Annotated in this window: 92 protein-coding genes (2 of these 92 only partly in view); 44 read left to right on the top strand and 48 right to left on the bottom strand. The window is 70.3% G+C overall.

Annotated elements, in window-relative coordinates; all coding sequences use genetic code 11:
* From KYK13_RS20410 to KYK13_RS20370, 9 genes are all read right to left on the bottom strand, one after another.
* A protein-coding gene (locus tag KYK13_RS20410; protein ID WP_223631755.1) for an NAD(P)/FAD-dependent oxidoreductase crosses the window boundary here: on the bottom strand, positions 1 to 1,654 show its 5' portion. 272 nt of this gene lie to the left of the window's left edge; only the first 1,654 of its 1,926 coding nucleotides appear in the window; the start codon lies at positions 1,652 to 1,654; its stop codon lies beyond the left edge, outside the window.
* A gap of 23 nt (positions 1,655 to 1,677) precedes the next feature.
* A complete protein-coding gene (locus KYK13_RS20405) occupies positions 1,678 to 3,210 on the bottom strand; it encodes a hypothetical protein (protein ID WP_223631753.1) in 1,533 nt (510 codons plus the stop codon).
* 211 nt (positions 3,211 to 3,421) lie between these two features.
* Positions 3,422 to 4,357, bottom strand: coding sequence for a site-specific tyrosine recombinase XerD (xerD, locus tag KYK13_RS20400; RefSeq protein WP_223631751.1), 936 nt, complete (start codon positions 4,355 to 4,357; stop codon positions 3,422 to 3,424).
* A 102-nt stretch (positions 4,358 to 4,459) separates the two neighbouring features.
* Complete coding sequence (locus KYK13_RS20395; protein ID WP_223631749.1) at positions 4,460 to 5,446, bottom strand: hypothetical protein; 987 nt, start codon at positions 5,444 to 5,446, stop codon at positions 4,460 to 4,462.
* A 23-nt stretch (positions 5,447 to 5,469) separates the two neighbouring features.
* A complete protein-coding gene (locus KYK13_RS20390; RefSeq protein WP_223631747.1) occupies positions 5,470 to 6,090 on the bottom strand; it encodes an L-threonylcarbamoyladenylate synthase in 621 nt (206 codons plus the stop codon).
* A gap of 52 nt (positions 6,091 to 6,142) precedes the next feature.
* On the bottom strand, positions 6,143 to 7,441 hold the full coding sequence (locus KYK13_RS20385) for a cation:proton antiporter (protein ID WP_223631745.1): 1,299 nt from the start codon (positions 7,439 to 7,441) through the stop codon (positions 6,143 to 6,145).
* Positions 7,438 to 8,676: a sodium:proton exchanger gene (locus KYK13_RS20380; RefSeq protein WP_223631737.1), complete on the bottom strand. Its 1,239-nt coding sequence runs from the start codon at positions 8,674 to 8,676 to the stop codon at positions 7,438 to 7,440. The genes KYK13_RS20385 and KYK13_RS20380 overlap by 4 nt, the downstream gene beginning before the upstream one ends.
* Positions 8,677 to 8,711: 35 nt before the next feature.
* On the bottom strand, positions 8,712 to 9,047 hold the full coding sequence (locus tag KYK13_RS20375; protein ID WP_223631735.1) for a hypothetical protein: 336 nt from the start codon (positions 9,045 to 9,047) through the stop codon (positions 8,712 to 8,714).
* Between the two features lie 39 nt (positions 9,048 to 9,086).
* Positions 9,087 to 9,527: a general stress protein gene (locus KYK13_RS20370; protein WP_223631733.1), complete on the bottom strand. Its 441-nt coding sequence runs from the start codon at positions 9,525 to 9,527 to the stop codon at positions 9,087 to 9,089.
* Positions 9,528 to 9,891: 364 nt separating this feature from the next.
* Here KYK13_RS20370 and KYK13_RS20365 point away from each other — a divergent pair, with 364 nt between their 5' ends.
* From KYK13_RS20365 to thiD, 3 genes are all read left to right on the top strand, one after another.
* Entirely contained in the window at positions 9,892 to 10,584 is a 693-nt protein-coding gene (locus tag KYK13_RS20365) for a TVP38/TMEM64 family protein (protein WP_370645433.1), read from the top strand.
* Positions 10,585 to 10,737: 153 nt separating this feature from the next.
* Entirely contained in the window at positions 10,738 to 11,808 is a 1,071-nt protein-coding gene (locus KYK13_RS20360) for a hypothetical protein (protein WP_223631730.1), read from the top strand.
* A gap of 44 nt (positions 11,809 to 11,852) precedes the next feature.
* Positions 11,853 to 12,662, top strand: coding sequence for a bifunctional hydroxymethylpyrimidine kinase/phosphomethylpyrimidine kinase (gene thiD, locus KYK13_RS20355; protein WP_223631728.1), 810 nt, complete (start codon positions 11,853 to 11,855; stop codon positions 12,660 to 12,662).
* Positions 12,663 to 13,009: 347 nt separating this feature from the next.
* Here the strand turns inward: thiD and KYK13_RS20350 are convergent, their stop codons facing one another.
* The 5 genes from KYK13_RS20350 to mutS form a co-directional block, all read right to left on the bottom strand.
* Entirely contained in the window at positions 13,010 to 16,582 is a 3,573-nt protein-coding gene (locus tag KYK13_RS20350) for a DEAD/DEAH box helicase (protein ID WP_223631726.1), read from the bottom strand.
* A gap of 23 nt (positions 16,583 to 16,605) precedes the next feature.
* Entirely contained in the window at positions 16,606 to 18,408 is a 1,803-nt protein-coding gene (locus KYK13_RS20345; RefSeq protein ID WP_223631723.1) for an N-acetylmuramoyl-L-alanine amidase, read from the bottom strand.
* Between the two features lie 84 nt (positions 18,409 to 18,492).
* Positions 18,493 to 19,260, bottom strand: coding sequence for a DUF3592 domain-containing protein (locus tag KYK13_RS20340; RefSeq protein ID WP_370645432.1), 768 nt, complete (start codon positions 19,258 to 19,260; stop codon positions 18,493 to 18,495).
* Between the two features lie 212 nt (positions 19,261 to 19,472).
* Positions 19,473 to 20,234 carry a hypothetical protein gene (locus KYK13_RS20335; RefSeq protein ID WP_223631720.1) on the bottom strand — a complete coding sequence of 254 codons (762 nt, stop codon included), beginning with the start codon at positions 20,232 to 20,234 and terminating at the stop codon, positions 19,473 to 19,475.
* A 168-nt stretch (positions 20,235 to 20,402) separates the two neighbouring features.
* On the bottom strand, positions 20,403 to 23,174 hold the full coding sequence (gene mutS / locus KYK13_RS20330) for a DNA mismatch repair protein MutS (RefSeq protein WP_223631718.1): 2,772 nt from the start codon (positions 23,172 to 23,174) through the stop codon (positions 20,403 to 20,405).
* Between the two features lie 151 nt (positions 23,175 to 23,325).
* Between mutS and nhaA the strand changes: the two genes are divergently transcribed.
* From nhaA to KYK13_RS20310, 4 genes are all read left to right on the top strand, one after another.
* Entirely contained in the window at positions 23,326 to 24,681 is a 1,356-nt protein-coding gene (gene nhaA, locus KYK13_RS20325) for a Na+/H+ antiporter NhaA (RefSeq protein WP_223631716.1), read from the top strand.
* Positions 24,678 to 26,363, top strand: coding sequence for an AarF/ABC1/UbiB kinase family protein (locus KYK13_RS20320; protein ID WP_223631714.1), 1,686 nt, complete (start codon positions 24,678 to 24,680; stop codon positions 26,361 to 26,363). Before nhaA ends, KYK13_RS20320 begins: the two co-directional genes overlap by 4 nt.
* A gap of 181 nt (positions 26,364 to 26,544) precedes the next feature.
* The gene (locus KYK13_RS20315) at positions 26,545 to 27,003 is read left to right on the top strand and encodes a hypothetical protein (RefSeq protein WP_223631712.1); all 459 of its coding nucleotides are present in this window, start codon (positions 26,545 to 26,547) and stop codon (positions 27,001 to 27,003) included.
* A complete protein-coding gene (locus KYK13_RS20310) occupies positions 27,003 to 28,487 on the top strand; it encodes a hypothetical protein (protein ID WP_223631710.1) in 1,485 nt (494 codons plus the stop codon). The genes KYK13_RS20315 and KYK13_RS20310 overlap by 1 nt, the downstream gene beginning before the upstream one ends.
* A gap of 139 nt (positions 28,488 to 28,626) precedes the next feature.
* On the opposite strand, the gene KYK13_RS20305 is transcribed toward KYK13_RS20310, so the two are convergent.
* The 3 genes from KYK13_RS20305 to KYK13_RS20295 all read right to left on the bottom strand — a co-directional run bounded on the left by KYK13_RS20305 (position 28,627) and on the right by KYK13_RS20295 (position 30,626).
* Complete coding sequence (locus tag KYK13_RS20305) at positions 28,627 to 29,493, bottom strand: serine aminopeptidase domain-containing protein (RefSeq protein ID WP_223631708.1); 867 nt, start codon at positions 29,491 to 29,493, stop codon at positions 28,627 to 28,629.
* Between the two features lie 16 nt (positions 29,494 to 29,509).
* On the bottom strand, positions 29,510 to 29,800 hold the full coding sequence (locus tag KYK13_RS20300; RefSeq protein ID WP_223631706.1) for an ATP-dependent Clp protease proteolytic subunit: 291 nt from the start codon (positions 29,798 to 29,800) through the stop codon (positions 29,510 to 29,512).
* A gap of 229 nt (positions 29,801 to 30,029) precedes the next feature.
* Positions 30,030 to 30,626, bottom strand: coding sequence for a TetR/AcrR family transcriptional regulator (locus KYK13_RS20295; protein WP_223631704.1), 597 nt, complete (start codon positions 30,624 to 30,626; stop codon positions 30,030 to 30,032).
* A gap of 102 nt (positions 30,627 to 30,728) precedes the next feature.
* Here KYK13_RS20295 and KYK13_RS20290 point away from each other — a divergent pair, with 102 nt between their 5' ends.
* Together KYK13_RS20290 and KYK13_RS20285 are read left to right on the top strand one after the other, a co-directional pair.
* Positions 30,729 to 32,276, top strand: coding sequence for an NAD(P)/FAD-dependent oxidoreductase (locus KYK13_RS20290; RefSeq protein WP_223631698.1), 1,548 nt, complete (start codon positions 30,729 to 30,731; stop codon positions 32,274 to 32,276).
* Positions 32,269 to 33,093, top strand: a complete 825-nt coding sequence (locus KYK13_RS20285; RefSeq protein ID WP_223631696.1) for an SDR family oxidoreductase — start codon at positions 32,269 to 32,271, stop codon at positions 33,091 to 33,093. The genes KYK13_RS20290 and KYK13_RS20285 overlap by 8 nt, the downstream gene beginning before the upstream one ends.
* Before the next feature lie 14 nt (positions 33,094 to 33,107).
* Here KYK13_RS20285 and KYK13_RS20280 read toward each other — a convergent pair whose 3' ends face one another.
* From KYK13_RS20280 to KYK13_RS20270, 3 genes are all read right to left on the bottom strand, one after another.
* Positions 33,108 to 33,566, bottom strand: coding sequence for a DUF2267 domain-containing protein (locus KYK13_RS20280; RefSeq protein ID WP_223631694.1), 459 nt, complete (start codon positions 33,564 to 33,566; stop codon positions 33,108 to 33,110).
* Between the two features lie 149 nt (positions 33,567 to 33,715).
* On the bottom strand, positions 33,716 to 34,234 hold the full coding sequence (locus tag KYK13_RS20275) for a hypothetical protein (protein ID WP_223631692.1): 519 nt from the start codon (positions 34,232 to 34,234) through the stop codon (positions 33,716 to 33,718).
* A gap of 76 nt (positions 34,235 to 34,310) precedes the next feature.
* Positions 34,311 to 36,137 carry a glycoside hydrolase family 15 protein gene (locus KYK13_RS20270; protein WP_223631690.1) on the bottom strand — a complete coding sequence of 609 codons (1,827 nt, stop codon included), beginning with the start codon at positions 36,135 to 36,137 and terminating at the stop codon, positions 34,311 to 34,313.
* A 320-nt stretch (positions 36,138 to 36,457) separates the two neighbouring features.
* Between KYK13_RS20270 and KYK13_RS20265 the strand changes: the two genes are divergently transcribed.
* Positions 36,458 to 37,504: an AI-2E family transporter gene (locus KYK13_RS20265; RefSeq protein ID WP_223631688.1), complete on the top strand. Its 1,047-nt coding sequence runs from the start codon at positions 36,458 to 36,460 to the stop codon at positions 37,502 to 37,504.
* A 31-nt stretch (positions 37,505 to 37,535) separates the two neighbouring features.
* Here KYK13_RS20265 and KYK13_RS20260 read toward each other — a convergent pair whose 3' ends face one another.
* The 3 genes from KYK13_RS20260 to KYK13_RS20250 are packed head-to-tail and all read right to left on the bottom strand — an operon-like array spanning position 37,536 to position 43,230.
* A complete protein-coding gene (locus tag KYK13_RS20260) occupies positions 37,536 to 40,652 on the bottom strand; it encodes an efflux RND transporter permease subunit (protein WP_223631686.1) in 3,117 nt (1,038 codons plus the stop codon).
* Positions 40,649 to 41,824: an efflux RND transporter periplasmic adaptor subunit gene (locus tag KYK13_RS20255; RefSeq protein WP_223631677.1), complete on the bottom strand. Its 1,176-nt coding sequence runs from the start codon at positions 41,822 to 41,824 to the stop codon at positions 40,649 to 40,651. The genes KYK13_RS20260 and KYK13_RS20255 overlap by 4 nt, the downstream gene beginning before the upstream one ends.
* Before the next feature lie 5 nt (positions 41,825 to 41,829).
* Positions 41,830 to 43,230, bottom strand: coding sequence for a TolC family protein (locus tag KYK13_RS20250; protein WP_223631674.1), 1,401 nt, complete (start codon positions 43,228 to 43,230; stop codon positions 41,830 to 41,832).
* A gap of 210 nt (positions 43,231 to 43,440) precedes the next feature.
* Between KYK13_RS20250 and KYK13_RS20245 the strand changes: the two genes are divergently transcribed.
* Genes KYK13_RS20245 through KYK13_RS20220 form a run of 6 tightly spaced genes read left to right on the top strand, consistent with a single transcriptional unit; the run spans position 43,441 to position 49,304 of the window.
* Entirely contained in the window at positions 43,441 to 45,321 is a 1,881-nt protein-coding gene (locus KYK13_RS20245; protein WP_223631672.1) for a putative metal-binding motif-containing protein, read from the top strand.
* A 20-nt stretch (positions 45,322 to 45,341) separates the two neighbouring features.
* Positions 45,342 to 46,019, top strand: a complete 678-nt coding sequence (locus KYK13_RS20240; RefSeq protein WP_223631666.1) for an ABC transporter ATP-binding protein — start codon at positions 45,342 to 45,344, stop codon at positions 46,017 to 46,019.
* 19 nt (positions 46,020 to 46,038) lie between these two features.
* Positions 46,039 to 46,818 carry an ABC transporter permease gene (locus KYK13_RS20235; RefSeq protein ID WP_223631665.1) on the top strand — a complete coding sequence of 260 codons (780 nt, stop codon included), beginning with the start codon at positions 46,039 to 46,041 and terminating at the stop codon, positions 46,816 to 46,818.
* Entirely contained in the window at positions 46,815 to 47,561 is a 747-nt protein-coding gene (locus KYK13_RS20230; protein WP_223631664.1) for an ABC transporter permease, read from the top strand. The genes KYK13_RS20235 and KYK13_RS20230 overlap by 4 nt, the downstream gene beginning before the upstream one ends.
* The gene (locus KYK13_RS20225) at positions 47,558 to 48,301 is read left to right on the top strand and encodes an ATP-binding cassette domain-containing protein (RefSeq protein WP_223631663.1); all 744 of its coding nucleotides are present in this window, start codon (positions 47,558 to 47,560) and stop codon (positions 48,299 to 48,301) included. The genes KYK13_RS20230 and KYK13_RS20225 overlap by 4 nt, the downstream gene beginning before the upstream one ends.
* A complete protein-coding gene (locus tag KYK13_RS20220; RefSeq protein ID WP_223631662.1) occupies positions 48,294 to 49,304 on the top strand; it encodes an MlaD family protein in 1,011 nt (336 codons plus the stop codon). The genes KYK13_RS20225 and KYK13_RS20220 overlap by 8 nt, the downstream gene beginning before the upstream one ends.
* Before the next feature lie 163 nt (positions 49,305 to 49,467).
* Here KYK13_RS20220 and KYK13_RS20215 read toward each other — a convergent pair whose 3' ends face one another.
* Positions 49,468 to 49,668 (bottom strand): hypothetical protein, encoded by a 201-nt coding sequence (locus tag KYK13_RS20215; protein WP_223631661.1) that lies wholly within the window; start codon positions 49,666 to 49,668, stop codon positions 49,468 to 49,470.
* 227 nt (positions 49,669 to 49,895) lie between these two features.
* Here KYK13_RS20215 and KYK13_RS20210 point away from each other — a divergent pair, with 227 nt between their 5' ends.
* Positions 49,896 to 50,405 (top strand): DUF2267 domain-containing protein, encoded by a 510-nt coding sequence (locus tag KYK13_RS20210; RefSeq protein WP_223631660.1) that lies wholly within the window; start codon positions 49,896 to 49,898, stop codon positions 50,403 to 50,405.
* A 19-nt stretch (positions 50,406 to 50,424) separates the two neighbouring features.
* Here KYK13_RS20210 and KYK13_RS20205 read toward each other — a convergent pair whose 3' ends face one another.
* The gene (locus tag KYK13_RS20205) at positions 50,425 to 50,832 is read right to left on the bottom strand and encodes a PaaI family thioesterase (RefSeq protein ID WP_223631659.1); all 408 of its coding nucleotides are present in this window, start codon (positions 50,830 to 50,832) and stop codon (positions 50,425 to 50,427) included.
* 123 nt (positions 50,833 to 50,955) lie between these two features.
* Between KYK13_RS20205 and KYK13_RS20200 the strand changes: the two genes are divergently transcribed.
* Positions 50,956 to 51,411 (top strand): MarR family winged helix-turn-helix transcriptional regulator, encoded by a 456-nt coding sequence (locus KYK13_RS20200; RefSeq protein WP_223631658.1) that lies wholly within the window; start codon positions 50,956 to 50,958, stop codon positions 51,409 to 51,411.
* A 7-nt stretch (positions 51,412 to 51,418) separates the two neighbouring features.
* Here KYK13_RS20200 and KYK13_RS20195 read toward each other — a convergent pair whose 3' ends face one another.
* Positions 51,419 to 52,534, bottom strand: a complete 1,116-nt coding sequence (locus tag KYK13_RS20195) for a Gfo/Idh/MocA family protein (RefSeq protein ID WP_223631657.1) — start codon at positions 52,532 to 52,534, stop codon at positions 51,419 to 51,421.
* A 119-nt stretch (positions 52,535 to 52,653) separates the two neighbouring features.
* On the opposite strand from KYK13_RS20195, the gene KYK13_RS20190 reads away from it, so the two are divergent.
* The gene (locus tag KYK13_RS20190; RefSeq protein WP_223631656.1) at positions 52,654 to 53,424 is read left to right on the top strand and encodes a sporulation protein; all 771 of its coding nucleotides are present in this window, start codon (positions 52,654 to 52,656) and stop codon (positions 53,422 to 53,424) included.
* 91 nt (positions 53,425 to 53,515) lie between these two features.
* A complete protein-coding gene (locus KYK13_RS20185) occupies positions 53,516 to 55,309 on the top strand; it encodes a DEAD/DEAH box helicase (RefSeq protein ID WP_223631655.1) in 1,794 nt (597 codons plus the stop codon).
* Between the two features lie 2 nt (positions 55,310 to 55,311).
* Here the strand turns inward: KYK13_RS20185 and KYK13_RS20180 are convergent, their stop codons facing one another.
* The gene (locus tag KYK13_RS20180; RefSeq protein WP_223631654.1) at positions 55,312 to 58,155 is read right to left on the bottom strand and encodes a type 2 lanthipeptide synthetase LanM family protein; all 2,844 of its coding nucleotides are present in this window, start codon (positions 58,153 to 58,155) and stop codon (positions 55,312 to 55,314) included.
* A 130-nt stretch (positions 58,156 to 58,285) separates the two neighbouring features.
* Positions 58,286 to 58,483 carry a DUF6229 family protein gene (locus tag KYK13_RS20175; protein ID WP_223631653.1) on the bottom strand — a complete coding sequence of 66 codons (198 nt, stop codon included), beginning with the start codon at positions 58,481 to 58,483 and terminating at the stop codon, positions 58,286 to 58,288.
* 391 nt (positions 58,484 to 58,874) lie between these two features.
* Here KYK13_RS20175 and KYK13_RS20170 point away from each other — a divergent pair, with 391 nt between their 5' ends.
* Together KYK13_RS20170 and KYK13_RS20165 are read left to right on the top strand one after the other, a co-directional pair.
* Entirely contained in the window at positions 58,875 to 60,332 is a 1,458-nt protein-coding gene (locus tag KYK13_RS20170; RefSeq protein ID WP_223631652.1) for a hypothetical protein, read from the top strand.
* Positions 60,333 to 60,347: 15 nt separating this feature from the next.
* Positions 60,348 to 61,721: a metallophosphoesterase gene (locus tag KYK13_RS20165; protein WP_223631651.1), complete on the top strand. Its 1,374-nt coding sequence runs from the start codon at positions 60,348 to 60,350 to the stop codon at positions 61,719 to 61,721.
* A gap of 9 nt (positions 61,722 to 61,730) precedes the next feature.
* Here KYK13_RS20165 and KYK13_RS20160 read toward each other — a convergent pair whose 3' ends face one another.
* Positions 61,731 to 62,930 carry a sugar MFS transporter gene (locus KYK13_RS20160; protein WP_223631650.1) on the bottom strand — a complete coding sequence of 400 codons (1,200 nt, stop codon included), beginning with the start codon at positions 62,928 to 62,930 and terminating at the stop codon, positions 61,731 to 61,733.
* 556 nt (positions 62,931 to 63,486) lie between these two features.
* Between KYK13_RS20160 and KYK13_RS20155 the strand changes: the two genes are divergently transcribed.
* Positions 63,487 to 63,852, top strand: a complete 366-nt coding sequence (locus tag KYK13_RS20155; protein ID WP_223631649.1) for a MerR family transcriptional regulator — start codon at positions 63,487 to 63,489, stop codon at positions 63,850 to 63,852.
* On the top strand, positions 63,839 to 64,762 hold the full coding sequence (locus tag KYK13_RS20150; RefSeq protein ID WP_223631648.1) for an alpha/beta fold hydrolase: 924 nt from the start codon (positions 63,839 to 63,841) through the stop codon (positions 64,760 to 64,762). Before KYK13_RS20155 ends, KYK13_RS20150 begins: the two co-directional genes overlap by 14 nt.
* 13 nt (positions 64,763 to 64,775) lie before the next feature.
* On the opposite strand, the gene KYK13_RS20145 is transcribed toward KYK13_RS20150, so the two are convergent.
* On the bottom strand, positions 64,776 to 65,687 hold the full coding sequence (locus KYK13_RS20145; RefSeq protein WP_223631647.1) for a glutaminase: 912 nt from the start codon (positions 65,685 to 65,687) through the stop codon (positions 64,776 to 64,778).
* A gap of 70 nt (positions 65,688 to 65,757) precedes the next feature.
* On the opposite strand from KYK13_RS20145, the gene KYK13_RS20140 reads away from it, so the two are divergent.
* Together KYK13_RS20140 and KYK13_RS20135 are read left to right on the top strand one after the other, a co-directional pair.
* A complete protein-coding gene (locus tag KYK13_RS20140) occupies positions 65,758 to 67,152 on the top strand; it encodes a S9 family peptidase (protein WP_223631646.1) in 1,395 nt (464 codons plus the stop codon).
* 126 nt (positions 67,153 to 67,278) lie between these two features.
* Complete coding sequence (locus tag KYK13_RS20135) at positions 67,279 to 67,896, top strand: dihydrofolate reductase family protein (protein WP_223631645.1); 618 nt, start codon at positions 67,279 to 67,281, stop codon at positions 67,894 to 67,896.
* A gap of 19 nt (positions 67,897 to 67,915) precedes the next feature.
* Here KYK13_RS20135 and KYK13_RS20130 read toward each other — a convergent pair whose 3' ends face one another.
* Positions 67,916 to 68,677, bottom strand: a complete 762-nt coding sequence (locus tag KYK13_RS20130; protein ID WP_223631644.1) for a ParA family protein — start codon at positions 68,675 to 68,677, stop codon at positions 67,916 to 67,918.
* A 211-nt stretch (positions 68,678 to 68,888) separates the two neighbouring features.
* Here KYK13_RS20130 and KYK13_RS20125 point away from each other — a divergent pair, with 211 nt between their 5' ends.
* The 4 genes from KYK13_RS20125 (at position 68,889) to KYK13_RS20110 (ending at position 74,838) form a co-directional block, all read left to right on the top strand.
* Complete coding sequence (locus KYK13_RS20125; RefSeq protein WP_223631643.1) at positions 68,889 to 69,725, top strand: MBL fold metallo-hydrolase; 837 nt, start codon at positions 68,889 to 68,891, stop codon at positions 69,723 to 69,725.
* Between the two features lie 104 nt (positions 69,726 to 69,829).
* A complete protein-coding gene (locus KYK13_RS20120) occupies positions 69,830 to 71,314 on the top strand; it encodes a sigma 54-interacting transcriptional regulator (RefSeq protein WP_370645130.1) in 1,485 nt (494 codons plus the stop codon).
* 170 nt (positions 71,315 to 71,484) lie between these two features.
* Complete coding sequence (locus KYK13_RS20115) at positions 71,485 to 72,909, top strand: sugar porter family MFS transporter (protein WP_223631642.1); 1,425 nt, start codon at positions 71,485 to 71,487, stop codon at positions 72,907 to 72,909.
* Positions 72,910 to 73,041: 132 nt separating this feature from the next.
* On the top strand, positions 73,042 to 74,838 hold the full coding sequence (locus KYK13_RS20110) for a DUF4215 domain-containing protein (RefSeq protein ID WP_223631641.1): 1,797 nt from the start codon (positions 73,042 to 73,044) through the stop codon (positions 74,836 to 74,838).
* Positions 74,839 to 74,895: 57 nt separating this feature from the next.
* Here the strand turns inward: KYK13_RS20110 and KYK13_RS20105 are convergent, their stop codons facing one another.
* The 4 genes from KYK13_RS20105 to KYK13_RS20090 all read right to left on the bottom strand — a co-directional run bounded on the left by KYK13_RS20105 (position 74,896) and on the right by KYK13_RS20090 (position 80,969).
* Entirely contained in the window at positions 74,896 to 75,798 is a 903-nt protein-coding gene (locus KYK13_RS20105) for a hypothetical protein (protein ID WP_223631640.1), read from the bottom strand.
* Positions 75,799 to 75,905: 107 nt separating this feature from the next.
* Positions 75,906 to 78,215 carry a serine/threonine-protein kinase gene (locus tag KYK13_RS20100; protein WP_223646678.1) on the bottom strand — a complete coding sequence of 770 codons (2,310 nt, stop codon included), beginning with the start codon at positions 78,213 to 78,215 and terminating at the stop codon, positions 75,906 to 75,908.
* 20 nt (positions 78,216 to 78,235) lie between these two features.
* Entirely contained in the window at positions 78,236 to 79,906 is a 1,671-nt protein-coding gene (locus KYK13_RS20095; protein ID WP_223631639.1) for an adenylate/guanylate cyclase domain-containing protein, read from the bottom strand.
* A 127-nt stretch (positions 79,907 to 80,033) separates the two neighbouring features.
* Positions 80,034 to 80,969 carry a hypothetical protein gene (locus tag KYK13_RS20090; protein WP_223631638.1) on the bottom strand — a complete coding sequence of 312 codons (936 nt, stop codon included), beginning with the start codon at positions 80,967 to 80,969 and terminating at the stop codon, positions 80,034 to 80,036.
* Between the two features lie 71 nt (positions 80,970 to 81,040).
* Between KYK13_RS20090 and truD the strand changes: the two genes are divergently transcribed.
* The 7 genes from truD to KYK13_RS20055 all read left to right on the top strand — a co-directional run bounded on the left by truD (position 81,041) and on the right by KYK13_RS20055 (position 89,449).
* On the top strand, positions 81,041 to 82,621 hold the full coding sequence (gene truD, locus KYK13_RS20085; protein ID WP_223631637.1) for a tRNA pseudouridine(13) synthase TruD: 1,581 nt from the start codon (positions 81,041 to 81,043) through the stop codon (positions 82,619 to 82,621).
* A gap of 90 nt (positions 82,622 to 82,711) precedes the next feature.
* Positions 82,712 to 83,290: an RNA polymerase sigma factor gene (locus tag KYK13_RS20080; protein ID WP_370645431.1), complete on the top strand. Its 579-nt coding sequence runs from the start codon at positions 82,712 to 82,714 to the stop codon at positions 83,288 to 83,290.
* Positions 83,287 to 83,793 carry a hypothetical protein gene (locus KYK13_RS20075; RefSeq protein WP_223631636.1) on the top strand — a complete coding sequence of 169 codons (507 nt, stop codon included), beginning with the start codon at positions 83,287 to 83,289 and terminating at the stop codon, positions 83,791 to 83,793. Before KYK13_RS20080 ends, KYK13_RS20075 begins: the two co-directional genes overlap by 4 nt.
* A gap of 8 nt (positions 83,794 to 83,801) precedes the next feature.
* Complete coding sequence (locus KYK13_RS20070; RefSeq protein WP_223631635.1) at positions 83,802 to 85,334, top strand: polymer-forming cytoskeletal protein; 1,533 nt, start codon at positions 83,802 to 83,804, stop codon at positions 85,332 to 85,334.
* Between the two features lie 207 nt (positions 85,335 to 85,541).
* Positions 85,542 to 86,888, top strand: a complete 1,347-nt coding sequence (locus KYK13_RS20065; RefSeq protein WP_223631634.1) for a 2Fe-2S iron-sulfur cluster-binding protein — start codon at positions 85,542 to 85,544, stop codon at positions 86,886 to 86,888.
* On the top strand, positions 86,885 to 88,375 hold the full coding sequence (locus KYK13_RS20060; RefSeq protein ID WP_223631633.1) for an FAD-dependent oxidoreductase: 1,491 nt from the start codon (positions 86,885 to 86,887) through the stop codon (positions 88,373 to 88,375). Before KYK13_RS20065 ends, KYK13_RS20060 begins: the two co-directional genes overlap by 4 nt.
* A 279-nt stretch (positions 88,376 to 88,654) precedes the next feature.
* Complete coding sequence (locus KYK13_RS20055) at positions 88,655 to 89,449, top strand: serine protease (protein ID WP_223631632.1); 795 nt, start codon at positions 88,655 to 88,657, stop codon at positions 89,447 to 89,449.
* 3 nt (positions 89,450 to 89,452) lie between these two features.
* Here the strand turns inward: KYK13_RS20055 and KYK13_RS20050 are convergent, their stop codons facing one another.
* Positions 89,453 to 90,325 (bottom strand): SDR family oxidoreductase, encoded by an 873-nt coding sequence (locus KYK13_RS20050; protein WP_223631631.1) that lies wholly within the window; start codon positions 90,323 to 90,325, stop codon positions 89,453 to 89,455.
* 143 nt (positions 90,326 to 90,468) lie between these two features.
* Between KYK13_RS20050 and KYK13_RS20045 the strand changes: the two genes are divergently transcribed.
* Entirely contained in the window at positions 90,469 to 90,930 is a 462-nt protein-coding gene (locus KYK13_RS20045; protein WP_223631630.1) for a universal stress protein, read from the top strand.
* Positions 90,931 to 90,933: 3 nt separating this feature from the next.
* Here KYK13_RS20045 and KYK13_RS20040 read toward each other — a convergent pair whose 3' ends face one another.
* From KYK13_RS20040 to KYK13_RS20025, 4 genes are all read right to left on the bottom strand, one after another.
* Positions 90,934 to 91,614, bottom strand: a complete 681-nt coding sequence (locus KYK13_RS20040) for a Fe2+-dependent dioxygenase (protein WP_223631629.1) — start codon at positions 91,612 to 91,614, stop codon at positions 90,934 to 90,936.
* A gap of 39 nt (positions 91,615 to 91,653) precedes the next feature.
* Positions 91,654 to 93,897 (bottom strand): TonB-dependent siderophore receptor, encoded by a 2,244-nt coding sequence (locus KYK13_RS20035; RefSeq protein WP_223631628.1) that lies wholly within the window; start codon positions 93,895 to 93,897, stop codon positions 91,654 to 91,656.
* Positions 93,898 to 94,234: 337 nt separating this feature from the next.
* Positions 94,235 to 95,542 carry a PepSY domain-containing protein gene (locus KYK13_RS20030; protein ID WP_223631627.1) on the bottom strand — a complete coding sequence of 436 codons (1,308 nt, stop codon included), beginning with the start codon at positions 95,540 to 95,542 and terminating at the stop codon, positions 94,235 to 94,237.
* A 27-nt stretch (positions 95,543 to 95,569) separates the two neighbouring features.
* Positions 95,570 to 96,436: a TonB family protein gene (locus KYK13_RS20025; RefSeq protein WP_223631626.1), complete on the bottom strand. Its 867-nt coding sequence runs from the start codon at positions 96,434 to 96,436 to the stop codon at positions 95,570 to 95,572.
* Between the two features lie 221 nt (positions 96,437 to 96,657).
* Here KYK13_RS20025 and KYK13_RS20020 point away from each other — a divergent pair, with 221 nt between their 5' ends.
* The 4 genes from KYK13_RS20020 to KYK13_RS20005 all read left to right on the top strand — a co-directional run bounded on the left by KYK13_RS20020 (position 96,658) and on the right by KYK13_RS20005 (position 100,213).
* Positions 96,658 to 97,137, top strand: a complete 480-nt coding sequence (locus tag KYK13_RS20020) for a hypothetical protein (RefSeq protein WP_223631625.1) — start codon at positions 96,658 to 96,660, stop codon at positions 97,135 to 97,137.
* Between the two features lie 142 nt (positions 97,138 to 97,279).
* On the top strand, positions 97,280 to 97,432 hold the full coding sequence (locus KYK13_RS20015) for a hypothetical protein (protein WP_223631624.1): 153 nt from the start codon (positions 97,280 to 97,282) through the stop codon (positions 97,430 to 97,432).
* Positions 97,433 to 97,525: 93 nt separating this feature from the next.
* Positions 97,526 to 99,583: a cation:proton antiporter gene (locus tag KYK13_RS20010; RefSeq protein WP_223631623.1), complete on the top strand. Its 2,058-nt coding sequence runs from the start codon at positions 97,526 to 97,528 to the stop codon at positions 99,581 to 99,583.
* An 84-nt stretch (positions 99,584 to 99,667) separates the two neighbouring features.
* Positions 99,668 to 100,213 (top strand): polymer-forming cytoskeletal protein, encoded by a 546-nt coding sequence (locus KYK13_RS20005; protein WP_223631622.1) that lies wholly within the window; start codon positions 99,668 to 99,670, stop codon positions 100,211 to 100,213.
* A 30-nt stretch (positions 100,214 to 100,243) separates the two neighbouring features.
* On the opposite strand, the gene KYK13_RS20000 is transcribed toward KYK13_RS20005, so the two are convergent.
* From KYK13_RS20000 to KYK13_RS19990, 3 genes are all read right to left on the bottom strand, one after another.
* On the bottom strand, positions 100,244 to 100,891 hold the full coding sequence (locus KYK13_RS20000; protein WP_223631621.1) for a cysteine hydrolase family protein: 648 nt from the start codon (positions 100,889 to 100,891) through the stop codon (positions 100,244 to 100,246).
* 93 nt (positions 100,892 to 100,984) lie between these two features.
* On the bottom strand, positions 100,985 to 102,640 hold the full coding sequence (locus KYK13_RS19995) for a PQQ-dependent sugar dehydrogenase (RefSeq protein ID WP_223646674.1): 1,656 nt from the start codon (positions 102,638 to 102,640) through the stop codon (positions 100,985 to 100,987).
* 59 nt (positions 102,641 to 102,699) lie between these two features.
* Entirely contained in the window at positions 102,700 to 103,674 is a 975-nt protein-coding gene (locus KYK13_RS19990; protein ID WP_223631620.1) for a WD40 repeat domain-containing protein, read from the bottom strand.
* Positions 103,675 to 103,862: 188 nt separating this feature from the next.
* On the opposite strand from KYK13_RS19990, the gene KYK13_RS19985 reads away from it, so the two are divergent.
* Complete coding sequence (locus KYK13_RS19985) at positions 103,863 to 104,477, top strand: SRPBCC family protein (RefSeq protein ID WP_223631619.1); 615 nt, start codon at positions 103,863 to 103,865, stop codon at positions 104,475 to 104,477.
* Positions 104,478 to 104,550: 73 nt separating this feature from the next.
* On the opposite strand, the gene KYK13_RS19980 is transcribed toward KYK13_RS19985, so the two are convergent.
* Entirely contained in the window at positions 104,551 to 105,537 is a 987-nt protein-coding gene (locus KYK13_RS19980) for an aldo/keto reductase (RefSeq protein ID WP_223631618.1), read from the bottom strand.
* A gap of 82 nt (positions 105,538 to 105,619) precedes the next feature.
* On the opposite strand from KYK13_RS19980, the gene KYK13_RS19975 reads away from it, so the two are divergent.
* Positions 105,620 to 106,198, top strand: a complete 579-nt coding sequence (locus KYK13_RS19975; RefSeq protein ID WP_223631617.1) for a TetR/AcrR family transcriptional regulator — start codon at positions 105,620 to 105,622, stop codon at positions 106,196 to 106,198.
* 52 nt (positions 106,199 to 106,250) lie between these two features.
* On the opposite strand, the gene KYK13_RS19970 is transcribed toward KYK13_RS19975, so the two are convergent.
* From KYK13_RS19970 to KYK13_RS19955, 4 genes are all read right to left on the bottom strand, one after another.
* On the bottom strand, positions 106,251 to 110,648 hold the full coding sequence (locus tag KYK13_RS19970; RefSeq protein WP_223631616.1) for a discoidin domain-containing protein: 4,398 nt from the start codon (positions 110,646 to 110,648) through the stop codon (positions 106,251 to 106,253).
* A gap of 318 nt (positions 110,649 to 110,966) precedes the next feature.
* Positions 110,967 to 111,638, bottom strand: a complete 672-nt coding sequence (locus KYK13_RS19965; RefSeq protein WP_223631615.1) for a hypothetical protein — start codon at positions 111,636 to 111,638, stop codon at positions 110,967 to 110,969.
* The gene (locus tag KYK13_RS19960; RefSeq protein ID WP_223631614.1) at positions 111,635 to 112,192 is read right to left on the bottom strand and encodes a hypothetical protein; all 558 of its coding nucleotides are present in this window, start codon (positions 112,190 to 112,192) and stop codon (positions 111,635 to 111,637) included. The genes KYK13_RS19965 and KYK13_RS19960 overlap by 4 nt, the downstream gene beginning before the upstream one ends.
* A gap of 13 nt (positions 112,193 to 112,205) precedes the next feature.
* On the bottom strand, positions 112,206 to 114,108 hold the 3' portion of the coding sequence (locus KYK13_RS19955; RefSeq protein WP_223631613.1) for a glycoside hydrolase family 2 TIM barrel-domain containing protein. It continues 1,406 nt past the right edge of the window; the window shows 1,903 of its 3,309 coding nt (coding positions 1,407-3,309); its start codon lies beyond the right edge, outside the window; it ends in the stop codon at positions 112,206 to 112,208.

Raw genomic sequence — 114,108 nt, 5'->3', positions numbered from 1 at the left:
TGAACTCGTAGTGCATGGCGATGAAGGCAGCGATCTCGTTCTTGGTGCCGCCCAGGAAGTTGACGTTCGCAGGGTCCAGCGAGGCGCCGCTCAGGGTGTTGCAGTACGCCCGCATCACGTCCTTGAGCGCCGCGAGCTGGCGCACGTCCGCGACGGATTGGATCTGATAGTTCGTCAGCGGCTTCAGCTTGCTCCCGAGCTTTCCCTGGGGGGAGACCAGCATGAAGGAAGCCGCCCCCAGCACGTCGATGCGGCATTTCTGCGAGAACGTCTTGCGCAGCCCGATGGCGGCCTCCTTCACGGCGTCCTTCCGGTGCGTCAGGCTCCGGAAGAGCCAGCCCTCGTCGTAGATGAGCTCCAGCTGGGCCTCGTCGATGCCGCGGCCCAGCTGCGTCAGGAGGTTGCTGCTGACCAGCAGCTTCGCCACCCCCGAGGGGCTGTCGTTCACCTCCTGGCCGATGCAGTAGACGTAGTAGTCCACGTCGTCGATGTCGGCGACGAGCGTCTTCTTCTTCGTGACGACCTCGCTCTCTCCCTTGCCGGTCTTCTCATCCGCCAGTGAGTAGGCCTTCACGTGGAGCTTCGTGGCGCTCTTGCTTTCGATCTCCGCCAGGCTCACGCCCTTCTTGAACTTCGACGTCACCCCCTCGCGCAGGTACGACCCGTTGGCGCTTTCGGCGGAGAGCCCGGGGGCGTGCACCAGCAGGGAGTTGGCGAGGATGTTCACCCCGGACCGCACCAGCCAGTGCACCTCGTGGCCGTACCGGATGGCCTGCTCGACCGCGTCGATGGCCGCGTTTCCACCCTGGATGCAGATCCGCTTGCGCTTCTCTCCGGTCGTCGCGAGGAAGCGCATGAGCTGATCCATGTCCATGATCCGATCGTCGTCCTCCCAGTCCTCGGGGGCCTTGATGCCGTTGGCCTCCGTCGGCTTGAGGTAGCTCCCGTTGCCCGTCATCAGCAGCAGCTCGCGGGCCTTGATGGGCGAGGGCGTAGTCTCGGAGACCTCCGGGGTGAAGGTGATCTCGAAGTGCTTTTCGTCCTCGTTCCCCTGCCCCTTCCACTCGATCTTCGTCACGTTTCCCCAGAGGCGGGTCAGCCCCAGGTTCTCCGCGCGGCCAATGATGTCCAGCCACTCGTCCTTGAAGCTCTCGCGGGTCGTGTAGCCCTGGGACTGCGCGAACAGCGTCTCCTGGCCTTCCACGTCCTCGCTCGTCTGGAAGACCTTCTGCCACTCGGCCTTCACCGTGGCCCGGGACTGATCGTTTCGGAACGAGGAGAGCGGCCGGGTGCTGATCACCTGGCGTGAGTGATTGACGACGTAGTTGCCCCCGCGCGACGTGTACCGGTCGCCCTTGTTGATGTGCCACGGGTTGACCATGCCGATGAGCACCGTGTTCTTGAACACGGCGCGCTTGGACGTGAGGTCCAGGAGCGACCCGTCCTCCGGGGCCTTCGCCCTGTCGGTGTCCCGGTCGCCGACGAAGAGCAGGTGCTCCAGCGCCTTCTTGCGAGCCTCCAGGCTCGCTATCTTCTCGAACTGCTTCGTGAGCTGCTCCCGGATGCCCGACGTGAGGTCGGACCCCATGCGCGCATCGAGGTAATACATGGCACCGCCACCGGCGCCGATGATGGCCTTGTCGAAGATGGGCATGGGGTCCTCGGGACGTCACGGGCCTACTGGCCGTTGTACTTGAGGTCGCGCGGGTTGACGGGCGGCGTGCCGCGGAGGAGGTCGGCGGCCTCGAAGTCCTTCATGCCGCTGTTGCCCTGCGTCGCGGCCTGCCACGCGGGCAGCGACTTGAAGGCGAACACCATGTCGAAGTCCATGGGCACCGTCCCGGGATCCAGCGGCACGTTGCCCGGGTTGTCCTGGAACCACTTCATCCAGGCCGGCGAGCCGGGCGGCTCGAGGACGAGGGCGTCCTTGTTCGGCCCCACGACCGTGGGCGGCATCGTGGTGGTGGGCAGGAGGAACGTCTTCATGGGCCACTCGGCCACGCTGTGGCAGCTCATGCACGACGAGGCCTGCACGGCGGGGAGGATCTGCCCGTTGACGGACGCCGGCGCCACGACCGCGCCGTCGTTCGGGCCGGACAGCCGGCCACCCCACCCCAGCGTCGCGGTGGAGTACGCGGGCGCCGCGGGGTTGATGACCGTCTCCTGCAGGGGCATGCCCGGGTTCTGCGTGGAGTTGACGTTCGGATCATCCCCCCACATCGCGCCCAGGGGGATCATCTTGTCCCACGGACTGCCGGGCACGCGCTTGTCGTAGACGAGCGTGGAGAACACCCAGCCCGTCTTGGGCGCCGTCTTGGTGTCCTTGACGATGATGTCGAACTGCATCACCGACGCGTTCATCACCTGCGGCGGCGCGTGCGCGGGGCCGTTGGGCGGCGGCACGTAGATGGGCCACAGCGTCGCGCCTTCCATCACCGGCCAGTCCTTGGCCAGCGCGCTCGTCAACGCCACCTTGATGACGATGGAGCCTTCCGGGAACTGCGCGGACGTGTTGGTGAGCGTGGGGTTCATGGCCGTCGTCCCCCAGACCTGCCCCAGCGCGTACGCCGCGACCTTGTCGTAGTAGGTCAGCACGTACGTCGTCATGTCGACCTTGAGGCCGGACGCGGCGAAGGTGCTCGCGGGGAACTCGGAGCCCACATAGGTGCCGTGGATGCTCTCGCGGATGGAGGCGAGCCACGGCTCGTTGTACCAGCCCGCGCTCGCCGCATCCCACCGCGCGTAGTCATAGAGCAGCGTCTGCATGGACGGGGCGATGTAGGCCTTCAGCGCGTTGACGTACGCGAGCGCGTTGGCCTTGGAGATGGGCTGCCCCTTGAGCGCGGCGATCCACGGCGGATTGGCGGGCGGCGCCACGGGCGTCTGCGGATAGTCGTGGCTCAATCTGAACAGGGGGCCCTGGCACGTCGAGGCCGGCGGAAGCTTGCCGTTGTTGTCCGCGAAGGGATCCGCGTTCACGGAACTGAGCGCCAAGGCCTCACGCGCCGCGGCGAACGGCGTGCGGGCCCTGTTGGCCGGGTCCGGGGCGGTGGCGGAGGCCGGCACCACGTTGGGGGCGGGCGCCTTCTTGGCCGGCTTCGCTTCGGCCGCGTCGGCCTCCGGCATCTTGCAGGCGGACAGCGACAACGCCAGGCAGCCGGTGAGGCCCAGCGCACCTGACAGCAGCAGGGATTGGCGAGAACGCTTCATGGACAAGCAGTCCTTGCGGGCCACACCGCGCCCGTCATGGGGTGGAACTCAGAGGGGGTGGAGTCCCCCGGTCCGCTCCGGACTGCATGTTGTGGACCACTTTCCGGCCAAGCCGTCTTCCCTCCGGGGGGCCGCCACGGGAGCGCCCGCGCGCGTCACCGGCGCAAGCGTCCGCGTTCCCGCGCGACGCAGGCCCCGCGCTCCCCCGCGGTCATGACGCGGCCGGACGCTTGCGCGCGGTGGGCCTGGGCTTGAAGGCGTCGCTGCGCGGGTGGAATTCGTCGTACACCTTGCGCAGCCGCGCGCTGTTGACGTGCGTGTAGATCTGCGTCGTCGCCAGGTCCGCGTGGCCCAGCATCTGCTGCACCGCGCGCAGGTCCGCGCCGCGCTCCACCAGGTGCGTGGCGAACGAGTGGCGCAGCTTGTGCGGCGACAGCGGCTTCACGATGCCGGCCTTCAGCGCGTAGCGCTTGAGCAGCTTCCAGAAGCCCTGCCGCGTGAAGCCCCCGCCGCGCGGCGTGACGAAGAGTTCCTTCGCCTCGCGCCTGCCCAACAGCTCCGGCCGCGACCGGGCCAGGTACTCCTGGACCTTTTCAATGGCCACGCGCCCCAGCGGGACGATGCGCTCCTTGGAGCCCTTGCCCCGGGTGACGAGGTAGCCGGACGTGAGCTGCACGTTGTTGATCTCCAGCGTGCACAGCTCCGTCACGCGCAGGCCGGTGGCGTAGAGCACTTCAATCATGGCCTTGTCGCGCAGGCCGGTGACGGTGCGCTCGTCGGGAGCGGCGAGCAGCTGCTCCACCTCCTCCAGCGTGAGGAACACGGGCAGCTTGCGGGGCGACTTCGGCGTGTCCACGTCCTCGGTGGGGTCCTTGTCGGCCAGCCGCTCCGCGACGAGGAAGCGGTGGAAGACGCGGAGCGCGGCCAGGTGGCGCGCCTGGCTGCGGCGGCCCAGGCCCCGCTTGCCCAGCGTCATCAGGTGCGCGAGCACGTCCTCCCGGGTGACGCGCGCCACGTCGTCCTTGCCGCGCGAGCGCAGGTCCTCGAAGTAGACGGTGAGGTCCGCCGCGTAGGCGTCCACCGTCTTGCCGGACAGGCCCCGCTCCGCGCGGATGAAGGCGATGAACGCATCGAGCAGTCCTTCCATGGTCCCCCGGAGGCTACCGGACGCGCTCCCAGGGGCAACTCCCCGACGGGCCCACCCGTCACGGCGTTGCCCTCACCCGGGGACGCGGCCCCCCCTGGCACCTCAGGCCTGGGGCTCCGCCGAGGCCTCCTGCGCGTGCGCGCGCTCCAGCGCCTCCACCACCCACGGCCAGCCCACCAGGATGTTGCCCGGCGAGCGCAGGCACGCGTCCGCCACCGCCAGCACCTCCGCGGGCCGCGAGCGCACCGCCAGCGCCAGGTGACGGCCCAGGAACGGATGCGGCAGGTAGCTCAGGTTGTGATGCCGCACGGGCACCCACCGCAGCGTGGGCTTCCCCGTGAAGCGCTCCACCGCGTACGCCACCGCCTGCGCCAGCACCTCCAGCGCGTAGAACGGGAGCCGGAACGCGCACGTCAGGAAGGCCACCAGCGCGCTCGCCGCCACCGCGCCCGCGAAGGACACCGTGGAGGCGCTGCTCCACACCAGCATGGGCACCAGGCTCGTGGCGATGGCCGCCACCTGCACGTTGCGCACGGACGGGCCGCGCCCGCTGCTCAGGCCCCCGATGCTCCCCGCGGACAGGCCGGACACGATGCCCAGGCACAGGCCCACCGTCATCGCCGCCCCACCCCCGTGCTCCGGACCGAAGGCGCCGCCCGCCGTCGCGTGCAGCCCCGCCAGCATGGAGACGCTCGCCAGCGAGCCCAGCAACACCCCGGACGCGAGCCCCGACACCAGCGCCACCACCAGCCCCACCGCGCTGCACAGCGCCGCGGAGACCAGGTACACGCCCCGCATCGGCACGCCCATCAGCCTCAAGCCCGCCCCCGCGAGCACCGTGAGCACCGGCGACAGGACCACCAGCAAGAGCAGCATGCGCGCGACGAAGGCCCCCGCGGCGCGGCCCCCTTCGGCCTGCTCGCGCCACAGCTGCCCGATGCGGCCCGCGGGCGAACGGATGCCCGCTTCGCGCAGCCGGTAATGAAGATCAATGGGCCGGAACACCAGGAGCCCGAGCAGCGCGAGCGCGCCCGGGACCCGCTCCGGTAAGTCGATGACTGGCGTTGCTGGAAGGTCCCCCTCGGCCAAGGCTTCCCCCTCTGGAAAGGATTTCAGGCCTCCAGACTACCCTTGCCCTGCCTCAGGATTTCAAGCGTATCGCCTATCAGTGAAACCACCGTGGACGGCTCGTTCAGGGTCACGCCACCGTCAAGAATGAGATCGAGTCCGTGTCCCAGCGCTGTCTTGATATCCCGAGCGTCGGAGAGAACCGTACCGTCGGTATGGGTGGCGGAGGTGGTGATGAGCGGGCGGCCGAGCGCCTTCGCCAGCTCGCGGGGCAGGCCCGCGTCCGGCACCCGCAGGCCCACCTGCTTCTGCTTCGTCATCATCACCTCCGGCACCAGGCGCGTGGCCTCCAGGATGAAGGTGAAGGCCCCCGGCGTGAGCCCCTTCATGACCCGGTAGGCGAAGTTGCTCACGTGCGCGTAGCGGGCCACGTCCGATAGGTCCGGGCACAGGAGCGACAGCGGCTTCTTCTTGTCGCGGCCCTTGAGCTGGTACAGCCGCTCGATCGCTTTCTTTGAATTCAAGTCACAGCCGAGCCCGTAGTAGGTGTCCGTGGGGTAGGCGATGAGGCCGCCCTTCTCCAGCACCTCCACCGCGCGTGCGACATGGCGCGGAGAGGGATGCTCAACGTCCACCTCGAGAATGGGAGCGACGGCGGCGGGCATGACGGAGGCTCCTGGGAGAGGCCACCCCCGAAGGTGAGGGGGTGTGCTCCCACTATGCGCCGCCGCCCGCCTCCTCCGCACGGATTTCGCCACTGCCTATCAGGGCGCGGCGGGTGAGGACCGGGCCCACCAGCTCGTGCGCGGTGATCATCGCGACGATGAGCACCTCCACTTGCGGCCCGAAGGACGGGAAGGTGCGCGACACGAGCGCCGCCAGGCCGAACGTCACCCCCGCCTGGGAGATGAGCCCCATCCACAGGTAGCGCTTGAGGCGCGGGTCCTCCGTGGGCGCGAACCTGCGGCACGCGCCCCAGATGGCCAGGCCGCGCAGCGCCACGAGCAGGAGCGCCGCCGGCCCCACCGTCACCAGCGTGTCCAACCGCAGCCCCGCCCCCGCCGCGGCGAAGAAGAGCGCGAACACCGGCAGGCCCGCCTGGTTGATGGCCTGGTGGATGCGGCGGCCCTCGCGCTCGTCCAGGTTCGCGATCAGCGCCCCGGCCGCCAGCGACACCAGGAGCGGAGACAGGTGCAGGCGCGCGCCGCCCTCGGCCGCCGCGAACGACAATCCGACGAGGAACAGCGGCAGCTCGCGGTTGACGCTGCGCATGTACAGCAGCATCACCAGCGCCAGCAGCCCCCCCACGCCCACGGAGCCGAACAGCTCCCACCCCACCCCGCCCACCAGCGCGGGCAGATCCAACCCGTTGCCGAACGTCGCGCGGGTGATGCCCGCCGCCAGGCCGAAGGCCACCATCACGAACAGGTCCCCGATGATGACCAGCGCCATCAGGAACTCCGTGAAGGGGCCGCGCGCGGACGTCTCCTGCACGATGGCGATGGTCACCGTCGGAGAGAATGACACCACCACCGTGGACAACAGCGCGCTCACCGCCAGCGCCTGCGGCACCGTCATGGGGGACAGGAACGGCAGCACGGGCTTGAGCGCGAACGTCGCCCCGAAGCACACCGCGAACGTCACCCCGCACACCGCCGCGCACAGCAGCGCCACGCGCGCGCCCACGCGGCGGATGAGCCCCAGGTGCAGCTCCGTGCCCGCGACGAGCGCGATGAGGCTCACCGCCAGCCCCTTCACCAGCTCCAGCCCCTTCACGCCCGCGTTGGGGATGAAGCCCAGCGCGTACGGCCCCACCGCCACGCCGACGAGGAGATAGCCGGTGAGGCGCGGCAGGCCCAGGCCCTTGGCCACCTTGCCCGCGAACAGGCCGCAGAGCAGCAGCGCGCCCGCCGCCAGCAGCACGGGCGTGCCCGCGTCCACGCGCACCGCCTGGGCCTGGGTGATGGCCGCGAGCAGCGCCATGAGCAGCAGCAACCGGAAGACGGTGCCCTTCATGCCGCCACCCCCGCGTCACCTTCGGGAGGCGCGTCCGTCCTGGACGGGGACGGCCGGGGCTCCGCGGACAGCACCTGCCGGAAGGCCCCGTGCGCGAGCATCTCGTTGACGACCGCGCCCACCGCCACCACGTCCAGCACCCGCTGCGACAGCGAGCCCGGCACCAGCATCATGTACTCCGCCACCAGGCACAGCGCGAGGCCCCCCTGGGAGATGAGCGCGTAGCCGAAGCGCGGCGGCAGATCCAACACGCCCGCCGTGAGCCGCTGCGCGAAGCGCCCTCCCAGCACCTTGCCCAGGAAGCGCAGCCCCACGAACGCGGGCAACAGCGCCCACGCCGACAGGTCGCGCGCCTGGATGTGGCTGCCCACCAGGAACACCAGCACCAGGTACGTGGGGCGCTCCACGCGCGAGAGCGCCCGCGCCACCCGCTCCGCGGTGCGACCGCCCATCAGCGCCAGCGTCGCGCCGCAGGCCACGCCGGCCAGCAGCGACGACAGCCGCAGGTACGCCGCCGCGCCGCCCACCAGCGCCACCATGCCCAGCGTCACCGTGGTCTGCTCCGCCAGGTCCTTCAGCGAGGACGTGAGGAACGCCAGCAGCGCGCCGCACGCCACGCCCAGGAGCAGCGTGAGCCCCAACAGGCCCAGCCCCTCCACCGCGTTGCCGGTGACGCCCAGCACGAGCCCCAGCGCGAGCACGCCCAGGCCCACCGCGTCGTCCATCATCGTGAGCAGCGCCACGCCCAGGCCGCGCGCGCGCTCCAGCCGCCCGTTGCGGTAGCCCAGCACCGCGAAGTGGCCGGAGGACAGGCTCGCCGCCGCGCCCAGCAGCGCCGCCGCGCCCACCGCCACCAGGGGCCTCAACCCCAGGGACAAAAGCAGCGGGACGGACAGGGGCAGCGCGACGAAGAGGAACGCCGTGCCCGCGTGCGCGACCGCCGCCGCGTAGACGGGCCGGGGCAACAGCCTCAGCAGGCGCGGCTCCAGGTTGAGCCCCAGGAGCACGCCGCCCGTGCCCAGCCCCAGCGCCACCAGCGGGCTCAGCGAGTCCAGGTTGCGCGCGGTGAGCACGCCCAGGAGGGACGGCCCCAGCAGGGCCCCGAAGATGAGGAACAGCAGGCCGCTGGCCGCCAGCTGCGCCAGCGCCGGGAAGCGGCCCGGAGCCAGGAGCGACCGGCTGGACGCGAGCAGCGACAACGCCGCGATGATGAGGAAGACGAGCAGCGCTTGCACGCAGCGTGCTTACACCCGTGCGCCCCCGCGCGTCATCAACGCCGGTGCGTGGGCGCCGCCATGACGGGCAGGGCCACCAGGCGGCCCATCGGCGGGTCATCCGCGTCCATCTCCAACTGCACGCGCTGGAGGATGCGGTCCATCTCCTCCTGCGGAAGGGCGGGCAGCACGCTCACGAGCACGATGCGATCTTCGTCCGCGCCCAGGGCGAGGCTGCGCAAGCCAGCGAACACCGGGACCTCCGCGGACAGGGCCGCGGCAGCGCTGCGCGCTCGGATGACCAGCGGTTCCGGAATGCCGAACTCCCGGAGCCGGCGGATCGCCCGCTCGGTCGTCTCCACCTGCTCGAGGAACGTGATGACCAGGTACACGCGGCCGTCATACCGGAAGACCGCGCATCCTGTCCCCCGTTACTCGTTGCCTCCGGGCTGCGTGGACTCGTCCGAAGCCGGGGCGGGGGTGCCCTCGGACGGGGAGGCATTCCCGGCCTGGCCCTCCATGGCGGCGCGAGCGGCGCGCTTGCCCTCTTCAATCAGCTTCTTGACCTTCTGCCCGCCCTTGCGGCCGATCTCCTCATAGAAGTTCGGACCCCGGGTGGCCTTGACGCGATCGCCGCCCTTCTTGCCGATCTCCTCGTAGAACTTGGCGCCGCGCTCGGCCTTGACGGTCTCACCGCCCTTGCGGCCGATCTCCTCGTAGAACGAGCGTCCGCGCTCGGCCTTCACGGTCGCTCCGCCCTTGCGGCCAATGGTCTCGTAGAACTCGCGACCGCGCTCGTTGCGGACGGTCTCGCCGCCCTTACGCCCGGCCTCCGCCACCGTCATGCTGCCCTTGTTGTCCTTGTCCGTCATGTCCGTGTCTCCTCTCGTGACTGCCCGACCCCGTCCGCGCCTTGGTGTCCCTTGCCTGAAACCTTGGGACGGAAGCGCCCCGATGCAAGCAAGCTCCGTACACCGCCAGCCGTTCTCTTCAGACATTGCATGCATAATCCCCAAGGATTTCGCGCGCTTGTCGGGCCTGCTGGGCATCCGGACGGGACGGGTGATTGCCCGGCAGGACGCTCTCGCTGTTCACAACAATTCAGCCCACGTTGCCGATTCCCTGCTCGGTTCCCACCTTGTGCGCAACGCCTGACATCTGGGTTCGCGGGCGATGGGGGAGGCTTCCTTGGCGAGCAGCAACGGATTGAAGACCTGGTTGCGCATCCTGGCGCCCATGGTCGTCTCCATTGGCGGGCTGGTGATGCTCCGGCTGTTGGGGCCGGACTTCATCGATCAGCGCACCATCCGGGAGGTGTTGCTCCCCCTGGGCGACTACGCACCTCTGGCATACGTGGCCTTCCTGGCCGTGCGGCCGCTGACCCTCCTGCCGGGCCAGGTCCTCACCGCGGTGGGCGGGATGATGTTCGGAACCCTCGCCGCGACGCTCTATTCACTAACGGGCAGCTTGCTGTCCGCCACCCTGCTCTTCTTCATTGCTCGCAAGCTGGGCACCCGGCCGATGCAGCGCGTGTGCGGCAGCAAGTACTCCGCCATCTCCCGGGCGGCGCGGCGGCATGACTTCCATTTCGCCTTCCTGGCCTGCCTCAATCCCTTGTGTCCCACGGACATCATGCTGATCGCCGGCGCGGCGAGCGGCGCGCGCTTCTGGCCCTCCGTGCTGGGCGTGGTGCTGGGCACCATCCCGGGCACCTTCCTCACCGCGCAGTTCGGCAGTGGGCTGGCGCAGGGCCGCACGATGATGACCGCGGTGTCCGCGGCGGGCATGATCGTGTCGCTGGTGCTGGGCGTCGTCTTCGGCCGCCGCTTCTACAAGGAGGTCAACGAGGCGCACGCGGAAGTCCCCGCGCCCGAGGCGGAGCCCGCGCGAGACCTGCCCGGCGCGAAGGAGGCGTTCACCACGCCGTGAGGCGCTGAAGCCATGCCCCGTGTCTGGAATTGACCAGACGCATCATGCACGGGGCGTGGACCTCGGGGCCCTGACGCGGAGGGACGCAACTTCCCCGGGAAGGTGCGGATAACCTACCCAAACACACTTCTCCCCCGGTGTTTGGAGGTTCCCATGAGCACGATCGACCGCACCCGCTCCCTCGCCGTGCCGTCCTCCACCCCGAAGGCCGCCACGGAGCCGCTCGCGAAGAAGCAGGCGCCGCATCAGCCCGCGTTCCAGAAGTCCGCCTTCGAGTCGTCGCCGTCGCGCGCGGCCAACACGTCCGCGGCGAAGCTGACGGGCGCCACGCAGGCCGCGCCGGCGCAGCAGAAGAACCTGCTGGGCGGCCTCATCGACGCGGCGGTGGGTGGCATCAAGGACATCCCGCGCTTCCTGGAGATGGGCGCGGACGTCTTCAATGCCACCACGGTGAGGGAGATCACCAGCCTCTTTGGCGGCGCGAAGCCGGACCGCGCGCAGGACGGCATGTTCGTGGGCGCGGGCGGCAAGGTGCTGCCGTCCACGACGAAGCTGGGGGACGTGCCGGGCGTGACGCCGAAGAACAACCCGAACCCGGACAAGACGATCCTCTACGTCAACGGCATCATGACGCCGACGGAGGGCCAGCTGAACGAGATGCAGGCGCTGGCGAACAGCTCCGGCGCGAAGGTGGTGGGCATCCACAACGCCACCGAGGGCCTGGTGAAGGACCTGGCCCAGTGCGTGACGGACAAGCTGGACAAGGGCCGGAACCCGGCCGTGGACACGCTGGCGGACACGCTCTACTCGGAGCTGAAGGCCGGCCGCGACGTGCACCTGGTGGGCTACAGCCAGGGCGGGCTCATCACCGCGAGAGCGCTGAATGACGTGGCGAAGCGGCTGCGGGTGGAGGACGGGCTGTCCCCGGCGCAGGTGGAGGCGAAGCTGAGCCACCTGCAGGTGGAGACCTTCGGCGCGGCGTCCACGAAGTACCCGGACGGCCCGCAGTACGTGCACTACGTCAACAACGCGGACCCGGTGCCCACGCTCACGGGCCTGGGCGGCGACGTGGATCCGCTGGCCTTCCTGAAGGACGCGGGCAAGGGCGCGGTGGTGCACCGCTTCACCGACGGCAACCTGAACCCCATCAGCAACCACATGCTGGACACGCTCTACCTGAAGCACCGCGTGGACTTCGACCAGGCCCGGAAGAACCAGTTCTAGTTCCAGGGTCGCATGCGCCGGGGCGCGGCTAGGATGCCGCGCCCATGAAGCCCTTCCCTGTCGCAACCGCCCTCACCATCGCCGGCTCGGACAGCGGCGGTGGCGCGGGCATCCAGGCCGACCTCCGCACCTTCTCCTTTCACCGCGTACACGGCACCAGCGCCGTGACGGCCATCACCGCGCAGAACACGCGAGGCGTCACCCGCGTGGACCTGCTGCCCCCCGAGTCCGTTGTCGCGCAGGTGGACGCCGTGGCGTCGGACATGCGCGTGGACGCGGTCAAGGTGGGCATGCTGGCCCAGCGCGAGCTCATCGAGGCCGTGGCGGATCAGCTCTCCCGCGTGTCGCTGGGGCCCATCGTGGTGGACCCGGTCATGGTGTCCCGCGCGGGCTCCAGGCTCATCGACGACGCGGCGGTGGAGGCGCTGCGAGCGCGCATGCTGCCCCTGGCCGCGCTCCTCACGCCCAACCGTCACGAGGCGAAGCTGCTCGCGAGCATGGACATCGAGACGCTGGAGGACATGCGCGAGGCGGCCCGGCGCATCCACGCCCTGGGCGCCCGCGTGGTGCTCGTGAAGGGCGGAGGCATGCCGGGCGCGCTGCGAGGCACGGACGTGTGGTTCGACGGGACGCGGATGGAGACGCTCTCCGTGGCGCCCGTGGACACGCCGAACACGCACGGCACCGGCTGCACGCTGTCCGCGGCCATCGCCGCGCGGCTCGCGCTGGGCACTCCGCCGCTGGAGGCCGCGCGGCTGGCGAAGGAGTACGTGACGTCCGCCCTGCGCTACCCGCTCGCCGTGGGCCATGGGAACGGCCCGATCGGACACTTCTTCCCGCTGACGCACAATTAAAACACAGACACGAATTCTGCCTTCTGCAATCATTTGCATTTCGATTAAGGACTGAAACATGTATTTATTTGATACATGTTTCATTGGGTCTGTTTCCACTCGCTGAAAACAAGTGCATGTGGGCATGGTTTGTCCACGCGGATGTGTGGATGTAGGCGTCAGCATCAGGTGTCGTCGGGCCAACGGCGCGCCTTCCCCACCTGATCATTATTTCATGTAGGCATGGCCGATCAGAACCCCAGGACTGCTCGACCGTTCAGGCTGCAAGCCACTGAAAAATGGCTAAAAGTCTGTTCAGTGCCTGTCCAGGCGCACGAAAGGTCCCGAAAAAACCACGGAAGGACTGTTCAGTGCCTGGTGGCGTCTGAGCCCAGGCCATCGATGCCCGGCAGGCGCTGTGCGAGCAATCCCAGCAGCTCCTGGGTGGACAGGCGGGCGGCGGCGTCCTTGCCCTCCAGGACGCCCGCCACCAGGGCCCGCTTCTGCTCGTGGAGCGACAGCATCTGCTCCTCGATCGTCCCGCGCGCCACCAGCCGGTAGACCGTGACGGGGCGCTGCTGGCCGATGCGGTGGGCGCGATCGGAGGCCTGATCCTCCACGGCGGGGTTCCACCACGGGTCCAGGTGGATGACGGTGGTGGCGGCCGTGAGGTTGAGACCGAAGCCGCCCGCCTTGAGGGAGATCAGGAACAGGGGCGCGTCGCCCTCCTGGAAGGCGCGCACGCGGTCCGCGCGGGCTCCGGCGGGGGTCGAGCCGTCCAGGTACTCGTAGGCGATGCCCTGCGCGTCCAGGACTTCGCGGACCAGCGCCAGGTGCGACGTGAACTGGCTGAACACCAGTGCACGGTGGCCCTCCTCGCGCAGCTCCTGGATGAGCTCCAGGAAGCGCTCCAGCTTGGAGGACTCCAGCTTGGAGGACTCGTCGTACAGCCGGGGGTGCGACGCGAGCAGCCGCAGCCGCGTGAGCGCCGCGAGCACCTCGATGCGGCGCTCCTGGTCCTTCATCTTCGACTTGCGCGTCTCCAGGTCGGACAGGGCCGCCAGGCGCGCGTCTTCGTAGAGCGTCCACTCCGGCGGGGACAGGACGACCGGCACGTGCACGTCCGTGCGGGGCGGCAGCTGCGCCTCCACCTGCGCCTTGGTGCGGCGCAGGAGGAACGGCTGGAGGACCCGGGCCAGCGCGGGAGCGGCCGTCGGGTCCACCTGCTTCTCAATGGGCGCGGCGAAGCGGTTACGGAACGCCTCCAGGCTGCCCAGCAGGCCCGGGAAGACGACGGCGAAGAGCGCCCACAGCTCGCCCAGGTGGTTCTCCAGCGGCGTGCCGGACAGCGCGAACTTGAAGTCGCCTTGGAGCGCCCTCGCCGCGCGGAAGCGCTGCGTGGCCGCGTTCTTCAGCGACTGGGCCTCGTCGAAGACGATGGTGGAGAAGCGCAACGCGGCCAGCCGTTCGATGTCGCGCACGAGCAGGCCGTAGCTGAGCACCAGCACGTCGCGAGGCCCCAGCCGCTCCAGCGTGCTGCCCCGGTCCTCCGCGTCGGAGAAGATCGTCACCTTGAGCGACGGCGCGAAGCGCCTGGCTTCATCCCGCCAGTTGAAGGCCACCGACGTGGGCGCCAGCACCAGCGCGGGCCCGTGCTTCGCGCGCTCCAGCAGCACGGCCAGGGCCTGCACCGTCTTGCCCAGGCCCATGTCGTCCGCGAGCACCCCACCCGCGTTCCACGATGCCAGCCGTGTGAGCCAGCGGAAGCCCTCCAGCTGGTAGTCGCGCAGCTCCGTCTTGAGCGTCGCGGGCACCCGGGGCTTCAGCTCCTTCGCCGCGAAGATGCGCTCGACCAGCGACTTCCAGGATGCGTCCGCGTCGATGATCGCGCCCGCGGTGCCCAGTCCCGCCAGGGCCTCCGCCGCGGAGGGGCCCACCTCCAGTCCGTGGCGCGACAGGTACGCGTGATCCGCGAGCCGCTCCAGGTGCTCGCGCAGCGCTGTTTCAATCTCCACCCAGGTGCGCGCGTCCACCTGGACGAAGCGCTCCTTGCGCCGGGCCGCGTCCAGCAGGCGCGCCAGCTCCACCCGCTCGCCCTCCACGGACAGTCCGCCGAGCACGCCGAACCACTCGCGCTTGCGCTCCAGCACGACCTTCAGGTCCCCCGCGCCCCGCTTCGGCACGAGCCGCATGGACGCGCCCACCCACTCCAGCTCCGGCCGGGGCTCCATCTCCGCGCACGCGGCCAGCACCGCCAGCCCGCCCTGTGCGCTGTGGAAGAGGAAGCAGAACGGCAGCTCCTGCGGCTCCGCCGTCTGCAACGGCAAGCGGGCCTGGAGCGCCGTGGCCGCCGTCAGCTCGCGCCCGAAGTCGCGCACCGCGTGGAAGGACCGCGTGTCGCGCCGCACGTGCACGTCGCGAGGCCCCTCTCCGGGCAGGTACGCCGGGCCGTCCGGCAGCGCACGCAGCCGCAGCTCCAGCCGCACCGCGCCGCCGGGTTGTCCCTCCAGCCGGAGGACGGGCAACTGCTGCGGCGAGATGGATTCGCCCATCACGCTGCGAGGCATGGCCACCGGCAGCCGCACGGAGAGCTTCGACAGGTGCTCCAGCAGCGCCCCGTGACTCTCTGGAGGGAACGCGTTGCCGTGCCGCTGGAGCACGGTGGCCATCGCGCGCACCTCCGGGCTCACGTCCAGCACCGTGAGCACGTGCGCGCCTTCGTCCCAGAGGAACACCGCGTCCTCCGGCCTGGCCTTGCGCACGCGCTCCAGCAACGGCGTGGGCAGCACGGTGCCATCCACGCCCGCATTCACGAGCACGGTGCCGCCCCGGTCCTCGGCGACGATGCCCACCTTGGCGCGCTCGATGCGGACGGGGAGGTCCTGCGTGCCTTCCAGCGACAGGCGCGGGTGGTTGATCAGCTCGAACAGCAGCGCGCGCGACGCGGGGGCCGGATGATCCGTGAGCAGCGCGGCGATGCGCGAGTCCGAGGGGCTGAGCTGCGAGCCGTACTCCTGGAGCAGCTTGCGCCGGCCGACCTTCGCGCCCGTCGTGCGTTGGCCCTTCTTCGTGCGCCGGTGCACGTAGGGCGTGACCTCCACGCCGTACCCGTCGATGACGTCCAGCCGCCAGGCGAGCTCCACGCCTCCGCCGCCGCCCGGGCTCTCCTCCACCGCCCGCTCCAGCGCGCGCAGCGTCCGGGCCCACGCGGGCCGCACCAGCTCCTCCAGCGTCTCCCCGAAGGCTTCCGTCCAGCGCTGCCGCAGCCAGAGCAGCGTCGTGTCCACCGCCGCCAGCTGGTGCACGCAGAACGTGGCGCCGCACGAGCAGTCCACCGTCACCTCGGACGGACTGAACGTCAGCCGCGCCTCCGGGAGGATGAAGCCGGAACCCGGCGGCGACACCGGCAGCTCGGAGATGCGCGTCTCCTTGAGGCGGAAGCCCGGCAGGTCGGACTCCTCCACCAGCGCCTCCAGCGACAGCGCGCGCGCCGGACGCGGCGCGATGCTCGGGGGCACCCGGGTTCGCCACGCCATCAACATCCCGTGGACCGCGTGCGTGCGCTTGTCTGCCGGGGGCGCGAGCCTTTCCGCGACGGAGGCGCGGGCCTCGATGGCGCCCTGCCGCTCATCCTCCACGTGGCGCCAGGCGAGCCTGGGCAGCAGGTCGCGCATGCGCGGCGTGGGCAGCATCTCCGCGGTCCAGCGGTCGAGCGTGTCCTGGGCGAGCAGCTCCACCAGCCGGCGGCGGGAGATCACCGCGCGCACCTGCGGCAGGTACGCGGCCTCCACACGCGGCGTGAGCAGCGCCAGGCTCAGGCGCGACAGGTGCTCCAGGCCTTCCGCCCTGAGCCACGCGCGCAGGTCCGCCTCCGTCTGGAACGGGGGCGCGTGAGGGTCCTGCGCGGGCTTGGGGCTGGACGGGGGAGACTGCTCGGCCATGGGGACGACTGACGACGGAAGCGTCAGTCTACCTTGGCCACGCGGCGGCGATCACCGAGGAACTCTTCCACTCCGAGCACGATGTTCTTCGCCACCTCGTCCTGGTAGCGCTCGGACGCCAGGCGCTTCTCGTCCTCCGCGTGGGACAGGAAGGACGTCTCCACCAGGATGGCGGGCATCTTCGCGCCCAGGAGCACGTAGAACAGCGCCTCCTTGTGGCCCAGGTCCTTGATGCCGTCGTACTGGCTGGACAGGCCCGTCACCAGGCTGTGCTGCACGGCGTTCGCCAGCCGCGAGGACTCCTCGGTGTTCGCCTTGGTGGCCAGGTCCGCGAGGATGAACTGGAGGTCGCTGATGCCCTTCTCGGAGGACGCGTTCTCGCGAGCCGCCAGGCGGATGGAGTAGCGGTCCGCGGACGTGTTGAGCGTGTACGTCTCGATGCCGCGCAGCTTGTGCGTCGCCGCCGAGTTGCAGTGCACCGAGATGAACAGGTCGCCGTGCGCCTCGTTGGCCAGCTTCGCGCGGTCCTCCAGGCGGATGAAGGTGTCGTCGTCGCGGGTGAGCACCACCTCCAGGCCCTTCTCCCGCAGGCCGTCCGCGACCTTCTTGGAGATGGCCAGCGCCACGTCCTTCTCCTTCGTCCCCGCCTTGCCGATGGCGCCGGAGTCATGGCCGCCGTGGCCCGCGTCGATGACCACGCGACGCACCTTCAGCCCCAGCTGCTCCGCCAGCGTCAGCTCCGCGTGGCGGGACTGCTTCGCCACCGCCTTGAGGCGGGCCTGCGCGACCTGCGCGTCCACTGGCGCCGTCACCGGGCGGGGCGCCTCCGGAGCAGGTGACACCGGCACCGCGCGAGGCGCCTTCGACGCCAGGGCCTCGGGCTGAGCGGGCTTCATCTCCGGCTTCGGCGCCACCGGGGCGCTGTCCACCACCGGCGACGCTGGGGCCTTCGACGCCACGGCCGGGACCTCCACGCGGGCCTCCGGCTTCGAGGGCTGCGACGTCCCATGCGAGGACGCCACCGCCTCCGGGGCCTTCGTGTCGGTCTTCGCGGAGTCCTTCATGTCCACGGCCCGGTCTGCAACGGTGGGCGCGTCCACGATGGTGGCCGCCGCGTTCTTCGCGGAGGTGTCAGCGCCGGAGACCGGCACGTTCGGATCCAGGCGAGGCAGCACGGGGGACGGCTCGCGCGCGAGCCGGGTGATCGCATCCACGAGCGGCGAGCTGGGCGCCGCGGCGACAGCGGTGTCCGGCGTGGACTTCACCACCGGAGGCAGCGGCTTCACGGAGGGCTTCGTGGGCGGGGTCTTGCTGGGCGGAGGCAGCGACGCCAGCAGCGACTTGAGCTCCTTGGCCTGGTCCCCCTTGGGGTTCGTGGCCAACGAGTCGTTGAGGATCTTCCGGGCCGCCTCCGGCTTGTCCAGGCGGTTGACGTGGATGCGCGCCAGCGCCAGCGCCGCGTCATCCGCGAGCCGGTGCTTCGGGTGCGCCTCCACGAGCTTCGAGTAGTCCGCGATGGCGGCCTGGAGGTCCTCGTCCACGAAGGAGATGCGGCTCAGCTCCTGGAGGAGGTCGCCCGCGGTGAAGAGGGCATCGGGGGCGCGCTCGCTCTTGGGGAAGCGCGTGGCGACGGACTCGAAGCGGTGCACCACGTTGAGCCAGTGGTGGCGCAGCTTGCGGCGGGCCGCGTCGTCCTTCAGCGCGTAGTAGGCGCGGCGGGCCTGCTGGTACGCCTCCTCCGCTTCGTTGCGCTTGGCGGCCCCGACGGCGCTCGGGGCCGTGAGGAGCAGCACGGGCAGCACGAAGTGGGCGAAGCGAACGCGCATGGAAGCCTCCGGACGTTGCAGCTACAGGCGTGTGTCACACGGCCTCCGGGGGCCAGCAACTTTTCAACCCCACCTGCCCGTCCGTCAGCGCACCCAGCCCAGCGTCCGCGCCAGCTCCTCGTCGATGACGCGGCACCACCCCGGCTCGGAGGGAACCACGGCCGCCAGCACCTTGCCTCCGTTGCGGACCGGGGCCCGCTGGGGGCGGCAGCGCGCCCGCACGGAGTGCTTCACGTCCTGGCGGAAGAAGTGTGCGGGGAAGACGGCCTCGCCCTTCCCTTCCGGCAGGAAGCCCTCATCCGGGGTGAGCCACACCAGCGCGCCCAGGCGAAGGGGCACCACCTCCCGGCGCCACAGCCGCCGCACCTCCCACGCGAAGCCGCCCAGCGCCACCAGCGCGCCCAGGCCCAGGCCCCAGGGCAGCAGCCCCACCCGCGCCGCCCGGGCCCGAGCGTAGGTCGCCTCGCGGGGACGCCCCGGCTGGGACGGATCCACCAGCAGTTGCACCCGGGCCCCATGGCCCAGCCCCGCCGCGAACTCCGCGGCCGTGCGCACGCCCGACACGGAGTGTTCCTCGTTCGCGAACGTGTAGAGGACGTCCAGCGTGCCCTCCGCGTCCTCGCGTTCATGGGGAGGAGGCGCGTGGCTCGCGCCCACCACGGCGTCCACCAGCTCCGCGCTGGCGGTGAAGCGCTGCTCCTCCACGAAGTAGCGGCCGACATGGCTGGCGCCCAGGCCCAGCACGGCGATGAGTGCCAGGCCCAGCACCACGCCGCGCGCCAGGCGCATCACCGCCCCGGGCACCTGGGCAAGTCGGACGCGGCGCGGAGCATGGGGAATGGCGAGCTGCATGGCGGGGGCGAAGCCTACTTCACGACCGGTGCTCACGCTGCATTCGCACCCGAGGCGGCCGGTGGGCGCCTGAACTGGCGCTGGCCGCGGAGTAAGCGCTCACCCGAGCATGAGGGCCTTGTTGAGCGCAGGCGCGGGCGTTGCTGGCGAACTTGTTCGAGGAGGACCTGCACGCCCAGCGGGTGCTGTCGCGGGCGCTCCCCGCGCGCACCTCAGAAAGCGTCCGCCTGGGCGCGGCGTCGCGCGGCGATGTCCTCGAAGACGTCGGCGCGGATGACCTGGGCGAAGTCGCGTCCCTCGTAGTGGAGGGTCAGCATCCGCTCGCTGCGGCCCTCGTTCAGGCCCTCGCCGCCCATCAAGTAGACGGAGGTCTCCTCCGTGCGCCAGGTGGCCGTCACGAGCGCGTGGAGGCGGCGGACGAAGCCGTCGGCGCGAGCGACCGCGTCCGGCGGAACGGCGACCACGTCGGTGGGGCTGGGCTCACCGGGTCCGGGGCGCGACTGGGGGAGGGTGTCCGTGAAGAAGGCGAGTGGCCAGGACAGGTCCGTCCCCACCTTGCGCCGGTTGGCGTGGCTCGCGTCCGCGTTCAGCAGCGTCCTGTATCCGCGGGGCCGCCCGTACTTGGCCACCATCGCGTCCACCAGCACCTTGTGCTCCTGGCGGACGTCGAACGTCTCCGTGAAGCGCACCAGCACGTTACCCAGGTGCCCCTCCGTGAAGACGAAGAGCACCATGCCTTGCAGTCCGGCCAGCTCGGTGGGCATGAAGAGGTCGCCCCGTGTCGTGGGCTGGGCCTCCGGGTGCAGCGCGCGCACCTCGTCGGGCGTCATTCCCCAGCGCGTGCCCTGGAAGGCCTCGCCGCCGCGATGGTTCTGGGCATACCCCGCTTGGAGCAGGGCCCGCTGCTCGGAGACCGGCGAACCGCAACCCAGCAGGCCCAGCAGACCCAGCAACACCATCCCATGACGATTCATGGCGGCATCCTCATGCTTCCATGAGGCCAGGGCAACGGAGTTGTCATTGAACTGGAGCCGCCCCCAGGCGTCTGTCTACCCACGATCCGGTCGCTGAGTCATGAGGAGGTCGTCGCCCGACCCGTCGCGAGCGACGTCGAATGGAGCGCCAGTCCAGGCCGCACCGACTCACCCCAGCGTCTGCTTCAACTTCGCCAGCAGGTTGAGCGCATCCAGCGGAGTCATCCGGTCGATGGACGCGCCCCTGAGCGCTTCCAGCACCTCCGCATGCGCGGGAGGCACGGGCGGAGCCGCCACCGCGGCCGGAGCCGGCGCCGCCCCTCCGAACAACCCCAACTGTCCGGCGTTCACCGGGGCCGCGCGCTTCGTGGATCGCACCGCCACGCGAGGCCGCCCCGCGTCGTCCAACTCGCCGGACTCCAGGTTCTGCAGCAGCTCGCGGGCGCGAGCCACTACCTCCGGCGGCAGCCCGGCAAGCTTCGCGACCTCGATGCCATAGGAGCGGCTCGCCCCGCCAGGAATCAGCTTGCGCAGGAAGATGACCTTCCCGCCCTGCTCCTTCACCGCGATGCACAGGTTCTTCACCCGGGGCCGCTCGCGCGCCAGGTCCACCAGCTCGTGGTAGTGCGTGGCGAAGAGCGCGCGCGCGCCCACCTTGTCGTGGATGTGCTCCGCCACCGCCCACGCGATGGAGAGCCCGTCGAACGTGGACGTGCCCCGGCCAATCTCGTCCAGGATGACCAGGCTCTTCTTCGTGGCGTGGTGGAGGATGTGGCTCGTCTCCGTCATCTCCACCATGAACGTGGACTGCCCGCGCGCCAGGTTGTCCGCCGCGCCCACGCGCGTGAAGATGCGGTCGCACAGGCCGATGCGCGCCGCCTTCGCCGGCACGAACGAGCCCGCCTGCGCCATCAACGCCGTCAGCGCCACCTGCCGCATCACCGTGCTCTTGCCCGCCATGTTCGGGCCGGTGATGACCAACAGCTGCGCGTCCTCCGGATCCAACCGCACGTCGTTGGGGACGAAGGACTCGCCCGAGCCCAGCATCCGCTCCACCACCGGGTGACGCCCGCCGGTGATGATCAGCCCCTCGCCCGCGTCCACCTGCGGCCGCGTGTAGCCGTACTCCGCCGCGCACCGCGCGAACGACACCAGCGCGTCCGCCGTGGCCACCGCCTCCGCCGCCGACCGGATGGCCGGCGCCGCCGCGATCACCTTCGTGCGCAGCTCCTCGAACAGCTGGAGCTCCAGCACCACCCGGCGCTCCTCCGCCGTGAGGACCTTCTCCTCGTACTCCTTCAGCTCCTCGGTGACGAAGCGCTCCGCGCCCACCGTGGTCTGCTTGCGGATGTAGTCCTTGGGCACCGCGTGGAGGTTCGCCTTCGTCACCTCCAGGTAGTAACCGAACACCTTGTTGTAGCGGATCTTCAGCGAGGAGATGCCCGTGCGGTCCTTCTCCCGCTGCTCCAGCTTGAGCAGGTAGTCCTTGCCGGACGTGGACAGCGCCACCAGGTCGTCCAGCTCCGAGTGGTAGCCCGGCCGGATGAAGCCGCCCTCGCGGATGATCACCGGCGGCTCGTCCGTCACCGCGCGCATCAGCAGGTCCGCCAGCTCCGGCAGCGCGCCCAGCGGCCCGGCCAGCGACCTGAGCAGCGACGCTTCACACCGCGCGAGCGCCGCGCCCAGCTTCGGCAGCTGCGTCAGCGACAGCCCCAGCGCGCGCAGATCCCTGGCGTTGCCCGCCCCCAATGACAGCCGGCCGCACAGCCGCTCCAGGTCCCCCACTTCCCTGAGCGTGGCCACCAGCTCCTCGCGCCAGACGCTCTTGCCGGCCAGCTCCTCCACGGCATCCAGCCGCGCTTCGATCTCCGGCAGCGAGCACAGCGGCGCGGACAGCCAGCGCGCCAGCTTCCGCGCCCCCAGCCCCGTGGCCGTCCTGTCCAGCACGCCCAGGAGCGACCCCTTGCGCCCGCCGTCGCGCAGGCTCTTGAGCACCTCCAGGTTGCCCCGCGAGGACTCGTCCATGACGAGGCACCCCGCGCGCTCCTGGCGCGACAGCCGGTCCACGTGCGCCGCGGGCGTCTTCTGCGTGTCCTTGAGGTAGCGCAGCGCCGCCCCCGCCGCCCCGGTGGCCAGCGGCGAGCCGTCCAGCCCGAACGCGGACAGCGACTGCACGTTGAAGTGCGAGCGGAGGAACGCGGCCGCGCGCGTGTGCTCGAAGGCCGCCCCTTCGGCTTCCGCCACCGCCGGCACGCGCGACAGGCGCTGGCACACCTGCGCCACCTCCGGCGCGTCGCGCAGGCCCTGCGGCACCAGCAGCTCGCGCGGATCCACGCGCGACAGGCCCTCCACCAGCTCCGACACGCTCTGCGCCTCGAAGGTGTAGAACTCGCCGGTGGAGGCCTCCAGCAGCGCCGCGCCGAACCCCGCCTCGCTCCAGCACACGGCCGCGAGGAAGTTGCTGGCCTGCGGCTCCAGCACCTCGTCGTCCAGCATCATGCCGGGGGTGATGACCCGGGTGACCTCCCGCTGGACGATGCCCGGCCCCGCGCCCGGCTCCGTCACCTGCTCGCAGATGGCGACCTTGAGGCCGTGCTCCACCAGCTTCGCGATGTACCGGCGCGAGGAGTGGTACGGCACCCCGCACATGGGAATCTTGTCCGCGCCCTTGGCCCGCGCCGTGAGGGTGATCTGGAGCAGCTCCGAGGCCTTCACCGCGTCCTCGAAGAACATCTCGTAGAAGTCACCCAGCCGGAAGAAGAGCACCGTGTCCGGATGGAGCGCCTTCACCTCCAGGTACTGGCGCATCATCGGGGTCAGGGAGGCGATCTCCCGCGCACCCGCGGGGGCCTCACCCGTTCCGACGTCCGGAGTCACTTCTTCCTCGGGCAGCACCACGGCCGCCGCCTTGCCTGTCTTCGTCTGCTGCGTCACCGCCATCCCCGACCTTCTCTCACGGCCTCACCCCCGGATCAACGAACCCGCGCCCCTACCTGGCGCGTATGCCTACCATCGGCGTCCGACATTTCGGCGGGCCCCTGTCCGAAAACGGTTTGCAGGTCCCATGGCCCCCGGCAGGCTGCCTGGCGACATGGCGACCGAACCCCACACGACGACCCGCCCAGCAGTCCCCGCCTTGTTCAAGGTGGCCCTGGCCCCCGTGCAGGCATTCTTCCGGCTGGAGGCCAGCAGCGGCATCCTCCTGGCGCTCTGCGCGCTGGCCGCGCTCGCGTGGGCCAACTCCCCCTGGGGCGCCACCTACGCCGCGGTCTTCGAGGCGCCCCTGCGCCTGGAGGTGGTGGGCCACGGCGGCCCGTTCACCTTCCGAGAGTTCATCAACGACGGGCTGATGACGCTCTTCTTCTTCCTCGTGGGGATGGAGATCAAGCGCGAGCTGTCCGCGGGCGAGCTGCGCACCCTCTCCCGCGCGATGCTGCCGCTCATCGCCGCGCTGGGCGGCATGGTGGTCCCCGCCGGGCTCTACTACTTCTTCACCCGGGGCACCCCGGCGGAGGGCGGCTGGGCCATCCCCATGGCCACCGACATCGCGTTCGCCATCGGCTGCCTCACGCTGGTGAAGGCGCGCGTGAGCCAGGGGCTGGTGGTGTTCCTCACCGCGCTCGCCATCTTCGACGACATCGGCGGAATCCTCGTCATCGCGCTCTTCTACGGCACGGGCCTGCACGTGGAGTGGCTCGTGGTGGCCGCGGGCCTGGTCGTGGGACTCTGGGGGCTCAACCGCTTCTACGTGCGCAATGGCCTGGCCTACGCCGTCGTGGGCGCGGCGCTCTGGTATGCCATGCACCACGGCGGCATCCACGCCACGCTGTCCGGCGTGGTGCTGGGCCTCTGCATCCCCGCGCTGCCCACCCGTCCGGGACGCGAGGTGCTGGAGGAGCTGGCGGAGTACATCCGGGGGCTGGTGTCCCAGCCAGAGGACGAGGCCGCGCGCGGCGCGCAGCTGCTCCACATCGAGGAGGCGCTGGAGGACATCGAGCCGCCGCTCAACCGCTTCGTGCACCTGTGGCACGGCTACGTGGCCTACGGCATCGTCCCGCTGTTCGCGCTGGCCAACTCCGGCGTGGACATGTCCGGCATCTCGCTCTCGGATCTGCTCAAGCCCCTGCCCCTGGGCATCATCGTGGGCCTCTTCGTGGGCAAGCAGCTGGGCATCTTCCTGTTCACCTGGGTGGCGGTGAAGGCGGGCGTGTCCCCGCTGCCCTCGGGCGGCAGCGTCGCGCAGCTGCACGGGGTGGCGGTGGTGGCCGGCATCGGCTTCACGGTGGCCCTCTTCGTGGCCGGGCTGTCCTTCGCGCACCAGCCGGCCCTGCTGGCGGAGGCCAAGCTGGGCATCCTGACGGGCTCGCTGTTGTCCGCGGTCGTGGGCTACGTCCTCTTGCGCTACGTGGCCCGTCCGCCACAGGCTGCCGCCCAAGCCTCGCCATGAACCTCCAGGACCTCAACCGCATCCGGCAGATTGCCCTCATCGCCGCCCGTCACGGCTTCGGTGAGGTGACCGACCGCGCGGGCGTCTGGCGCCTGCTCGGCGGCCGCAAGGAGAAGGTGGAGGTCTCCGAGGAGGCGCGCCGCGAGTCCACCGCGCGCCGCTTCCGCCTCTTCCTGTCGGAGCTGGGCCCCACGTTCATCAAGCTGGGGCAGGTGCTCTCCACCCGCGCGGACCTCCTGCCCGCCGAGTTCGTGGACGAGCTGGCCACGCTCCAGGACCACGTGGAGGCCATCCCCCTGGAGGACGTCCACGCGCAGATCCGCGAGGCCCTGGGCAAGGACGTGCAGGAGCTGTTCGCCCACGTGGATCCGGAGCCGCTCGCCGCCGCGTCCATCGCGCAGGTGCACCGCGCGGTGACGCTGGAGGGCGAGGAGGTCGTCATCAAGGTGCAGCGCCCCGGCATCGCCCAGCGCATCGACGCGGACCTGGGCGTGCTGCGCTCGCTGGCGCGCCTGCTGGAGGCCGTGGTGGAGGAGACGGGCATCTACACGCCCTCCGGCATCGTGGACGAGTTCGACCGGGCCATCCACGAGGAGCTGGACTTCCTCCACGAGGCCACCAACCTCCGCGCGTTCCTGGAGAACCACAAGGACCGCCCGTACCTGAAGATCCCGCGCGTGCACGCGGCGCTCTCCAGCCGCACGGTGCTCACCATGGAGTTCATCCGCGGGGAGAAGATCAACCCCGCGGCCATGGCGGAGGCGGACCGCAAGCAGGTGGCCCAGCACATCCTGGACGCCAGCTTCCGCCAGCTCTTCGAGGACGGCCTGTTCCACGGCGACCCGCACCCCGGCAACGTGCTCCTCATGGAGGGCAACCGGCTGGCGCTGCTGGACTTCGGCGTGGTGGGCCGGCTCACCCGCCCCATGCAGGAGACGCTGGTGATGCTGTGCCTGGCGGTGGCGCTGAAGGACAGCGACTCCGTGGCGCGCATCCTCTACCGCGTGGGCGTGCCGGACTCGCGCGCCAACCTGATGGGCTTCCGCAACGACATCGAGTCCATCCTCGGCCAGCACCTGCCCACCACGCTGGGCCAGGTGGACGCGCGCACGCTCCTGCGCGACCTGCTGGACCTGGCGGTGAAGTACCGCATCCGCATCCCCAAGGAGTACGCGCTCCTGTCGCGCGCCTCCATCTCCACCGAAGGCATGCTGCGCGGGCTCTACCCGGAGCTGAACATCCTGGAGGTCGCGCTGCCGTACGCGAAGGAGCTGATGGCGGGCCGGTATGACCCCACGCAGCTGCAGGGCGGCCTGATGCGCACGCTCTTGCGCTTCCAGTCCATGGCGCAGGACCTGCCCACGCAGCTGTCGCAGATCCTGATGGACCTGGAGACGGGCAAGTTCAGCGTCACGGTGCGCGCGGAGCAGTTCGACAAGCTCAACGAGAACCTGCGCAGCGTGGCCGTCATCGCGTTCCTGGGCCTGTGCGCGTGCGGCTTCATCGTGGGGGCCTTCATCGCCTTCGCGCCCCGGCCGCCCATGTACGGGAACGTGCCGGTGCTGGGCATCGTCGGCATCGCGCTGGCGGCGGCCCTCTTCGGCGCGGTGCTCACCTGGTACCTGTTCGGCGGCCGCTTCGGGAAGGTCCGGGTGTCGCGCTTCCTCAAGAAGCGCAGGTAGCCAGGGACCCCGCCGGTGCTCCGGAGCGAGGTGGGTGTGACACCGGCCCACCCGGGGAAGGCAGGCGGGCTGGGGGGCGCGTGTCACGCGAGCGCGAACGGATCCGTTGATGGGTGCACAGTCGCGCGCGGGCCGGGTATTCTGCGGGGCTTGTCGTTCCCCTCTTGCCCCCGTGCTCGACTTGTTCGCGAACCCATCCGACGCCCGCCGTCCGTCCCGCGCCCCGCTGGCCACGCTGGTCGCGGCCGCGCTCCTCGCCACCACCGCCGGCTGTGCTGGCGGACTTGATGACCCCGAACGCTTCACCGGGGGCACCACCAGCTCCTGCGCGCCGGGGACCACCGCGTCCAGCATCCTCCAGTCGCAGTGCTATTCGTGCCACTCCACGGAGACCAAGGCCACGGGCGCGAACCTGGACCTGCAGGCGTCCGGCCTCCCCGGGCGGCTCTACACCACCAACGCGACGTGCAACACGAAGCCGCTGGCGGACAGCGCCAACCCGTCCCAGTCGTTCTTCCTGAAGAAGCTGACGGCGAACCCGGAGTGCGGCGTGCGGATGCCGCAGGGCGGGGCGCTGAGCGCCGCGGACACGGCCTGCCTCACCGAGTGGCTCGTCGCCGGAAAGCCGGGCACCCCGTGATGACGCGCACCCGATACGCCTCCGCCGCGGCCCTGCTGGGCGCGGCCCTGCTGTTCGCCCCCTCCGCGTACGCCGCGCCGAAGAAGGCGTCGACGTCCGCGACGAAGAAGTCCAAGGCCGCCAGGGTGACGGAGGCGCGCCGCGTGGCGGTGCTCGCCTCCGGTCCGCACGCGGACGCCGCGCGCGACACGCTGGAGGCGGAGCTCGAACGCCGTCCGGCCCGCTACGAAGTCGTCCCGGAGTCCGCGGTGCGCTCGGCCGCGTCTCGCCTGGGCGTGGACCCCACGCAGCCCGCCGGCGCCGCCGCCGTGGCGAGCGAGCTGGGCCTGAGCGCGGTGCTGGTGGCGGACACGTCCACCGCGGGCAAGAAGCCGCAGGTGCGCCTCACCGTGCGCAACGGCCGGGATGGCAAGGCGCTGGCCTCGCCCGCCGCCGCCAGGCCCGCCACGGCGAAGCTGGTGCCCGTGGCGGTGAAGCGCCAGTGGACGGCGCTGGAGCGCGGCCTCCAGAAGTCCAACGCGCCGGAGGCCGCCGCGCCGGCCCCCGTGCAGCCCGCGAAGCCGGTGGAGCCGGAGCCGACGGTGACGCCCGCGAAGCCCATCGCGGAGGCGCCGCCCCCGGCGAAGGCGCCGGTCGCGGAGCCCGTCCGCAAGCCGGTGGCCCCGACGCCCAAGGAGACGAAGGCGCCGGTGACGGAGGAGGAGCCGGCTGTCTCGCGCTCCAGCGCCACCTCCGCGCCCATCGTGGAGGCCGCGGTGGGCGTCAAGCTGTTGGGCCGTTCGCTGCGCTACAAGGACGACGTGTTCGGCGTGATGCGGCCGTACACCCTGGGCAAGGACGTGGGCGGCGTGGCGCTGCCGGGCGCGCCCCAGGTGGCGGGCGACGTGACGGTCTATCCGCTCGCGGCCTTCCAGCACGGCGCGCTGGCGCGGCTGGGCATCACGGGCTCCATTGATCAGTCCTTCGGGCTGAAGTCCACGGGCGCCTCCGGGGAGGTCTCCTACCCCACGACGGCGCGCGAGTGGACTGCGGGCCTGCGCTACGTGATGCCCTTCGGCGAGGCGCAGCGCTACGGCTTCGAGGTCACCGGCACGTACGGGATGAACACGTTCCGCGTCGACGCGGTGGACGGCGAGCGGCCGTTGGACCTGCCCAACGTGGAGTACAAGACGGCGGGCCTGACGCTGGGCCTGCGGGCGGCGCTGTCGGAGAAGTTCGACTTCCACTTCCGGCTCGGCTACCAGCACCCGCTGGACTCCGGGGAGCTGTCCTCGGACGGGTGGTTCCCGAACATGTCCGCGGGCGCCGTCACGGGCAGCGCGATGCTGGCGTACCGGCTCAACCGCATCGTGGACGTGCGGCTGAAGGCGGACCTGCGCCGGTACTTCTTCAAGTTCAACCCGGAGCCGGGCGACCCCTACGTCGCCGGTGGCGCCGTGGATCAGTATCCCGGCGTGTCGCTCCAGCTGGGCTTCCGCTACTAGCAATCGCGTGACACCGCCGGTCCGTGCATGACACGGACCGGTGGGTCGTGAAGGGACCCAAGGGCTTCGAGTCGGCAGACGGTGAAGTCTCCACGAAGGACGCGAACACGCGCGCTCGCGCCCTCGCGGACGCGGCGCTTCAGAAGCGCTGAGCCTGGCGGCGCAGCCAGTCCACCACCTGGGGCCAGAGCGTGGTGGCATGGTGCTCACGGAAGAACCCCAGGTGGGCGATGCCCTGGCCGGCGCTGTCCGCCGGGGAGAACTGCCGGCGCTCCACGGTGCAATTCGTCAGGTGCTGACAGACGAGGTCGATGGCTTCGGGAGGCCCCCAGGGGTCATCCTCCAGCCCGATGGCCAGCACCGGCATGCGCAGCTGGCTGAAGCGGTCCACGGCGTTCAGCCGGGGATCGTCGAAGTAGAAGCGGGGCATGGACGTCCAGCGGCTCCACTCCAGGATGGTCTGGGCGGGCACGTCCTCACCGAGCCCCAGCCGCACATAGGGCATGTAGCCCAGGACCCGCGCACAGAGCGGCCCGAGGACCTTCAGGAACATCGCGACCAGCAGCCGCTCCCGCCAGTGCCGGATGAAGCGCAGGCTCCCGGCCTGGGACGCCACCATCACCGCGCCGCTGAGGCGCTGGCTGCTCCTGCTCAGCCCGATGGCGTGCCCCCCGAAGCTGTGTCCCACGGCCATCACCGGCAGCCCGGCGTAGCGCTCCGCGGCCCAGTCCGTCACCGCGCTCACGTCCTGGTCGACCCAGGTGGTGAACCCGGCCCGCGTCCTCCGCGCGGCTCCCGGGGGATGCACCCCGCGGTAGTTGTAGGTGACCGCCGCGAAGCCGGCGTCCGTCAGCCGCGACGCGAACGCGAAATACATTTGCTCTGGCATGGCCGTGGCGGGATGCATCAGCACCACGCCCTGGACGGGCTCATCCGGGGTGTGCAGCGTGGCCTGCAATTCGAAGCCATCCGCGCAACGAATCGGGTGCGGCGTTGTTCGGGCCATGGTCGTCGCGGAGTGCTCAGAAGGTAAGGACATCCGGGGCAAGGAGCTGATCCACCAGCCCGTAGCGCACCGCCTCTTCGGCGCTCAGGGTCCGCTCCGCCTCGCAATCCCGCCGTAGCTGCTCCGCGGGTCGACCAGTGGCGCGCGCCAGGCGCGTGATGAACGTGTGGTGCATCCGTTCGATGACGGGGGCAGCCTCAGGCGTCGCGCCCAGAGCGTAGAGAAGCTCGGTGGTATCGGACCCGAGTGGCTGGGGCTCGCGCACGGCCTTCGCGCCGGTTCTCCGGAAGGGGTTCCACCAGGGCATTGCGTTCTCCGGGCCGTGAGCGCCGCGCCGCAGCCTATCAGCCGGAGGGTGCGGCGATGCGTTGTCTCCAGCGCTCTGAAACCCTTTCGAGCACTCTGTAAAATTCATGGGGCCGAATACGCGGTGCGGAAGGTGCGGCGCTGGTGACAGACTCCCTCCCCTTCCAGGAGGACTCCCGTGTCCCAGCGTCGAGCGGCTGCGGTCAGCTTCGGATGGACTGAGCCCCTGCTCATTTCGCCGGAGGTCGCGCTTCCAACAGCCCTCGCACGAACGCCGCGACCGGGCCGGCCAGCTCCGAGAGCCGATCCACGCGGTCCTCCTCCACCGCCTCCAGGATGAGCTCGTTGATGCCGCCCACCAGCGCCATGGCGATGGCCGGCGACAGCGTGGCCCCCGTCCCCGCCGCGTCGAACTCCCGCCGCATCAGCTCCGCGAAGCTGCGCATGACCTGGCGGCGCAGCTCGAAGCCCTTCGGGCCCACGTGCAATATCTCCACGAGGAGCGTGCGCACGAGCCCCGGCCGGCTCTGGAGGCTGGAGAGATAAACGGCCGCGCCGATGCTGGCCCGCAGCTCACCGGGAGGCGCGTGCTGGATGGCGGCCTGGATCTCCTCCAACAGCCGCGCGCTCTGCGCCGCGTAGAGCGCCAGCAGGCACGCCTCCTTGTCCTCGAAGTGCTCGTAGAACGTGCGCTTCGACACGCGCGCGTGCCGCACGATGTCCGCGATGGTCAGCCGCGCATAGCCCACCTCGACGATGGCCTGCGCCATTCCCGCGACGAGCCGGTCCCGAGGGGCTTCACCTGCTTGCTCGGAAGGGGACGTCATGCGGCTCCTCGGGGCGGTACTTGACGGTACCAAACGCCACTGCTACCTCTCATCAACAGACGCACAGGCTGGGTACCTTCCTGTACCACGAGGAGTCCCGTGATGCCCCTGTCTTCCGCCGAGCAGCCCCCGCACGTGGATGTGTTGATCATCGGCGCGGGCCTGTCGGGCATCGGCGCGGCGTACCACCTCCAGACGCTCTGCCCCACCCGGAGCTACGCCATCCTCGAGGGGCGCGGGGCCATGGGCGGCACGTGGGACTTGTTCCGCTATCCGGGCGTCCGCTCGGACTCGGACATGTACACGCTGGGCTACCGGTTCCGGCCGTGGCTGGGCGGAAAGGCCATCGCGGATGGGCCCTCCATCAAGGCGTACATCGAGGAGACCGCCGCCGAGTACGGCATCGACCGGCACATCCGCTACCACCACCGGGTGACGCGGGCGGAGTGGTCGTCCGAGCACTCGCGCTGGACGGTGGACGTGGAGGTGGGCCCGGAGCGCGCGCCACTTCGCATGACGTGCGGCTTCCTCTACACCTGCACCGGTTACTACGACTACGCGAGCGGCTACACGCCCACCTGGCCCGGCACGGAGAGCTTCCAGGGGCGCATCGTGCACCCGCAGCACTGGCCCGACGACCTGGACTACGGCGGCAAGCGCGTGGTCGTCATCGGCAGTGGCGCGACGGCGGTGACGCTGGTCCCCGCGATGGCCGGGCGCGCCGCGCACGTCACGATGCTCCAGCGCTCGCCCACGTACATCGCGGATCAACCGGCCGAGGACGCCGTCGCCCGCGCGCTGCGGCACGTCCTCCCCCAGAGGGCGGCCTACGCGGTCGCGCGCTGGAAGAACGTCCTGCGCGGCATGCTGCTCTACAAGCTCGCGCGCAGCCGGCCGGGCCTGTTCAAGTGGCTCCTGCGCCTGGGCGTGCGCAAGGCGCTCGGCAAGGAGTACGACGTCGATACGCACTTCGCGCCCCGCTACAACCCCTGGGATGAACGGCTGTGCGTCGCGCCCGACGGCGACCTGTTCCATGCCATCCGCCAGGGACACGCCTCCGTGGTGACGGACCACATCGAGACGTTCACCGAGACCGGCCTGAAGCTGCGCTCGGGCGCGCACCTGGACGCGGACGTCATCGTCACCGCCACCGGGCTGAACGTGAAGATCCTGAGCGGCCTGTCCCTGGTCGTGGACGGCGCGCCCGTCCAGCTGGCACGGACGCTGGCGTACAAGGGGATGATGTTCAGCGACGTGCCCAACCTCGTCGCGGCCTTCGGGTACACCAACGCGTCGTGGACGCTGAAGTGCGACCTGGTGGCGGAGTACACCTGCCGCCTGCTCAATCACATGAAGCAGCACGGCTACACGCAATGCACCGCGCGCGTGAGCGGTCCGGCCATGACGCCGGAGCCCGTGCTCGACTTCAGCTCCGGGTACGTGCAGCGCGCGCTGGCCACCCTGCCCCGTCAGGGCTCTCGCGCCCCGTGGCGCCTGTACCAGAACTACGTGCGCGACCTGGTGATGATGCGCTACGGCCGCGTGGACGACGACGCCATGGAGTTCCGGCGCGCCGGGGCTGCCGCTTCGACGCAGGCGCTCCTGCCGGCCGTGGGCAACGGCCCCGACACGGAGGTGGCCCGTGGCTGAGCGCATGCGGCTTCAGGGCAGGACCGCGGTCGTCACGGGCGCGGCGAGCGGCATCGGCCGCGCCATCGCGGTCTGCCTGGCGCGCAAGGGCTGTCACGTCGCGCTGGCGGACGTGAACGAGGCCGGGCTCGCTGAGACGGCGGACCTGGCGCGCACGCCGGAGGTGCGCATCAGCCAGCACCGGCTCGACGTGTCCGACAAGGCGGCGGTGGAGGACTTTCCCGCGCAGGTGATGGCGGAGCATCCCGGGGTCGACCTGCTCTTCAACAATGCCGGCGTCGCGCTCGGTGGCACCTTCGAACAGGTGAGCGCCGAGGACTTCGAGTGGCTGTTCAACATCAACTTCTGGGGCGTGGTGCGCCTGAGCCGCGCCTTCCTTCCCCTGCTGCGCAAGAGCGATGACGCGCGGCTGGTGAACCTCTCCAGCGTCTTCGGGCTGGTGGCGCCTCCGGGACAGGTGGCCTACGCGGCCAGCAAGTTCGCCGTCCGCGGCTTCTCCGAGGGGCTGCGCCATGAGCTGGAGGGCACCAACGTGGGCGTCACCGTGGTGCACCCGGGCGGCGTCGCGACGTCCATCGCCGCGAGCGCCCGGGTCCCCACCGGCGCGACCGCGGAGGAGGTCTCCCGCCGCCGCAGGTCGTTCCAGAAGATGCTGCGGCTCCCCGCGGAGGCCGCGGGAGCGATCATCGTGCGCGGCGTGGAGAACCGCGAGTCGCGCATCCTCGTGGGCAAGGACGCCGTGGCGCTGGCGATGCTCGCCCGGCTCTTTCCCGTGACGTACTGGAAGCTGCTCGCCTCACGCCTCCGCGGCGCGTGAAACGTGTCCGGCGGTCAGACAGGTCTGCGGAAGAGGTCGCCCAGGTCGGCGGGCAGCTGCGACGCCACGGCCGCGACTTCGTCCTCGGGGATGCGGTCCCGCACGGCGGTGAACACCGCGGTGATGACGCGGAACGCCTGATCCGGCTTGATGTTCAGGTGATCCGCCACGTCGGTGATGAACTCATCGCGGCCAATGCGCTTCGCGCGCGACGGGCCCCGGTGCACCGAGCAGGCGCCCAGGATGGCACCGATGCCGCCGGTCAAAGAGCGGAAGAGCTTCACGTCCTCGCCGTCCGACAGCCGCCGGGCGAGCGAGCAGAACACCGCGCTGGCGGCCTCTCGGGCCTCCAGGCCCTGGCTGTGCATGACAGCGTCGCCCTGGATCTCGTCCAGGAACGGCTGGAGCTCGAGTGACTCGTCGCGCTCCTTGACGGGCACGGCGTGGGTGTCGGGAGGAACAGGTGAGGCCATGGCGTGTCTCCGAAGGTGCGGGGCCCCGAAGGGCCCGTGTCCGGAAAGACGCTGCGCACGCGCCAGGGCGCCTGCATCGTCCGCGGGCCATGAAGGCGCGCGGCCGGCCGGCCCACCGCTGCGACTCCCCGGCGCACGCCAGGTGTCCGTCACCGGGGCCGGGTGACGAGCTCCTTGCGTCCGATGGGACTGATGCCCCGCGCCAGCAACTTCCTCGCCGCGAGCACGGACACGCAGTCATCCGTGCTGTGGATGTCGCCATAGAACGTCAGCAGCGTGGCCGGCTCCACCACGCGCATGTCCCCCACCTGGACGGACGGCACGTTCCGGACGAACACATCCAGGATGACCTTCGCCCCTTCCGGGTACTTCGCGTACCGGTAGAAGTTCGTGGACGTCGCGTCGAAGCGCGTCCAGATGCGCGCGTAGCCCCGGGAGTTCAGCAGCGGGATCAGCTCCGCGAAGCGCTCCGGCGCGACGAAGAGGTCCACGTCCTTGTGGTCGTGGTCGATCTTCAGCTCTTCGTGCGGCGGGGCCATGAAGTGCCAGGCCCAACCGCCGGAGAGTGTGACGAGCGGGGCCAGGGCCCTCAGCTCCGCCTCCGCGATGCGCATGCGTTCCGCGTTCCAGGGCTCGTCCGCCCGCTGTGGATTGCGTGGGTCTCCCATGGCGTCCTCCCGAGTGGCGCGCAAGGACGCGGTGCCTCCGGGAACCTGACCCGCGCCTCGATGCAGGCCCGTCCCATCATGGGTGGGACGGGCCGGCGGAGTCGCTGGGACGCTCGCGCGCGGGCGTGGGCTGACCGGGCGTGAGGTTCAGGGCCGTGTTGATGAGCCCCACGTGGGAGAAGGCCTGGGGGACGTTGCCCAGCAGCCGCCTGCCCACCGGATCATACTCCTCGGACAACAGCCCCACGTCGTTGCGCACCGCGAGCAGCCGCTCGAAGAGGGCGCGCGCGTCGGCGTCGCGGCCCATCAACACGTAGCAGTCCGCCAGCCAGAAGGAGCACGCCAGGAAAGCGCCCTCTCCCCCGGGCAGCCCATCCCCGCTCCCGGAGTCCGTCGCGTAGCGCATCATGAAGCCGTCGCGCATCAGGTGACGCTCGATGGCCGCCACGGTGCCTCGCACGCGGGCATCCGTCACCGGCAGGAAGCCCACCTGAGGCATCAGCAGCAGGCTCGCGTCCAGCTTCGACGAACCGTAGGCCTGGGTGAAGGTGTGCCGGTGGCCGTCCCACGCCTGGGCGCACACCTCCGCGTGGATGTGATCGCGTACCTGACGCCACCGCGCCACCGGTCCCTCCATGCCGAAGAACGCAAGTCCCTTGAGCGCCCGGTCGAAGGCCACCCACGCCATGACCTTGGAGAACGTGAAGTGCTGCGGGGGCCCGCGCATCTCCCAGAGCCCCTTGTCGGGGCGCTTCCAGTTTCCCTCCAGGAACCCCAGCAGCGCCCGCTGCATCGCCCACGCGGCATCCTCCGGCGCCAGCCCGCCCCGGCGCGTCTGGTGGAGGACGTCCATCACCTCGCCGTGGACGTCGAGCTGCAACTGATGGACGGCGGCGTTGCCCAGGCGCACGGGGGATGAATCCTCGTAGCCCGGCAGCCAGTGCGCCTCGGACTCCGTCAGCCGCCGCTCCCCCGCGACGCCGTACATGATCTGCAGCTTCGCCGGATCGCCCGCCACCGAGCGCAGCAGCCAGTCCCGCCACGCCGCGGCCTCCTCCCGGTAGCCGGCGTGCAGGAGCGCCTGGAGCGTGAACGTCGCGTCGCGCAGCCAGCAGTAGCGGTAGTCCCAGTTGCGCACGCCGCCGGGCCACTCGGGCAGCGACGTCGTCGCCGCCGCGACGATGCCGCCCGTGGGCGCGTACGTCAGCGCCTTGAGCACCGTCAGCGACGTCAGCACCGCCTCCCGCCATTCTCCTTGATAGGTGCAGCGGCCCGACCACGCACGCCACCCCGCGGCGGTCTTCTCCACTTCGGCGGAGGCGTCCAGCCTCGCCGGGGGCGCCTCGTGCGACGGGAACCACGTCAGGACGAAGGGGACGCGCTCCCCCTTCGCGACGGTGAAGTCCGCCACGGTGGTGAGCCCCTCGCCGTGCGTCTTCACGGGCGTGTCGAGCGTCACCGCGTCCGGACCCGCGATGGCCGTCAGGCCTCCTCCCGGCCGCTTGCGCACCCAGGGCACCACGGAGCCGGAGTCGAAGCGGAGGATGAGCTCCATCCGCATGGGCACCCGCCCCTCCACGCCCTCCACCAGGCGGACCACGTCCGGCGTGCGCCCGCGCGGCGGCATGCAGTCGACGAGGCGCACGGTGCCTTCGGGTGTGGTGAAGGTCGTCTCCAGGACGAGCGTCCCCTCGCGGTAGCGGCGGCGCGTCTGGACGGTCCTCCCGTCGGCCCTGGGCGCGATCAGCCAGCGCCCATGCTCCGGCGTCCCGAGGAGCGCCGCGAAGCACGCCCCCGAGTCGAACCGGGGAAGACACAGCCAGTCCAGCGACCCATCCCGCCCCACCAGGCCCACGGTCTGGGTGTCCCCAATCAGTGCATAGTCCTCGATGCGCAGGGCCATGAGCGTCACCCTCCGAGCGCTACGTGGAAGGGGGCCGCGCGTTACGGGGCCCATCTCCGGACGATGGTCACCTGCCGCAAAGGCTTCAGCCTCCCCACGCCCCGTGGTGTGATGAGCGCCCGTCCGGCGGGCCGCCCCGCGTCCCGCCCGCCTCCACCACGCGCTGGGTCCCCCCACGTTCCCGCCTTTTCGCGGGGTGGATGTCGTGCGCCGCACGCCCCGGGCCGGGCAGTGTCGCCTCGCGGGCGCCGGCCGCGCGGTTACCGGGAGGAGGCTCGACGCCGGAAGTCGCCGGGTGAGATGCCTGGGGCCTGACGCCCATGCGCACCGACTCCTCTCGTCCCCGCTGGCCGCTGCTCGGACATCCCGTCGCGGTGGGGCTCCAACTCGTCGGGGCCCTCTGCATGCTCGCCGCGCTCTGGCGCGCGCGGGACGTGCTGCTGCTGGGCTTCCTCGCGGTGCTGGTGGCGGTGGTGTTCAGCTTCCCGGTGGACTGGCTCTCGCGGATCATCCCCCGGGGGCTGGCGGTGCTCGTGGTCCTCGTGGTGCTCCTGGGAGGGCTGACGATCGCGGTCGTCTTCGCCGCGCCCGCCGCGGTGCAGCAGGCGCAGGCGCTGGGGCCCCGGGCCGCACAGGCCTTCGAGCGCGCCCGGGAGTGGTTCGAGCACGCGCGGCGCTCGGCGTCCCTCGCGCCGCTGGCGCCCGGACCGCAGTCGGGACAGGAGGTCCAGTCCGTGTTGGGCAAGCTGGTACCCGCCGCGGTGACGACGGTGTCCGCGCTCACGGCGGTGCTGCTGATGGTGGTACTGGCGGCCTTCCTGGTCCACCAGTCAGACAGCTACCGGGAAGCGCTGCGCACGCTGGTGCCCCGGGAGAAGGAGGCCGTCTACGATGAACTCGCGAGGCGCCTGGGGCAGGGGCTGCGCCACTGGGTGGCCGGCATCCTCGTGTCCATGCTGGTGATGGGCGGCCTCACGGCGCTGGGGTTGGGGCTCGCGGGCATCGAAGGCTGGCCGGTGCTGGCGGCGCTCACCTTCCTGGCGACGTTCGTGCCCTACGTGGGCGCCATCGCCAGCGCCATCCCCGGGCTCCTGGTGGGGCTGGCGCAGTCGCCCCGGCACTTCCTGCTGGCCGGCGCCGTCTACCTGGGCATCCACGTGGTGGAGGGCTACCTGGTCCAGCCGGTGGTCATGAAGCGCGCGGTGGAGGTGCGCCCGGCCATGCTGTTGCTGGGACAGGCCGTGCTCGCGGCGCTGTTCGGGCTGATGGGCGCGGTGGTGGCCACGCCGCTCATCGTCTGCGCGAAGATCGCCGTGGGTTACCTCTACATCGAGCGGAGGCTGGGCAAGCAGGGCCCCCGTCCGTGAAGCGCCCGGACGGGGGCCGCGCCCGCTCCGGCTACCCGTGCGGCAGCGGCCGGGGCTCGTCGGGGACGACGCGCGAGTCGTCCCCGCCCTTGCCCTTGCGCAGCCGGTTGCCCAGCCGCGACTTGATTCGGTCCGCGACCACGTAGAACGCGGGCACCACGAGCAGGCTGAGCACGGTGGACACGGACAGGCCCCCCAGCACCGCGATGGACATGGGGGCGCGCGTCTCGCTGCCCGCGCCCAGCGCCAGCGCCGCCGGCACCGCGGACATCATCGTCGCGGTGGACGTCATCAGGATGGGGCGCAGGCGCACCGGCCCCGCGCGCAGCATGGCCTGCATCGCGTCCGCGCCCTGCTCGCGCTGCTGGAGCGCGTAGTCCACCAGGATGATGGAGTTCTTCTTCACGATGCCCATCAGGAGCAGCAGGCCGATCATGCTGAAGATGTTCAGCGTGTTGCCTGTGATCAGCAGCGCGAACGACGCGCCCGCCACCGACAGCGGCAGGATCGTGAGCACCGTCACCGGGTGCAGGAACGAATTGAACTGCGCGCCCAGCACCATGTACGCGACGGCGATGCCCAGGAAGAGCGCGAAGAGGAGGCTGCTCATGGACTCGCGGAACGCCACGCTCGCGCCGCCCGCGACCACGCGGATGCCGCCCGGCAGGTCCTTGCCCAGGGACTCCACCGTGGCCAGCGCCTCCTCCTGGTTCGACCCCGGCGCCACGTTGGCGTAGAGGCTGATGGCGCGCTCCCGGTCGCGCCGGGTGATGGCCTGCAGCGCGGGCAGCTCCTCCTGCGTCACCAGCGACGACAGCGGCACCAGCGAGTTGTTCGCCGTGCGGACCTTCAAGAGCGACAGGTCCTCCGGACGCGAGCGCTGGCTGGCCAGCAGGCGCATGCGCACGTCGATGCGGCGCCCGCCGCTGCTGTATTTGCCGACGCGCACGCCACCCACCAGCGCGTTCACCGTGGACGCCACCGACTGGATGGGCACGCCCAGGTCCGCCGCGCGAGCGCGGTCCGGGGTGATCCGCAGCTCCGGCTGGCCCAGCTGGTAGTCCGTGTCCAGGTCCACCACCTTGCCGGACGCCTGGAGCTGCTCGCGCAGGGACTGGCTCGCCTCCACCAGCTTGTTCCAGTCCGACCCGCGCACGCTGAACTCCACCGGGAAGCCGCGCTGCGCGGTGAAGCCCGCCTGCGACAGGTCCTGCACCACCGCGCGCAGGCCCGGGTAGCTGTTCAGCTCCTTGCGCAGCACCTGCGCGAACTCCGCCTGCGGCATGCGCTGATCCGCCGGCACCAGCGTCAGGTTCATGTTGCCGGAGTTCACGGCGGATCCGCTTCCGCCGCCGCCCACCACCACGAAAACGCGCGTCACCTCCGGACGGCTGGCGACGAACTCCTCCGCGCGCTTGAAGAGGCGGTTGGTCTCCTCCAGGCTGCTGCCCACCGCCGTCTGCAGGCGCACGGACATGCGCCCCTGATCCTGCGACGGGACGAACTCACCGGGCAGCGCCTTGAACGCGAACGCGCTCAAGATGAGCATGGCCACCGCGACCAGCAGCACGCGCCAGGGCCGCACCAGCCCCCAACCCAGCGCCCGCGCGTACAGCGCCTCCAGCTTGGAGAAGGCCTTGTCCACCACCACGCCAATGCGGCTGCGGTGCTCGCGTGACGTCTTGAGCAACTGCGCGCACCGCGCGGGCGCCAGGGTGATGGCCTCCACGTAGGACAGCAGCACCGCCACGCACAGCGTGACGCCGAACTGGAGGAAGAACCGGCCGATGATGCCCTTCATGAACACGACGGGCAGGAAGATGGCCACCACCGCCAGCGTCGCCGCCAGGGCCGCGAAGGTGATCTCCGCGGTGCCCTCGCGCGCCGCGCGCACCCGGTCCTTCCCCTCCTCCGCGTGCCGGAAGATGTTCTCCAGCACCATGATGGCGTCATCCACCACGATGCCCACGGCCAGGGCCAACCCCAGCAGCGTGAAGGTGTTGAGCGTGAAGCCCAGGAAGTAGATGACCGCCACCGTCCCCAACAGCGACATGGGAATGGCGAGCACCACGTTGAGCGTGCTGGACAGCGACCCCAGGAACACCCAGCACACGAACGCGGTGAGGATGCACGCGAGCAGCAGCTCGAACTCGATCTCGTGCACGCTCTCCTCGATGAACTGCGTCGAGTCGAAGTTGATGCTCGCGCTCATGCCCTCCGGCAGCTCCTTCTGGAGCTCCGCGAGCTGCTCGCGCACCGCCTGGGCCACGGCCACCGCGTTGGCGCCGCGCTGCTTCTTGATGCCCATGGCCTGGGCGGGCTCGCCATTCACGCGTGCCAGGCGCCGCTCGTCCTCGAAGCCGTCCTCCACGATGGCCACGTCGCGCAGGTACACCGGCCGGCCGCTCTCCTCGCGCACCACCACGTTCTGCAGCGTCTCCAGGTCCAGCGCCTCGCCCATGAAGCGCACGTTGACCTCGCGGCCTTGCGTCTCGATGCGGCCGGCGGGCAGCTCCACGTGCTCGCGCTGGAGCGCGGCGATGACGTCCGTGACGGTGAGCGCGTGCGCATCCAGCTTCTGCGCGTCCACCCAGATGCGCACGTTGCGCTCCAGCAGGCCGCCGAGGATGACCTCGCCCACGCCCGGCACCGTCTGCAGGCGCTCCTTCACGCGGTAGCGGGCGAAGTCGCTCACCACCTGCTGGGAGAACGGCCCGGCCACGCCCAGCCACATGATGGGCTGGTCCTCCGGGTTGGACTTGGAGACGACGGGCGGGTCGATGTCCAACGGCAGCCGGCGCTGCGCCTGGCTCACCTTGGTCTGCACGTCCTGGAGCGCCAGGTCCACGTTGCGCGACAGGTCCAGCTCCACCGTGATGTTGGCGCTGCCCTGGCGCGCCGAGGACGTGATGCTCTTGACGCCCTCCACCTGCGTGACGGCCTCTTCGATGAACTCGACGACGTCCGACTCCACCGCCTCCGGGTTGGCGCCCTCCCACGACACGGAGATGTTGATGGTGGGGAAGTCCACATCCGGGAACTGGCTGATGCCGATGCGCTGGGCCGCCACCAGTCCGAAGATGATGGTCGCCGCCATGATCATCCAGGCGAAGACGGGCTTCTTGATGCAGACGTCGGTGATGCTCATGGCCGGCCCTCCGTGCCCGCGCCGCCGCGAGCCTCCGTCGGCGGCTGCTCGCCCACCACCTTCGGCTTCGGGCGCTCCTGCTCCACGCGCACGGCCACGCCGTCACGCAGGGCCTCCGCGCCGCGCACCACCAGGATTTCACCGGGCTTGAGGCCCTCCTTCACCTCCACCCGCCCGTCCGGCGTGCGCAGCCCCAGCTCCAGGATGCGCTCGCGCGCCTTGTTGTCCGCCACCACGAACGCGAGGAAGCCGCGCTCGCTGGGCCGGATGGCCGTCTGCGGAATCACCGGGCTGCCGCCGCGGGACTCCACCGGCACGGTCACCGTGGCGAAGGCGCCGGGCCGCAGCTTCTGCGCGGCCTCGCCCGTCACCTCCGCGGTCACCGTCACCATGCGGCTCTGCGCGTCCGCGCTCGCGGACACGTAGGTGATCTTCGCCTCGTACGCCCCGCCGTCCGAGCGCACCGTGAAGCGCGCGGGCATCCCCGGCTGGATCCGGGTGACGTCCGCCGCGGGCACGTTGAAGCGCAGGAGCAGCGGCTCCCGGCGCAGCAGCGTGGCCAGCACCACGCCCGGCTGCACGTACTGGCCCGTCTGCACGGTGCGCGTCTGGAGGACGCCGTCCATGGGGGCGCGCACGTAGGCATCGCGCTGGTTGAGCTGCGCCTGATCCAACGCCGCCTTCGCCGCCGCCACGTCCGCCTGGGCGGTGGCGAAGCGGGCCTGGTACGTCTCCAGTTGTTCGGCGGGCAGGAGGCCCGGACTCTGCGCGTTGACCTCCGCGCGGCGCTGGGCGCCGGCCTTCGCCTCCACCAGCGCGGCCTGGGCCTTCTGCAGCGCGGCCTCCGCGGCGCGCACGGCGATGGCGTAGCGCGCGGGCTCGATCTCCGCGAGCGTCTCGCCCTTCTTCACCAGCTGCCCCTCCGCGAAGGACACGCGCTCCAGGGCGCCCGGGACGCGCGCGGTGATCTGCACGCTCTCGAAGGCCTCCACCGCGCCCACGGCGCTGACGGCGTATTCCACGTCGCGCGCCTCCACGGGCGCGACCTCCACGGGGAACTGGATGGGGCCACGCCCCGCGCCCTTGCCACCCTGGGCGGGCGCGTCCTTCTTGCAGCCAGAGGCCAGGGACAGCACGGCCAGCGACAGGGCCAGCACTCCAGTGCGTTGCATTGCCTTCACGGTTCCTTCCCGAGTGGATTCAGTCCGACAGCGGCCCTCAGCCCCAACAGCGCCACGCCCAGCCCGTAGCGGTTCTGCGCGAGCGCCACCTCCGCCTCGAAGAGGCTGAGCGACGCGTCCGCCACGGTGAGCGCGGTGGACAGCCCCTGGCGGTAGAGGATGCCCGTTTCCGCGGCGTTCTTCCGAGCCGCCTTCGCCGCCTGCTCGCTCTGCGCGAGCGCGGCCCGGGCCGTCTCCAGGTTCACCCGCGCCTGTTCGATATCCACCGGCACGCGGCGGGTGGCGGCCTGGGTGTTCAGCTCCGCGACGTTGGCGTTGGCCACGCGCTCGTCGCGGTCCGCGTAGCGGGCGCCGCCGTCGAAGAGCGTCCAGGTGAGATCCAACGCGAGGAAGCCGTCGCCCACGTTGCCGTTGAGGCCGGACTCGTTGGTGAGGCGGTACTGGGCGCTCGCTCCGAGCGACGGCAGCAGGCGCGCCAGGGGCTCCTTCGCGCTCTCCCGCAGCGAGCGCACGCGCAGGCGCGCGGAGAGGATGTCCGGCCGCCGGTCCGTGGCCCCCTGCGTGAGCAGGTCCAGGGGCGGCGTGGGCCGCGCGGCGTCCGTGAGCAGCGACTCCGGCGGCGCCAGCTCCCCCACCGCGGGCTCCACGAGGAGGTAGCCCAGCTCCAGGCGGCTCGTCTCCGCGCTGCCCAGGGCCGCGGCCAGGTTGGACTCGGCGGTGGCCAGCTCCAGCTCCGCGCGGGTGACGTCGTTGGTGCTGGCGAGCCCCGCGTTGGCGCGGGCCTGCGCGTCCACCAGGCTCTGCTTCGCGTAGGCCAGGCGCTGCTCGGCGGCCTGGTACACCTGCTGGTGGGCCAGGGTGACGAGGAACGCGTTGGCGGCGCTGAAGGACACCTGACGGCGCGTCTCCACCGCGTCCAGCTTGACGGCCTCGCTCTCCAGCTTCGCGGCCTTGTAGAGCGGGAAGCCGCGCGCGTCGAAGAGCGCGACCCGGCCGGAGAAGACGGCGCCCAGGGCGTTGAACTTCTGGAGCACGACGGTCTGTCCGCCCACCTCGCGCGTGGACTCCCGCAGGCGGCGTGTGTAGGTGCCCGTCGCCGTCAGCGTGGGCAGGAAGAAGGCGCGGGCGCGGGCGACGCGGGCCTGGGCGGCCTCCGCACTCTGTCCCGCGGCGAGCACGGCCTCGTTCTGCCGCGAGGCGAGCTCCACGGCGCGCTCCAGGGTGAGCGGCGCGGCGTGGGTGTCCGGCTTCGGAGGCTTGGGGAAGGCGCTCGCGGGGGCCTCGGCGGCCGAGGCCGGGGACGCGGCGGGTGGCGTCTGGGCGAGTGCGTCCGGGGCCAGCGCGCAGAGGCAGGCACCCAGGGGCGCGGCGAGGAGGGCACGGCGGACGGTGGGCATAAAGGCGTACTGAGGAACGAGCCAGTGTTGAAAGGTCAGCGGCCCCTATACACGGAAGCCGTCATCCGGGGAGTGATGAGCGGTGCGTGTCTGGACGATGCCTCGCGGACCGGACTAAGGGTCGGGGTTGAAGGTTCTCGGGTTGAGATGCCGACGGGTGGCGACATCGCCCCACTCCGGGTGTGGGGCGCGCCCCAGAATGCGTGCCCCATGCGTTTATTCCTGCTCGCCATGCTCACGGGCGTCCTCGCCGGTTGTTCCAAGCCGGACTCGCTCAAGACCGCCGCCTTGAAGGTCGAGATTCATTACGAAGGATTTCGGCCGGGGTGCGTGACGCTGACCGTCACGGATCAGGCCGAGGTGTCCCGGCAGGTCACGACGAACGTGAATGTCCCCACAGGCCCGCCGCCGGGCACCCTGTCCGTGGCGGTGTTCCGCCAGGCCGGCTGGAGCTACGACGTGAAGCTCCTGGCCGCCGCGAAGGAGCAGAACTGTGACGGAAAGCAGGTCGTGACCGCGGAGGCCACCGCGAGTCTCGCGAAGGACGGCATCACGCCGGTGGGCTTGTCCCTGAGCGCCCTGGACAACGACGGGGACGGGTTCGTCGCGCCGAGCGCCGGCGGCACGGACTGCGATGACGCCGACAAGGACCGGGGCGGCCCCACGCCCTGGTATGTCGACGAGGACGGCGACAAGTACGGCAGCAGCAGCCTGCCCCCGCTGTCCGTGTCCTGCGAGGCGCCTGCGTTCGGCAACGCCAGCAAGGCGGGCGACTGCAACGACAGCGACAACCTGGTGCACCCGGGACAGGAGGAGTTCCGCTGCGACGAACGGGACGACAACTGCAACGGTCTCGTGGATGAAGCCTTCAGCCTGGGGGAGCCCTGCAAGGACGCCTTCGCGTGTCCCGGAGTGAATGCCTGCGATAAGACCGATGGCGGTGTCGCCTGCGTCAACGCGCCTCCGCCCACGGTCTACTTCCGGGATGAGGACGGGGACGGAAAGGCCGGCGCGGACGGAGGCGTGACGTGCGACCCCCCACCCCCCGGCACGTTCACGGAGTCCTCCGACTGCGACGAAAGCTCCGTGTACGTGGCGGCTGGGCTCCCCGAGGTCTGCGACCGGATGGACAACAACTGTGTCGGTGGGGTGGATGAGGCGGGGATCTGCGGCAGCAAGGACCTGAACTGGGAGGGCACTGCTGCGGCGGCGAATCGCGCCCGTTGGAATGCCATCGCCGTGGGGCAGGAGCTGGCGTGGCTCGCGGGCATCGGCGGATCCGACGCCAAGGGCAACGTGCTGAAGCTCCAAAGCGATGGTGGCACGAGCCAATCCAACTGCCCCGGGCAGTATCAAGCCGCCTGGGTCAGCAAGTCAGGGCAGGTGTTCCTGGCTGGCGACAACGGCAGTCTGGCCAGCCAGAGCCCCACGGACCCCACCTGCACAGTGGAGACGACCAAGCCGGACAGCGATGCAACGCTCAACGGCATCGTGGGATTCGATTCGGCGGACGGCGGCCCGCCAATGCTCTACGCCGTGGCGAGCAATGGCTACATCTTCAAGTGGGCATTCCCCGCAGCCCCGGTTCGTATCGCCGAGACAGGCACCAACCTGCGCGCGATCCACGGAACCACGGGGCCCGATACGCTCCTCGCGGTGGGCGCCGTGGACAACTCCGGCCCGAACTATCAGTTGACCGTCCTTGGCTACAACCCGGCGACCGGAGCCTGGCTTCCGGAGAAGCTGCCACCCGCCCTGCCGTTCGGTTATCTGACCGGAGTGAGCGTGGTGACTCCAAACTACGCCTATGCCGTAGGGGACAAGGGCGTCTTTCTCGAGCGCGACCATGGGGAATGGCGAAGGCGTCCCTTCCTTCCCGCTGACGTGAATGCCACGGGCGTAAAAGCCTTCGGGAAGAGCGCCATCTACGCGACGACTGTCGCGGGAGATGTCCTGTTCTTCAATGGGGACCGCTGGGAATCCGTGGCATCGAACTCGAAGCCGCTGCGCGCCATTGATGGCGCTTCTCCCACCCGGATCGGTGCAGCAGGCCTTGAGGGGACCTCCCAGTTCTTCCGCTGGCCCAAGTAATGGATCTTCGCGCCGAAGCCTTGAGCCTCCGCTACGGCGCCCGGACGGTGCTTGAGCCCACGGACTGCCACGTCCCGCCCGGCACGCAGGCGTTGGTGCTGGGCCGCTCGGGGTCGGGCAAGACGACGCTGCTGAAGGCCTTCGCGGGACTCCTGCGCCCCTCCTCCGGCCGGGTGACCTGGGATGGGCAGGACGTCGCCCGCCTCACGGCGCCGGAGCGGCGCGCGCAGCAGGCGTCTTTTGGCTTCGTCTTCCAGACGGACGCGCTCTTCGACTCGCTGACGGTGCGGCAGAACGTGATGCAGCCGCTGATCCGCCGCCGCATGCCGGCAGCGGAGGCCCGCGAGCGCACGGACGCGGTGCTGCACTCGGTGGGGCTGTCGGACGCGGCGGACACGCTGCCGGAGCGGCTGTCCGGCGGCATGAAGAAGCGCGCGGGGCTCGCGAGGGCCATCGCGGCGAGACCCGCGGTGCTGCTCGCGGATGATCCGTTCGCGGGCCTGGATCCAGGCACCGCGAGGCAGGTGGCGAGGGTGCTCCTGGAGGTCGCGGGCCAGGGAACGCTGCTGGTGGCGGCGCCGGAAGCGCCGGTGGACCTGCCCCTGCCCCGCTGGTTGTACCTGCAAGGCGGCCGACTGGTGCACGATGGGGCCCCGGCGCCGGAGCTCGAGCGCGCGCCGGACGAGGCCCTCGCATGACTTCGCGGTTCCTTCATCCGTGAGCACCGCCGCCCTGTCCTGGCTGGGACGCTCGGCGATGCGAGCGGTGGGCGGCGTGGGCGCGCTGGCCCTGGTCGCGGGCCGCACGGCCTGGGGGCTGCCCAGGCTGGAGCGGCGCGAGCTGGCGCGGGGGCTGGTGCAGTTCGGCTATGGGTCGCTGCCCCTGGCGCTGGCGACGGCGGCGCTGGCGGGCGTCATCGTGGTGGTGCAGGCGGCGCTCTACATCCAGCGCTTCGGGGCCAGGGCCTTCCTGGGCTGGGCGGCGGGCTACGGCGTGCTGTGGGAGTTCGGCCCGCTGCTCCTGGGGCTGATCATGTCCGCGCGCATCGGCGCGAGGAACGCGGCGGAGCTGGCCACGCTGAAGGTAGGAGGGCAGATCGAGGGCTTGAGAGGCATTGGGCTGGATCCGTTCGCCCTGCTGGTGGCGCCCCGGGTGGTGGCGATGGAGCTGAGCATGCTGGCGCTGAGCACGTTCACGTTCCTGGTGTCCATCCTGTGTGAAGCGGTGGCGGCGAAGCTCACGTTGGACCTGCCGGTGCGGGTGTTCTTCGGGACGTTCGCGCAGATGCTGAGCCCCTCGGACATCCTGGGAGGCGTGGTGAAGACGGGGGCGTTCGGCCTGGCCATCGCGCTGGTGTCCACGGCGGCGGGCCTCCGAGCGAAGGGAGGCGCCCGCGCCGTGGGAGAGGCCGCGGCGAGCGCGGTGGTGCTGGGCTGCGCGGCCATCTTCCTCTTGGACTTCCTGCTCACGACGCTGCTGGCGAGGTGGCTGGCATGAAGCGGCTGCTGACCTTCTTCGGGGCGCCGGGGGTGATGCTGGCGCGCACGGTGCGGGCGGGCGCGCGGGAGGGAATCCCGTGGCGGGAGACGCTGGCGCAGGTGCACGAGCTGGGCGGGCGCAGCGTGTGGCTGGTGATGTCGGGCATGGCCTTCTTCGGGGCGGTGCTGGTGATGATCGCCAACGCGCAGGCGAAGAAGCTGATCGGCAACGTGGCGGTGCTGGGCCCGGCCTACTTCGAGATGCTCATCCGGGAGCTGGGCCCGGCGGTGTCCGCGCTGTTGACGGCGTCGAGGGCCGGCGCCAGTCACTCCGCGGAGCTGGCCACGATGAGCGTGAACGAGCAGGTGGAGGCGCTGGAGATGTCCGCGGGGGATCCGTACGCGGACCTCGTGGCGCCCCGGGTGGTGGCGGGGATGGTGGGAGTGCCGCTGCTGAGCGTGCTGGGGACCATCGCGGCGACGGCGTCGGCGGTGGTGGTGGCGAGCGTGGGGTTGAAGATCGACGGCCGGGCGTTCATGGACGCGAGGTACGTGGATGGCTGGGACCTGCTGGTGGGAGGACTGAAGGTCGTGGGCTGCGGGCTCTACATCCCGCTCGCCGCGGCGGTGGCGGGGTTGAACGCCCGGGGCGGCGCGGAGGCGGTGGGCGAGGCGACGACGAACGGCGTGGTGGCGGCCAGTCTGGGATGTCTGTTGATTGACCTGACGGTGTCGCTTGCGTTCCAGTTCGTGCGCCTGTGAATGACACCGGTCCGGACACGCTGGTCTTCGAGGACGTGGCGATCGCCTTCGAACAGGGCCGCCGCGTATTGAACGGCCTGAGCGCGCAGGTCTCCACCCGGGAGCTGACGTTCATCGCGGGAGCGAGCGGCTCGGGCAAGAGCGTGCTGTGCAGACTGGCGGTGGGCCTGCTCAAGCCCGAGGCCGGCACGGTGACGCTGTTCGGAGTGCGCGTGGACACGCAGCCGGAGCGGACGCTGGTGTCCCTCCGCCGTCAGGCGCCGTATCTGGTGCAGGGCCCCGCGCTGCTGGACTGGAGGACGCTGCGGGAGAACGTGCGCCTCGCGGATCCGCGCGCCCCGGAGGAAGCCGTGGAGACGGCGTTGGAGAAGGTGGGCCTGAAGGAGTGGGCGGACCGGCTACCGCCGGAGCTGGGGCCTGGAGCGAAGAAGCGCGCGGCCATCGCGAGGGCCCTGGTGCTCAAGCCGCGCTACCTGCTGTTGGACGAGCCGACCACGGGATTGGATCGGAGGGCGGCGATGCAGGTGGAGGCGGTGTTGGCGTCGTTGAAGGAACAGGGATTGGGGGCGCTGGTGGTGTCGCACGACTATCGGCAGCTGAGGGACATCGCGGACCGGGTGTTGGTGGTGGCGAAGGGGCGCAATGCGTTCCTGGGGAGCCCGGAAGACTTCCTGAAGTCCCCTGCCCCGGAGCTGCGGACGTTGACGGCGCCGTTCATGGAGGGCGCGACGGATGGATGAGCAACGGCTGGAGTTGAAGGTCGGGGCGCTCGTGCTCGCGACGCTGGTGGGCGTGCTCGTGTTGCTCTGGTTGATGGGGGAGCTGACGCTGGGCCGGGGGGCCACGCTGGAGGTGGACTTCGGGCACACGGGCAACGTGGTGCAAGGCGCCCCGGTGAAGCTGGGAGGCGTCCAGGTGGGCAAGGTGGACAGCATTCATCTGCTGGCGGACCGAAGGGATGCGAAGGGCCTCCCCCTCCCCGTCCGCATGGACCTGTCCGTGGAGCCCACGGCCAGGAGCGCGTTGCGCAAGGATGCCCGGGTGACGGTGGCGACGGTGGGCCTGCTGGGCGAGCCCTATCTGGAGTTGAACCCAGGCAACTCGGACGCGCCGCTGCCGGAGACCGAAGCGCTGCGAGGCGTGGATGCGCCGCGTCTGGATTTGCTGTCGGAGCAGCTGTCCAGGTTCGTGACGCTGTTGTCGGACATGCTGGAGAAGGACCCGGAGGCTGTGACGAGCCTGGCCGCCAACGTGTCACGGTTGGCGAGGACGTTGGATCAGGTCCTGACGGAGAACCAAGGTGACGTGAAGGTCCTGGCCACGGAGCTGGCGGCGGCGTCGAAGGACTTGAGGCAGCTCGCGCAGTTGGCGAAGGAATCCATGCAGCCCGGAGGCAAGGGAGCCCGGCTCCTGGACGACGCCTCCGCCGTAGCGGCCCTGATGCGAAAGGACCTCCCCGGCCTGACGAAGTCCGCTGGAACGACCCTGGACGGGCTGGCGGCGGTGGCAGGTCCGCTGACGCCCGAGGACGGTCAGCAGGTGAAGCTGGCGCTCCAGCGCTTCACGGCGGCGGCGGGTCAGCTGGAACAGATCGCCACCAAGGCGGACAGGCTCCTGGGACAGCTCGACGCGGGGGAAGGCACTGGTGGCGCGCTGCTCAAGGACCCTGCCCTCTATGATGAACTGAAGACCCTGGTCACGGACCTGCGCAAGCACCCGTGGAAGATCCTCTGGAAGGATTGAGCGCAGGAGATGGGCATGGGGACTCGGGGCATTCGCACGGCCCCGCCGGAGCAGGCGTCTCGTCCTGGGCCACGGGCGAGTTCAGGATCCACGAATGGCCATTGCTCAGCCGGTACGTCGCGCGCTTTCCACAGCACGCGACCCCAGCAGGGGCCGTGAGCCATCAGCGCGGAGGTGCCTCCTGCCCCTCACGGAGCAGGTCCGCCTGAAGCATCAGCTCCTCACTGGGCGACAGGTCGAAGTGCCGCGCGGCCTCCCCAATGATTTGGACCAGGGGCGTCCGCGGATCCTCGGCCCGCCGCATCGCAATCTCGTGGGCGGCCCTGCGCAGGGCCTCGCCCCTGGGAGAAAAGTCCTCGGCCATCACGGCACCTCGCTGGAGTGAGCGACCGCACCCTGCGGCCCTTCTCTCCACACTTCGGATGCGATTGCGCCAAGGCAAGGGCTGCAACGAAAGGGGGAGCAGGCGCTCCCCGTCAGCCCCCGCCCACGGGAAGCGGGCGGCTCGCAGGGCGGCGCGTGCCTTCCTCCACCTTCCCGGGCACTTCAGCTTTGGCGTTGGACCTCACGCCCAGGAACGAGGAAACGGACATGGCATCGCAAGACATCCCCGGCTCCCAGCAGCAGGCAGAACGCGCCACCCGGCACACGGCGGACCTCCCGCTCGACGAGCGCCGTCGCATGCGCCATGAGTCCCGCACGTCGCAGACGTACAAGGCCTTCCTCAAGTACCTGCGCGACGTCGGCCCGTTCCAGAGCGAGCAGGCCGCCCAGGACGCCGCCGTCTCCGTGCTCTGCGCGCTCGAGCAACGCATCCTCGGCGAGGAGAGCAACGACATGGAGGCCCAGTTGCCGCAGAAGCTGCGCGAGCTCCTGGTGCGTTGCGAACGCCACGAGTCCGGGCCGCCGCCCCGGAAGTTCGGCCGGGGCGAGATGCTGGAGATGGTGGCCGACGACATCGGCGTGAAGCCCGAGAGCGCCGAGCCCATCATCCGCGCCGTCTTCAGCGCCATCCAGGCGCAGATCTCCGACGGCGAGAGCGACGACATCGGCGGGGAGCTGCCCACGGACATCCGCGACCTGTGGGCCCGGCCCGCCTGACCCGACGTCGGCTCCACCTTCAGGCCGCGGAGACGACCGTGCCCTGCGCCAGGGCACACAGCGTCTCCACGCCGTCCTTCACGGCGAAGACCTCGCATTGACAGACCGCCTGCCGCTTGCCGGCCGCCTTCGCCTGGGCCCGCGCGATGAGCAGCGAGCCCACGGCGGGCTTCAGGTAGTTGATCTTGTACTCGGAGGTCAGCGCGTTGCCGCCCAACGCCAGTCCTCCCGCGAACGTGATGGCGTTGTCCGCGAGGTAGCTGAGCACGCCACCGTGGACGAAGCCGTGCTGCTGCTTCAGGTGGTCCACGATGTCCAGCCGCAGCTCCGCGCTCCCCGGTCCGGAGCTGGCGAGCTGCGCGCCAATGAACTGGCTGAAGGGCTGCGACGCGAACACCTGCCGCGCGAACGACTGAAGGTCATCCATTCGTGTCTCCCGGGATTGATAGACCCGTCCATCAATTCGACGGGCGATTCATAGACGGGTCCATGAATCGGGTCAAGGCGCCCCGGGTTGCCGCCGTCGCACCTTTCGGGTACGTCTGCGACCGTGCCCCGCCGCGAACCGGAGGAAGAGTTCTTCGAGCGCTTCAGCGCCCTGTCCCAGCGCCTGCGCCTGGTCGCCGCGCGCGAGTACGGGACGTTCGACATCGGGAGCGCCCAGGCGAAGTTCCTGCGCCATATCGGCCGGCATGGCCGCAGCTCGCAGGCGGAGCTGGCCCGCGCCACCGGAACGGACCCGACGCTCACCGGCCGGGCGCTCGAATCGCTGATTGAGCGCGGCTGGATCCGCCGGGAGCGCAGCGAGGAGGACCGCCGCCAGTATGTCCTCGAGCTGACGGAGGAAGGTCAGCGCGCGCGCAGGCGGGTGGAGGACGCGCGCAGGCGCATCATCCGGCGCCTGTTCGCGGAGCTGGACGAGCGCGACCTGGACGACTTCGACCGGCTCACGAAGAAGCTCCTGGCCGCGCTCGAGGGCGTCGCCGACGACAGCATCAAGCCTTGAGGGCTGGCTACCCCACCGCCGGAGCCGGCGCGTTCACCGGTTCGGGCGGCTCCACCGGCGGCTTCACGATGAGCTGCTCCAGCGTGGGGCGCTTCGGCTTCTCGAACGGGGCCAGCTTCACCGGCTTGTTCGTGCGTGCGGACTCCTGCAGCGCGACGATGACGCGCACGTCCGCCAGACCTTCGATGCCGCTGGGCTCCGGCTCCCGGTCCTCCAGGACGCACTTGGAGAAGTAGACGAGCTCCGGCGCGAACTGGTCGCTGGCCTTGAACGTCCGCGTCTCCGTCTCTCCCCCCACCGTGAGCTCGTGCTGGAGGTCCGTGCCGTAGCCGAAGCCCTGCTTCACCAGCAGGTCCCCTTCCGTGCCCACCAGCCGGTAGCTCGACACCGCGGAGGCTTCGTGGCTGATGGCGAACGTCGCGACCCTCCCGTTCGGGAACCGCATCAGCGCGAACGCCGACCCATCCACGCCGTGGAAGCGCCCGTCCCTTCCGCCGCTCGTGAACGCGAAGACCTCGCGCGGCTCGTCGCGGAACAGGTAGCGCGCGGCGTTGATGGGGTATGGCCCCTCATCCAGCAGCGCCCCGCCCCCCATGTCCACGCGCGTGCGGATGTCGCCCTCGCGCACCTGCTGCGTCAGCGTCGCCGTGAAGACCAGCGGCTCCCCCAGCTTCCCGGAGCGCGCCAGCTCGATGGCGCGGAGGTTCGCCTCCTCGAAGTGCAGCCGGTAGGCGATCATCAGCTTCACGTCGTTCTCGTTCGTGACGCGGATCATCGCCTCGCAGTCCTCCACCGTCGTCGCCATCGGCTTCTCGCAGAGGACGTGGACTCCGGCGCGCGCCGCGCGCTCCGTGAAGGCCCGGTGCATCGAGTTGGGCACCACCAGGTAGACCGCATCCGCCTTCGAGTCGCGCAGCACCTGCTCGAAGTTCTCGTAGCCCCCCACGTGCTGCACGCCGTACTTCTCCTGGAGCGCATCCCGCTTCGCCTTGTCGGAGGAGACGATGGCCACCAGCTCGGAGTTCTCCTCCGCGTGCTGGAACGCCGGCAGGATGGCCACCTGCGCGAGGTTGCCTGCTCCCACTACCGCGTACCTCACCCGCCTGGTCGTCCCCTGTGCCATCGTGCACCTCTCCCGTGGTGAAGCCTTACGCTGGTGACGCGTCGGGACCGCCCGCAAGCCACGCACTGAAGCCGCACGATGGGCAGCCAGCCAGACACACCCATCCCCCAGAGGACCCCATGCCCTTCATGAAGATGCTTGCCCGGCTCGGGATTGGCAGCGCTCGCGTGGACACGCGCCTGGAGCACGACACCGTGCGCGCGGGCGGTGACCTGCGCGGCCTCGTCCACATCCAGGGCGGCCACACGGCCCAGCGGATCGACCGCATCGACCTGCACCTGATGGCGCAGTACCTCCAGCGCGACAACGACCGCCGCAGCGCGCTCAACGCCGTCGTGCGCACCTGGCGCGTCTCCACCCCCTTCACCCTCCAGCCACACGAGGAGCGTGAGATCCCCTTCTCCCTGCGCATGCCCGCCCACACGCCCCTCACCGAGCGCGGCACGCCCGTGTGGATCAAGACGGCGCTCGACATCGACAACGCCCTCAACCCCGAGGACAGCGACCGGATCCACGTCCTGCCCCACCCGCTCCTCCAGACCGTGCTCGACGCCGTTCAGCACCTGGGCTTCCAGTGGCGCAACTCCTACTGCGAGGCCGGCGCCCCCCTGGGACGCGACGAGCCCTTCGTGCAGGAGCTGGAGTTCCACGCGGGCCCCGCCTGGCAGGGCCCGCCCCGCACGCTCACCGTCTTGCCGTTCCCTCGGGAGGACGCGCTGGAGCTGGTCCTCGACCTGGACCGCGGCCCCCGGGGCCTCACGTCTCTCCTGGAGGGCACGGGGCTGGACAGCGGCCGGCGGGAGCGGCTCGTGCTGTCCGCCTCGGACCTGTCCCCGGGGGCAGGGGCGGTCGCGGAGCGGCTGGCGTCCCGGCTTCGCGGCAGGACGTGACAGCCCGGAAGCCCCCGCCCTTCGTGCGGCCCCGAACGCACCTGACGTCCCATGTCCTCCGTCCGGGCGCGGAAGTGGTACAAGCCGCCGTGTGAAAGCTCCCCCGCCTCCCGCTGCCCCCGAAACGCCCACCTTCGACGCCCTCGGGCTCAAGCCCGAGCTCGTCGAGGCGTTGACGTCGCTCGGCTATGAAGAACCCACACCCATCCAGGCCGCCGCGCTCCCGCCGCTGTTGGCCGAGAAGGACCTGCTGGGCATCGCCGCCACGGGCACCGGCAAGACGGCCGCCTTCTCCCTCCCGCTCCTCCAGCACCTGAAGCCCGGCGCCGCCGCGCCGCACAGCACCTCCGCGCTGGTGCTGGTGCCCACGCGCGAGCTGGCCATGCAGGTGTCGGAGGCCATCCACCGCTACGGCCAGAAGCTGGGCGTGAGCGTGCTCCCGCTCTACGGCGGCCAGGAGATTGGCCGGCAGCTGCGCGTGCTCAAGCGCGGCGTGGACGTCATCGTGGCCACGCCGGGCCGCGCGTTGGATCACCTGCGCCGCAAGACGCTGAAGCTGGACCAGGTGCAGACCGTGGTCCTGGACGAGGCGGACGAGATGCTCGACATGGGCTTCGCGGACGACCTGGAGGCCATCCTCTCCGAGACGCCCGAGCAGCGGCAGACGGCCCTGTTCTCCGCCACCCTGCCCCCGCGCATCGCCAGCATCGCGGAGCGCCACCTGCACGAGCCGGTGCGCGTGCGCATCGCGAAGGAGAAGCTGGAGGCCGGGGAGATGCCGCGCGTCCGGCAGACTGCCTACATCGTGCCGCGCGCGTTCAAGATCGCCACGCTGGGGCGCGTGCTGGACCTGGAGTCCCCCACCGCCGCCATCGTGTTCTGCCGCACGCGCACGGAGGTGGATGAGCTCACCACGTCCCTCAACGGCCGGGGCTGGCGCGCGCACGCGCTGCACGGCGGCATGAGCCAGGAGCAGCGCGACCGCGTCATCAAGCAGTTCAAGTCGCAGGCGGCGGACCTGCTCATCGCCACGGACGTCGCGGCGCGCGGCCTGGACATCCCGCGGCTGACGCACGTGGTGAACTTCGACGTGCCCAACGCGCCGGAGGCCTACGTGCACCGCATCGGCCGCACGGGCCGCGCCGGCCGCGAGGGCGTGGCCATCACCCTGCTGGAGCCCCGCGAGCACCGGCTCCTGCGCAACATCGAGCGGCTCACCGGCCAGCGCATCGAGGTCTCCGCCGTCCCCACCGTGTCGGACCTGCGCGCGCGCCGGCTGGAGATGATCCGCTCGTCGCTGCGCGAGGCGCTCGTGGCCGGTGAGCTGGACGGCTTCCGCGGCATCGCGGAGGACCTGTCCAGCGAGTTCAGCGTCATGGACGTGGCCGCCGCCGCCATCAAGCTCCTCCAAGAGAAGGAGGACGAGGGCAAGGAGTCCAACGAGCAGGAGATCCCCCAGGTGTCCCCGCCGCAGGAGCGGAAGTTCCCGCGCGGGGAGCGCTCCGGACCTCCGGGCCGGTTCGCCGACCGCGGTGAGCGGGGTGACCGCGGCGACCGTGGTGAGCGCCCTGCGCGAGGCCCCCGCCCCGAACGTGGCGAGCGCAACGAGCGGGCCCCCTCGCGTCCCCAGCGCGCGCCCGAGTGGAACGTCACGCGGCTGTTCATCGGTGCGGGCCGCACCGCGGGCATGCGGCCGGCGGACCTGGTGGGCGCCATCGCGGGCGAGGCGGGCCTCGAGTCCTCGCGCATCGGCGCGATCCACATCGCGGACATGTACTCCATCGTGGAGGTGCCGGAGCCGGATGCAGCGCGCATCATCTCCGCGCTGAAGAACTCCACGCTGCGCGGCCGCAAGGTCACCGTGCGCCGCGATACCCGCGACTGATTTCAGAACGCATCCGGGTCCATGTCTGGCGCGCGTCCCAGCAGCAGTGGCGACGCGAGCCGGCTCTCCGGGTGCATGCGCAGGAGCGTGTGGATGACGCCGCCCAGCCCCGCCATCCACCCGGGAGAGAAGGCGTCGCGAGCCAGCCCCGCCACCGGGCCGCGCACCTCCAGGCCGGAGATGAGCTCCGCGTCCAGCGTCTCCCGATCCGGCGCGAGCGGCTCCGACGACAACCGCCGCGCCGTCTCCAGCAGCTCCCACAACCCCAGGTCGCCGTGGCACAGGGTGTGGGTCCAGCCGAAGCCCTCGCGCACGGCCGCGTTGCGGGCTCGCTGGAGCATCTCCCCGTAGCGCGTCGCGCCGAAGCGCACGAAGAGGTCCGCGGCCGCGAGGCCAATGCCCGTGCTCCCGTGGCACCAGCTCGTCAGCTGATCCGTGGCGTCCGGGCGGCGGAGGTCCGTCCAGTTGCCCGCCTCCTGCCGGTAGAGCCCGTCCACGAAGTCGAAGGCGCGCTCGGACAGGCTGCGCCACCGTCGCCGGTCGGCCGCCGTCCCCGCCGCGCTCAGGCCCAGCCGCGCCAACGCCCAGCCGATGCCCGCCACGCCGTGCGCGAAGCCGCCGATGGGCTCCGGGAACATCGACGTGGACCAGCGCGCGTCCCCCGCCACGCCGCGCGCCGTGTCCTCCAGCCGCCGTCCCGCGTGCACCGCGACGTCCAGCCACTTCGGCTCGCCCGTCTGGTCCACCAGGTTGAGCAGCGGGACGATGACGCCCGCCACGCCGCCCAGCACCTCGAGGAGTCCATCCGCGTCCAGCACCTGGGGCGTCAGCGCCGCCGCGCGCTCGCGGGCCCGCTCCAACGCCCCCGGAACGATGTCCAGGTCATGCAGCGTGGACCAGATCCACACCTGCGACGCGAGCCCTGAGAAGCCTCCCGGTTGCTTCACCGGCACGCGGTCCTCCGTGGCGCGCAGCACCGCGAGCGTGCCGTCCAGCAGCGCCTGCAGCCCCTCGACTTCGTCCGCGCGGCCCTGCTGGACCTCGCGCAGGTACTGGGCCAGCACCACCGCGACGCCGCCCTGCCCGCTGTAGTGCTCGGCGGAGAGGGGCCGCACCGCCCAGCCATGTTCAGCGAGCACCGGGCTGATCCACGTCACCGTCCCGTCCGGACCCTTCACGGCCGCGTCGCACACGCGGCGGACCAGCTTGGACAGCTGTGCCCGGCGCCGCGAGTCCAGGCGCCCCCGGCGCGCGGGGGTGGCCGGCGCGAGGACGCGCGGAGGCACGGTCTTCTCGTTGAGGTAGGCGCTGATCAGCGTGCTCTGGATGGTCATCTCCTCCAGGGGCACGTCCACGGAGCGCCACGCCTCCACCGAGGCGTCGATCACGCTCCGGGTCACGGGCTGGGTGAAGACGGGGATGTCGCCCACGCACAGGTCGGCGAGCTCCTCGTCGATGACGGGCGGCGCGGAGGGCGCGCCGGGGGTGACGTCCGCGTTCTTCCGCATCACCTCCCGCGCCCTCGAGTGGGCCCTGGGCGCGTCGTACAGGGAGGCCGGATGCCAGAGCATGCGCAGCAGCTCCGCATAGGTCTGCGTGGGCCGCAGGATGCGCCGGACCACCGCGCCCGTGAACGGCTCCAGCAGCGGGCGCAATCCGCCGCGCGCGTCCAGCGCCTGCATCCGCGCGGTGAGCTCGTGGAACCCCTCCACGATCTGATCCCAATGCAGCGCGAGCACGGGGTCCGGGCTTGGGTGGTTCTTCGCCATCGGGCGCTCCATCAGCGTCATGCCCAGCCGCGCGCCGTCCGTCCCACCGTCGACGATGAGCGGAGCCGGGATGCGCGGCTGCTGCCCCGGCAGCGATCCCGCGGCGGAGATGTCCAGGCCGCCCAGGCCCGGGCCTCCGCTGCGCACGGGGAGCAGGCCCGTGCGCAGGACGGTGCCCCGGATGGCCTTCGCGGCCAGATCCACCGCCAGACCGCGCTCGGCCGGAGGCACGGGAGGATCGGGAGTGAAGAGGCTCTCCACGTCCACCACCACGGGCACCGGCCCATGCGCGATGAGGTTCTCCGAGTGCAGGTCCGTGCCGCCCAGCAGGCGCATCACCGCGAGCCAGTGGCCCAGGTTCCGGTAGAAGCGCGCGAGCTCGCCCCTGCCCTCGCAAAAGCGGTGCTCCACGAACTCCGCCCAGCCATGGCCCGCGCGCACCAGCACCGCCGGCACGCGGATGCGCGTGCCCGCGTCCTCCCGGGCGAGCAGCCGCGCGAGCAGCCCCTCCAGCGCGCGATCCACGCGCATGCACCGGGGCTTGTAGAGCACCGTGCCCTCTTCCAGGTCCAGGAGCGCCACCGTCTGACCGCCCCGGTGGGCATCCCCCTCGCCCAGCCGCAGGCGCTTCAGCTCGCCGCGAGGACGCCCCGGCAGCTCGGACAGGAACTCGCGGTCCGCGACGAACCGCTCCGCCAGCCGCAGCACCGCCTGGGTCTGGAGCCGCCCCAATGTCGCCAGCCGATCCAGGAGCGGCGGATAGCGTCCACGCAGGTGCGCATGGAAATCAGACGTACAGGCGAGCTCGAGGAACTGGCCCCACCGCCCTGACGCGTCCTCGGCGTCGAGCCGTCCCTCCAACGACGCGGCATGCAACTCCAGAAGGAGCACGCGGTTGAGCTTGAGCTGCGCGCTGAAGCCCAGCATTGCCCGGGCCGAGGCCGCCACCACCTCGCGCTCGGCGGAAGAGAGGCCCTGGATTCGCCTGAGCCGTTCCGACAGCGAGTCCAGGTGCGGCGTCAGCAGGACGTTCACGGGGCGCGCGAGCCATCCCTCCGGAGGGACTTCGGCGGCCATCGACGCTTCCTCGTGGACCATGGAGGGGCTCCCTGGGGGGGACCGAAGCGGGGCAACGGGGGAAGACCCTCCGGCACGGGGCACGGCGCCGGAGGGGTGCTTCAGACGGACGGAAGACGTCCGGGACGGCTCAACAGCAGAACGCGGTGGTGGACGCGGTGCAGCTGCTGCAGCCTGTGTCCGCCACCAGGTTGGACTCCGTGAGCGCCTTCTCCGTGCTCGTACCTCCGACGAACACCGGGCCCGCCGGGTTCGTCATCCCATGGGACTCCTCATCACCGGACAGCCAGCCCTGCACCACATCCTGGACCGAGGCCTGCTTCGTCATGAGTGTTCTCCCGCGCGGCCGCGCGGACATGGCGAGGGGTGCCATGCGCGCCGGACGCAGAGCGGACGTGAACACAGACACGCCCTGCAATGCCAGACGCAACAGGTCAACGCCAGACACCCCGCAAGGGTTTGTATCCATACGCCACAAGTCCACCGGGGCGCGAACGGGACATAAGGGATTGCCACCACGAAACAGCGGGTCCCTGTCCTCGGGGGCGAGGAGACCGTGGACCCGGCGACATGTCATCCCGGGAGTCGGAGCGTGAGCCCGCCACGCGACACCGTGCCCCCTTGAACGCCGAGGGCCAGACAGCCAGCCCCCTGTCCGCTCTTTCCGCGTCGGCGGTGACGTCTAGGATGTCCGGGAGGTGGTGAACGTGGAGCGACCCATGCCCCTTCTGGATGATCCGCTGGTCTTCAACGGGATGGACGGTGTCACCGGGCAGTACCTGGTGCCGCCCGTCGCGTTGCCGGCGGCCGCGGAGGTGGCGGAACCCCGGGGCGAGGCCGCGTACTACGAGGCGTGGAGGAAGTGGCTCGAGTTCCACGCCATCGGCGTCCGCTTCGGCCTTCCTTTCGACGCGCCGCCGGAGGACTACACCCAATGCGGCTGGGGCGTGGTGTTCCCTGCGTCCATGTCCGAGGACATTCGCAAGAGCCTGGAGCCGCTCATCGCCCACCGGCGCGCGCGTGTAGAGGCCGAGCGGTTCCACGTCCTCACCTACCAGGCCGGTGAGACGGCGCATCAGTTCCTGGAGCGGCACGGAGCGCCCATCGGCGACGTGGAGCCTGGCGTGGTGCCCTACTACCTCCTGCTCGTGGGCGGGCCTGACGTCATCCCCTTCGACGTGCAGCACTCGCTCTCGCTGTCGTACGCCGTGGGCCGGCTCTCCTTCGACACGCCCGAGGAGTACGCGCGCTACGCGGACAGCGTGGTGGCGTATGAGACCGGCGCGTCCGTGCCCAACCACCGGCAGGTGAGCTGGTGGGGACCCAAGCACCCGGGGGACCGCTCCACCGAGCTCAGCGCGGACAACCTCGTCGCGCCGCTGGCCCGCGGCGCGCCGCTGGATCAGCCGCCCCAGCCGGGAAAGGCGGTCGCCGCGAAGGTCCGCTTCACCAGCCGCGACGCCCTCGAGGACGACGCGACCCGGGAGTGGCTGCTCGCCGCGCTCCATGGCCGCGAGGCGCGTCCGGCCGTGCTCTTCACCGCGTCCCATGGGGTGGGCTTCAAGGCGGGTGATCCGCTCCAGCTCGCGAAACAGGGCGCCCTGCTGAGTCAGGACTGGGCTGGCTTTGGCGCGATGGCGCCCGCGCACTACGTGGCGGCGTCGGACATCCAGGACGACGCGCGGCTCCACGGCCTGGTGGCCTTCTTCTTCGCCTGCTTCGGCATGGGCACGCCCGAGCGCGACGAGTTCCCACTCATTGCCGATCGCAGCGGCAACGCGCTCGCGAGCGCGCCGTTCATCGCGGCCCTGCCGCGGCGGATGCTGGCCCACCCCAATGGGGGCGCGCTGGCGGTGATTGGCCACGTGGAGCGGGCCTGGGGCTTCTCCATCAAGCCCTTGCAGATGACCCAGACCACCATCCACCCCTTCAAGAACACGCTCTGGAAGATCATGGCGGGCATGCCGGTGGGCCACGCGCTGCGAGACTTCCGCGACCGGTTCTCCGCCGCCAACAACATCCTGCTGACGCACCTGGATGCGAACACGTCCAACGGCAAGCTCGCGCCGCGCGAGCTGCTGCACCGGTGGATCGAACGCAACGACGCGCGCAACTACGTGGTGCTCGGCGATCCCGCCGTGAGCATCCGTCACACCGAACTGCAGGCGCTTCCCTGAAAGGAGCATCGACCGATGCGAACGCTCATTCTCAGTGATCTCCACCTGGGCAACGGAGGCCCCTACGACATCTTCGCGGGCGCCGCGGAGCTGCCCGCCCTCTTCGACTCCTTCACCCGCACGCCCACCCACGTCGTCCTCAACGGGGACAGCTTCGACTTCCTGCTCAACGACGACCCGCTGACGATGGATCCCCAGCGGACGCTGGCGCAGGCGCGCGCGTTGGTGACCTCCGCGGCGACCGCGCCCGCGTTGAAGGCGCTCGGGCGGGTGCTGGCCGCCGGGGGCCGAGCGACGATGGTGGTGGGCAACCACGACCTGGAGCTGGCGCTGCCGGATGTCCAGGAGGTGATCCGCTCCGCGCTGGACCAGCCCCGGGACGTGGCCTCACGGCTGGAGTTCCGGGACGGCACCGCGCCCCTTCACCTGGACGTCGGCGGGTCGCGCGTGCTCGTCACGCACGGCGAGCACACCGACGTGGCGAACCGCATCGACTACGACGCGCTCCTGTCTCCGGAGCGGGCGAACCGCTTCCGCTATCCGCCGGGCTCGGTGCTGGTGAAGACGCTGCTCAACCCGCTCAAGCACCAGCACCGCATGCGGTACATGGACCTGCTCAAGCCGGACTTCGAGGGCGCGGTGATGGTGGCGCTCGGCGTGAAACCGGATGCGCTCAAGGTCCTGTTCACGACCGGGACGCTCACGCTCATCCGGCGCCTGATGGAGAACCGGGGCCTTGCGCCGGCCTTCGCGCTCGAACCGATGGACGTGGTGGGCGGTTCGGACGCGGACTTGCACCTGGCGCGCAGCCTGGCGCGGGTGGACCTGAAGGATGACGAAGTGGACGCGCTGCTGTCGGTGCTCGACCCGGAGAAGCTCAGCGCCTTCGACAATCCGGAGGCCCTGGGCCGCGCTCGGTTGAAGCTGGCCAAGGCGGGCTTCGCGGTCTACGCACGCCTGCACCGCGCGGTCGCGGGCAGGAGCGGCACGGACTACTTCGCGCTGGAGCCCGGCAAGGACGAGCTCGCGGAGACCGCGCGCCTGGGCAAGAAGTACAACCCGCACGCGGTGGTGATGGGCCACACGCACGCGGCCCGCTGGCACGAGGGCAATGGTCCCCTCTACGCCAACACGGGCACGTGGATCTACCTCCTGCGGCTCCCCGCCCCGGAGTCCTCCGACCATGAGTGGGGAGAATACCTGGCGGAGCTCCAGGCCAACCCGTCGCTCGACTCCGCGAAGCAGAATCACGTGAAGCTGGAGCAGCGCTTCACCTTCGTGGAGGTGGAGCCGCGGGCCTCCAAGCAGGGCGCGACCCTGCGGCTGGCGCAGTGGACGGCACAGGGCCCGAAGACACTGCGCAGCGCGGACCTGCCGGCCGGGATTTGAGGTCCGCGCTCACCGGGCCGGCTGAGGACGGTCCGCCACGGCGGACAGCACGCCGTGCAGCACTGCCAGCACGACGGCCACACCGAGCATGTAGGGGGCGACGAACTGGAGCCCCCACCGCTCCGCGATGATGCCCGCGAGGCTCGGCAGGGCCGCCACGCCCGCAGTTGCAGCGCTGACCTGGAAGCCCACGGCATGCGCGGAGACATCCAGCCCCACGCGGCGCGGCGTCTCCGACATCAGGGCCGGGAAGATGGGCGCCAGCGCGAGCCCCAGCAGCGAGAGCCCCAGCGCGGGCGGCACGGCGGGGATGGCGAACAGGCTCGTGCCCACCACGGCCAGCACGGTACTTGCGCGCAGCATCCGGACCGGTCCGATGTGCTCGACGACGAAGCCGGAGAGGACGCGGCCCACCAGCAGGCTGCCCCAGTAGAGGCTCACGCAGGTGCCCGCCGCGGCGGTGTGCAGGCCGCGGCCTTCGGTGAGCACCGTGAAGCTCCACTGGCCGGCCGTCACCTCCACGCCTGTGTAGAAGAAGAACGTGAAGATCTGCAGCCACACCCGGGGCCGGCGCACGGCCTCCGTCGCGGGCGCGGCGGTTACCTCCGCTCGCGGCTGCTCCCCCGGCGCGCCCGTCGGCGTGTCCCACAGCCGGCGCATCACCAGGAACATCAGGGCCAACGTCCCCAGTACCACCGCGAGCACGGCATAGCCGGTGCGCCATTGCGCCCCCCGCGTGAGCAGCGCGGTCATGAGCACCGGTCCCAGCGCGGCACCCACGCTATAGGCCGCATGCAACCAGGCCATGTGCTTGGGCCCGAAGTTCTGGGCCGCGTAGTTGTTGAGCGCGGAGTCGATGGCCCCCGATCCGAAGCCGATGAAGCACGCGGCGGCCAGGAACAGCCCGAACAGGGGCACCGTGGAGTATCCCGTGAGCCCCAGCGCCACCGAACCGGTGCTCAGCGCCAGCAACAGCCCCAGGTTCATGGCCCGCATCAGCCGGCCCGCGAGCAAACCCGAAATGAAATACGTGACCGCCGCCGTCCCGAGGATGGCGCCCATCGCCGCCTGCGACAGGCCGAACGTGGTGCGGAGCGACGGCCACGCGACGCCCAGCACCGCGTCCGGCAGCCCCAGGCTGATGAACGCCAGGTAGGCAAGCGTGAGAAGCGCGGGACGCGGGCGGGGCACGGGCGAAGAATGGCTCACGCGGCGCACCGTAGATCGCGGCCACGCATCCCGTGGGGACAACACGGTCACGCTCCCCCTTTCGGGCCTTGACCTTGACACTGGTGTCAGGCCCGAAGCTCTCGGCCATGAAGTCTTCGAGGATGAGAAGGAAAGAACCCGACCGGGACGCCCCTCCGGCGGCGCACCGTGAAAACCTGTCCGACTGTCGGACAAGTTGGAATCCGCGTGGCAGGGCAGCGCCCCCTCCAGCCGAGTCGCAGCAGCCTGTCCGACTGTCGGACAGGCTGGGACCTGCATGGCTGGGAGGCCCCACTCCGTCGGGTCCGCGAGGTTCGCGAAAACCTGTCCGACAGCCGGACAGCTTCGGCGCCTCAGGTGGGGAAGCTCGCGCTTCGGCCAGACCGCACGGACCTGTCCGACCAGCGGACAGCTTTGAATCGCCACGACAGGGGCGCCCCCGCCCCACCCGCGCAGGGGAAGCCTGTCCGACTGTCGGACAGGCTTTGAACGCCCCGGGCCGGAGGCGTGCCTCATGGATGTTGGGGGACCTGACATCCCGATTCAGGAGAACAGGATGAACATCGGTGAACTTGCCCGGCGCACGGGCAGCAGCGCGCGCTCCATCCGCCATTACGACAAGGCCGGGCTCCTCTCCTCGTACCGACGCGACAACGGCTACCGCGACTTCGACGAGGTGGCCGTCCCCCAGGTCCTCCAGGTGGCCCGGATGATCCGCCTGGGCTTCTCCCTGGAGGAGATCGCCACCTTCCCGCCCTGCATGCTCCGGCAGGTCACGGATACCATCTGCCCGGACGCGCTCGCCGCCCACCGGGAGCGCCTGGCGGAGGTGGAGCGGCAGCTGTTCGACCTCGCCCGTGTGCGTGAGCGGCTCCTCGCCGTGATTCCCCCCAACGAACGAGTCCCCCATGAACCGTCGTGATGCGATGAAGACCGCCCTGCTGGGCACAACCGTGCTGTCAGGACCTGGCCTCGCGGCCATGCCCTCGAAGGCGCCACGCAGGTCCAGGACGTTCCTCCTGGTCCATGGTGCCTGGCACAACGCCCTGCACTGGACGCGCGTCGTGGAAGCGCTCTCGTCGAAGGGACATCAGGTCGTGGCCATCGACCTGCCCGGCCACGGCCTCAACGCGCGCTTCCCCGCGTCCTATCTCACGGGCGACGCGGCTCGCTTCACGGTGGAGCGCTCGCCCCAGGCGGACATCACGTTGGACGCGTGCGCGGACGCCGTGGTCGCGGCGCTGGAGAAGCTCCAGGGCGGCGACAGGCCCGTGCTCGTGGGGCACAGCGCGGGCGGCACCGTCATCACCCGCGCGGCGGAGAAAGCCCCGCACCTCATCGGGCGGCTGGTGTACCTGAGCGCCTTCGTCCCGCTGCGCCTCCAGAGCGCCAGCGCATACGGCGCCCTGCCCGAGGCCCGAAGCCCCTACGGACAGGGATTCTTCGTCGGTGACGCCGCGAAGCTCGGCGCGGTGCGGATCAATCCTCGCCGAGACGCGGCGTACCGAGAAGCCCTGCGCGCGGGCTTCTACCACGACGTGGAGGAAGCAGCCTTCCTGCCCTTCGCGCTCACCCTCACGCCCGACCTCCCGCTGTCGCTGTGGACGGACAAGGTCGGCGCCACGAAGGAGCGTTGGGGCCGCGTCCCACGCAGCTACATGCGCTGCACCCAGGACCGCGCCCTGGTCCCCGCGCTCCAGGACCTGATGATCCGCGAGGCGGACGCCTTCACGCCCGGCAACGTGTTCACCGTGGACACGCTGGATGCGTCGCACTCGCCCTTCGCGTCCCAGCCCCAGAAACTCGCCGCGCTGCTGGACGGATTGCGCTGAAGCCTCGCTTCCCTCAGAACACGGACAGGCCGGTCAGCGTGGTGAAGCGGTCCAGCGCCTCCACGCCTGCAACCGAGTTGCCCCGCGCATCCAGCCCGGGGCTCCATACGCACAGGCCGCAGCGGTTGGGGATGACGGCGATGATGCCGCCACCCACGCCGCTCTTGCCTGGCAAGCCCACGCGATAGGCGAACTCTCCCGCCGCGTCGTACGTGCCGCAGGTGAGCATCACCGCGTTGACCTGCTTCGCCTGACTGCGCGTGAGCAGCCGCGACCCGTCCGCGCGCTGACCGTGCCGGGCGAGGAAGCCACAGGCCTGCGCCAGATCCGCGCAGCTCATCGCGAGCGAGCACTGCCAGAAGTAGTGCTCCAGCACCTCCGGGACAGCGCCCTCCATGTTGCCGTAGCTCGCCATGAAGTGGGCCAGCGCGCGGTTGCGGTGGCCGTGCTCCGCCTCCGATGCGGCGATGACCGGATCGAAGTCCACCGACGGATTGCCGCTCTCCGCCCGAAGGAAGTCGCGCAGCGTGCCTCGCGCATCGCCGGTGAGGCGCTGGAGGCGATCCGTGATGACCAGCGCGCCCGCGTTGATGAACGGATTGCGTGGGATGCCCTGCTCGTACTCCAACTGCACCAGCGAGTTGAACGGGTTGCCCGAGGGCTCCTTGCCCACGCGCCGCCACAGCGCGTCCCCATCCCGCGCCAGCGTGAGCGCCAAGGTGAACACCTTGGAGATGCTCTGGATGGAGAACGGCTCGCGCCAGTCCCCCACGCCGTACACGTCCCCCTCCACCGTCGCGAGCGCCATGCCGAAACGGCGCGGGTCCACCGCCGCCAGCGCCGGGATGTACGACGCCACGCGGCCGTGCCCCACCACCGGCCGCACCGCGTCCCAGACCTCCGCCAACACCGCCTGGTAGTCCATGCGCCGCCATCCTCGTCTGGAATGGTCGAGGAGGCTTTCAGAATCTCCGTGCCATGGTGTCTGCTGGGGCATGCGCCTGTTTTCGACCACGTTCGTGGCCCTCGCCCTCCTGGGCACCCTCCCCACCGCCTGCTGCTCCAACTCGAATTCGTCCACCAATGCCTGTCACATCCCGGACGAAACGCCGACGGACCCGGGCTCGGTCCAGGTGACCCAGCTCGGCTCCGGGGAGCTCAACGCCGCAGGCCAGACCTGGCCCTACCAGCTGCTCAAGCTGGAGGTGCCCGGTCGCGCCGCCACCTACGCGCAGTGGTTCCCACCCCGGAAGCCCGGCGTGTCGCCCACGGTGGTGCTCACCAGGCCCTATGACGGCATCGCCTGGACCGGAGAGGCCGTGGACGCGAAGTGGGCCGCGCGTGGCGCCGGCATCCACCCGGATGACAGCGAGCCGCACTACGGGCCGGGCTCCTCTCCCATCGCGTTCACGCCCACCACGCCGGAGCTCATCGCGGGCGAGTCCTTCATCTACCTGTTCCATGACTTCGGCGTGCTCGCGGTCTTCGGCCGCTTCTACGCGGGCGGAGACCTGCGGAACGACCGCGAGGACATGAACGCGGGCATGCGCTTCCTCGCCCAGGCCGGCAACGTGGACACGAAGCGCATTGGCATCTTCGGCGGCTCCTGGGGCGGCTATGAGGCGCTCTACGCGGCCGCGGATGCCCCCGCCTCGGTGGTGCCCTCCGTGGGCGTCGCCCTGTCCCCGCTGTCCGACTTCGCGGCGGAGGTGGACTATGTGAGCCGCCAAGTCCCCGCTCGCGTGAGCGACCCGGCGATGCGCTCGCGCTACCAGCAGTTCTTCGAGCCCTACTTCCGCCGCATCTACGCCACCACCGGCGGGGACCCCGTCACGCCAGGCACGGACTATGCGCGCTGGACCGCCGGGCACCTGGCCAGCACCGTCCAGACGCCGTTCCTCATCCTCCACGACGACTGGGACACGCTCATCCCCGTGGAGCACACGCGCGCGCTCGTCGCCCAGGCACCGCAGCGCTTCACGCCCATGTACCTCCAGAACCTCGCCACCGTGGACTGGAACATCCTGCCGCCGGACCACGGACCGCTGCTCACCCAGCACGGCAGCGTCGTCCTGACGCTGAGCCTGGGGCATCTCCTCGTGTCGCTCGGCGCGGCGGCGCAACCGCTCTATGTCCCCCACGCCCAGGGCACCGTCCGCGCGTGGCTGCAAGGGGTGCACGCCGCACAGGCGCAGGGCCGCGACGTCAGCGACGTCGCGCCCCGCCTGGTGGAGATCACCGACCCGCGCGTGGTGATGCTGGAGGCATCTCTTGGGACCCTTCAGCCGGGCGCCGCCTTCATCGCCCAGGAGATCAACGCCGTCTGGGGCACGACCTTCACCGACGCCAACGTGCGCTCGGCGCTTGGCCCCGGCCTGCCCACGCCGTGAGTCAGCGCCCGCCCGCCCGCCTCCCCCTCGCACCGGGAAAAATGCCGGCGTGTCGATCCGCGCCCGGCCCATTCGTCGCGGATTCAGACAGGGCAATTGGACTGACTGAAAGGGACGGATGCGACCATGGAATTGACTGTGACGGAGTTCGTGACGCTGGACGGAGTGATGCAGTCCCCAGGGGGCCCGGGGGAGGACCCGAGCGGCGGCTTCACCCATGGAGGCTGGGTGCAACCCCATGGCGGCCCGGAGCTGGGCGCGCACGTCGTCGACATCTTCTCCCGAGCGGACGCGTTCCTGCTCGGGCGCGGGACGTACGAAATCTTCGCCGGCTACTGGCCACGCATGACGGCACCGGACGACCTCATCGCCCGGCCGCTCAACACGCTGCCCAAGTACGTGGCGTCCACCACGCTGCGCCGTGTGGACTGGGCGAACTCGACCTTGTTGGAGGGAGACACGGTGGAGGCGGTGCGCCGCCTCAAGTCCTCGCCCGGCCGCGAGCTGCAGGTGCATGGCAGCTGCGGCCTGCTGCAGACCCTGCTGAGGCATGACCTGGTGGACGTGCTGCATCTGCACGTCATCCCCGTGACGCTGGGCAGCGGCCGGCGCCTCTTTGGACCGGGAACGCAGCCCCGCACGCTCCAGCTCGCCGCGTCGCGGATCACCCCCAAGGGGGTGGCGCTGCTCACCTACCGGCGCGGCGGGCCCCTGCGGACCGGCACCATCGGCCAGCCTGAGTGAGGCATCTCGCAGTCGAGCGTCAGCGCAGGCCCGCGAGCTTCGCCAGCTCGCGGGCCATGGCGCGCAGCTCCTCCGCGCCCGCCGCGTTCGGGCTCACGTCGAACACCACCTCGTAGCCCAGCCCCGCCTGGTTGATGGACTCCGAGCGCGGGATGCGGGCCTTCAACACCGGCACCGTCACGTCCTTCAGCGCCTCCTCCATCGCCACGTTGGTCGCGGGCGTGCGCCGATCCCACAGGTTCACCGCGGCCACCAACTGGCCGCCCTCCTCGCGCACGTCGCGCCACGCGGTTTCAATCTCGCCCAGGCCCTGCAGCGCGAACGCGCCCGTAGGCACCGGCGCCACCACCACGTCCGCGCACGCCAGCACGGCCTCCGTGAACGCGCCGATGCTCGGCGGCGTGTCCACGACGATGACGTCCGGCGCCCACGACAGCGTCTTCAGCGCGCGCGGAATCGCCTGGAGCCGGTGCCCCCAGCCGAACAGCTCGCGCTCCAGCGCCGCCATGCGCGGCGCCCCCGGCGCGATGAACAACCCCTGACGCTTGGGGGACGCCACGATGATCTCATCCAGCTTGTGCTTCGGCCGGGGCCCGAAGGCGTCCGCCACGCACGGCCCGTCGCGCGTCTCCAGCCCCAGCACCAGCGACGCGTGCGCCTGCGGATCCAGGTCCAACAGCAGCACCCGGCGGCCCGCGTCCGCCAGCGCCGCCGCCACATGCGAACACAGCGTCGTCTTCCCGACGCCTCCCTTGATGGTGCAGAACGCGATGACCGGCATGGCCCCGGATGTACCAGGAATCCCCCACGCCCTGGGCCGCTCCGGATTGGAACGCCCGCCCCATCCGGAGCGCGCCAGAATGGAGCGGCCTGCCGCCCCCTCCCCCGCTGGCCCAATGATTCCAGCACCTTGGCGCTGGCACCGGACGTGCTCTGTCCCCCTCACGTGTCAGGGCGCCCCCAGCGGGCGCCGGAGCATCCGGAGACTCACCATGGAAATCCGCTTCTTTGGCGTTCGGGGCAGCATCGCGGTGTCGGGGTCGCGCATCGGCGGCAACACGGCGTGCGTGGAGGTGACGAGCCAGGGCGAGCGGCTGATCCTCGACGCGGGCACGGGCATCCGGACGCTGGGCGAGGTCATGATGCGCGAGGGCGCGCCGCAGAAGGCGACCCTGTTCTTCTCGCACCTGCACTGGGACCACGTGCAGGGCTTCCCCTTCTTCACGCCCGCGTACCTGCCTACCACGTCGCTGACGATGTACGGCCCCGGCGCGAATGGTGCCCAGGCGCTGGAGTCCACGCTGTCGCAGCAGATGCGCCCGCCGCAGTTCCCGGTGCCGCTGTCCACCATGCGCTCGAAGATGGGCTTCGGGTCCGCGCTGCACGGCCGCACCGTGGAGGTGGGCCCCTTCAAGGTGACCCCCATCGACGTGCCACACCCGGACGGCTGTATGGCGTACCGGGTCGAGGCGGACGGCCACTCCTTCGTGTACGCCACGGACGTGGAGCTGCCGGAGCGCCTCACCTCCGACGTGGCCCGTCACTTCGAGGGCGCGGACGCGCTGTGCCTGGACGCGCAGTACACGCCCGACGAGTACGAGGGCCGGAAGGGCATGTCCAAGAAGGGCTGGGGCCACTCGACGATGATGGACGCGGCCAAGGTGGCCAAGGACCTGCACGCCGGCCGCCTCTTCCTCTTCCACCACGATCCGTCCCATGCGGACGAGCTGCTGGAGGACATGGCACAGGAGGCGCGCGGCCTGTTCCCCTTCACCGAGCCCGCGCGCGAAGGCCAGCGCATGCTCCTGGGCCGCGCGGCGGGCGCATGAGCGCCGCGAGCCCGGAGCCCCGCGCTGCTACAGTGCCGCCAGCGCCCTTCTCACTTCCGCCGCTGCCCACCGCCATGCCCTCGTCCCCGCCGGATGTGTCCCAGGTGCTGCTTCCCCTCGGCGGCCTCGTCGGGCGCGAGGTGGACCTGGACGCCTTCCTCCAGACGCTCGTGGACCGCATCGCCATCACGCTGCAGGCGGACCGCGGCACGCTGTGGCTGTTGGATCCGGTGCGCCGCGAGCTCTTCAGCCGCGCCGCGCACCTGCCGGAGGTCGCGCAGATCCGCGTGAAGCTGGGCCAGGGCGTGGCGGGCTCCGTGGCGGAGACCGGCGTGCCCGTGCACGTGCCGGATCCGCGCGGCGAGCGCCGCTTCTTCGCGGACATCGACCGGATGACCGGCTACCGCACCGTCAGCCTGGCCGCGGTGCCGCTGCGCGACGCGGGGGGCGCCGTGTACGGCGTGCTCCAGGTGCTCAACCGCCTGGGCGGTGGCCCCTTCACGGAGGAGGACACCCAGAAGCTCACCGACATCGCGGCCCAGGTGAGCACCGCGCTCCAGTCCACCAGCCTCTACCAGGAGCTCCAGCGCGCGAAGGATCAGCCGCAGGCCCCGGTGGGTTACTTCTTCAACCGCATCATCGGCGAGGCCCCGCCCCTCAAGGCCCTCTACCGCCTGGTGCAGAAGGCCGCGCCCACGGACGCCACGGTGCTGCTGCGCGGCGAGAGCGGCTGCGGCAAGGAGCTCTTCGCGCGCGCCATCCACGTCAACGGCCCGCGGCGCGACAAGCCCTTCGTGAAGGTGGACTGCGCGGCCCTGCCCGCCGCCCTCATCGAGAACGAGCTCTTCGGCCACGAGAAGGGCGCCTTCACCGGCGCCGACCACCGCGTGCCCGGCAAGTTCGAGGCGGCCGACGGCGGCACCGTCTTCATCGACGAGTTGGGAGAGCTGCCCCAGGCCGTGCAGGGCAAGCTCTTGCGCGTGCTGCAGGACCGCGAGTTCGAACGCGTGGGCGGCACGCAGGCCGTCAAGGTGGACGTGCGCATCGTCGCGGCCACCCACCGCGACCTGCCCCGCATGGTGGCCGAGGGCAGGTTCCGCGAGGACCTCTACTACCGCATCAAGGTCGTGGAGCTGCTGCTGCCCCCGCTGCGCGAGCGCGGCGCGGAGGACATCGAACGGCTCGCCCGCCACTTCGTCGCCACCGCCGCGAAGCGCCACCGCCTGCCTGTGCCCCGCCTCAGCGCCGCCGCGCTCGAGCGACTCAAGCGCTACCGCTGGCCCGGCAACGTGCGCGAACTGGAGAACTGCATCGAAAGCGCGGTGGTGCTGTCCGAGGGCGAGATCCTCGAGGAGCACCTGCCCCTGCCCTCCCTGGACAAGGCACTCCCGTCCCCCCCGATGCAGCCGCCCGCGCCCGCGCCGGACGCGCCGCTCCTCTTGCCGCTGGCGGAGGTGGAGCGCCGCCACATCCTGCGCGTGCTGGAGGCCGTGAAGGGCAACCGCACCGCGGCGGCGCGCGCGCTGGAGATCGGCCGCAACACGCTCGCCCGCAAGCTCAAGGAGTACGGCCTGGCGGACGAGGGCTGAGCTCCGGCCCATCCTCCGGCTCCGAGCCCTGTCCCCCAGCGGGCGGCCACCCGGGAGCTGCCCTGCCCGTGGGTGCCCTTCGGCGGCCATGGGGGGCACCTCTGACCAGGGCCGTTGTGCGTACCGCGAGGGCCGGACATGTGCCCGTTCGGAGGGGGAAGGAGCACGTCATGGCGGAAGTCCTGGATGTTCCGGCGAGCAGGGAGCCCACGGTGCGACCGGAGCCCCACACCGGAAGAATCGTCGTCATCTCCGTGGTGGCCGCGCTGGGCGGCTTCCTCTTCGGCTTCGACACCTCCGTCATCAACGGCACCGTGAGCGCGCTGAGGACGGAGTTCGCCGCGAGCCAGCTCGCCCTGGGCCTCTCGGTGTCCTCGGCGCTCATCGGCTCCGCCGCGGGCGCGTTCGCCGCGGGCCACATCGCGGACCGCTATGGCCGGCGGCGCACCATGATGGTCGCGGCGGCCATGTTCACCATCAGCGCGATCGGCTCCGGCTTCGCGTTCTCGCTCTGGGACCTGAGCTTCTGGCGACTGGTGGGCGGCCTGGGCGTAGGCTCCGCCAGCGTCGTGGCGCCCGCGTACATCGCGGAGATCGCTCCCGCTCACCTGCGCGGCCGCCTGGCGTCCCTGCAGCAGCTGGCCATCGTGATCGGCATCTTCATGGCGCTGTTGGGGGACTTCGCCATCGCGCGCACCGCGGGCTCGGCCAGCAACCCCGGCTGGCTGGACATCACCGCGTGGCGGTGGATGTTCTTCAGCGGCCTTCCGCCCGCCATCCTCTACGGCATGGGCGCGCTCTTCATCCCGGAGTCCCCGCGCTTCCTCGTGGCGAGGGGGCGCGAACAGGAGGCCCTGGACGTGCTGCGCGGCACCGAGGGGGACACCGCGCCATCCAAGGTCGTGGAGATCCGCCAGTCGCTGCGCACCCACTACACGCCGCACCTGTCGGACCTGAAGGGCGGCCGCTTCGGCTTCCTGCCCATCGTGTGGATCGGCATCGTGCTCGCGATGCTCCAGCAGTTCGTGGGCATCAACGTCATCTTCTACTACTCCAGCGCCCTCTGGCAGGCGGTGGGCTTCTCCGAACAGAACTCGCTGGCCATCACCGTCATCACCAGCGTCACCAACATCCTCACCACGCTCGTGGCCATCGCGTTCGTGGACAAGGTGGGCAGAAAGCCCCTGCTCATCGTCGGCTCCGTGGGCATGGCGCTCACGCTGGGCCTGCTCACGTACCTCTTCGGCAGCGCGCCGCTGGACGCCGCAGGCAAGCCCGTGCTGCAGGGCGCGGCCGGCACCACCGCGCTCATCGCCGCCAACCTCTACGTCGTCTTCTTCGGCTTCTCGTGGGGCCCCGTCGTCTGGGTGCTCCTGGGCGAGATGTTCCCCAACCGCATCCGCGCGCTCGCGCTGTCCATCGCGGCCATGGCGCAGTGGCTGGCCAACTTCCTCGTGTCCGCCACGTTCCCGTCGCTGCAGGCCCTCGGGTTGGGCTGGGCCTACGGCCTGTATGCCGCGGCCGCCGTGTTCTCCGTCTTCTTCGCCGCGAAGTTCATCCGCGAGACGAAGGGTCGCGAGCTGGAACAGATGTAGCCCCGTGAGGCAGGGACGCGGCCAGAAGGTCCGTACACCCGTACGGGCTTTCTGCACTTTTACGCACCGGCTGGGTGATAAAACACCTGATCCATTTGACACCTGGGGCTACGGGCTTTCAGCATCTCCTTCATGCTGAAAATTCCCCCCCGGCTCCCCCGATTCGCGAGCGTTGTGCTCGCTTCGCTGCTCCTCACCCTGACAGCCTGTCCCGGCGACGATGGCCCGGACGACGGCGGCACGAACGTCACGGACGGTGGCAACACCGACGGTGGCGGCCCCGACGGTGGCGACACCCAGCCCGACGGTGGCTCGTACGATCCGGGCCCCAAGGTCTGTGGCGACGGCAAGGTCCAGAAGGGCGAGGCCTGTGACGACGCCAACACCGTGAGCGGTGACGGCTGCAAGAACGACTGCACGGAGGTGGAGATCGGCTTCGAGTGTCCCGTCTCGGGCCGGCCCTGCGTCGTGGCGGCGGCGTGCGGCAACGGCATCGTGGAGAATGGCGAGGCGTGCGACGACCGCAACAAGGAGTCCAACGACGGCTGCAAGGCGGACTGCTCCGCCGTGGAGACCGGCTGGACCTGCCCCTTCCAGGGCCAGCGCTGCCGCGCGGCCCAGTGCGGTGACGGCATCATCGCCGGCGAGGAGGAGTGCGAGGACGGCAACACCGCCAAGGGCGACGGCTGCAGCGACACCTGCCGCCTGGAGCAGGGCTACAAGTGCGACACCATTGGCCAGCCGTGCACGAAGACGGTCTGCGGCGACGGCAAGCGGGAAGGCACCGAGCAGTGCGACGACGGCAACCACGACATGGGCGATGGCTGCTCGCCGCTGTGCGTGCTGGAGCCCAAGTGCAAGAACGGCACGTGCGAGTCCCGCTGCGGCGACGGCGTCATCCTGCCGGGTGACACCACGGAGGAGTGCGACGACGGCAACACCCGCTCCAACGACGGCTGCTCCTCCACGTGCAAGCTGGAGGAGGGCTTCGCCTGCGTCCGCATCACGGAGTCCCCGCCGAGCGCCGTGGAGATCCCCGTCGTCTACCGCGACTTCTGCGGCAAGAACAACGGCGGCTGCAAGTCCCCCGCGACCCCGCACCCGGACTTCGAGGACGCCAACGGCGCGGAGCAGGGCATCGTCGGTCCGAAGTTCGGCCCGCTGGGCACGGACGGCAAGCCCATCTACGCCAAGGGCGCCGGCTCGGCCGTCACCCACGGCCAGACCGCCTTCGACCAGTGGTACCGCGACACGCCGGGCGTCAACGTGACGGAGGTCAGCACGCTGAAGCTCAACAAGCAGGGCGACGGCTCCTACGTGTTCAACAACCAGACCTTCTTCCCGCTCGACAACAGCGGCTGGGTCGGCCAGGGCAAGGAGAACCGCCTCAACGACGGCAGCGGCACCCCGCGCAACTTCAGCTTCACCAGCGAGGTCCGCTACTGGTTCGAGTTCAAGGGCAACGAGGTCCTGACGTTCCTGGGTGACGACGACGTCTGGGTGTTCATCAACGGCAAGCTCGCCCTGGACCTGGGCGGCGTGCACGGCGCCACCTCCGGCACCGTGGCCCTGTCGGACGCGGCCACCGTCTCCGGCCTGGGCCTGGTGAAGGGCAAGATCTACGAGGTCGTCGTGTTCCAGGCGGAGCGCCACACGTCCGCGTCCTCGTACAAGCTGACCCTGAACAACTTCGAGACCCAGCGCACCGAGTGCAAGTCCACCTGCGGCAACGGCCAGGTCGACCCGGGCGAGCAGTGCGACAACGGCAACGCCAACGGCCCGGGCTACGGCAAGTGCAGCCTCACCTGCATCTGGAACCCCCGCTGCGGTGACGGCATCACCCAGTACGAGTACGGCGAGACGTGCGACGACGGCAACACCAACAACACCGACGGCTGCCCCAACAACTGCCAGATCGATCCGGGGTAGTCGTCGCGCCGTCCTCGGCTCCGGCGCCCTCTCCGGCCGGAGCCGCCCGCCTGGACCTCACAGGGCCCGGGCGAGCATGAGCACGGCGGCCAGGGACAGCGCCCCGGCCGCCGCGAAGTGCCTCCAGGCCCGGCGGGACAACACCCCGCCGGTGCCCAGGGCCTCCTCTCCCAGCACCACCAGCGCCGGACGCCCGCCGCGCCCGCGCAGCACGTAGGTTCCGTCGCGGGAGCCGCGCTGGAGCTCCCCCACAACGAGGCACGCCGCCCCCGGGATGCCCACGCGCTCCCAGGACAGCGCCTGCGTGGACCCGCCCAGGAGCTCCGCCTGCGTCAGTCCGGGCGGCGCCGCGCACCGGCGCACCTCCGCCCGCGCCAGCAGCGCGGACGGCGCGAAGCCCACCGCCGCGCGCGTGCGCTCCCCCTTCAACAGCAGGACCGGCGAGTACGCCCTCTCCCGCGACAGGAGCGGCCCCGTCCGCCCATGGGCCCCCACCGCGTGCACCGCCGCGTCGTAGAAGGCGCAGGGCACGCCGCCCGGCGACATCAGCGTCTCCACGGACTCCAGCCGGCCCCGGTACACGCCGAAGCCCGGAGGCCGTCCCGCGCGCAGGGCCTCCACCGCCTCGTCCAGGGGCATGGGCGCGGCGCCGCGCAGCGCATCCGCCCGCAGGCGCACCCGGGCTCCCCGGGCGGACACCCCCGCGGCCAGCACCAGCAGCAGCCCGCCCACCGCCTTCACCAGCACGTCCGGGGACACGGGCACCAGCGGCCTTCCGCGCATCCATGGCACGAAGAGCACCAGCCCCAGGGCCAGCGCCCCGAAGCCCGCGAGCATCCACCGGGGCCGCGCGCCCGTGGACGTCCGCCCCAGGGCGAAGGTCGCCCAGAGCAGCAGGGCCAGTCCCAGACCGCAGAGCGGCAGCAGGAGCACGCGCCCCAGGTCCAGGTCCACGCCCATGCGCCACCCCCGCCCGCGTGCCGGACAGCCCCGCGCACGCGGAGCCCGGCGGGTGCAAGGTGGGAACGGACGGACGGGGCGGCAAGCCCCATCCCCGCCGCGGCGGCCTACTCGGCGCGGCGCGCGGGGCGCTCCTGCAGCGGCCCCACGACCTTCAGGTCATCGAAGGTGCACTGGAGGTTGCGGCACCCCAGCGCCAGCTTGCCCACGCGGCCCTCGAAGCCCGGCAGCACCTTGGAGGCGAAGAGCTTCTTGTTGAGGAAGGCGTCCACCCGCACGCCGCTCTTCTGCTTCTTGAGCTGGAGCTTCACCAGGAAGGGCCCCTGCTTGGGCACGGGCATCTCGTCCTGGACCAGGTTCTTGGTGTCCTCCGCGCTGTTGCCCACCACCTCGTGCCCGTCCTCCGGGGAGAAGTAGCGCCACGACAGGCGCATGCCCGCGTCGGGGATGGCGAAGACGGACACCTGCACGTCGCGGATGCGGAAGGCCAGCTCGCCGAAGTGCTGCCCGTCCTCCTCCACCGACCACTGCTTGCCCAGCGCCTTCACGTCCATCAGCACCTCCGCCGTGAAGTCGTCGCTCGTGAAGTAGCGGTGCGCCAGGTACGCGCGCGGCACCAGCTTGCCGTCCGCCTCGCGGCCGGCCTGCACCGCGCGCAGCTCGCCCTGGTCCAGGGTCCAGGTGCCGCTGTGGACGTTGATCTCCTCCTCGCCCGGCTCGAAGCCCAGCTCCAGGGTGGTGTCATCCGAGCCGGGCGCGGGGGGCGTGAGCTTCAGGCTGGCGAACACCTCCCCTTCCGTGTTGGGCGGGAAGTGCTGGACGGCGGGGGCGGGCTCCACCGCATGCGTGAGGCCCGTCAGGCCTCCGATGCCCACGAAGGCGCGCACCGCGAAGCCCAGCACGGCCAGGCCGCCCACCACGGAGAGGCCGGTGCGCACCCGGCCCCAGCCCGCGTGGAGCGCCTCCAGCACGGCCGCCTCCGGGCCCGCCGCGGACCTCACCGGCGACACGTGCGACGGCTGCGCGCGCGCCAGGGCCGACGCGGGCGCCACGTGCGGGGACGACGAGGCCGACACCAGCCCCTCCAGCGCCTCGCACACCTCCGCGGCGGTGGTGTAGCGGGCCTCGCGGTCCGTCTCCAGCAGGCGCTCCACCACCGGATCCAGGCGGGGATCCAGGCCGCGCACGCGCTCGGACGGGAGCTTGAAGCGGCCCACGGGCAGCTCGCCCGTGAGCGCCTCGTACATCATCACGCCCAGGGAGAAGAGGTCCGCTCGCCCGTCCACGTTCTTCGCGTCCCGGCGCTGCTCCGGGGCCATGTAGTTGAGCGTGCCCATGGCCACCGCCGTCGCGGTGAGATGCTTCTCCGAGTCCGGCTCGCGGATGCCCGCCAGGCCGAAGTCCGCCACCTTCGCGTGCAGCCGCCCGTCCAGCAGGATGTTCTCCGGCTTCAGGTCGCGGTGGATGATGTTCTTGGCGTGCGCGCACTCCACGGCGCGCGCCACCTGGAGCAGCACCTTCAGCGACTGCGCGGGAGAGATCGGCTCCCGGCCGCTCAGCGCGTGGCGCAGCGACTGGCCCTCCACATACTCCATCACGAAGTAGTAGTGCTCGCCGGCCACGCCCCGGTCGATGATCTGCACGATGTTCGGGTGGCTCAGGGCCGCGAGCGCGGTCGCCTCCTTGTCGAAGCGCGACACGAACTCCGCGTCCTTCGCCAGCCGGGGCGGCAGCACCTTCACCGCCACCGTGCGGCCCAGCGAACGCTGGCGCGCGAGCCACACCTCGCCCATGCCGCCGCGCCCCAGGACCTCCAGGAGCTCCAGCCCGGGGAGCTCGGGCTTCGCGCCCGTCAGCACCGTCTCCGCGTTCTCGATGTCGCGGCTGCCCGTGTTCATCGGCGGGCGCGGGGCCTTCACGCCGGGCGCGCCCTGGCGCACCAGCGTGGCCCCGATCAGCTCCGCGGCCGCCGGGTCCGCCTCGGGCAATGCCACTCCGGAAGGCGCACGATGGCCCTCCCCGGCGGCGACGCCCGCGGGAACCTCGCCCTCGTCTGCCCTCCCCACGCCATCCGGTCGCGGGATGCTCATCTCGCTGCCCCCTGGGACGGAGCCGGCCCTCATCTCCTGTCCCACCGCGTCCTCGCTTCCCGCCCCAACACCTGAAGCAGCGGGAGGTGACGTCGATTCTTGCGGATACTCCGACGCGCGCGGCGTGAACGTCACCGCGACGCCTGCTTCCTCATCGGCACTCGCGGCCGTCCGGATGCCCGAAGGCCCGGCCGGACGGTGGATGCCGGACACGTCCGCGCGCCGCACCTCGAACCGGATGCCACAGCGGCACGTGACCTTCTGGCCGCTCACGTACACCCGGGTGTCGTGCACCGTGCCGCAGTTGGGGCACGACTGGGTGGGCATCAGGGACGAGGAGCGCACCGTCAGCGCACCTTGCGGGAGGTGGAGGTGGTCAGCTCCGCGCCGTGGACGCGGAACGTCTGCACGCCCTTCTCCTTGCCCTTCACCTGCAGCACCGGCAGCTCCTCCACGTCGAAGCCCGGCCCGGCCTTGCGCACCGTGGCCTCCGACGCCAGCACCTCGCCGCTCTTGGCGATGCCGCACAGCCGCGAGGCGGTGTTCACGGTGTCGCCAATGGCGGTGAACTCGTGCCGCTCCGCGCTGCCCATGTAGCCCACGACGGCCTGGCCGGTGTTGACGCCGATGCCCACCTCGATGGGCTTCTTGCCGTCCAGCACGCGCTGCCGGTTGAGCTCCGTGACGGCGTCCTGCATCTCCAGCGCGGCGCGCAGGGCGCGGGCCGGATCATCCGGGTGCGACGACGGCGGACCCCACACCGCCATCACGCAGTCCCCGATGAACTTGTCCAGGTTGCCCTCGTAGCGGAACACCACGTCCGCCATGGCGGTGAAGAAGCTGTTGAGCATCGACACCACCTCCTGCGGCGAGTCGCTCTCCGCCAGGGTGGTGAAGCCGCGGATGTCCGCGAACAGGCAGCTCACCTCCGCGAGCCGGCTCTGGCGCAGGTCCTCCGTGCCGCCGTTGATCACCGCGTCCGCCACCGCCTTGGACAGGAAGCGGGACAGCTCCGCGCGCGTCACCGCCTCGTTGCGGATCTGCTCCGCCAGGGCCGCGTTCTCCAGCGCGATGCCCGCCTGCGCGGCGATGCCGGAGAGGATGGTCAGGTCCTTCTCCGAGAAGGCGTTGATCTGCTGGCGGCTGTCCAGGAACAGCACCGCCATGATGTCGCCGTTCACCAGGAGCGGCACCGCCATGGCGGAGCGGATGCCCTGCGCCACGATGCTCTCCGCGGCGGAGAAGCGCTCGTCGATGATGGCGTCCGCCGTGAGCACCGCCTTGCCCGTCTCCACCACGCGCTTGAGCACGGTGTCCGACAGCATGACGTTCACCTGCTTGCCCTGCCGGTGGTGCACCGCGGCCGGGATGAACTCCCCCTCCGGGCCCACCTTCAGGATGACGCCGTGGTCGGCCGCGAGCAGCTCGAAGGCCACCTTCAAGATCTGCTCGAACAGGTCGTGCTGGTTGCCCTTGAGGCTCACCTGCCGGTGGAACTCGTGGACGATGCGCAGCTTCTCGTAGTCCCGGCGCAGGGCGGCGATGTCCGTCACCTGCTCCGCGGGGCGGAAGTTCTGCGGCACCTGGTCCATCTGCGCCAGGAAGGCCGGCATGGAGACGGCGTTGGCCACCACCGTCACGCCCGGCAGCGTGGGCGGGTTGCCGCCGGCCGGGGCCGCCTCGCCGCTGTGGAAGACGAGCCGCGAGGAGCCCAGGGCGATCTCATCCCCGTCCTTCAGCCGCATCTCCCCCGTCACCCGGCGCCCGTTGACGAAGGTGCCGTTGGACGAGTTCAGGTCGCGCAGCACGAAGTCGCGCCCCACCTTGTCGATGGTGGCGTGCTCCTTGGAGACCTCCCGGTCCACCAGCCGCAGCGTGTTGGACGGATGGCGGCCGAGCGAAGTGGTCGCGCCCAGGGGAAATTCCCCCAGCGTCCCGTCCGCGAACCGCCCCGTCAGGTGCGGCCCGCGCGGGTGCGACCCGGACCTGGGCGGGAATGGGGCGGGTGCCTGGTTCACGCGCGAATCCTCACCGGCCCGGACACTACCAGAGCCTTCCGCCCCAAAGGAACGCTCGCGACGCGCCCCCAGGTCCGGGCCACCAGCGCCCTGCACGGCCGGTCAGTCCCCGCCCCCGTCCGGCCGCTCATGGGGACGGCGGGGCCACCGTCCCCGGAGCCGCGGGGTTCACTGACGCGGCCGGACGCCGCTCCGGGGCGCGGAAGCCCAGGCCGATGGACGGCAGGAAGGTCATCCCGCCCAGGTCCCGCTTCTGCCCGAAGAGGTGCGGGTTGCAGAAGACGTAGCCCCCGGTGAGCTCGGCGTAGAAGTGCACGTAGCGGTAGCCCACCGCGAGGCCCACCGTGGTGCCCACGAAGTGGCTGTTCACGGAGGACGGCAGCCTCGCGTCGAAGCCCGTCACCGGCTTGCCCTGCTGGGAGAAGTCCACCAGCTGGGCGTCCAGCCGGGTGTGGCTGAAGACGTACTTGGGGGCGCCGTAGAGCTTGAACACGTCGCCGTACTCCGCGCTCAAGTACAGCGGCACCTCCACGTCCGTCCGGCTGAAGTCCCCCAGCTGGACCACCTCCAGGACGTCCATCACCGCCCCGGAGAACAGGTACTTGGACACCCCCACCCCCAGCGCCAGGTCATAGGAGCGGCGCGGATCCGGCCCGCCATGGGCCAGCCGCACCTTGCCGTCGAAGCGCAGCGAGTTGCCGTTGTAGCGCCCGCCCACGTCCAGCCCGTCCACCAGGCCCACCCGCACCATCAGCTCCGGGTTCACCCCCGGTGGGGCCACCACCAGGGCCAGGCCCGCCGTCAAGAGGCGCTGCTGGTCCTCCTCCGTGAGGGTGTAGGGCTTGTCCTCGTCAATGGCCCGCTTCGCCGCCCTCCCCTGGTCGATGCCCACGTCCACCACCGACGAGAGCGTCCCCACCGGGACGAAGACGCCCATGCTGCCCGTCACCTGGACCTGGCCCGGCGCGAGCGTCCTGGCCGTCTGCATGGTGGACAGCGGGGTCGCGCACCCCACGACAAGCCCGGCGATCCCCAAGAGCAGCAGGGCGGGAAGGTTTCTCATGGGGTTGCAGGTTAAGCCCATTTCCGGTGCGGACGCTTCAATCCGGGCGTCCACGTGGTAAGGGGGCTGTCGTGCGAATCAAGCAAAAACCCGAGGACTTCTCCGTGAAGGAGTCCTACCGTTTCGACGAGGTCGCCAGTGGCCGGCACCGCGTCTACCTCATGGACAAGCAGAAGCTGTCCACCTTTGACGCGGTCAACCGCATCCGTGACGCGTTCGGTCTGAAGCCCGGTGCCATCAGCTACTGCGGCCTGAAGGACAAGCAGGGCCGCACCGAGCAGATCATCGCCGTGGACGGCGCGGACGTGGACATGCAGGAGCCCGACCTGCGCCTGAAGTTCCTGGGCCGGACGGACAAGCCGCTGTCCGCGAAGAACATCACCTCCAACCGCTTCTCCGTCACCGTGCGCGCCCTCACGCGCGACTCGCTGGCGCCCCTGAACCTGGCCGCCGCGGAGGTGAACCGGCTGGGCGTGGTGAACTACTTCGACAGCCAGCGCTTCGGCGCGCTCAAGCACGGCCAGGGCTTCATCGCCAAGGACCTCATCCGCGGCGACTTCGAGGCCGCGCTGCACAACTACTTCGCCCGCCCCTCGGACCTGGACCGCACCGAGGACGCCAAGGTGAAGGGCTTCTGGCGCGACAACTGGGGCCGCTGGGACGCGCGCGTGCCCTTCGAGGGCGCGAAGAAGTACCACCGCATCCTGCGCTCCTTGCGCGAGCACCCGGGCGACTGGCTCCGCGCGTTCCTGCAGATCGACTCGGACTACCGGGCGATGATCCTCTTCGAGTACCAGAGCTTCCTCTGGAACGAGGGCGTCCGGCGCTACCTCCAGCTGATGCTGCCGCGCGAGGCCATGTTCCCCATGCGCTACCAGGCCGGCACGCTGCTGCACTACCGGGACGCGACCCCGGACGTGCTGCACATCCTGCGCGAGAAGACCTTCCCGCTCGTGGGGCCGGACACCACCTTCGATGATCCGAAGGTCGCCGAGGCCATGACCTGGGTGCTGGGCCGGGAGAAGCTCAAGCTCTCCGACCTGCGCATCAAGGGCGCGGAGCGGATGCTCTACTTCAAGGAGGAGCAGCGCCCGCTGGTGATGTTCCCGCACAAGCTCGTCGTGGGCCGCACGCAGAACGACGACGTGAACCGCGGCGACATCAAGGTCAACGTGGCCTTCACCCTGCCCCCGGGCGCCTACGCCACGCTGGTCATCAAGCGCCTGTTCCACTTCGAGTACACGGAGGACTCGAAGGAGGACATCCGCACCTCGCAGCGCCCCCGCCTGGTCACCACCGAGCGCGAGGAGGCCCGCGTGGAGACCGCCACCCGCACTGCCCGCGCCGGCGAAGCGACGCCGCGCCACCGCGCGCTGGCGGACCGTGCGACGCCCCGCCGTGCCGCTGCGCCCGGCAACGACGCCCGGCCTCCCAGCCGCATCGGCCGGCCGGCCCGCGTGCCCCGCGAGGCGCTCCCGGACCTGGATGAGGTCAAGGCCGCCCCCCCGCCGGCCTCGGAGCCCGCGATTCCGCTGGGCTTCCGGGCGAAGCAGAAGCAGCGCAAGCAGGAGAAGGCCGACGTGCGGGCGGAAAAGGCGGAAAAGCAGCGCCAGGCGGCTGCCAAGTCCGCGAAAAAACAGAAGCGGAAGTGATGCTCGACGGCGGCGCAATGGCCCTTCCGCAGGGCCGTAGTCCAGGGCGTGAACGCTCTTGCCCTCGACTCGCTCCCCATGGCCATTGGAATGGTGATGGCTGAGGACGCCGCCCCCCTCCCCTGGCAGGCGGACGTGCTGGCCGCCCGCAAGGGGGACCCGTCCGCTTTCGAAGCGCTCGTGCGCAGCGTGCAGCGCCCGGTGTATGGGCTGGCGCTGCGCCTGCTCCAGAGCGAGGCCGAGGCCGCGGAGGTCGCGCAGGAGGCCCTCCTGCGCGCGTACCAGAACCTCCACCGCTACGACGAGACGCGCCCGTTCGACCTCTGGGTGCTGGCCATCACCCGCAACCTCTGCCTGGACCTGCTCCGCCGCCGCACCAAGGTGCGCACGGAGGAGCTGGAGCCCATGAAGGAGGTGCTCCCCAGCAACGAGGCGTCCCAGGAGGACGGGGCCATCGCGCGCGAGGAGCGGCAGTCGCTGGAGGCCGCCATGGAGACGCTCTCCGTGGACGACCGTGAAGTGCTGGCCCTCTATTACGTCCAGAAGCGCACCACGAAGGAGATCGCGCAGATCATGGGCTGCGCGCCCGGGACCATCATGGCGCGCCTGTTCCGCGCCCGTGAAAAGCTGCGCAAGAAGATGGCGCCCGCCGAGGAGGAGACGAAATGAGCCCCACCCCCTGCCCCGACCTGGAAGTCCTCTTCGCGGAGCTGGAGTCCGGTGAGGGCCCGGCCCTGGACCACGCCGCGGAGTGCGAGGCGTGCGCCGCCCTGATGGAGGAGCACCGCCTGCTGGAGCAGGACCTGTACCGGCTGGCGGATCCGCTGCCGCCTCCGTCGCTCGTCGTGAACGTGATGGCCCGCGTCGCGGAGAGCCCCGTGCCCCAGCGCCGCGAGGTGTGGACGGGCCTGTGCATCCTCCTCACGTCCCTGGGCGTGGGGCTGGGCTTCCTGTTCACCAACGACCGGGCGCTCGGCCGCATGGGCACCGCGTTCGCGTCCAGCGTGCGGGACGGGCGCGCGCTCGTGGAAGGCCTGTTCAGCGGGGCGCACGCCCTGTGGAGCACCGCGGGGCTGGCGGTGGCCTGCGTCGTCGCCTTCGTCGTGTTCACGTCGCTCTTCGGCCTGAAGCGCCTGGCCGGTTCCCCTCCTCCGTCCCTCTCCGAAGCCTGAGCGTGTCCATGAAGATCCTGCCCCGCCTGTTGCTTCCGACGCTCCTCCTCGGCGCCCCCGTGGCGCTCGCGGAAGCCGCCCCGGCCGCCCCCGCGGCCGCCACAGCTCCGGCCCGCACCATCGACGTGAGCTTCCGCGGTTCGCTGCGCGACGCGCTCAAGACCATCGCGGAGAAGGGCGGCCTGAACCTGGTCGTCACCGGCGACCTGGACACCCCGGCGGAGGTGCGCCTGCGCGGCATCACCGCCGAGCAGGCCCTGCGCACCGTGGCCCGCGCCTACTCGCTCCACCTGGAGCAGGACGGCTCCATCTTCACCCTGCGCCCGCTGACCGCGAAGGAGAAGGAGTCCGGCACGAGCCCCACCGCCAGCATCCCCGCGCCGCCCGTGGCCCCGCCCGTCGCGGCCGCCACCCCGCCCGCGCCCCCGGCGCCCCCCGCGCCGCCGGAGCTGGACGAGGACGCGACGCCGGAGGACATCGCGCAGGCGCGCGAGGACGCCCGTGAAGAGGCGCGGCGCGCCCGCGACGAGGCCAAGCAGGCCGCGAAGGCAGAGGCCGAGGCCGCCAAGCAGCGCATCCGCGATGAGATCAAGAGCTTCCGCGACAGCTTCAAGCACAGGAAGGGCAAGCGCGGCGCCCGGGACGTGGTGGCGCGCGGACAGTCCCTGGAGGTGAAGGAGGGCGAGTCCGTGGAGAGCGCCGTCGTCTATGGCGGCAACCTCGTCGTGAAGGGCATGGTGGAGGGCGACGCGGTTGTCTTCGGCGGCAACCTGGAGATCCAGGGCCACGTGGAGGGAGACGCGCACGCCTTCGGAGGCAACGTCATCCTGGGGCCCAACGCCCAGGTGGAGGGCGACGTGTCCGCCTTTGGCGGTCAGGTGCAGAAGGCGGACGGCGCCGTCGTGGAGGGCAGCCTGGAGTCCTTCGGCGGCGCGGGCCTGGGCCGCATGGTGGCCGGGGAGATCAAGCGCGGCATGCGGGACACGCAGGACTACGACGCGTCCGCGGACCACGACGACGATGACGACCACGACGACCACGGCGGCGGCCTGGCGTCCTTCATCCTCCAGTTCGCGCTCCTCTTCGGCCTGGGCTTCCTGGGGCAGATGTTCTTCCCGGCGCGCATGAAGGAGCTGGGCGACGAGATCCGCGCCAACCCCAGCCGCAACTTCCTCGTGGGGGTCGTGGGCATGGTGGCCCTCTTCCTGTTGAGCATCGTCCTGAGCATCACGCTCATCGGCATCCCGGTGGCGTTCGCCCTCCTGGTCGCCTCCATGCTGGGCACGGCGCTCAGCTACGCGGCCATCGCCAGCGAGGTGGGCACGCGGTTGCCGGTGATGCGCGGCCGCAAGACGCAGGCGGTGGTGCTCGCCCTGGGCCTGGGCCTCATCCTCCTGGTCAGCCACATCCCGGTGCTGGGCGTGTTCCTCAACCTCGTCCTCATCCCGCTGGCCTTCGGCGCGGTCATCCGCACCCGGTTCGGCTACCGCGGCCGGGGAATGCCGGAGCCCATCTTCCCCCGGACGGAAAACCCGGTTTGACGCACCTGGCCTTCAAGGTCACGAAATTGCCACGCCGCATCATGAGGCCCCACTTCCGCGCACCGGGAGTGGGGCTTTTCCTGCTCCCACAAGTCCCAGGCTCGCGCGCCATCACCTGGGCTGTCGGAAGCGGGGGTTGGTGGAGGGCGGGCGGCCGTTGACAGGCTTTGACCGCCTCCGTCCGGTGCGCCATTTTGCGCGGCACCCATGCGACGCCTCCCAGACGCAACCCCGCGCGGCAGGGCCATCACCGTGGACCTCGAGGGCGAGAGCATTCCCGCCATCGAAGGCGAGCCGGTGGCGTGCTCCCTCATCGCCGCGGGCGAGAACGTCCTCTCCCGCTCCGTGAAGTACCACCGTCCCCGCGGGCCGTACTGCTTCGCCGCGGCCTGCTCGCACTGCCTGATGCGCGTGGACGGGCTGCCCAACGTCTACACCTGCCGCACGCCCGCGAAGGAGGGCATGCGGTTGGAGCGGCAGAACGCGTACCCGTCCGCGAAGGTGGACATCTTCGAGACCATCGACTGGTTCTTCCCCAAGCGCCTGGACCACCACGAGATGTTCGCGGGCGTGCCGGTGGCGGAGGACGTGATGGCGCGAGTGGCCCGGCAGCTGGCCGGCCTGGGCCTGTTGCCCAAGGAGGCGGGCCCGGAGCCCCTGCCCCCTCGCGCCTTCCACACCTCCGTCGCGGTGGTGGGCGGCGGCGCGGCGGGCCTGGCGGCGGCGCGGGTGCTCGCCGGGAAAGGCGTGCCCTTCCTCCTCTTCGAGCGCGACGCGAACCTGGGCGGACGGCTGGTCCACGGCGCCCCGGAGGACAACGCGCCCTTCGTGCCGGAGGCCACCGCGTTCCCGCAGGGCAGCGTGGTGAAGAACGCCACCGTCATCGGCCTGTATGACGACGAGCACGGCCGCTACCTGGCCGTCGCCGCGCAGGAGGCGGGGAACCTGCGGCTGCTCAAGGTCTACGCGAAGCGCTTCCTGCTCACGGTGGGCGGCCATCCCCCCACCCTCCCCTTCGAGAACAACGACCTGCCCGGCGTCATCGCGGGCCGCGCGGCGAGCCTGCTGTTGCGCCGGCACGACGTGGCGCCCCAGGTGGCGGCGCTGGTGGGCCACGGCCCGGAGCTGCACGCGCTGGCGCACCTGTTCACCCAGCGTGGCGTGGAGGTGGCGGCGGTGGTGGACCTGAAGGGGCCGCTGCCCGCGAACGCGCACCCCAGGGCCGTCGTCGGTGACGGGCTCAAGGCCCACGGCCTGCGCGGGGTGACGGCGCTGAGCTTCACGCCCCAGGGTGGCTCCAAGCAGAAGGTGTCGTGTGACGCCGTGGTGGTGTCCGTGCCGGTGACGCCGGGCTTCGAGCTGGCGCGCCAGGGCGGAGCGAAGGTGGAGTTCGACGCGGACGCGGGCCACTTCCGCGTGGAGGCGGACGCGGACGGGCGCACGCAGGCGGCGGACGTGTTCGTCGCGGGGGATGTGGCGAAGGTCGGCACGGCGAAGGACGCCGCGGCCATGGGCGCGCGGGCCGCCGAGGCGCTGCTGGGAGGGCTGTCATGAGCAAGGCGCTCGTCTGCACCTGCGAGGACGTCACCGTCACGGACGTGGAGCACGCCATCGAGCGCGGCTACCACGACGTGGAGTCGGTGAAGCGCTACACGGGCTTCGGCACCGGCATCTGCCAGGGCAAGAGCTGCCACGCCGCGGTGGCCGCGCTGCTCAAGCAGAAGGCCCCGGCGCTCAAGCCGGAGGGCGTGGTGCCCTTCACGCCGCGCCCTCCGCTCTACCCCACGGAGCTGCGCCTCATGGCCAGCGCCCCCGTGGACGAATCCGTCCCGCCCGTGGGCGGCGTGCCCCAGGAGCTGGAGCACTTCCCATCCGCCCTGCGCCCGGAAGGACCGGTGCCGCAGAAGGCGAAGGTGGTGATCATCGGCGGCGGCATCATGGGCCTGTCGCTGGCGTACAACCTGGCCCTGCGCGGAGAGACGGACGTCGTCGTGCTGGAGCGCGGCTACCTGTGCGCGGGCGCGTCCGGCCGCAACGGCGGCGGCGTGCGCATGCAGTGGGGCACCCCGGCGCTGATCGAGCTGGCCAAGCGCTCCATCGACTTGATGAAGAGCTTCGCGCGCGAGCTGGGCGTCAACGTGTGGCTGCGCCAGGGCGGCTACCTCTTCCTGGCCAAGCGCAAGGACACCGCGTACCGGCTGGATCGCAACGCCGTGCTGCACAACAAGTACGGCGTGCCCACGCGCATCATCACCGCGGACGAGGCGCGCGACATCGTCCCCGGCCTCACGATGAAGGACTGCGTGACGGCGGCCTACAACCCGGAGGACGGCGTCATCTTCCCCTGGGCCTTCCTGTGGGGCTACGCGCAGGGCTGCGCGAAGCGCGGCGTGAAGGTGGAGACGTACACAAACGTCACCGGCTTCGAGACGAGCAACGGCCAGGTGCGCAAGGTGAAGACGGACCGGGGCGACATCGCCTGCGACACCGTGGTCATCGCCTCCGGAGCGTGGAGCCCGAAGGTGGCGGACCTGGCGGACGTGAAGCTGCCCAACGAGCCGCACCGCCACGAAATCCTCAGCACCGAGCCGCTCAAGCCCTTCCTGTCGCCGCTGGTGTCGGTGCTCGACACGGGCCTGTACTTCAGCCAGTCCATGCGCGGTGAAATCGTGGGCGGCATGGGCGACCCGAAGGAGCCCTCCGGCCCCAACATGGGCAGCACGCTGCGCTTCGTGTCGCGCTTCGCCCAGGCCCTCACGGAGCAGCTGCCGCACGTGGGCCAGGTGAAGGTGCTGCGCCAGTGGGGCGGCCTCTACGACGTCACCCCGGACAACAACCCCATCCTCGGGCGCACCCCGGGCCTGGACAACCTGCTCCAGATGTCCGGCTTCGTGGGCCACGGCTTCATGATGGCCCCCGCCGTCGCCGAGCGCATGGCCCGGTGGATGACCTCCGGCGAGTCCGACGAGCTCTTCACCCGCTTCAGCCTCCGCCGCTTCGAGGAAGGCACGCTCGAGCGCGAGGACATGATCATCGGCTGAAGGATTCCGCCCTCCCCGCCCCTGTCTCGGCCTGAGGCAGGGGCACGCCCCGCATGTCCGCAAAAGCGGCACTCCCGGTAAATCACACAAGCGCCCGGGATGGCTGGGGATTCGCCGCGGAATGTGACGTTTCTTTACAAACGCAACCGGGTTGCACGGAGCATCCACGCACCACCCGCGCCCCGGGGTGATGCCTTGCTCCCTCTGGGGCGCGCGCTGGCACGCGGCGTGCCTTGGCCCTTCGCGCCGCGCAATGCCGCGCGGAGGGAGGACTCAGAGATGGCCGCGAAGAAGCTCGTGGGTGCGATGCTGGTGATGGGCCTGACGGCGTGTGGTTCCGTGGAGCCCATGGACGTGCCGGACGCGGAGCCGAAGGGGCCGCTGGCGTCGCAGGAGTCCAACGTCATCGTGGGTACGCTGAACTGGGTGAGCGCCACGTCCCTCACGGGCACGCAGCGCACGAAGTCCCTGGCGGTGGGCTACCTCTCCATCCCCGCGGTGGGCAGCCGCTGCACGGCGTGGCTGGTGTCCAACGACGTGGTCATCACCAACAACCACTGCGTGGGCAGCAGCGCGGACGCGGTGGGCGCGCGCGTGTCGTTCAACTACGAGGACGGCGTCGCGTCCGGTTCGCGCGTCTGGTACCCGTGCGACACGTTCATCAAGACGTGGAGCGGTGACGACATGACGGCGCTGCGCTGCGCGGCCGTCAACGGCCAGCTGCCCGGCCAGGTGTACGGCTTCCTGACCGTCTCCAGCACCAACGCGGCGACGAACGCCACCGTGTACGTCGTGAACCAGAACTGCGACTACTACACGGACAGCACCTGCACGCCGACGAAGAAGTCCTCGCCGGGCAAGGTGCTCAACGGCAGCTACAGCACCACGGACATCTCCTACGACGCGGACACGCTGGGCGGCTCGTCCGGCTCGCCCGTCATCTCCACGTCCACGAACCAGGTGGTGGCGCTGCACCACATTGGCATCGGCGGCAACTCGCAGGGCCGTGGCACGGCCAACACCGGCGTGAAGGCCACGCGCGTGAAGGCGCGGCTCGCCGAAATCGGCCTGTAGCCGTCACGTCGCGGACGAAGGCTCCCCACCGGCCAGCAGCACCGGCCGGTGGGCTGGGTCCGTTCCAGGCCCGGACGGGTTCAGGAGCAGCCTCCGCTTGAAGCCCCCCAGCGCCAGCCGTCCCAGGCCCCGCTTGAACGTGCGCGGCAGCAAGCGCAGCAGCCGCATCGCCCAGCGGTGCCCCAGGCCGGGGTACACCAGCGCATCGCCCCGCTCGAAGCCCTCCAGGGCCTCGCGGGCGCACTGACGCAGGGACAGCTCGAAGAAGGGCGTCACCTCCCCCTCCAGGTGCGGCCCCACGGCGAGCGGGCCCGCCGCCACGAAGGTGACGGGGATGCCCGCGTCCTTCAGCTCCAGGCGCAGGGATTCACTGAAGCCATCCAGGAAGCGCTGCGTGGCGGCGAACGTCGTCGCGCCCGGGAGGAACAGGCGCGCCGCGCCCGAGCCCACGGTGAGGATGCCTCCCCGCCCGCGCTCCAGCATGGGGCGCAGCAGGCGGTGCGTGATCATGGCCGGGGCCAGCACGTTGGCCCGCACCAGCTCCTCGATTCGCGTCCAGCGCTCCTCCGCGTACAGCCCGCTGAAGGCGTGGTCCGCGTTGTTGATGAGCACGTCCACGCGGACGAAGTGACTCTCCAGGTGCTCGAAGAGCGCGTCCACGGCGCTCGGATCATCCAGGTGGCAGGCGCGGACCATCACGCCCAGGGTGGGGTTTCGGGCGAGCAGCTCCTCCCTCAGGCTCCCCAGGTCGTCCACGTCGCGCGCGACGAGCACCAGGGTCCTGACCCGCGGGGAGAGCAGCCGGGCAAGCTCGCGGCCGATGCCGCCAGCAGCGCCGATGATGAGCACGGTACCGTTGTCGATGGGAGGGCGCATATGGGGGCAGGACCTCGGACTGGAAGGTGCCCACGCGCGGGTGCCCCTGCGTGCCCGCCCCGCTGCTCGCCGCTCCCCGGACGCCCCCTTGCCCTGGTGGCGGGCGGGCCTTACCCCTTCATGCTTCCCGCAGGAGGACACCCATGGCTGGCCCTTCACGCATCCTCGTGCCGGTGGACCTGAAGGACGGGTCCCGGTCCGTCGTGAACTACGCGCTCCAACTCGCCCGTCCCTTCGGCGCGACGGTGGACGTGCTGCACGCCTGGGAGCCGCCGCAGTACGTGGCGCCGGACCTGCTGGTGGCTTCGCCCGGCTGGGACGCCAACTCGCTGGAGGCGATGGCGCGCGACAGCGCGGGCAAGGAGATGGAAGCGCTCTTGCGCTCCGTGGACGGCACCGCGCCCGTGGCGCTCTCCCACCGCGTGGTGATTGGCGAGGCGGGCAACGTGGTGCTGGAGGAGGCCGAGCGCGGGAAGTACGACCTCATCGTGATGGGCACGCACCAGCGCAAGGGGCTCACCCGCATGCTGCTGGGCAGCGTGGCGCAGAAGGTGGTGGGCCGCGCGGCGTGCCCGGTGCTCACCCTGCACGTCAGCCCGGAGTGACGGCTAGGGCTCCGCCCACTGGCGCAGGAGGTTGTGGTACACGCCCGTGAGCATCACCAGCGCGGGGCTCTTGGGCACCTCCCGCGTCAGCTGCATGATGGACGTGTCCATGTCGAAGAGCAGCGAGCGCTTCCCCGCGTCGCGGATCATGCTCTGCACCCAGAAGAACGACGCCAGCCGCACGCCGCGCGTCACCGGGGTGACGTGGTGCAGGCTGGTGGACGGGTAGATGATGAGGTCCCCCGCGGGCAGCTTCGCCGAGTGGTTGCCGTAGGTGTCCTCCACCACCAGCTCACCGCCGTCGTAGCTGTCCGGGTCGCTCAAGAAGAGCGTGGCGGACACGTCCGTGCGGATGCGCTGGTTCGTCCCCAGGATGGGCCGGATGGCGTTGTCCACGTGCGAGCCGAAGTCCATGCCCGCCTCGTAGCGGTTGAACAGCGGCGGGAAGACGCGCTGGGGCAGCACGGCGGAGATGAACAGCGGGCTCTTCTCCAGGCCGGCGAGCACCAGGTCCCCCAGCTCCCGCGCGGCGGGGCTGCCTTCGGGCAGCTGGAGGTTCTTCTTCACCTGTGCGGACTGCTTGCCGGCGGTGGCCCGGCCATCCTCCCACGCCGCCTGCTGGAAGACGGCGCGGCAGTGGGCCACCTGCTCGGGCGTGAGGACCTGCGGGATGTGCACCATCATGATGGACGTCCTCCTACGCCCGGCAGGACTTGCGCGCGACTAGAACCGCACGCGCGCGGAGAGCAGGGCCGAGCGCCCATCGGCCGGCGTGGCCTGCGCCGAATAATAGGCCTCGTAGTAGAGGGCGTCGGTGAGGTTGTAGACGTTCAGCTGCAGGTCCACCTTCTTGAACGCGTAGCTGGCGTACGCGTCGAAGCGCCAGTAGTTGGGGACCTTGTTGAGCACCACCGTCTCGTTGGCCGGGTTGTTCACCGGCGTGACGTCCTGGTACACGGCGCCGCCGCCAAGGGTGAGCGCGTCGGTGATGGCGTAGGTCGTCCACAGCGACATGCTGTTCCTCGGCGTGCTGGGCAGCCGCTGGCCCACGAGGAAGGCGTTGGGGTTCTCGCGGATCTCCGAGTCGAGGAACGTGTAGTTGGCGAACACGTTCCAGCGCGGCAGCACCGTGCCGGCGATGCCCGCGTTGAAGCCCTGGACCCGCTGCGCGCCCTCCAGGATGGTGGCCGGGCCCGTGGGGTCGGGGTTCGCCACGCGGGCGTTCTTCTTGTCCGTGCGGAACACCGCGCCACTGACCGACAGGCGATCTGCGACGAGGTCCGCCTTGGCGCCCAGTTCGAAGGTTTCGTTCTTCTCCGGATCCAGCCGCTCCTGGCCAGAGGTGATGGTGCCCACCTCCGCGGAGGGGTTGGAGGACGTGCCGTACATCGCGTAGATGCTGGCCTTCTGGGCCGGGTGCGCCACCGCGCCCACGCGCCAGTTGAACAGGTGGTCCTTGTTCTCCAGCCGCGTGGACACCAGCTGGGTGTTCACCGTCGTGTAGTCGGTGCGGAAGATGTCGTAGCGCAGCGAGCCCAGGACTTCGAAGTAGCGCGACAGCTCGATCTGATCCGCCGCGTACGCGCCGACCGTCCACTGCCGCGTCTTGCTGGAGTTCGCGAAGGTGGTGGAGACCGCGGACAGGTCCGGCTTCGGATCCGGATCGTAGAGGTCCGCGGGGATGTTGGGGCCGGTGGGCAGGCCCGTGGCGCGAAGGTTGTTGCGGTACTGGTCCCGGAACTCGCGCGTCAGCTCCAAGCCCACGTTGGCGGTGTGCTTGAGGAAGCCCGTCTGAAAGACGCCGCGCAGGTCCGTCTGGTTGGCCAGGTAGGTATTGTCCGTGGACGTCTCGTAGCGCTCACGGCCGATGGTGGTGGGGTTGTCCGCCGGCGTCAGGCCACGCGGCGAGGTGGGGCGGGAGAAGCGATCCACGCCGCCGTAGCGCAGCGTGTTGGTGAGCTGCGAGCCACCGCCGAACAGGTACAGGAACCGGCCCGTGCCGATGTGGACGTTCACGCGCTCCTTGTCGGAGCCCTCCACGCCGTACCAGGCGCTGCGCGGCACGTCGAGGCTGGTGGAGACGGGGTACCCGTTGAAGTACGGATGGCCGTAGTCCGGGATGCTGTGCTCGCGCTGGTAGAAGTAGTCCAGCTCCAGCGACGCCTTCTCGCTCAGGTTGAAGCGCACGGACGGAGAAATGCCCGCGCGGTTCTCCTGCACCACGTCACGGGCGGCCACGTCCGCCAGCTGGCCGGTGGCGGAGACGCGCACCTGCACCGTGTCGTTGATGGCCTCGTTGACGTCCGCCTCGATGCGGCCGGATGGCGCGGTGCCGAGCGTCAGGCGCAGGTCCTGGAAGGACGCCTTCTTGGGCTTCTTCGTCACCAGGTTGATGGCGCCGCCCGTGGAGCCACGGCCGAACACCACCGACGACGGGCCGAAGTAGACCTCCACGCCCTCCAGGTTGAACGTGTCGCGCGTGTACCAGCCCAGGTCGCGCACGCCATCGCGCAGCGTGTCCGTCTGGGCGGAGAAGCCGCGCAGCGAGAAGGAGTCACCCTGGCGGCCACCCTCGCCCACCGTCACGGTGATGCCCGACACGTTGCGCAGGGCATCGCGCAGCGTCGTCGCCTGCTGCTCCTCGATGACCCGCTCCGGCACCACGGTGATGGTCTGCGGGGTGTCGAGTATGGCCTTCGGCAGGCGCGTCACGCCCGGCTGGGTGACGTTGTATTTCTGTTGCTCGTCTTCCACCGCGACCTCCGGCAGGACGTAGGCGTCATCGTCGCCCGCCATCGCCGCCGCCGCGGGGGCCGTCTGCTGCGTGGGCTCGGAAGCGGGAGCCGCCTGGCCCGCGGGCGCGGCCTCCGCCGGCCGGGACTCCTGCACCGGCGCCGGGGCCTCGCCCGCCAGCGGCGTCTCCTGCGCCGCCGCCCCTCCCGCAACCAGCGCCGAAGCGAGCCCCACGGCCGCGGGTCCCCAGGGCCAGAGCGCGCCGCGCACGCCTCCAGGGTTGCCATTCGAAGAGCGGATACCAGGACGACCGGGCTTGGATGTGGACACGAATCCCCTCGGGATGGGAAGCACTGCCTAAATGAGAATGATTCTCATATGCAGGAGCCCGATTGGCGTTACAAGAAATTTCTTCCCGGCAACACATCGAAACCGGCCGAGGGGCGATCGTCCCAGCACTGCCTTGTATCAGTGAGACGAATGCCACACGCCTGTGGGTGAAAACAGAAAGGCCCGGAGCCGCGCTTGCGGTCCGGGCCCTTGGAATGTCTGGGTTGACGGAAGTGTGACTTCAGGCGGCGTTCGTATTCGATTCCGCCGGCGGAGCCACCACCGGCGCCGCAAGAGCCTCGGGCTGGGGCCGGCGGCGCGGGACGAAGCGGCGCCAGGACAGCGCGTAGCCGGTGTAGACGAGGAACACGGCGCCGAAGGACGCGAGCGCCGCGATGAGCTGGCCCAGCCACCCCAGCGCCTCGCCGGTGTGCAGGAAGCGCAGCCACGTGCGCACCTTCCGGCCGCTGTTGAAGTCCGCGTAGGTCTCCGTCTTCAACGGCTGCGCCGTGAACGGATCCACCGACACCGTGTTGGTGGCGAAGAGCGGCCAGCGCTCCTGCTCGCGGACGGTGAAGGTGCTGGCCTGCGGACCCTTCGGACCGCCGCGTCCTTCGCCACGAGGCCCTCCCTCACCGCGCGGAGCCCCCTCACCTCGCGGCGCACCGTCCGGACGGCCGCCCGGACCGCCCGCGCCCGGAGGCGTGGCCAGCCGGAGGGAGATGGCCTCCCAGGCCTTGGACTGCTTCATCACCGCGTTGAACTGCGCGTCCAGCGGCTGGGGCTGCGTCCCCGGCGCGGGCGTGGGAACAACCACGGGCGCGGAGGCGATGGGCCCCTGCGCCGCGGGCGGCTCGTTGCCAGTGAGGGTGAAGACCAGGTTGGACGCCCACCGGTAGGAGATGACCGCGCCAGACGCCGTCAGCACCACCAGCACCGGCAGCGACCAGAAGCCGATGACGTTGTGCCAGTTGAAGTCGCGCGCCTTGCCCTTGAGCCCGCTGCGGAACCACAGGATGGGCCGCATGGCGCGCAGGTTCCACTTGCGCGGCCACCACAGGAACAGGCCGGAGACGCCCAGGAACAGGAAGGCCAGGTTCGCCACGCCGGTGATGCCCTTGCCCACGGCGCGGTTGTCGCCGGACGCCGCGAGCCAGCGGTGCAGCTCCTCCATCGTGTGGAAGAACGAACGCCACCCCTGCGCGCCCTGCTCACGCACCTCGCCGGTGTACGGGTGGACGTAGACCGCGGCGCCGCGGCCCAGGGCCACCGTCACCATGCTGTCCGCCTCCGAGGACACCGTCACGCCGGAGGGCGGCACGGCGGGCTTCGCCTCCTTCACCTTCGCGATCATCTCCTCCAGCGTCAGGCGCGGCGTCCCCTGCGCGGGAGGCGCCGCGTGGCGCGCATCGCGGTCCGCCCAGTCAACGATCTGCGACTCGAACGCGATCGCCGCGCCCGTGAACGACATCACCCCCACCACGAGCCCCACGATGAGGCCGCACACCAGGTGGATCCAGAAGAGAACCGAGCGGAGCTTGGGATTCATGAATGCTTGTTCGGAGCTGTGAGGGCACTACCTCAGGGCGAACTTCACCGGGATCACGACCTTCACGCGCACGGGCGCGCCGTCGTGCCCCAGGGCCGGCGAGAAGCGCCAGCCCGCCACGGACTCGAGCGCGGCCTCGTCCAGGCCCGGCACCGAACGCTGGATGCGCGGCGAGCCCGGCTCCACCCGTCCGTCCGTGCCGATGACCACCATCACCATCACCACGCCGGTGATTCCGTCCTCCCGGGCGCGGCGCGGATACTCCGGCTTGCCGGACAGCAGCACCGGCAGCTTCATCACCTCGCGCGGCGTGTAGATGGGCGGCGCCGTGCCCTGCCCACCGACCTTGCCGCCCACGATTCCGCCCACCACGCCCCCGACGACGCCTCCCACCGCGCCTTCAGGCACGCCCGGCCCCGCGGGCGCCTGCGACGCGACCGCCGCCACCTCCGTCGCGGGCGGCGTCTCCACCTGCTCCACCGGCGGCTCCTTCACCGGCTCCGGCACCTTCGCGGGCACCACCAGCTCCCGGTGCTTCGGGCGGGGCTTCTGCACCACCGGCTTCACGGGCTCCGCGGCCTGCTTCACCGCGCCACCGCCCAGGGGCGGCGGGGGCGGCGCGTACGCCATCAGCACCAGCTCCGGCTCCGGCTTCTTGACCTCCGGCGGCGGACGGTTCGACACCATCATCAGTCCCACCGCCACCGCCACCACGTGCGCCGCGGTCGCCGTCAGCAGGGCCCCGCTCCAGCGACCCCATCCCGCCTCCGCCGGCGCCGTCGTGGACTGGAACAGTCCCGCCGGGCTCCGCGCCGCATCCACACGGGCGGTCACAGCTTGAGGCAGCGCCGGCGCTGCCCCCAATCCGTCGTCGAAGTTGAGAATGGTTCTCATTTTCTTTCGCTGAAAGGGGATACCCCCTGGCGGGTGGCAACGTCAATGTGGAGGCCAACTGAAATCAGCAGGATGCGTCCGCACGTCGCCTTTTCATCGCCAAGGGCGCGATTTTCCGGGGTGCGTGAAAACCCCGCTGCGTATAAAGCCCTTCCGCCGTCGCACTTTTTGGTTGGCGGCTGACTGTCGCATCCCGTGCGACACGCTTAACCCCCGCACCCATGACGCTGGCCCCTCCCCACACCGGGCGTGAAGCCCCCCGCTTCTCCAGGATGACCCTGGCGGCGGTCGTGTGCGCGGCGGTCATCGCCGGGTTCCTGGGGATGGTGGCGCTCCACGCGGGGCCCTTCCATGGGGTCCGCGAGGAGGTGGCTGCATCCTGGCCCCAGAAGACTTTGCGCGCGTCTTCCAGCCAGAAGCTGGGGTGGGAAGAGGCGGGGCTGCTGCATGGGGCCCATGTGGCCGCGCCGCGGCCGGGCTCGCGCGAACAGGTGGATGGCGGCGGGTCCGGGCTCCGCCTCCCGACGCCCTTCGCTCCCCGGTGGGACACCTTGCGCGCGCTGCTCGCGCGCTATGACGCGGGAGTGCTGGCGCGGGCCGAGGGCCTGCTTGCCCGGGCACTGCCCTCCCGGCTCACGCCGCTGGCGGACCGTCCCCGGACGGTGAACTGCCCGGCGAGAGGCCCACCCCTCCGGGGCTGAGCGGAACCCGTCTTCCATTCACGGGCCCGTGCCCGCCGCGCCCCGGTGTGACCTCCGGACGCCAGGCGTGCAGGCCCTTCCTCCTACCCCACCCTTCGAAGCACGCGGCGCGCCTTCACGCGGCCGCGCGAGGCCTCCTTCCATGTCTTCGTCACCTTCCCCCACCGAGCCCACCCCCACCCCGTCCCAGGGCGGCGCCACCCACGACCAGTGGCAGGGCGCGCGCCTGCTGTGGAGCGGCCTGTTGTGCCTGGTCATCATCGGCGGAGCCATCGCCCTCGAGCGATGCAGCTGAGCCCGCCCTAACTTCCTTTCCTGTGGATCCGGCCCCGCGCGACGCGGGCGGGGCCGGGCAACGCGAGCCCATCACCTCCCCGAGGCGCCCCCCATGCACGACGCCCACGCCTTCCTCCAAGCCCTCGCCACCGTCCTCTGTGTCGCGGCGGTCACCACGGTCCTCTTCCAGCGCCTGCGCCAACCCGTGGTGCTGGGCTACATCCTCGCGGGCTTCATCATCGGTCCTCACGTCCCCATCCCCCTGGTGGCGGACCCGGGCATCGTGCAGACGCTGTCGGAGCTGGGCGTCATCCTGCTGATGTTCTCCCTGGGGCTGGAGTTCAGCCTGCGCAAGCTCTTCCAGGTGGGGCCCACCGCGGGGCTCACCGCCGTCATCCAGTGCAGCGTGATGGTGTGGCTGGGCTTCATCACCGGCCGCGCCTTCGGCTGGACGATGCTGGAGAGCCTGTTCACCGGCTGCTGCATCGCCATCTCCAGCACCACCATCATCGCCAAGGCGTTCGACGAGCAGAACATCCGGGGCGCGCTCCGGGGCATCGTGGTGGGCATCCTCATCGTGGAGGACCTCATCGGCATCCTGCTGATGGCCATGCTCACGGCGGTGTCCAGCGGCACCGGCCTGTCCGCCGGGGACCTGGCGTTCACCGTGGGCCGGCTGGCCGCGTTCCTGGTGGGCCTGGTCGGCATCGGCCTGTTCGTCGTGCCCCGCGCGATGCGCGCCATCACGAAGCTCCAACGGCCGGAGACGACGCTCGTCACCAGCGTGGGCATCTGCTTCGCGGGCGCGCTGCTGGCGCAGTCGTTCGGCTACTCGGTGGCGCTGGGCGCGTTCCTCGCGGGCTCGCTGGTGGCGGAGTCCGGCGAGGGCAAGGAGATCGAGCACCTGGTGCAGCCGGTGCGCGACCTGTTCGGCGCGGTGTTCTTCGTGTCGGTGGGCATGCTCATCGACCCGGCGCTCATCCGCGAGCACTGGCTGGCCATCGCGGTGCTCACCGGCGTGGTCGTCGTGGGGAAGATCCTCAGCGTGTCGCTGGGCGCGTTCTTCACCGGCAACGGCACGCGCACGTCCGTGCAGGCGGGCCTGAGCCTGTCCCAGATTGGCGAGTTCTCCTTCATCATCGCGGGCCTGGGCCTGTCCCTGAAGGCCACGGGCGCGTTCCTCTACCCGGTGGCGGTGGCCGTGTCCGCCATCACCACGCTGACGACGCCGTGGCTCATCCGCGCCTCCGGCCCCATCGCCAACTGGGTGGACCGCAAGCTGCCGGCGCCGCTACAGACGTTCGCCTCGCTCTACGGCAGCTGGGTGGAGAACCTGCGCACGTCGCCGCGGCAGAAGACGGTGGGCGCGCGCGTGCGGCGCATGGCGCTCCTGATGCTGCTGGACGCGGCGTTCATCACCATCATCGTCATCGGCACGTCGGTGCTGCTGCCCCAGGTGACGGAGTTCATCGACGAGCGCATGGGCTGGGGCAAGACCCTGACGCCGTGGATCGTCATCGGCCTGGCCACGGCGCTGGCCCTGCCCTTCTGCGTGGGCATCGTCCGGATGGGACGGCGGCTGGGCGTGGTGCTGGCCGAGGGCGCGCTGCCGGCTGCCGCCAACGGCAAGGTGGACCTGGCGGCGGCGCCTCGCCGGGTGCTGGTGGTGGCGCTCCAGTTGGCCAGCGTCTTCATGGTGGGCGTGCCGGTGCTGGCGGTCACCCAGCCGTTCCTGCCGGGCGTGCCGGGCGCGGTGCTGCTGCTGGTGTCCCTGGGGGTGCTGGGCTTCGCGTTCTGGAAGAGCGCCACGAACCTGCAGGGGCACATGCGCGCGGGCGCGCAGGTCATCGTGGAGGCGCTCGCCGCCCAGTCCCACGCCAAGGGCGACGAGGACGAGCCGTCCCAGGACGTGCTGCACGGCGTGCGTCAGATGCTCCCCGGCATCGGAGAGCCGGAGTCGGTGGCGCTCGGCGAGTCCAGCGCGGCGGTGGGCCGCACCCTGGCGGAGCTCAACCTGCGCGGCATGACGGGGGCCACGGTGCTGGCCATCCGCCGGGGTGACGCGGGCGTCCTCGTGCCCACCGCCCAGGAGGTGCTGCGCGCGGGCGACATCCTGGCGCTCGCGGGCACCCACGAGGCCATCGACGCGGCGAAAGGCGTGCTCTGCTGAAGCGCGGGCCCGGATGCAATGGGGGTTGCGGCCGTCCGTAGCAAGGGCATGCCGCTCCCCTTCCGCGTTCTGGAGGTCTCCGCCATGCGCCGTCCCTTCCTGCCCATGATGCTCCTCGCCTGCTCGCTGGCCCTGCCGGCCCTGGCGGCGGACCCCGCGAAGAAGGCGCCGGCCAAGGCTCCCGCCAAGGCCGTCTGCGTCAACGTCAAGGACGGGAGCAAGGCGGTCCAGGGGACGAACCTGGTCGTCGAGCCCGGGGAGAAGATCCACGACGCGGTGGCGGTGGACGGCGACGTCATCGTGAAGAAGGGCGCGGTGGTGGACAACGACGTGGTGGCCATCCGGGGCCGCGTCATCCTGGAGCCCGGCGCCAAGGTGAAGGGCGACGTGGTGTGCATCGGCGGCGAGGTGCGGGTGCCCGCGGGCGCGCGCGTCGACGGGAGCGCGACGGCGCTCGGCGGCAAGCTCCGTCTGGACAAGAAGGAGGACGTGGGCGGCGAACAGGTCAACCTCTCCCTGGTCTTCAACGGCGATGACCTGGTGAAGGAGTTCGTCGGCAAGGCGCTCGACGAGGATGCCGGCAAGTGCCACATCCTCGACGACGATGATGACGACGACAAGGACGCCTGAGCCGTCCTTCCCCGCGTCAGGCCGCCGCCGTCACGTCCCTTCCGGCGGGGCCTTGCGCGTGGCGCGCCGGCGCGAGCGGGGCGGCAGGTGCACCTCGTCGGCCCGGCGGACGCGCACGCCCAGGAAGCGCTGGAGCTGATCCAGGGCCAGGTCGTGGTCCTTGTCGCTCTCCGCGCAGCAGCAGTCGCTGAGCACGGTGATCTTGTACTCGTACATGTGCGCGTCGTGGGCGCTGAAGAAGACGCACAGGTTGGTGGCGATGCCCGCGAGCAGCAGCTTCTTCGTCCCCAGGTGCTCCAGGAGGGGCACCAGCGACGTGGCGAAGAAGGCCGAGTGCTTGGGCTTGAGGATGAAGTAGTCGTCCGGCTGGGGCTTGAGCGCGTGGGCGACCCGCTGGCCCCGGCTGTCCTTGCGGGTGCAGTGCTTGTAGACGTCCGCGAAGTTGCTGCGCCACAGGTCGAAGTTGTCGTTGACGTAGATGACCGGGACGCCGCCCTTGCGCATCCTCTCGGCGAAGGGGCTCAGGCGCTCGACCATGCGCAGCGCCCACGGCAGGACGTTCTCCCCGCCGGGGAACTCCAGGTCGTTGATGACGTCGATGATGAGCAACGCCGTGTCGTGCCGCCGCTCATGCGGCACGCGCAGCTGCTTCCGGACCGCCTGGCGCGGCTTCGCCACATCCACCTCCCCGTGGCGGAACGCTAATCATCCTCCCATGGGGTTGCGGAGTCCCCCCGCGTGGATGTTCCCCCCGCGACCATTGGCAGGCGCCTATGGGACCTCGTCCTCCTCCGTGCGGGCCTGGATGGTGACCGCGGGGAAATCCTTCGTCGGCGTGAACGTGAAGGACGCGTGGTCGACCTCCGCATCCGCATCCTGCGCCGCGCCCAGCGTCACGAATTGCGGAACGCTCCAGTTCTCGAGCGTAAAGCGAAGCGAGGCGCCATCCACCACGGAGAGGTCGCCATCACCACCCTGCGCCGTCACCTTGACCCAGACGTCCACGGAGGGAGGCATGGCCAGGGAGACCATGACCGTCCTGGTTTCACCCTCCGGGATGACGACGTCCGAGGGTGACACGATCAGGGCCTGGGCTCCGGGCACCGGGGTGATCCGCACGATCCGTCCGTAGTGGGCCAGCACATACAACGCCCCGTCCGGTCCCTCATTCACGTCAACGAAGCCGGCGTAGGACCACATGTTCACGATGATGTCCTCCGCGGCCACGGAGCCATCTGTCGCGAACCGGATCCGGTGAAGATACCCGTGGAAATCCGTGTAGAGGTAGTTGCCGGAGTAGCTCGCGGGGAAGCGCGTGCCCTCATAGAACATGCCTCCCATGACGTACTCGCCCTGGAACCACCGCATGAGCTGTCCGCCGCCGCTCACTGCATCCGGCTCCGGTTGATCCACGGTGAAAGACTGTGGGGAGGGATGCCCGGTGACATGGAAGTCACCGTTGAAGCTGGGATCCACCACGTCCCTGATCATGACCCGCGTTCCCTTGTGGTACCAGGTAGAGTCCAAGTAGCCGTCCTGGAGTGTGAAGGTCGCGACTCCGTTCTGCCGCACAGCGCCTGTCGGCGTGAACGAGTTGAAATCATAGGCAGGGATGTATGAGTACACGGGCGCGAGGTAGCCCGGGGGCCGCGTGTAGTTGTAGTGGGGCCACCCGCCATGGTCGCCCGGACTCACGCTGAAGATCTGAAGGTTTTCCGGACTCGAGGCATTGGCCCAAAGGCGGCCGGTCCCCGGCTGAAAAACCAATCCATAGAGATTGCAGAACCCCTGCGCCCAGATGCTGTCCACGTTGGGGCCCGGCCCATCGTAGAAGGGATTGTCAGTGGGCACGGTGCCATCCGGGCGCACTCGGTGGATCTTTCCCGCTGCGCTCGTCAGATCATCTTCGCTGCGGTAGCCATGGAGATTCCCCACCCCGAAGTACAGCATGCCATCCGGACCGAAAGTCAGGCCACCGCCGTCATAGTCGAGCACTCCCGCCTGGATCCCATCCACGATGACGGTGCGATTGACGCCGATGCCGCCCACGTCGGTGTACCGGAAGATCTGCAGCGTGTAGCCCGGCATTGCCGCGAAGAAATAGACGTAGTGGTTGTTCGCGAAGTCGGGATCAAAGGCCATGCCCAGAAGGCCCTCCTGGTTCCAGCCCTGACTGAATGACTCGGAGATGAACGGAACGGGCTGCAACACCCTGTTCACCACGACATAGACTTTTCCAGACATCGTCGAGACGAACAGGCGGCCAGAGCCATCCGGAGCCCACGCCATCCGGGTGGCATCCCCTATCGAATCAAGGAACAGCCACTCCCCATCGACTTCAAGGTCACGAGCGGTCTCCGTGGGCTGGGAGTGAGCCGGGAAGGCTGTCAGCAATGCCAGGGTCAAACAGAGGGCAATTGTTCGCATGAACTGCAAGCTAGCGCATCCTCATGGCTGCCCATCAGGCTTTTCTTTCCCATAAGCCGCTAGCTACGCGGCTTCACGCCCCAGATGCCTACCTTCCCGTCGTCCATGCCCCAGCTCACGAAGCGTCCGTCGGGAGAGAAGTTCGCGGTACTCCCCTGCTGGTCATCCAGGTCCGAGTAGCCAAAGACATGCTGACCGTCGCGAACGTCAATGATGGCGAACGCGCTCGTGTCAGGGCTGGCCGCCAGCAGTGAGCCTGACGGGTTGAACTCCAGATGCAGCGCGAACGACGCGGGGGCCTTGAGGCTCCGCGCGACGTCCAGTGCGGGCAGTGTCAGGAACAGCAATTCCCCCGAGGACGTCGCGGCGACCAGATGCTCCCCGGACGGAGTGAAGGACACGGCCCAGGTCCGCCGCGCGTTGAAGGCTCGGGTCGCGATGCGCAGTCCAGTCCGCGCGTCCCAGAGGCGGACGAACGCACGGGTGGCGGCGTTCTGCAGGTCCTCGGCGGCCCCCACGGCGGCGAACGCGCCATCGGGAGAGAGCGCACAGCCATGGACCTGCCACGGTTCTTCCTTCCTCCAGACGAGCCAGCGCCGCTCCAGATCCCAGAGCAGCACACGGCCCACGCTCGCCACGAGCAGCAGGCGAGTCCCATCCGGGGACAGGAAAGCGTGGGAGATGGAGCCGCCCGTCTCCACGGTGGACAGCAACTGGCCATCGGAGACGGACCACGTCTGGAGGGTGCCCCGCACCGTCACCGACAACAGCCGCTGAGAGTCGGGCAGGAACCACGCGGCCACGCAGCCGGGGATGGACTTCGCCGCGTACGGCTGATGGGTTTCCGCGTGCAGGTCCCACCATCGCAGCGAGACGCCGCCCTGCTTCTGGACCGACAGCAGGTAGCGCGACGACGCATCCCACGCCAGCCACTGCCACCGCGAGGACGGCGACAGCTCCGGCTCGCCCAGCGTCCGCAACAGGGACAAGTGTCTCGCGGTAGCAGGGTCCAGCGGCGGGGAAGGCGTGAGCATGGTGCGGATCCAGGAAGCACGCTTAGCCGCTCACGCTCGGGGCTTGAAGCGGTTTCGGTCGCGGAGGCCACGATGGCCCGCGCCGCACGCTGCGTCACGATGGGGGACTCGCAGGGGGGCTTGAGCCCGACCGAAGGGGCGGCCTAAGACGCGGGCGCCCTGCCCTGGGCTCCCCTTTCGAGGACCTCATGCTCAAGAAGATCTCCATGGGCGTCGTCGCCGCGCTCGTGCTGTTCGCCGGCTTCGTCGCCACCCGCCCCGACACCTTCACCGTCACGCGCTCCGCCACCGTGCCGGGCTCGCCCGACATCGCGTTCGGCTTGGTCAATGACTTCCACCAGTGGAACCAGTGGTCTCCCTGGGATCAGCTCGACCCGAACATGAAGCGGACGTTTGGCGGCGCGGAGTCAGGTGTCGGCGCCACCTATGGATGGACGGGCAACGACGACGTGGGTGAGGGCCAGATGACGATCCAGGAGGCCTCGGCCAACGAGTCCATCCGCGTCAAGCTGGAGTTCATCAAGCCCTTCGCCTCCACCAGCACCACCCACTTCACGTTCAAACCCGCCAGCGACGGCACCTCCGTCACCTGGACCATGACCGGCGATCACAACTTCATCAGCAAGGCGATGTGCCTGTTCATGGACATGGACAAGATGGTGGGCAAGGACTTCGAGAAGGGCCTCGCCAGCATGAAGACCGCCGCCCAGGCAGAGGCCACGAAGCGCGCCGAGGCGGAAGCCGCTCGCAAGGCCGCCGCGGAAGCCGCCACCGCGCCCGCCGTCGCCGCGCCCACGCCGTAGTCCACGGCCGACACCTCGTGGCCAACAGCCCCTCGCGCCTCCCTGGCCCGAGGGGCTTTCTCATGCCTCACGTCTAACTGGCGGCCCACTTCGCGGCAAAGTCGGGGTAACGACCGCCCACGATGGCGCCCGGCGCGAACACGCGGTCCAGCTCCGCCAGCTCGTCCTGCGTGAACCTCACATCCAACGCCGCCAGATTTTCCGCGATGCGCTCCGGACGGCTGATGCCGGCGAGCGGGATGATGTCGTCGCCGCGCGACAGCACCCAGGCGAGCGCGAGCTGCGCGGACGTGAACCCCTTTCGCACCGCCATCGCATCGAGCGCCTGGGCGGTGGCCATGTTGCGTGCGTAGTTCTCGCCGTGCATCCGGGGCGCCAGGAAATGCGCGCCTTGCGGCGGCTGGCCTTGCGGAAGCGTGCCGGCGAGCATGCCTTCGGCAAGGACCCGATACGCGACGATGCCGATCCCCAGCTCCCGCGCGACCGACAGGATCTCCCGCTCGATGAAGCGCGACGCCAGCGAGTACTCGATCTCGAGCGCGGTGACCGGATGCACGGCGTGGGCACGGCGGATCTGATCGGCTCCGACCTCCGACACGCCGAGATAGCGAACCTTGCCCTCCTGGATCAGGTCCGCGATGGCGCCAATCGTCTCCTCGTAGGGCACCTCGGGATCCGCGCGGCCCGGCTGGTAGAGGTCGATCACATCCACGCCCAAGCGCTTGAGCGAATAGGCAGCGAAGTTCTTGACCGAGTTCGGACGCCCATCCAGGCCGATCATCCGCCCGTTCGGAGCGACCTGCGCGCCGAACTTCACGCTCAGGAAGGCCTCGTCGCGCCTGCCACGAATGGCCCGGCCGACGTTCAACTCGCTCTGACCGCTTCCGTAGAAGTCCGCGGTGTTGAGGAACGTGAATCCAGCATCCAGCGCGGCCTTGAGGGTGCGGATGGCCTGGCGCTCGGCCGCCTCTCCGCTGCGAGCGACGCTGATGCATCCGAAGCCGAGCGTCGAGACAGCGGGGCCATCGCGGCCAAGCCGCCGGTTCGTCATCTGGGACATGGGTTCCTCACGGGGACACGGTTTCAACTTTCAAAATATGTAATCTGTAAGTATCCTTCAGTCAATCTGGTATCCTCGCCCCATGCCTCGCACCGGTTTGTCCGCTGAACAGCTCAAGGAGAAGGCCATCGACGCCACGCTGGTCCGTGTGCGGCGCGACGGACACGACAAGGTCCGCTTGAGCGACGTCGCGCGGGACATCGGGGTCAGCCACGCCGCGCTCTACCCCCACTTCGCCGACAAGGCGGCGCTCTTCGACGCGATGCTCGAGCGCTGGCTGCGTGACTCCACGGAGTCCCTGGCCGCGGTGACGCGACGGTCCGGGGACGCGCAGGCACGCATCGTCGACTGGTTCGTGACCCTCTACAGGATGAAGCGCTCCAGGGCGCTCGATGACCCGGCGCCCTTTCGGGCGTTCGATGTCGCGTCGGCGGTCGAAAAGCCCTTCGCCATCGCGCATGTAAAGGACCTTCTCGGCCAGCTCCAGGAGCTGCTGGCCGAAGCCGGCGTGAAGGACGCGCGCGAGAAGGCGGATCTCCTGTTCCGCGCGACGGCGGCGTTCCACCATCCCACGCTTGTCACGCAGTCTGCCCATGACGATCTGGAACCCCAGCTCCGAGCCATCGTCAGGCTGATGCTTCGCGGAATGACGTCCAAATGAAGAAGGGCGGCCAGCACCCCGGCCGCCCCTCCCCTCACCTCAAGCCCTCACCCTACTTCGTGAACGTGATGGGCCCCGAGGACAGCGTGGTGTTGTTCGCGCCATCCACCGCGCGCACGCGCCACGTGTGCGAGCCCGTGGCCAGCCCGTTCAGCGTCGTCTGCTCCGTGCCCACGCCGTACACCTCGAACTCCCACAGCGAGTAGCCATACGCCGTCGCACGCTGCACACCGCGCATGCGCACGTAGCGGCCCACGCCGGCCACCGTCCAGTCGTCGATGCCACCGTCGCCGGTGTCCACCGTCTTCAGCGCCGTCCAGGTGGTGTTGTCCAGCGACGCCTCCAGGACGTAGCGGCGGCCATAGGCGGCCTCCCAGTTCAGCACGATGCGCTTGAGCGAGTAGACGGCTCCCAGGTCGATGGTGATGGACTCCGTGTCACCCGTCGTCGCCGTGCCCACGCTGGACCAGCGCGTCGTCAGGCTTCCGTCCACCGCATCGTTCGCGCTGCCGAACTCCACGGACGTGGCGTAGGCATTCTTCCCCCGCGCCAGGTTCGTGCCCGCCGGCACCGGCGTGCTGCGCAGGATGGAGGGGCTGCGGTCCGTGCCGTCCACGATGAGGACGTACTCCGCCACGCCCGCGCCCACGTCCGTCGTCTGCTCCCAGATGAAGCGGGTGGACGTGCCCGGCACCGACTGGCCCGCCGACGGCGACAGCGCCTCGAAGGCCGCCGGAGGCGTCGTGTCGTTCAGCGTGAAGGTGAACGTCGCGGACTGCGTCACGCCGTTCGCCCAGTTGAATGCCTTCACGAACCACGTGTGCGTCCCGTTCGCCAGCTTCAGGCCGTCCAGCGCCGCCGACGGCGTCTTGGTGATGGCCACCGGCATCGCGCCACCGTCCAGGAACACCTCGTAGCGCTGGATGCCCGTCTGCGGATCGCTGCTCGCGGACCAGGTGAACGCCGGACGCGTGCCCGTAATCACCAGGTTGTTCGCGGGCGTCAGCAGGTTGAACGCCACCGGCGGGGTCGCGTCCGTCAGGCCAAAGCCCTGGATGCCAGAGCCATACTGATACAGCGGGTTGCCATAGGTGGGCGGCACCGGCTGCCCCGCCGCGATCTTCTGGCGGATGGCCGCGCGCTCCGCGTCCGTCGCGCCCAGGTCGAACGGCAGGTCCCACTTCTCCAACTGGTTGCTCTCCACGTCCGTGCCGATCTGGCTCATGCTCCGCGGCAGCTGCCACGGCGTCTTGCCTCGGGGCAGCACGTCACCGAACAGCACGTCCGCCACCGCGTAGCCGCCCATGTCGCCTGGGCGGTACGCCAGCATCAGCGCGTTGGAGAGGGGCACCACGTTGGTCAGCACGTAGGGCCGCGGGCTGATCACCACCACCGTGGTCGGGATGCCGCGCGACTTGAAGCTGTTGATGACGCCGTACTGGTCGCCCCACTTCGCGTCGTGGGCGGAGCCAATCGGGTCACCCGGCAGGTACGGCTTCTCCTTGTCCCACTCGGTGCCGTGGGTGAAGTAGCTCTCGCCCACCACCACGATGGCCGCGTCCGGCGTCACGCCCGCCGGGGTGTTGTCCTTGTAGACCGTGAGCCCCGCGGCCTCCGCGCGCGCCTTCACCGCCGCGTAGATGGTCGGGTCGCCAAACTCATTGCCATGGAAGTCTGAGCGCCAGGTCACCATGCAGGACATGTCGTCCGCGCGAGGGCCGGCGATGACCAGCTTGCCGCCCGCAGGCAGGCGGATGGGCAGCGCGCCATCGTTCTTGAGCAGCGTCATGGCCTCCTGGGACGCCCGGCGCACCGCTGCCTTGCTGTCCGCGGTGTGCCACTGGGACGTGCCAGCGGGGCCCTGCTTGTAGGGGTCCTCGAAGATGCCCAGGCGGAACTTCAGGTCCAGGATGCGGCGCACGGAGTCGTTGATGCGCGCGATGGGAACTTCGTTCTCGAAGTTGGCCATGGCCTGCGGCGTCGCGCCGCCCATCACGTCCGAGCCCGCCGTGGCGGAGCGCACCCACGACCCCGACGGCAGCCAGTCCGAGCAGATGACGCCCGTGTACTTCAGCTGGTTGCGCAGGTAGTTGAGGATGCCCGGGTTGTCACCCGCGCCGTAGCCCTCCGGCCCCAACAGCCAGCTGCCCGCGTAGCCCGGCATGATGCCGCTGGTGCCCGCCTCGATGGCCGCGTGCCACGGACGCATGTGGTAGTGGATGGTGGTGCCGTCGTAGGTGATGCCCGCCTCACCGCCAGCGCCCTGCCCCGGCCAGTGCTTCGTCGTCACCCAGATGGAGTTCGGGTTCACCTCTGGACCGCCCTGGAGGCCCGCGATGAGCGCGCGAGTGATGCCCGCCGCCAGGTCCGCGTCCTCGCCATTGCCCTCCTGGATGCGCGGATAGAGGACCTTGGTGTTCACCTCCGCCAGCGGCGACAGCGTGCCGCGGCTGCCAATGGCCAGCTGCTCGCGGCGCTGGATGTCCCCCATCTCGTAGATCGTGTCCAGGTCGCGCGAGGCCGCGAGCGCCGGCTGCGTGGGCCAGCTCGTCTTGTAGCCGTGGATGGTGTCCCCCGCGTCGATGTGCGGAATGCCCAGGCGCGTGGCCGCGGACGCCTTCTGGAACATGGGGATGTCCGTGGGCGACAGGGGCCCCATCTGGAAGCCGGCCTCGGGGTACGTCTTGGCGTCGTAGAACATCTGCAGCGCCTTCTCGTGCAACGTCATGCGGCCCAAGAGGTCGTTCACGCGTACGGAGATGGGGTTGTGCCAGTCCTCGTACGGCTCGATGGTCCCATTCTTGTTCAGGTCGCGCATGCCATTGATGAGGTTGACGCCGTCCGACTGCGTCTCCACCACCGGCAGGTACACGCTGAAGTTGCCGATGTCCGAGCGCGACGTGCTCCCGCCCGACAGCGTGGCCACGACGTACCACTTGTACGTCCAGCGATCCGGCAGGTCCTCGGTGAAGGTGAAGGACGTGCCCGTCTGCGACGCCACCTGCGTATACCTGTCCAGCAGGTTGCCCGCGGCCATCCAGTCGTAGTCGTTGCGCGTGAGGTTGACGTAGAGCTTGTAGTTCGACGCCCCCGTCACCGCGGCCCACGACAGCGTGGGGCGGCGGGTGTTGGTGACCATCGCGTTGTTGGCCGGAGCGACCAGCCGGAACGCCCCGGCCACCGGCAGCGGCGCGGGCGCCACGTACGGGTCCGGGATGATGGTGGGGTCACGCGGATCCGTGGGGCCATTGCCCGTGGAGAAGATTTCGACGTTCCAGTCCGCGCCCTGCACCGCCAGCGCCGTGACGGACTGCGCGCGCTGCTGCACGCCGTTCACGTCCACCACCGCCAGGCGGATGTCCGTGTTCGGCTGCGTGGGAGAGAACTGGTTCTTCGACAGCGTCACCGTCGTGTTGGGCGGGAACGTGAGCTGGTAGGTGAAGGGCCCGGGCGGGTTGCGCACGGACGGCGTGGTGTTGCCCTCCTCCGGCACCGGCGTCACCGACAGCGGCGCGGGCGACACGTTGATCTTCGCGTATGCCAGCTCCGGGAAATTCAGCTTGATGGTCTGGTTCGTGGTCTGCGTGGGCGGCGGCGTCGTGCCGCCGTTCTGGTAGACCTCGAAGGACCACAGCGAATAGCCGTAGCCCGTGCCGCGCTCCGTGCCGCGCATGCGGATGTAGCGGTACGTGCCGGAGACGGGGATCTCCCGGCGGCCGATGGCGCCGTTGGTCACCGTGTTGAGCGTGGTCCAATTGGCGTCGTCGTTGGAGCCGTCAATCGTGTACGTCTTGCCGTACGCGCCCTCCCATTCCAGCACCACCTTGCCCACCACCTGCGGCGAGCCCAGGTCCACGCGGATCCACTGCGGATCCACGCCCTGCGCGGAGGCCCAGCGCGTGTTGATGTCGCCGTCGAACGCGAAGCCCGGCTGCAGCCCCGCGGCGTCCGCCTCCACGCTGGACGCCGTGGCCGGACGGTTGCGTGCCAGGTCCGTGTTGGTGGGCGGCGGCGTGCCGCCCGTCTCATAGACGGCGAACTCCCACAGCGAATAGCCATACGCGGGCAGCGCACGGGTGATGCCCTGCATGCGGATGTACCGGCCCGACGTGCCTGACGGCAGTGACAGATCATCCACCGCGCCGTCGCCGGTGTTCACCGTCAGCGCGTCGGTGAAGGTCGTGTTGTTGTTGGAGACCTGGATTTTGTAGACGGTGGCGTACGCCGCCTCCCAGGTGAGCACCACGCGCCCGATGGTGCGCGTCTGGCCCAGATCCACGGTGATCCATTCATTCGCGCTGAAGCCGCTGGCCCAGCGCGTGCCACCGTCGCCGTCCACCGCGTACTGGCCCAGGAATGGACCCTCGGCGGAAGAGGTATAGGTGGTCTTGTTCAGCGCCAGGTTCGTCTGCGCGTGGGCGTCGGACGCACCGAGGAGGGACACCACCATCAGCACCGCCGCGAAGGCTTGTAATGACCAGACACGCGGTGCTTCAGGGAGACAGGGACTGACGCCCCTGCTTGACAATGGCGAGGAGGATTCAGACATTGGGGGACGACTCCTTGGGTAGGAACACCGGGACACCTGCGTTCGCACGCACCGCCAGGACGCGCGGCGGACGCAAGGGACTTCCCTGCTGGGGGACTGCCTCCCTGCCTTGAGAGACACCGCACGCGGGGGCGTGACGGGGCCCTCGAGGCAAGGCTGGGGCGTCCCGGCTGCCTGACGGCGACAGCCGGCCCGCCCTTCCTGGCACTGCGTTCCTGCCTAGTTCGCGGTGAAGTACAGGTTGTCGAGCAGGAGTGACTGACCGGCCGTGCCACCCTCGGCCGCGAAGGTGAACGGCGACGAGACGTCGTTGAGCTTCAGGCCCGCCGCCACGTAGTCCGCGACGGGGATGGCCAGGTGGTGCCACTCACCGTCGTTGGCCCAGCCGTACTTCGAGACAGCCAACTGGAAGCCCTTCTCGTTGGTGCCCGTGCCGTGGGACATGCCCACCTTCACGTTGGCGAAGGCGGCGTCGGACGACTTCATGCTCACGTGGAGCGTCTTCCACGCGTCGAAGTTGTGCGTCTGCTTCCAGTGCACGCCGAAGCCCATCCACGGCTTGCCGTTCTGCACGATGCGGTCCGCGGACTTGCCCTCGACGTGGTCGGGGTCGGACTCCACGTAGACCGTGTTCTCGTAGAGGTAGAAGTTGGAGTCGACGTTGTCGAGGATGATCTCCTGCGAGCGGCCCGTCTCGTAGAAGATGCCCACCATGAGGCGGGCCTGGCCGGCCTCGTAGGGGAACGGCCCGGGCAGCATCTGCGAATCCGGCCCCGTGCCGCCGTCGGGGTCCAGGCCGCCCGGCAGCTCCTGGCCGGAGTAGTCAGCCGGCCCCGGATCCGGACGGCAGGCGGCGAGCAGCAGCAACAAACCCCACATTGGCTTCTTCATGGCTTCACCGCCCGGTCCGCACCACTGGAGGTCTTCACCATCACCCAGCCGCCCGCCACGGTGCCGCCCAGCTCGACGACGCCCTTGTACGCGGGCGTCGCCAGGTCATAGGCCACCGTGCCGGACGCGTCGTACGTCACCGCGTCCGGGAAGTTGTCGAGCACGGACTGGTAGGCCTTCACCGCCATCTCACGCGTCTTCGCCAGGCTGGCCTGATCCGCCCGGCCCCGCTGGTAGATGGCGGCCAGGTTGACGGCCACGTAGTACTGCGCTTCGCCATAGGGCCCGTTCGCGAGCACCGTGGCCCACGCGTAGTAGCCCGCCACCGGGTCCCCGCCGGACTGGATCTGCCACTTCGTCTCCGTGCCCACCCCGCCCAGCGCGAAGGGGTTGTTCGGATCCTCCAGCACGGAGGTGTTCGGGTAGATGCCCATGGCCGGGTCCGTGACCGTGAAGGTCATGCCCTCCAGCTGCTTGCCATAGATGATGGTCGGGTCGTCGTAGCAGCCGGACAGCGCGGCCACGGCGGCGGCCAGCAGGAGACCAGTCCTCATGATGCGTGCTCCCTCAGAGAGAAAGGATGGCATACGCGCCCACCTCGTACTCGCGACCCTTCAGGCCCTCGGTGATGCCCCGGTCGTTGAGGCCCTCCGAGTACTCGTTCAGCATGCGCACCAGGCCCCGCAGGCCGAAGCGCGTGGACACCGCGCCCAGCACCGGCTTCTTCAACCCGTAGGACAGGTCACCGCCCAGTTGCAGCGGGTACGTGAGGTTGAAGACGCGGTGGTAGTCGTACGGCCCCCAGTCGTTGAAGCGCACCTGGGCCGCGAGCAGCAGCGTGTCGTAGAGCGCGGAGCCGTCCAGGCCGAAGCGGTGGACCTGCCGGCTGTCCTCGCCGGAGGACTGCTGGCTGCCCACGTAGGCCGTGCCGTACAGGCGCAGGCGCTGGGTGGGGTTGCCCACCAGGCGCAGGGACGTCTCCCATTCATCGCGGGCCACCGGCGCGCTGCCGAAGGCGATGGTGCTGCCGTCCGCGAGGATGGCGATGCCCGCGTCGCGCGACGTGGGCTGGTGCCGGTAGACGATGTCCAGGCCCGCGGCGAACGGCGCGTCTTCACGCATGTCGCGGTCCCACGACCAGAACCAGGTGCCCGGCGTGGGGTCGAAGGTGATGAGCAGCTCGCCGCCCAGCGTCTCGCGGTTGTCCAACACGCTGAACGCGTCCACCAGCACGCTGCGCGGCCTCACGCCCGAGTAGTACAGCCCGGAGCCCGGGTCGTACGCGTCCTGGATGGTGGGGTTCGGCCCGATGAGCGGCTTCTGATACAGGACGTTGGGTGACACCTGGATGGAGCCGAACTGCAGCGCCGCGCCCAGCTGTCCCGCGTAGTGGTTGCCGCGGCCGCTCTCGCGCAGGCTCCAGCCCGTGATGATGTTGCCCTGCTCCGGACCGCTGTCCGCGACGAGCCCGCGGATGGAGGACTGCACCAGCCAGCGCACCATCCCCATGTCGTAGGTGAGGCGGGCCTTGGCGCCCAGCGTGTCCAGGAACTGCACCTTGTCCTGGAGCACGTCGTAGCCGCTGTTGAGGTAGCTGGGGGCGCCGTCCGGAGCACTGCGCGTATAGGTGAATGTCTCGCCAATGCGCTGCGGCGCGGAGAGCAGGCCACCCACGTCCAGCACCAGCTTGCCGGTGGCGTACTGGAAGTTGAGCGCCGTCCTGCGCGCGATGCGCTCGCGCACCACGGAGGCCGTGGCGGACGACGCGCCCTGCGCCAGGTCCTCCTGGTGCACCAGCGTGATGTTCACCGGGCCCACGTTGTTGCGGTACTTCGCCACCACGGAGGGGTTGGCGCCCCAGTACAGCTCCGGACCGATGGCGATCTTCAGTCCGTCAATTGCCTTCTTGCCGCTGAACACCACGCCGAAGGGCGCGTTGCCGTGGTAGATGTCCAGGTTCGGCCCGTAGTTCGCCTCGCGGTAGAGGTTGAAGAAGTCACCCTCCTCGCCCCAGTGGTAGTGGCCGGTGCGGTAGTAGCCCTCCAGCGCGAAGTCCGAGCGGTCGAACTTGAACTCCGCCTGGTACAGGGCGAAGCGATCCAGCGGGGACTGCTCGCGAGCCGGCGCGCCAGGGCCCACGGGGATCTGGCCCGCGGTGGGCGCGGAGGGCGTGCCGCGGTTCTCGTAGAACAGGTTGTTGAGCCGGTTCTGCGCCACGTTCCCCACGACGTTGAACGACGCGCGGCCGTACACGCCGCTGGCCGGCTGCACCGCCAGGTCGAAGAAGATGGATTCGGTGTGGTCCGCGGCGCTCTGGTTGGGCCGCACCGTCGCGATGCTCCCGCGCGACAGCGAGCTGTCCAGCAAGAGCCGCAGGTTGGACACCCGCACCGCGCTGAGCTCCTCCGCGCGCGACAGCGCCACCGACGACGTGTAGCTGCTGGTGAGCGCGGACGGGCGGATGTTGGCG

The sequence above is a fragment of the Corallococcus sp. EGB genome, from assembly GCF_019968905.1.
Classification (GTDB): Bacteria; Myxococcota; Myxococcia; order Myxococcales; family Myxococcaceae; genus Corallococcus.
This window is presented reverse-complemented; position numbering and strand designations above follow the sequence as displayed.

What these genes read in the sequence shown, in the direction of transcription:
- KYK13_RS20405 (WP_223631753.1), bottom strand. Translation starts at nt 3,210, where the DNA reads ATGAAGCGTTCTCGCCAATCCCTGCTGCTGTCAGGTGCGCTGGGCCTC.
- xerD (WP_223631751.1), bottom strand. Translation starts at nt 4,357, where the DNA reads ATGGAAGGACTGCTCGATGCGTTCATCGCCTTCATCCGCGCGGAGCGG.
- KYK13_RS20390 (WP_223631747.1), bottom strand. Translation starts at nt 6,090, where the DNA reads ATGCCCGCCGCCGTCGCTCCCATTCTCGAGGTGGACGTTGAGCATCCC.
- KYK13_RS20385 (WP_223631745.1), bottom strand. Translation starts at nt 7,441, where the DNA reads ATGAAGGGCACCGTCTTCCGGTTGCTGCTGCTCATGGCGCTGCTCGCG.
- KYK13_RS20370 (WP_223631733.1), bottom strand. Translation starts at nt 9,527, where the DNA reads ATGACGGACAAGGACAACAAGGGCAGCATGACGGTGGCGGAGGCCGGG.
- KYK13_RS20365 (WP_370645433.1), top strand. Translation starts at nt 9,892, where the DNA reads ATGGTCGTCTCCATTGGCGGGCTGGTGATGCTCCGGCTGTTGGGGCCG.
- KYK13_RS20360 (WP_223631730.1), top strand. Translation starts at nt 10,738, where the DNA reads ATGAGCACGATCGACCGCACCCGCTCCCTCGCCGTGCCGTCCTCCACC.
- thiD (WP_223631728.1), top strand. Translation starts at nt 11,853, where the DNA reads ATGAAGCCCTTCCCTGTCGCAACCGCCCTCACCATCGCCGGCTCGGAC.
- KYK13_RS20350 (WP_223631726.1), bottom strand. Translation starts at nt 16,582, where the DNA reads ATGGCCGAGCAGTCTCCCCCGTCCAGCCCCAAGCCCGCGCAGGACCCT.
- KYK13_RS20345 (WP_223631723.1), bottom strand. Translation starts at nt 18,408, where the DNA reads ATGCGCGTTCGCTTCGCCCACTTCGTGCTGCCCGTGCTGCTCCTCACG.
- KYK13_RS20340 (WP_370645432.1), bottom strand. Translation starts at nt 19,260, where the DNA reads ATGCAGCTCGCCATTCCCCATGCTCCGCGCCGCGTCCGACTTGCCCAG.
- KYK13_RS20335 (WP_223631720.1), bottom strand. Translation starts at nt 20,234, where the DNA reads ATGAATCGTCATGGGATGGTGTTGCTGGGTCTGCTGGGCCTGCTGGGT.
- mutS (WP_223631718.1), bottom strand. Translation starts at nt 23,174, where the DNA reads ATGGCGGTGACGCAGCAGACGAAGACAGGCAAGGCGGCGGCCGTGGTG.
- nhaA (WP_223631716.1), top strand. Translation starts at nt 23,326, where the DNA reads ATGGCGACCGAACCCCACACGACGACCCGCCCAGCAGTCCCCGCCTTG.
- KYK13_RS20320 (WP_223631714.1), top strand. Translation starts at nt 24,678, where the DNA reads ATGAACCTCCAGGACCTCAACCGCATCCGGCAGATTGCCCTCATCGCC.
- KYK13_RS20310 (WP_223631710.1), top strand. Translation starts at nt 27,003, where the DNA reads ATGACGCGCACCCGATACGCCTCCGCCGCGGCCCTGCTGGGCGCGGCC.
- KYK13_RS20305 (WP_223631708.1), bottom strand. Translation starts at nt 29,493, where the DNA reads ATGGCCCGAACAACGCCGCACCCGATTCGTTGCGCGGATGGCTTCGAA.
- KYK13_RS20300 (WP_223631706.1), bottom strand. Translation starts at nt 29,800, where the DNA reads ATGCCCTGGTGGAACCCCTTCCGGAGAACCGGCGCGAAGGCCGTGCGC.
- KYK13_RS20295 (WP_223631704.1), bottom strand. Translation starts at nt 30,626, where the DNA reads ATGACGTCCCCTTCCGAGCAAGCAGGTGAAGCCCCTCGGGACCGGCTC.
- KYK13_RS20290 (WP_223631698.1), top strand. Translation starts at nt 30,729, where the DNA reads ATGCCCCTGTCTTCCGCCGAGCAGCCCCCGCACGTGGATGTGTTGATC.
- KYK13_RS20280 (WP_223631694.1), bottom strand. Translation starts at nt 33,566, where the DNA reads ATGGCCTCACCTGTTCCTCCCGACACCCACGCCGTGCCCGTCAAGGAG.
- KYK13_RS20275 (WP_223631692.1), bottom strand. Translation starts at nt 34,234, where the DNA reads ATGGGAGACCCACGCAATCCACAGCGGGCGGACGAGCCCTGGAACGCG.
- KYK13_RS20270 (WP_223631690.1), bottom strand. Translation starts at nt 36,137, where the DNA reads ATGGCCCTGCGCATCGAGGACTATGCACTGATTGGGGACACCCAGACC.
- KYK13_RS20265 (WP_223631688.1), top strand. Translation starts at nt 36,458, where the DNA reads ATGCGCACCGACTCCTCTCGTCCCCGCTGGCCGCTGCTCGGACATCCC.
- KYK13_RS20260 (WP_223631686.1), bottom strand. Translation starts at nt 40,652, where the DNA reads ATGAGCATCACCGACGTCTGCATCAAGAAGCCCGTCTTCGCCTGGATG.
- KYK13_RS20255 (WP_223631677.1), bottom strand. Translation starts at nt 41,824, where the DNA reads ATGCAACGCACTGGAGTGCTGGCCCTGTCGCTGGCCGTGCTGTCCCTG.
- KYK13_RS20250 (WP_223631674.1), bottom strand. Translation starts at nt 43,230, where the DNA reads ATGCCCACCGTCCGCCGTGCCCTCCTCGCCGCGCCCCTGGGTGCCTGC.
- KYK13_RS20245 (WP_223631672.1), top strand. Translation starts at nt 43,441, where the DNA reads ATGCGTTTATTCCTGCTCGCCATGCTCACGGGCGTCCTCGCCGGTTGT.
- KYK13_RS20230 (WP_223631664.1), top strand. Translation starts at nt 46,815, where the DNA reads ATGAAGCGGCTGCTGACCTTCTTCGGGGCGCCGGGGGTGATGCTGGCG.
- KYK13_RS20220 (WP_223631662.1), top strand. Translation starts at nt 48,294, where the DNA reads ATGGATGAGCAACGGCTGGAGTTGAAGGTCGGGGCGCTCGTGCTCGCG.
- KYK13_RS20215 (WP_223631661.1), bottom strand. Translation starts at nt 49,668, where the DNA reads ATGGCCGAGGACTTTTCTCCCAGGGGCGAGGCCCTGCGCAGGGCCGCC.
- KYK13_RS20210 (WP_223631660.1), top strand. Translation starts at nt 49,896, where the DNA reads ATGGCATCGCAAGACATCCCCGGCTCCCAGCAGCAGGCAGAACGCGCC.
- KYK13_RS20205 (WP_223631659.1), bottom strand. Translation starts at nt 50,832, where the DNA reads ATGGATGACCTTCAGTCGTTCGCGCGGCAGGTGTTCGCGTCGCAGCCC.
- KYK13_RS20195 (WP_223631657.1), bottom strand. Translation starts at nt 52,534, where the DNA reads ATGGCACAGGGGACGACCAGGCGGGTGAGGTACGCGGTAGTGGGAGCA.
- KYK13_RS20190 (WP_223631656.1), top strand. Translation starts at nt 52,654, where the DNA reads ATGCCCTTCATGAAGATGCTTGCCCGGCTCGGGATTGGCAGCGCTCGC.
- KYK13_RS20180 (WP_223631654.1), bottom strand. Translation starts at nt 58,155, where the DNA reads ATGGCCGCCGAAGTCCCTCCGGAGGGATGGCTCGCGCGCCCCGTGAAC.
- KYK13_RS20175 (WP_223631653.1), bottom strand. Translation starts at nt 58,483, where the DNA reads ATGACGAAGCAGGCCTCGGTCCAGGATGTGGTGCAGGGCTGGCTGTCC.
- KYK13_RS20170 (WP_223631652.1), top strand. Translation starts at nt 58,875, where the DNA reads ATGCCCCTTCTGGATGATCCGCTGGTCTTCAACGGGATGGACGGTGTC.
- KYK13_RS20165 (WP_223631651.1), top strand. Translation starts at nt 60,348, where the DNA reads ATGCGAACGCTCATTCTCAGTGATCTCCACCTGGGCAACGGAGGCCCC.
- KYK13_RS20155 (WP_223631649.1), top strand. Translation starts at nt 63,487, where the DNA reads ATGAACATCGGTGAACTTGCCCGGCGCACGGGCAGCAGCGCGCGCTCC.
- KYK13_RS20150 (WP_223631648.1), top strand. Translation starts at nt 63,839, where the DNA reads ATGAACCGTCGTGATGCGATGAAGACCGCCCTGCTGGGCACAACCGTG.
- KYK13_RS20145 (WP_223631647.1), bottom strand. Translation starts at nt 65,687, where the DNA reads ATGGACTACCAGGCGGTGTTGGCGGAGGTCTGGGACGCGGTGCGGCCG.
- KYK13_RS20140 (WP_223631646.1), top strand. Translation starts at nt 65,758, where the DNA reads ATGCGCCTGTTTTCGACCACGTTCGTGGCCCTCGCCCTCCTGGGCACC.
- KYK13_RS20135 (WP_223631645.1), top strand. Translation starts at nt 67,279, where the DNA reads ATGGAATTGACTGTGACGGAGTTCGTGACGCTGGACGGAGTGATGCAG.
- KYK13_RS20130 (WP_223631644.1), bottom strand. Translation starts at nt 68,677, where the DNA reads ATGCCGGTCATCGCGTTCTGCACCATCAAGGGAGGCGTCGGGAAGACG.
- KYK13_RS20125 (WP_223631643.1), top strand. Translation starts at nt 68,889, where the DNA reads ATGGAAATCCGCTTCTTTGGCGTTCGGGGCAGCATCGCGGTGTCGGGG.
- KYK13_RS20115 (WP_223631642.1), top strand. Translation starts at nt 71,485, where the DNA reads ATGGCGGAAGTCCTGGATGTTCCGGCGAGCAGGGAGCCCACGGTGCGA.
- KYK13_RS20110 (WP_223631641.1), top strand. Translation starts at nt 73,042, where the DNA reads ATGCTGAAAATTCCCCCCCGGCTCCCCCGATTCGCGAGCGTTGTGCTC.
- KYK13_RS20105 (WP_223631640.1), bottom strand. Translation starts at nt 75,798, where the DNA reads ATGGGCGTGGACCTGGACCTGGGGCGCGTGCTCCTGCTGCCGCTCTGC.
- KYK13_RS20100 (WP_223646678.1), bottom strand. Translation starts at nt 78,215, where the DNA reads ATGCCCACCCAGTCGTGCCCCAACTGCGGCACGGTGCACGACACCCGG.
- KYK13_RS20090 (WP_223631638.1), bottom strand. Translation starts at nt 80,969, where the DNA reads ATGAGAAACCTTCCCGCCCTGCTGCTCTTGGGGATCGCCGGGCTTGTC.
- KYK13_RS20080 (WP_370645431.1), top strand. Translation starts at nt 82,712, where the DNA reads ATGGTGATGGCTGAGGACGCCGCCCCCCTCCCCTGGCAGGCGGACGTG.
- KYK13_RS20075 (WP_223631636.1), top strand. Translation starts at nt 83,287, where the DNA reads ATGAGCCCCACCCCCTGCCCCGACCTGGAAGTCCTCTTCGCGGAGCTG.
- KYK13_RS20070 (WP_223631635.1), top strand. Translation starts at nt 83,802, where the DNA reads ATGAAGATCCTGCCCCGCCTGTTGCTTCCGACGCTCCTCCTCGGCGCC.
- KYK13_RS20065 (WP_223631634.1), top strand. Translation starts at nt 85,542, where the DNA reads ATGCGACGCCTCCCAGACGCAACCCCGCGCGGCAGGGCCATCACCGTG.
- KYK13_RS20060 (WP_223631633.1), top strand. Translation starts at nt 86,885, where the DNA reads ATGAGCAAGGCGCTCGTCTGCACCTGCGAGGACGTCACCGTCACGGAC.
- KYK13_RS20055 (WP_223631632.1), top strand. Translation starts at nt 88,655, where the DNA reads ATGGCCGCGAAGAAGCTCGTGGGTGCGATGCTGGTGATGGGCCTGACG.
- KYK13_RS20050 (WP_223631631.1), bottom strand. Translation starts at nt 90,325, where the DNA reads ATGCGCCCTCCCATCGACAACGGTACCGTGCTCATCATCGGCGCTGCT.
- KYK13_RS20045 (WP_223631630.1), top strand. Translation starts at nt 90,469, where the DNA reads ATGGCTGGCCCTTCACGCATCCTCGTGCCGGTGGACCTGAAGGACGGG.
- KYK13_RS20040 (WP_223631629.1), bottom strand. Translation starts at nt 91,614, where the DNA reads ATGATGGTGCACATCCCGCAGGTCCTCACGCCCGAGCAGGTGGCCCAC.
- KYK13_RS20030 (WP_223631627.1), bottom strand. Translation starts at nt 95,542, where the DNA reads ATGAATCCCAAGCTCCGCTCGGTTCTCTTCTGGATCCACCTGGTGTGC.
- KYK13_RS20025 (WP_223631626.1), bottom strand. Translation starts at nt 96,436, where the DNA reads ATGAGAACCATTCTCAACTTCGACGACGGATTGGGGGCAGCGCCGGCG.
- KYK13_RS20020 (WP_223631625.1), top strand. Translation starts at nt 96,658, where the DNA reads ATGACGCTGGCCCCTCCCCACACCGGGCGTGAAGCCCCCCGCTTCTCC.
- KYK13_RS20015 (WP_223631624.1), top strand. Translation starts at nt 97,280, where the DNA reads ATGTCTTCGTCACCTTCCCCCACCGAGCCCACCCCCACCCCGTCCCAG.
- KYK13_RS20010 (WP_223631623.1), top strand. Translation starts at nt 97,526, where the DNA reads ATGCACGACGCCCACGCCTTCCTCCAAGCCCTCGCCACCGTCCTCTGT.
- KYK13_RS20005 (WP_223631622.1), top strand. Translation starts at nt 99,668, where the DNA reads ATGCGCCGTCCCTTCCTGCCCATGATGCTCCTCGCCTGCTCGCTGGCC.
- KYK13_RS19995 (WP_223646674.1), bottom strand. Translation starts at nt 102,640, where the DNA reads ATGCGAACAATTGCCCTCTGTTTGACCCTGGCATTGCTGACAGCCTTC.
- KYK13_RS19990 (WP_223631620.1), bottom strand. Translation starts at nt 103,674, where the DNA reads ATGCTCACGCCTTCCCCGCCGCTGGACCCTGCTACCGCGAGACACTTG.
- KYK13_RS19985 (WP_223631619.1), top strand. Translation starts at nt 103,863, where the DNA reads ATGCTCAAGAAGATCTCCATGGGCGTCGTCGCCGCGCTCGTGCTGTTC.
- KYK13_RS19980 (WP_223631618.1), bottom strand. Translation starts at nt 105,537, where the DNA reads ATGTCCCAGATGACGAACCGGCGGCTTGGCCGCGATGGCCCCGCTGTC.
- KYK13_RS19975 (WP_223631617.1), top strand. Translation starts at nt 105,620, where the DNA reads ATGCCTCGCACCGGTTTGTCCGCTGAACAGCTCAAGGAGAAGGCCATC.
- KYK13_RS19970 (WP_223631616.1), bottom strand. Translation starts at nt 110,648, where the DNA reads ATGGTGGTGTCCCTCCTCGGTGCGTCCGACGCCCACGCGCAGACGAAC.
- KYK13_RS19965 (WP_223631615.1), bottom strand. Translation starts at nt 111,638, where the DNA reads ATGAAGAAGCCAATGTGGGGTTTGTTGCTGCTGCTCGCCGCCTGCCGT.
- KYK13_RS19960 (WP_223631614.1), bottom strand. Translation starts at nt 112,192, where the DNA reads ATGAGGACTGGTCTCCTGCTGGCCGCCGCCGTGGCCGCGCTGTCCGGC.